This window comes from Amycolatopsis plumensis (assembly GCF_042652605.1).
Classification (GTDB): Bacteria; Actinomycetota; Actinomycetes; order Mycobacteriales; family Pseudonocardiaceae; genus Amycolatopsis; species Amycolatopsis plumensis.
Genome location: NZ_JBHSJY010000001.1, coordinates 6,355,174 through 6,470,516 on the forward strand (window position 1 = coordinate 6,355,174; position 115,343 = coordinate 6,470,516).

General features: G+C 73.2%; 75 protein-coding genes (2 of these 75 only partly in view). 39 read left to right on the forward strand and 36 right to left on the reverse strand.

Annotated features, from left to right (window positions below; translation table 11 throughout):
* The 7 genes in view from ACFPLC_RS31060 to ACFPLC_RS31090 are tightly spaced (at most 26 nt apart) and all read left to right on the forward strand, a layout consistent with a single transcriptional unit that may run on beyond the window.
* Positions 1-1,216, forward strand: partial view of an enolase C-terminal domain-like protein gene (locus ACFPLC_RS31060; RefSeq protein ID WP_378189944.1) — the 3' portion only. The gene continues 107 nt to the left of window position 1, outside the view; only the last 1,216 of its 1,323 coding nucleotides appear in the window; its start codon lies off the left edge, out of view; it ends in the stop codon at positions 1,214-1,216.
* Positions 1,213-1,983: an SDR family NAD(P)-dependent oxidoreductase gene (locus tag ACFPLC_RS31065; protein WP_378189947.1), complete on the forward strand. Its 771-nt coding sequence runs from the start codon at positions 1,213-1,215 to the stop codon at positions 1,981-1,983. The genes ACFPLC_RS31060 and ACFPLC_RS31065 overlap by 4 nt, the downstream gene beginning before the upstream one ends.
* Positions 1,980-3,047 (forward strand): sugar ABC transporter substrate-binding protein, encoded by a 1,068-nt coding sequence (locus ACFPLC_RS31070; protein WP_378189949.1) that lies wholly within the window; start codon positions 1,980-1,982, stop codon positions 3,045-3,047. Before ACFPLC_RS31065 ends, ACFPLC_RS31070 begins: the two co-directional genes overlap by 4 nt.
* 23 nt (positions 3,048-3,070) lie before the next feature.
* Positions 3,071-4,570, forward strand: coding sequence for a sugar ABC transporter ATP-binding protein (locus ACFPLC_RS31075; RefSeq protein WP_378189951.1), 1,500 nt, complete (start codon positions 3,071-3,073; stop codon positions 4,568-4,570).
* Positions 4,563-5,582, forward strand: coding sequence for an ABC transporter permease (locus ACFPLC_RS31080; protein ID WP_378189953.1), 1,020 nt, complete (start codon positions 4,563-4,565; stop codon positions 5,580-5,582). The genes ACFPLC_RS31075 and ACFPLC_RS31080 overlap by 8 nt, the downstream gene beginning before the upstream one ends.
* Entirely contained in the window at positions 5,582-6,439 is an 858-nt protein-coding gene (locus ACFPLC_RS31085) for an aldo/keto reductase (RefSeq protein WP_378189955.1), read from the forward strand. The genes ACFPLC_RS31080 and ACFPLC_RS31085 overlap by 1 nt, the downstream gene beginning before the upstream one ends.
* 26 nt (positions 6,440-6,465) lie before the next feature.
* Positions 6,466-8,712 (forward strand): alpha-L-fucosidase, encoded by a 2,247-nt coding sequence (locus ACFPLC_RS31090; protein ID WP_378189957.1) that lies wholly within the window; start codon positions 6,466-6,468, stop codon positions 8,710-8,712.
* Positions 8,713-8,743: 31 nt separating this feature from the next.
* On the opposite strand, the gene ACFPLC_RS31095 is transcribed toward ACFPLC_RS31090, so the two are convergent.
* The 3 genes from ACFPLC_RS31095 to ACFPLC_RS31105 form a co-directional block, all read right to left on the reverse strand.
* On the reverse strand, positions 8,744-9,457 hold the full coding sequence (locus ACFPLC_RS31095; protein ID WP_378189959.1) for a FadR/GntR family transcriptional regulator: 714 nt from the start codon (positions 9,455-9,457) through the stop codon (positions 8,744-8,746).
* A gap of 374 nt (positions 9,458-9,831) precedes the next feature.
* Complete coding sequence (locus tag ACFPLC_RS31100) at positions 9,832-9,954, reverse strand: hypothetical protein (RefSeq protein ID WP_378189961.1); 123 nt, start codon at positions 9,952-9,954, stop codon at positions 9,832-9,834.
* Between the two features lie 263 nt (positions 9,955-10,217).
* The gene (locus ACFPLC_RS31105; RefSeq protein ID WP_378189963.1) at positions 10,218-11,420 is read right to left on the reverse strand and encodes an ROK family transcriptional regulator; all 1,203 of its coding nucleotides are present in this window, start codon (positions 11,418-11,420) and stop codon (positions 10,218-10,220) included.
* Positions 11,421-11,859: 439 nt separating this feature from the next.
* Here ACFPLC_RS31105 and ACFPLC_RS31110 point away from each other — a divergent pair, with 439 nt between their 5' ends.
* Positions 11,860-12,882: a LacI family DNA-binding transcriptional regulator gene (locus tag ACFPLC_RS31110; RefSeq protein ID WP_378189965.1), complete on the forward strand. Its 1,023-nt coding sequence runs from the start codon at positions 11,860-11,862 to the stop codon at positions 12,880-12,882.
* Between the two features lie 238 nt (positions 12,883-13,120).
* Positions 13,121-15,136 (forward strand): AMP-binding protein, encoded by a 2,016-nt coding sequence (locus tag ACFPLC_RS31115; protein ID WP_378189967.1) that lies wholly within the window; start codon positions 13,121-13,123, stop codon positions 15,134-15,136.
* A 12-nt stretch (positions 15,137-15,148) separates the two neighbouring features.
* Here ACFPLC_RS31115 and ACFPLC_RS31120 read toward each other — a convergent pair whose 3' ends face one another.
* The gene (locus ACFPLC_RS31120; protein ID WP_378189970.1) at positions 15,149-16,546 is read right to left on the reverse strand and encodes an alpha/beta hydrolase; all 1,398 of its coding nucleotides are present in this window, start codon (positions 16,544-16,546) and stop codon (positions 15,149-15,151) included.
* A 329-nt stretch (positions 16,547-16,875) separates the two neighbouring features.
* A complete protein-coding gene (locus ACFPLC_RS31125; RefSeq protein WP_378189973.1) occupies positions 16,876-17,274 on the reverse strand; it encodes a histone-like nucleoid-structuring protein Lsr2 in 399 nt (132 codons plus the stop codon).
* Between the two features lie 1,981 nt (positions 17,275-19,255).
* Here ACFPLC_RS31125 and ACFPLC_RS31130 point away from each other — a divergent pair.
* From ACFPLC_RS31130 to ACFPLC_RS31155, 6 genes are all read left to right on the forward strand, one after another.
* Positions 19,256-36,904, forward strand: a complete 17,649-nt coding sequence (locus ACFPLC_RS31130) for a non-ribosomal peptide synthetase (protein ID WP_378189975.1) — start codon at positions 19,256-19,258, stop codon at positions 36,902-36,904.
* Between the two features lie 29 nt (positions 36,905-36,933).
* Positions 36,934-37,158: an MbtH family protein gene (locus tag ACFPLC_RS31135; RefSeq protein WP_091309248.1), complete on the forward strand. Its 225-nt coding sequence runs from the start codon at positions 36,934-36,936 to the stop codon at positions 37,156-37,158.
* A gap of 73 nt (positions 37,159-37,231) precedes the next feature.
* Positions 37,232-38,587 (forward strand): serine hydrolase domain-containing protein, encoded by a 1,356-nt coding sequence (locus tag ACFPLC_RS31140; protein ID WP_378189979.1) that lies wholly within the window; start codon positions 37,232-37,234, stop codon positions 38,585-38,587.
* 104 nt (positions 38,588-38,691) lie between these two features.
* A complete protein-coding gene (locus tag ACFPLC_RS31145; protein WP_378189982.1) occupies positions 38,692-58,497 on the forward strand; it encodes a non-ribosomal peptide synthase/polyketide synthase in 19,806 nt (6,601 codons plus the stop codon).
* Positions 58,494-59,744 (forward strand): MFS transporter, encoded by a 1,251-nt coding sequence (locus ACFPLC_RS31150; protein ID WP_378189985.1) that lies wholly within the window; start codon positions 58,494-58,496, stop codon positions 59,742-59,744. Before ACFPLC_RS31145 ends, ACFPLC_RS31150 begins: the two co-directional genes overlap by 4 nt.
* Positions 59,741-60,946, forward strand: coding sequence for a cytochrome P450 (locus tag ACFPLC_RS31155; RefSeq protein WP_378189988.1), 1,206 nt, complete (start codon positions 59,741-59,743; stop codon positions 60,944-60,946). Before ACFPLC_RS31150 ends, ACFPLC_RS31155 begins: the two co-directional genes overlap by 4 nt.
* A 4-nt stretch (positions 60,947-60,950) precedes the next feature.
* On the opposite strand, the gene ACFPLC_RS31160 is transcribed toward ACFPLC_RS31155, so the two are convergent.
* Positions 60,951-62,108 carry an MFS transporter gene (locus ACFPLC_RS31160; RefSeq protein ID WP_378189990.1) on the reverse strand — a complete coding sequence of 386 codons (1,158 nt, stop codon included), beginning with the start codon at positions 62,106-62,108 and terminating at the stop codon, positions 60,951-60,953.
* A gap of 74 nt (positions 62,109-62,182) precedes the next feature.
* On the opposite strand from ACFPLC_RS31160, the gene ACFPLC_RS31165 reads away from it, so the two are divergent.
* From ACFPLC_RS31165 to ACFPLC_RS31175, 3 genes are all read left to right on the forward strand, one after another.
* On the forward strand, positions 62,183-62,737 hold the full coding sequence (locus ACFPLC_RS31165; RefSeq protein ID WP_378189992.1) for a CGNR zinc finger domain-containing protein: 555 nt from the start codon (positions 62,183-62,185) through the stop codon (positions 62,735-62,737).
* Between the two features lie 50 nt (positions 62,738-62,787).
* Complete coding sequence (locus ACFPLC_RS31170) at positions 62,788-63,627, forward strand: hypothetical protein (RefSeq protein WP_378235979.1); 840 nt, start codon at positions 62,788-62,790, stop codon at positions 63,625-63,627.
* A gap of 568 nt (positions 63,628-64,195) precedes the next feature.
* Entirely contained in the window at positions 64,196-64,954 is a 759-nt protein-coding gene (locus ACFPLC_RS31175) for a sugar phosphate isomerase/epimerase family protein (RefSeq protein WP_378235980.1), read from the forward strand.
* Here ACFPLC_RS31175 and ACFPLC_RS31180 read toward each other — a convergent pair.
* From ACFPLC_RS31180 to ACFPLC_RS31190, 3 genes are all read right to left on the reverse strand, one after another.
* Positions 64,938-65,807, reverse strand: coding sequence for an NADP-dependent oxidoreductase (locus tag ACFPLC_RS31180; RefSeq protein WP_378189998.1), 870 nt, complete (start codon positions 65,805-65,807; stop codon positions 64,938-64,940). The two genes, ACFPLC_RS31175 and ACFPLC_RS31180, sit on opposite strands and share 17 nt — an antisense overlap.
* 2 nt (positions 65,808-65,809) lie before the next feature.
* Positions 65,810-66,400 carry an HD domain-containing protein gene (locus tag ACFPLC_RS31185; RefSeq protein WP_378190000.1) on the reverse strand — a complete coding sequence of 197 codons (591 nt, stop codon included), beginning with the start codon at positions 66,398-66,400 and terminating at the stop codon, positions 65,810-65,812.
* A gap of 114 nt (positions 66,401-66,514) precedes the next feature.
* Positions 66,515-67,174: a lytic polysaccharide monooxygenase auxiliary activity family 9 protein gene (locus tag ACFPLC_RS31190; protein ID WP_378190002.1), complete on the reverse strand. Its 660-nt coding sequence runs from the start codon at positions 67,172-67,174 to the stop codon at positions 66,515-66,517.
* A gap of 435 nt (positions 67,175-67,609) precedes the next feature.
* Between ACFPLC_RS31190 and ACFPLC_RS31195 the strand changes: the two genes are divergently transcribed.
* The 3 genes from ACFPLC_RS31195 (at position 67,610) to ACFPLC_RS31205 (ending at position 70,449) form a co-directional block, all read left to right on the forward strand.
* Positions 67,610-68,260, forward strand: a complete 651-nt coding sequence (locus ACFPLC_RS31195) for a hypothetical protein (RefSeq protein ID WP_378190004.1) — start codon at positions 67,610-67,612, stop codon at positions 68,258-68,260.
* Positions 68,261-68,273: 13 nt separating this feature from the next.
* Positions 68,274-70,046: a GMC family oxidoreductase N-terminal domain-containing protein gene (locus ACFPLC_RS31200; protein WP_378190007.1), complete on the forward strand. Its 1,773-nt coding sequence runs from the start codon at positions 68,274-68,276 to the stop codon at positions 70,044-70,046.
* 103 nt (positions 70,047-70,149) lie between these two features.
* Positions 70,150-70,449 carry a hypothetical protein gene (locus ACFPLC_RS31205; protein ID WP_378190009.1) on the forward strand — a complete coding sequence of 100 codons (300 nt, stop codon included), beginning with the start codon at positions 70,150-70,152 and terminating at the stop codon, positions 70,447-70,449.
* 287 nt (positions 70,450-70,736) lie between these two features.
* On the opposite strand, the gene ACFPLC_RS31210 is transcribed toward ACFPLC_RS31205, so the two are convergent.
* The 6 genes from ACFPLC_RS31210 to ACFPLC_RS31235 are packed head-to-tail and all read right to left on the reverse strand — an operon-like array spanning position 70,737 to position 74,911.
* On the reverse strand, positions 70,737-71,543 hold the full coding sequence (locus ACFPLC_RS31210; RefSeq protein WP_191317199.1) for an MBL fold metallo-hydrolase: 807 nt from the start codon (positions 71,541-71,543) through the stop codon (positions 70,737-70,739).
* 54 nt (positions 71,544-71,597) lie between these two features.
* Positions 71,598-72,209 carry a DUF3618 domain-containing protein gene (locus tag ACFPLC_RS31215; protein ID WP_378190011.1) on the reverse strand — a complete coding sequence of 204 codons (612 nt, stop codon included), beginning with the start codon at positions 72,207-72,209 and terminating at the stop codon, positions 71,598-71,600.
* A complete protein-coding gene (locus ACFPLC_RS31220) occupies positions 72,206-72,634 on the reverse strand; it encodes a phage holin family protein (protein ID WP_378190014.1) in 429 nt (142 codons plus the stop codon). The genes ACFPLC_RS31215 and ACFPLC_RS31220 overlap by 4 nt, the downstream gene beginning before the upstream one ends.
* Positions 72,634-73,590: a hypothetical protein gene (locus ACFPLC_RS31225; RefSeq protein WP_378235981.1), complete on the reverse strand. Its 957-nt coding sequence runs from the start codon at positions 73,588-73,590 to the stop codon at positions 72,634-72,636. The genes ACFPLC_RS31220 and ACFPLC_RS31225 overlap by 1 nt, the downstream gene beginning before the upstream one ends.
* A gap of 20 nt (positions 73,591-73,610) precedes the next feature.
* On the reverse strand, positions 73,611-74,438 hold the full coding sequence (locus tag ACFPLC_RS31230; RefSeq protein ID WP_378190019.1) for a MerR family transcriptional regulator: 828 nt from the start codon (positions 74,436-74,438) through the stop codon (positions 73,611-73,613).
* Between the two features lie 8 nt (positions 74,439-74,446).
* On the reverse strand, positions 74,447-74,911 hold the full coding sequence (locus ACFPLC_RS31235; RefSeq protein ID WP_191316918.1) for an SRPBCC family protein: 465 nt from the start codon (positions 74,909-74,911) through the stop codon (positions 74,447-74,449).
* Between the two features lie 109 nt (positions 74,912-75,020).
* On the opposite strand from ACFPLC_RS31235, the gene ACFPLC_RS31240 reads away from it, so the two are divergent.
* The 3 genes from ACFPLC_RS31240 to ACFPLC_RS31250 are packed head-to-tail and all read left to right on the forward strand — an operon-like array spanning position 75,021 to position 76,981.
* The gene (locus ACFPLC_RS31240) at positions 75,021-75,413 is read left to right on the forward strand and encodes an STAS domain-containing protein (protein ID WP_378190021.1); all 393 of its coding nucleotides are present in this window, start codon (positions 75,021-75,023) and stop codon (positions 75,411-75,413) included.
* Between the two features lie 30 nt (positions 75,414-75,443).
* Complete coding sequence (locus tag ACFPLC_RS31245; RefSeq protein ID WP_378190023.1) at positions 75,444-76,253, forward strand: nucleotidyltransferase family protein; 810 nt, start codon at positions 75,444-75,446, stop codon at positions 76,251-76,253.
* Entirely contained in the window at positions 76,250-76,981 is a 732-nt protein-coding gene (locus tag ACFPLC_RS31250) for a metallophosphoesterase family protein (protein WP_378190025.1), read from the forward strand. Before ACFPLC_RS31245 ends, ACFPLC_RS31250 begins: the two co-directional genes overlap by 4 nt.
* A 99-nt stretch (positions 76,982-77,080) precedes the next feature.
* On the opposite strand, the gene ACFPLC_RS31255 is transcribed toward ACFPLC_RS31250, so the two are convergent.
* The 3 genes from ACFPLC_RS31255 to ACFPLC_RS31265 form a co-directional block, all read right to left on the reverse strand.
* Positions 77,081-80,251, reverse strand: coding sequence for an AfsR/SARP family transcriptional regulator (locus ACFPLC_RS31255; protein WP_378190027.1), 3,171 nt, complete (start codon positions 80,249-80,251; stop codon positions 77,081-77,083).
* A gap of 159 nt (positions 80,252-80,410) precedes the next feature.
* Positions 80,411-80,770, reverse strand: a complete 360-nt coding sequence (locus ACFPLC_RS31260) for a hypothetical protein (protein WP_378190029.1) — start codon at positions 80,768-80,770, stop codon at positions 80,411-80,413.
* A 238-nt stretch (positions 80,771-81,008) separates the two neighbouring features.
* Positions 81,009-81,671 (reverse strand): SGNH/GDSL hydrolase family protein, encoded by a 663-nt coding sequence (locus ACFPLC_RS31265; protein ID WP_378235982.1) that lies wholly within the window; start codon positions 81,669-81,671, stop codon positions 81,009-81,011.
* Position 81,672: 1 nt separating this feature from the next.
* On the opposite strand from ACFPLC_RS31265, the gene ACFPLC_RS31270 reads away from it, so the two are divergent.
* The 4 genes from ACFPLC_RS31270 (at position 81,673) to ACFPLC_RS31285 (ending at position 85,150) form a co-directional block, all read left to right on the forward strand.
* Positions 81,673-82,488, forward strand: coding sequence for an alpha/beta hydrolase (locus tag ACFPLC_RS31270; RefSeq protein WP_378190032.1), 816 nt, complete (start codon positions 81,673-81,675; stop codon positions 82,486-82,488).
* A 69-nt stretch (positions 82,489-82,557) separates the two neighbouring features.
* Positions 82,558-83,520, forward strand: coding sequence for a quinone oxidoreductase family protein (locus tag ACFPLC_RS31275; RefSeq protein ID WP_378190034.1), 963 nt, complete (start codon positions 82,558-82,560; stop codon positions 83,518-83,520).
* A gap of 110 nt (positions 83,521-83,630) precedes the next feature.
* Positions 83,631-84,383: an SDR family oxidoreductase gene (locus ACFPLC_RS31280; RefSeq protein ID WP_378190036.1), complete on the forward strand. Its 753-nt coding sequence runs from the start codon at positions 83,631-83,633 to the stop codon at positions 84,381-84,383.
* Positions 84,380-85,150 (forward strand): SDR family oxidoreductase, encoded by a 771-nt coding sequence (locus tag ACFPLC_RS31285; RefSeq protein ID WP_378235983.1) that lies wholly within the window; start codon positions 84,380-84,382, stop codon positions 85,148-85,150. The genes ACFPLC_RS31280 and ACFPLC_RS31285 overlap by 4 nt, the downstream gene beginning before the upstream one ends.
* A 4-nt stretch (positions 85,151-85,154) precedes the next feature.
* On the opposite strand, the gene ACFPLC_RS31290 is transcribed toward ACFPLC_RS31285, so the two are convergent.
* Together ACFPLC_RS31290 and ACFPLC_RS31295 are read right to left on the reverse strand one after the other, a co-directional pair.
* Positions 85,155-85,664 carry a dihydrofolate reductase family protein gene (locus ACFPLC_RS31290; protein ID WP_378190040.1) on the reverse strand — a complete coding sequence of 170 codons (510 nt, stop codon included), beginning with the start codon at positions 85,662-85,664 and terminating at the stop codon, positions 85,155-85,157.
* 30 nt (positions 85,665-85,694) lie between these two features.
* Positions 85,695-86,480: an enoyl-CoA hydratase-related protein gene (locus tag ACFPLC_RS31295; protein ID WP_378190041.1), complete on the reverse strand. Its 786-nt coding sequence runs from the start codon at positions 86,478-86,480 to the stop codon at positions 85,695-85,697.
* 154 nt (positions 86,481-86,634) lie between these two features.
* On the opposite strand from ACFPLC_RS31295, the gene ACFPLC_RS31300 reads away from it, so the two are divergent.
* A complete protein-coding gene (locus tag ACFPLC_RS31300) occupies positions 86,635-89,709 on the forward strand; it encodes a glycoside hydrolase family 2 TIM barrel-domain containing protein (protein WP_378190043.1) in 3,075 nt (1,024 codons plus the stop codon).
* A 44-nt stretch (positions 89,710-89,753) separates the two neighbouring features.
* Here ACFPLC_RS31300 and ACFPLC_RS31305 read toward each other — a convergent pair whose 3' ends face one another.
* Positions 89,754-90,593 carry a hypothetical protein gene (locus ACFPLC_RS31305; RefSeq protein WP_378190045.1) on the reverse strand — a complete coding sequence of 280 codons (840 nt, stop codon included), beginning with the start codon at positions 90,591-90,593 and terminating at the stop codon, positions 89,754-89,756.
* A gap of 357 nt (positions 90,594-90,950) precedes the next feature.
* Here ACFPLC_RS31305 and ACFPLC_RS31310 point away from each other — a divergent pair, with 357 nt between their 5' ends.
* From ACFPLC_RS31310 to ACFPLC_RS31320, 3 genes are read left to right on the forward strand one after another with little or no spacing between them, the layout of a single operon-like run.
* A complete protein-coding gene (locus tag ACFPLC_RS31310) occupies positions 90,951-92,603 on the forward strand; it encodes an AMP-binding protein (RefSeq protein WP_378190047.1) in 1,653 nt (550 codons plus the stop codon).
* Positions 92,603-93,583 (forward strand): phosphotriesterase family protein, encoded by a 981-nt coding sequence (locus tag ACFPLC_RS31315; RefSeq protein WP_378190049.1) that lies wholly within the window; start codon positions 92,603-92,605, stop codon positions 93,581-93,583. Before ACFPLC_RS31310 ends, ACFPLC_RS31315 begins: the two co-directional genes overlap by 1 nt.
* 14 nt (positions 93,584-93,597) lie before the next feature.
* Positions 93,598-94,224: a TetR/AcrR family transcriptional regulator gene (locus ACFPLC_RS31320; RefSeq protein WP_378190051.1), complete on the forward strand. Its 627-nt coding sequence runs from the start codon at positions 93,598-93,600 to the stop codon at positions 94,222-94,224.
* On the opposite strand, the gene ACFPLC_RS31325 is transcribed toward ACFPLC_RS31320, so the two are convergent.
* The gene (locus ACFPLC_RS31325) at positions 94,221-94,421 is read right to left on the reverse strand and encodes a hypothetical protein (protein ID WP_378190053.1); all 201 of its coding nucleotides are present in this window, start codon (positions 94,419-94,421) and stop codon (positions 94,221-94,223) included. The genes ACFPLC_RS31320 and ACFPLC_RS31325 overlap by 4 nt on opposite strands.
* A 98-nt stretch (positions 94,422-94,519) precedes the next feature.
* Here ACFPLC_RS31325 and ACFPLC_RS31330 point away from each other — a divergent pair, with 98 nt between their 5' ends.
* On the forward strand, positions 94,520-96,022 hold the full coding sequence (locus ACFPLC_RS31330; protein WP_378190055.1) for a NaeI family type II restriction endonuclease: 1,503 nt from the start codon (positions 94,520-94,522) through the stop codon (positions 96,020-96,022).
* On the opposite strand, the gene ACFPLC_RS31335 is transcribed toward ACFPLC_RS31330, so the two are convergent.
* From ACFPLC_RS31335 to ligA, 10 genes are all read right to left on the reverse strand, one after another.
* Positions 96,019-96,897: an alpha/beta fold hydrolase gene (locus tag ACFPLC_RS31335; RefSeq protein ID WP_378190056.1), complete on the reverse strand. Its 879-nt coding sequence runs from the start codon at positions 96,895-96,897 to the stop codon at positions 96,019-96,021. The two genes, ACFPLC_RS31330 and ACFPLC_RS31335, sit on opposite strands and share 4 nt — an antisense overlap.
* A 138-nt stretch (positions 96,898-97,035) precedes the next feature.
* Positions 97,036-98,535: a hypothetical protein gene (locus tag ACFPLC_RS31340; RefSeq protein ID WP_378190059.1), complete on the reverse strand. Its 1,500-nt coding sequence runs from the start codon at positions 98,533-98,535 to the stop codon at positions 97,036-97,038.
* Positions 98,536-98,633: 98 nt separating this feature from the next.
* Complete coding sequence (locus ACFPLC_RS31345; protein WP_378190061.1) at positions 98,634-99,728, reverse strand: acyl-CoA dehydrogenase family protein; 1,095 nt, start codon at positions 99,726-99,728, stop codon at positions 98,634-98,636.
* Positions 99,725-100,909, reverse strand: coding sequence for an acyl-CoA dehydrogenase family protein (locus ACFPLC_RS31350; RefSeq protein WP_378190064.1), 1,185 nt, complete (start codon positions 100,907-100,909; stop codon positions 99,725-99,727). The genes ACFPLC_RS31345 and ACFPLC_RS31350 overlap by 4 nt, the downstream gene beginning before the upstream one ends.
* Complete coding sequence (locus tag ACFPLC_RS31355; RefSeq protein ID WP_378190066.1) at positions 100,906-102,129, reverse strand: acyl-CoA dehydrogenase family protein; 1,224 nt, start codon at positions 102,127-102,129, stop codon at positions 100,906-100,908. The genes ACFPLC_RS31350 and ACFPLC_RS31355 overlap by 4 nt, the downstream gene beginning before the upstream one ends.
* Positions 102,130-103,146, reverse strand: a complete 1,017-nt coding sequence (locus tag ACFPLC_RS31360; RefSeq protein WP_378190068.1) for a phosphotransferase family protein — start codon at positions 103,144-103,146, stop codon at positions 102,130-102,132.
* A gap of 205 nt (positions 103,147-103,351) precedes the next feature.
* Entirely contained in the window at positions 103,352-103,804 is a 453-nt protein-coding gene (locus ACFPLC_RS31365) for a MaoC family dehydratase (RefSeq protein WP_378190069.1), read from the reverse strand.
* A 5-nt stretch (positions 103,805-103,809) separates the two neighbouring features.
* Positions 103,810-104,571, reverse strand: a complete 762-nt coding sequence (gene fabG / locus ACFPLC_RS31370; protein WP_191316895.1) for a 3-oxoacyl-ACP reductase FabG — start codon at positions 104,569-104,571, stop codon at positions 103,810-103,812.
* Positions 104,572-104,987: 416 nt separating this feature from the next.
* Positions 104,988-105,428 carry a hypothetical protein gene (locus ACFPLC_RS31375; RefSeq protein ID WP_191317211.1) on the reverse strand — a complete coding sequence of 147 codons (441 nt, stop codon included), beginning with the start codon at positions 105,426-105,428 and terminating at the stop codon, positions 104,988-104,990.
* Positions 105,429-105,530: 102 nt separating this feature from the next.
* On the reverse strand, positions 105,531-107,522 hold the full coding sequence (ligA, locus tag ACFPLC_RS31380) for an NAD-dependent DNA ligase LigA (RefSeq protein WP_378190072.1): 1,992 nt from the start codon (positions 107,520-107,522) through the stop codon (positions 105,531-105,533).
* 72 nt (positions 107,523-107,594) lie between these two features.
* Between ligA and ACFPLC_RS31385 the strand changes: the two genes are divergently transcribed.
* Positions 107,595-108,434: an LLM class F420-dependent oxidoreductase gene (locus ACFPLC_RS31385; protein ID WP_378190074.1), complete on the forward strand. Its 840-nt coding sequence runs from the start codon at positions 107,595-107,597 to the stop codon at positions 108,432-108,434.
* 23 nt (positions 108,435-108,457) lie between these two features.
* On the opposite strand, the gene ACFPLC_RS31390 is transcribed toward ACFPLC_RS31385, so the two are convergent.
* From ACFPLC_RS31390 to ACFPLC_RS31405, 4 genes are all read right to left on the reverse strand, one after another.
* On the reverse strand, positions 108,458-108,913 hold the full coding sequence (locus ACFPLC_RS31390) for a peroxiredoxin family protein (RefSeq protein WP_378190076.1): 456 nt from the start codon (positions 108,911-108,913) through the stop codon (positions 108,458-108,460).
* Positions 108,914-108,924: 11 nt separating this feature from the next.
* On the reverse strand, positions 108,925-109,440 hold the full coding sequence (locus ACFPLC_RS31395; protein WP_378190078.1) for an RNA polymerase sigma factor: 516 nt from the start codon (positions 109,438-109,440) through the stop codon (positions 108,925-108,927).
* Between the two features lie 123 nt (positions 109,441-109,563).
* The gene (locus ACFPLC_RS31400) at positions 109,564-110,106 is read right to left on the reverse strand and encodes a cysteine hydrolase family protein (protein WP_378190080.1); all 543 of its coding nucleotides are present in this window, start codon (positions 110,104-110,106) and stop codon (positions 109,564-109,566) included.
* A complete protein-coding gene (locus ACFPLC_RS31405) occupies positions 110,103-111,224 on the reverse strand; it encodes an epoxide hydrolase family protein (RefSeq protein ID WP_378190082.1) in 1,122 nt (373 codons plus the stop codon). The genes ACFPLC_RS31400 and ACFPLC_RS31405 overlap by 4 nt, the downstream gene beginning before the upstream one ends.
* A 62-nt stretch (positions 111,225-111,286) precedes the next feature.
* Here ACFPLC_RS31405 and ACFPLC_RS31410 point away from each other — a divergent pair, with 62 nt between their 5' ends.
* The 5 genes from ACFPLC_RS31410 to ACFPLC_RS31430 form a co-directional block, all read left to right on the forward strand.
* A complete protein-coding gene (locus ACFPLC_RS31410) occupies positions 111,287-112,237 on the forward strand; it encodes a helix-turn-helix transcriptional regulator (RefSeq protein ID WP_378190085.1) in 951 nt (316 codons plus the stop codon).
* Between the two features lie 90 nt (positions 112,238-112,327).
* Positions 112,328-113,749, forward strand: coding sequence for a DHA2 family efflux MFS transporter permease subunit (locus ACFPLC_RS31415; RefSeq protein WP_378190086.1), 1,422 nt, complete (start codon positions 112,328-112,330; stop codon positions 113,747-113,749).
* Positions 113,742-114,524, forward strand: a complete 783-nt coding sequence (locus tag ACFPLC_RS31420) for an isocitrate lyase/PEP mutase family protein (protein WP_378190088.1) — start codon at positions 113,742-113,744, stop codon at positions 114,522-114,524. Before ACFPLC_RS31415 ends, ACFPLC_RS31420 begins: the two co-directional genes overlap by 8 nt.
* Positions 114,525-114,580: 56 nt before the next feature.
* Entirely contained in the window at positions 114,581-115,141 is a 561-nt protein-coding gene (locus tag ACFPLC_RS31425; RefSeq protein WP_378190090.1) for a maleylpyruvate isomerase family mycothiol-dependent enzyme, read from the forward strand.
* Positions 115,138-115,343, forward strand: partial view of an RNA polymerase subunit sigma-70 gene (locus tag ACFPLC_RS31430; protein WP_378190287.1) — the start only. It continues 757 nt past the right edge of the window; 206 of the gene's 963 nt are visible here — the first part of the coding sequence; it begins with the start codon at positions 115,138-115,140; its stop codon lies off the right edge, out of view. The genes ACFPLC_RS31425 and ACFPLC_RS31430 overlap by 4 nt, the downstream gene beginning before the upstream one ends.

The window sequence follows — 115,343 nt, forward strand, 5'->3', positions numbered from 1 at the left end:
CTCCGCGGCGTACGTGACCATCCGCACGAGTGCCGGCGACGAGGGCTACGGGCTCGCCTTCACCGTCGGCCGCGGCAACGACGTCGAAGTCGCCGCCGTCCGGGCGCTCGTGCCGCTGGTCGTCGGGATGCCGGTGGCCGACGCCCTCGCCGACCTCGGCGCGTTCTCCCGCCGGCTGACCGGGGACAGCCAGCTGCGGTGGCTGGGCCCGGACAAGGGCGCGATCCACATGGCCGCGGCCGCGATCGTCAACGCGGCGTGGGACCTGCGCGCCCGCCGCGAAGGCAAGCCGGTCTGGCGGCTGCTCGCCGAGATGTCCCCGGACGAGCTGGTGGACCTGGTCGACTTCCGGTACCTGCAGGACGCCCTGACCCGCGACGAAGCCCTCGACATCCTCCGCCGGGCCGAACCGGGCCGCGCGGCCCGTCAGGCCGAGCTCCTGGAATCCGGTTTTCCCGCCTACACCACGACTCCCGGCTGGCTCGGCTACTCGCCGGAGAAGCTGGCGGCCCTGGCCAAGGAGGCGGTCGAGGACGGCTTCACCCAGATCAAGCTCAAGGTCGGCGCCGACCTCGACGAGGACATCCGCCGGATGAGACTCGCGCGGGACGTCGTCGGGCCGGACGTCCGGATCGCCATCGACGCCAACCAGGCCTGGGGCGTCGGGCAGGCCATCGAATGGCTGCGCCCCCTCGCCGAGTTCGACCCGTACTGGATCGAGGAGCCGACCTCGCCCGACGACGTGCTCGGCCACGCGGCGATCCGCCGGGCGGTCGCCCCGATCAAGGTGGCCACCGGCGAGCACACCCACAACGCGGTGATGTTCAAGCAACTGCTGCAGGCGGAGGCGATCGACGTCCTCCAGCTCGACGCGAGCCGGGTCGCCGGGGTCACCGAGAACATCGCGATCCTGTTGCTGGCCGCGAAGTTCGGCGTCCCGGTGTGCCCGCACGCCGGGGGCGTGGGGCTGTGCGAGATGGTGCAGCACCTGTCGATGTTCGACTTCGTCGCGGTGAGCGGCACCCAGACCGACCGCGTCATCGAATACGTGGACCACCTGCACGAGCACTTCGTCGACCCGGTCCGGATCGAGCGCGGCCGCTACCTCGCCCCGCGGGAGCCGGGCCTCGGCGCCCGCCTGCACGCGGACTCCGTGGCGCAGTACCGGTTCCCCGACGGCCCGGTCTGGCAGCGGGACGCGGTGGTGGTCGCGTGAGCGGGGACTTCGACGGCGTCCGGGCCGTCGTGACCGGCGGGGCGTCCGGCATCGGGCTGGCCACGGCGCGGATGCTGTCCCGGCGGGGCGCGCGGGTGGTCTGCCTCGACCTGAACGACCAGGTCGAGGCACCCCTGTCCGGGGTGCGGGCGGACGTCTCGGACGACGGCTCGGTGCGAGCCGCGGTCGCCGCTGCCGTCGAGCACCTCGGCGGCCTCGACGTCCTGGTGAACAACGCCGGGATCGGCGCGCAAGGAACCGTCGAGGACAACGAAGACGCCGAATGGCACCGCGTGTTCGACGTCAACGTCGTGGGCATGGTCCGGGTGGCCCGCGCCGCCCTGCCGCACCTGCGGTCCTCGCCCGCGGCCGCGATCGTGAACACCTGCTCGATCGCGGCCACCGCCGGGCTGCCGCAGCGGGCGCTCTACAGCGCCACGAAGGGCGCGGTCCTCGCGCTCACCCGCGCGATGGCCGCCGACCACCTGGCCGAAGGAATCCGCGTGTGCTGCGTGAACCCCGGCACCGCGCACACCCCGTGGATCGACCGGCTGCTCTCGAAAGCCGACGATCCCGACGCCGAACTAGCCGCGCTCGCCGCGCGCCAGCCCACCGGACGGCTCGTCACCGCCGACGAGGTCGCCGCGGCGATCTGCTACCTGGCCGGCCCGCACGCCGGCGCCACCACCGGCACCGATCTCGCCGTGGACGGCGGGATGTCCGGCCTCCGTCTCCGCCCGAAACCTGTCAACGAGGAGAGGTCATGAAGTTCCAGCACCTGCGCCGTGCCGCCGTCGTCACCGCCGGCGTCCTGACCGCGGCCGCACTGGCCGGATGCGGTGGCGGCGGCACGACCGCCGCCTCGGGCGGCAAAACCGTCGTCGGGGTCGACTACCCGCGCTCGGACACCGACTTCTGGAACGCCTACATCAAGTACGTGCCCCAGTTCGCCGGCCAGTTCGGGCTCGACCTCAAGACCACCAACTCGCAGAACGACGTCGCGAACCTGACGGCCAACGTGCAGACGATGATCAGCCAGGGCGTCAAGGGCGTGGTGATGGCCCCGCAGGACACCGCGGCGATCATCCCGACGCTGCAGCAGCTGGCGAGCAAGAAGATCCCGGTCGTCTCCGTCGACACCCGGCCGGACCAGGGCAACGTCTACATGGTCGTGCGGGCCGACAACCGCGCCTACGGCGAGAAGGCCTGCCAGTTCCTCGGCGCCAAGCTCGGCGGGCAGGGCAAGGTCGTGATGCTGCAGGGCGATCTCGCGTCGATCAACGGCCGGGACCGCACCGAGGCCTTCAACGACTGCATGAAGAAGGACTTCCCGGGCATCACGGTGTTCGGCGAGGCCACCAACTGGGACGCCAACACCGCGGCCCAGAAGCTGCAGACCCGGCTGACCGCGAACCCGGACATCAAGGGCGTCTACATGCAGTCGAGCTTCGCCCTGTCCGGCACGCTGCAGCTGCTGAAGCAGCGTGGCCTGGCCGTGCCGGCGAGCGACCCGAAGCACGTGTTCATCGTGTCCAACGACGGCATCCCCGAGGAACTGGCCAAGATCCGGGCCGGCGAGATGGACGCGACCGTGTCCCAGCCGGCGGACCTGTTCGCCAAGTACGCCCTGCAGTACGTCAAGGACGCCATCGCCGGGAAGACACCGGCCGCGGGCAAGACCGACCACGACAGCACCATCATCCAGGTCCGCGACGGCCTGATGGAGGACCAGCTGGCCGCGCCGCTGGTCACCGCGGACGGCGCCAAGTTCGGTCCGGTGAGCAGCGTCAAGGTCGACGACCCGTCCCTGTGGGGCAACAGCAAGAGCTGATCCGCTTCAGAGAGGAAGCGAACATGAGCACCGTGCCGGTCGTCGAGGCGCGCGGGGTGGTCAAGCGCTACGGCGCCACCGTGGCGCTCGACCACGCCGACCTGACCGTCCTTCCCGGACAGACGCACGCATTGGTCGGCCGCAACGGGGCCGGCAAGTCGACCCTGGTGTCCGTCCTCACCGGACTGACCGAGCCGGACGCCGGGACCGTGCGGCTGGACGGGGAACCGGCCCCGGCGCTGGCCGACCGGGACGCCTGGCGGTCCCGGGTGGCCTGCGTGTACCAGCGGTCGACGATCATCCCCGACCTGTCGGTGGCGGAGAACCTGTTCCTGAACCGGCAGGAGACCCGCGGCGGGTTCGTCCGCTGGGCCGCGCTGCGCCGCTCGGCGGGCGAGCTCCTGGAACGCTGGTCGGTGGACGTCGACGTGCTCCGGCCGGCCCGGGAGCTGAGCGTCGAGCAGCGGCAGTTCGTGGAGATCGCGCGGGCCCTGTCGTTCGGCGCCCGGTTCGTCATCCTCGACGAGCCGACCGCGCAGCTCGACGGGGCCGCGATCACCCGGCTGTTCGGGCACATCGCCGAGCTGCAGCGCCAGGGCGTCACCTTCCTGTTCATCAGCCACCACCTCCAGGAGGTGTACGAAATCTGCGACACGGTGACGGTGTACCGGGACGCCCGGCACGTCCTCACCGCGCCGGTCGCCGAGCTGCCGAAGGCCGACCTCGTCGCGGCGATGACCGGGGAGAACGCCGTGGCGACGCAGGAACGGGCGTCGTCGGCCCGGCACGGCGCCGAACCCGTGCTCCGGGTGGACGACCTGACCCTCGCCCCCTACTTCCGAGACGTGTCGTTCGACGTCGCGCCCGGCGAGATCGTCGGGCTGGCCGGATCCGGCAGCAGTGGCAAGACCGAGCTCGCCGAGGCACTGGCCGGGCTGCGCAAACCCACCTCCGGCACGGTCTTCGTCGGGGACTCCCGGCCCCGGCCCGGTGACGTCCCGGCCGCGCTGGCCGCGGGGGTCGGGTTCGTCCCGGAAGACCGGCACCACCAGGGTTTCGTGCCGGAGATGTCCATTGCGGACAACTCCACGATGAGCGTGCTGGACCGGCTCGGCCCCGGCATCTTCGTCCGCTCCGGCCTGCGCGACCGGCTCGCCGGGCAGCTGATCACGCGGCTGGCGGTGAAGACCCCGGGCCCGGAGCTGCCGGTGTCCGCGCTGTCGGGCGGCAACCAGCAGAAGGTCGTCATGGCCAGGGCCCTGGCCGGCGATCCCCGCCTGCTCGTGCTGATCACGCCCACCGCCGGGGTCGACGTGCGGTCGAAGGAATTCCTCCTGGGCAAGGTCGCGGAGGCCGCCGCGGCGGGCACCGCGGTGCTGATCGCCTCGGACGAACTCGACGACCTGCGCCTGTGCGACCGGCTGCTGGTCGTGGTGCACGGCAGGCTCACCACCGAAATGCCCGCAGGCTGGCAGGACCGCGAGGTCGTGGCCGCCATGGAAGGAGTCGACCTCGATGCCTGAAAGCCCCGCCGCGGTGGGCGCCCCGCCGCGGACCGGAATCCCGCCCGCGCCCCGGCGCATCGCGCTGGCCCGCCTGCGCGACTTCGCGCTGGTGCCCGGGATCATCGCGATCGCCGTCGTCGGCCAGCTGGTGAACCCGGTGTTCCTCCAGTACGACAACGTGATCAACATCCTGCAGACGATGTCCGAGATCGCCCTGCTGGTGCTCGCCCAGACGATGGTCCTGGTCGTGGGCAAGATGGACCTCTCGCTGGAATCGACGTTCGGGCTCGCGCCCGGCGTGGCGGCCTGGCTGACCATCGGCGGCGGCCATTCGCTCGGGCTGCTGCCGTCGTGGACCGCCGTGCCGGTGGTGCTGGCCGTCGGCGTGGTGGTGGGGGCGCTCAACGCCCTGCTGATCGTCCGGTTCGGGCTGAGCGGGTTCGTCGTCACCCTGGGCATGCTGATCGTGCTGCGCGGCCTGCTGACCGGGATCTCCGGCGGCCAGACGTTCTTCGGCCTGCCCGATTCCATGCTCTACCTCGGCACGACGTTGTGGGCCGGGATCCCGGCGTCGATCTGGATCTGCGTGCTGCTGTTCGCGGGCGGGATCGTACTGCTCGGCTACACCCGGTTCGGGCGCAGCCTGTACGCGATCGGCGGCAACGAAGACGCGGCGAAGGCGGCCGGCATCCGGACCGACCGGATCGTGTGGATCGTGCTGACCGGGGCCAGCGTGCTGGCCGCGCTCGGCGGGCTGCTGCTCTCGGGCCGGCTGGCGTCGGTGGCCGCGGCGCAGGGCAACGGCTACATCTTCACGGTGTTCGCCGCCGCCGTCATCGGCGGGGTGAGCCTGAACGGCGGGCGCGGCACGCTCTGCGGCGCGTTCACCGGCATCCTGCTGCTGTACATGATCCAGAACGTGCTGACCCTGGCCGGCGTGCCCGCCCAGTGGATCGGCGCGCTCAACGGCGCGATCATCCTCATCGCGCTGGTGATGTCCCGCATCACCAGCGGCAAGCGGCAGACCTGATGGCGGACCTCGGCCTGGGCACCGCGGGCCTGGGCAACGTCTTCGGGGAGATCGACGACGAGGCCGCCGCGGAAGTCATCGCCGCGGCGGCCTCCGCCGGGGTCCGGTACTTCGACACCGCGCCCTACTACGGTTTCGGGCTGGCCGAGCGCCGGCTCGGCCGAGCGCTGGCCGGGCGGCCCGCGGGCTCGTTCACCGTGTCGACGAAGGTGGGCCGGACGCTCACCGACGGCGGCTGCTTCTTCGACTTCTCCGCGGACGCCGTCCGCCGCGGGTTCGAAGGCAGCCTGGACCGACTGGGCCTCGACCGCGTCGACATCGCCTACCTGCACGACCCCGACGACCACGAAGAGGCGGCCGCTTCCGAAGCCTGGCCGGAGCTGTGCCGGCTGCGCGACGAAGGCGTGGTCTCCGCGATCGGCGTCGGGATGAACCAGTGGGAGATGCCCGCCCGGTTCGTCGAGCGGCTCGACGTCGACGTCGTCCTGCTCGCCGGCCGGTACACCCTGCTGGATCGCAGTGGCTCGCCGTTGCTCGACCTCTGCGCCGACCGCGGGGTGGACGTGGTGCTGGGCGGGGTGTTCAACTCCGGCCTGCTCATCGATCCCCGGCCGGGCGCCTGGTTCGACTACGCCCCGGCGGCGGCGGAGCTGGTGGCCCGCGCCCAGCGGATGCGGGACGTCGCCGCGTCGGCGGGGTACGACCTGGCCGCGTGCGCGCTCGCGTTCGCCGCCGCGCACCCCGCCGTCACCTCCGTCCTGGTCGGCGCCACGAGCGCCGGCCAGGTGCGGGAGAACCTCGAGGCCTTCCATCGCGAGGTGCCGCACGAACTGCTGCACCACTTGATTTCCTGCTAGGTCCCCTCACCCTGGAGAGTGCAACGATGCCCCCTGTCCAGAACCCGTTCTCCCGCCGGCAGTTCGGTGCCCTCGCGGCCGCCGGGCTCGCCGCGGCCGCCGTGCCGCCCGCGCTGGCCGGCCCGGCCGCGGCCGCCGCCGCGCAGTGCTACGAGCCGACGTGGCCGTCGGTCGACCGGCACCCGCCCGCGCCGGAGTGGTTCCAGGACGCCAAGTTCGGCATCTACTGGCACTGGGGCGCGTTCACCACGCCGGAGTTCGGCAGCGAGTGGTACGGCCGGAACATGTACATCCCGAACAGCGGCGAGAACACCCACCACAAGGCGACCTACGGCGATCCGACGGTGTGGGGCTACGACCGGTTCATCGATGGCGGCACCGACGTGGCCGGCAATCCCGTGCAATTCGCGCCGAAGCTCGTCTCCCGCGGCGGGCAGTTCGACCCGGAGGAGTGGGCGCGGGTGGTCAAGGCGTCCGGGGCGAAGTTCGCCGGCCCGGTCGCCGAGCACCACGACGGGTACTCGATGTGGGACAGCAAGATCAACGAGTGGAACTCGGTGGCGCGCGGGCCGCACCTCAACCTGCTGAAGCTCTTCTCCGACGCGATCCGCGGGCAGGGCCTGAAGCTGCTGGTCGCGATGCACCACGCGTTCAATTACAACGGTTTCTACGACTTCGCGCCGCCGCAGAGCACCCCGAGCCTGCGCAAGCTGTACGGCCAGCTGCCGCGCGCCGAAGAAGACGCGCTGTGGCTGGCCAAGCTCAAGGAGGTCATCGACCGCGCGAAGCCGGACGTCCTGTGGCAGGACTTCTCGCTGAACTCGCCCGGCTACTGCATCAACAGCGGCCCGTGCGCGGTGGGGGAGCAGCAGCGCCTCGAGTTCCTGGCCTACTACTACAACCAGGCCGAAAAGTGGGGCAAGGACGTCGTCGCGACGTTCAAGCACTTCGACCACGGCTTCACCACCGCCGGCGAAGTCGCGGACTACGAACGCGGCGGCCCGGCCGACATCGTCACGCCGTACTGGCTCACCGACGACGCCATCTCCAGCAGCAGCTGGAGCTACACCCGGGGCATCGGCTACTACTCGAGCACGCAGATGATCCACGCGCTGATCGACCGGGTCAGCAAGGGCGGCAACATGCTGCTCAACATCTCCCCGACGCTGGAAGGCACGATCCCGGCCGAGCAGCGCGCGGTGCTCGCCGACTTCGGCACCTACCTCGGCCGCGTCGGCGAGTCGATCTACTCGACGCGCACCTGGGACGTCTACGGCGAGGGCCCGACCAAGATGGGCGGCGGCTCGTTCGTCTCGCCGAAGGTCGGCACGGCCAAGGACTTCCGGTTCACCCGGGACAAGTCGAGCCGGGTGCTCTACGCGACCATCCTGGCCTGGCCCGGCGCGACTGCGGACCTCACGACGCTGTCCGGCAAGCGGATCGACCTGAGCAGCCTGAAGCGCGTCGAACTGCTCGGCGCCCCCGGCGCGTTGAAGTACACACAGGACGACGCCGGTCTGCACGTCACGTTGCCGGCCAAGCCGTACGACTCACCCGCCTACGTGCTCAAGCTGACGTTCGCGGGCAGGATCCCTGTGGTGGGCCCCGCGTCCGGCGCGAAAGTGTTCGCCGAACGCGGTTACCGCGGCGCGAGCGCGGCGCTGGGTGTCGGCAGCTACACCGCGGCCCAGCTGCAGGCTGCACTGGCGAAACCCGTGTCCGCGATCTGGCCGGGGGACGGTTACGCGGCCCTCGGCTATCCGGCCGACAACTTCACCGGAACGCCGAGCCGGTTCCTTGTGGCCAGCCCGGACGTGCGGGCGTCCGCCATCGTGTCGATGCGCGTGGCGTTCGACCCCGCCCGGTGGTTCCGGATCGTCAACGTCACCAGCGGCCTGGCCGTGGACGGCGGGGGAGCGGTCGCGGCGGGCAGCAAGCTGAAGGTCTGGACCCCGGACGACAGCCCGAACCTCCAGTTCGGCATCGCGGACGCCGGCGACGGGTTCGTCAAGCTGGCCAACCGCACCAGCGGCCTGGTGATCGACGGCGCCGGCGCCACCACCGCGGGCGGCAACCCCGTGCAGTCGGCCGACACCGGCGCGGCGAGCCAGCAGTGGACGGTCACCGACACCGGCGGCGGCGTCTACGTGCTCGCCAACCGGGTGACCGGGCTGGTGCTCGACGGCGGCGGGAACGTGCCGTCGGGTTCCCCGCTGAAGGTGTGGAACGACGACGGCAGCCCCAACCTCCGCTGGTCGATCTCCGTTGCCTGAGAGGGCTGCGGGCGCCGTGACCGGGCTCCGGTCACGGCGCTCCGCCGTCGAGCTCCCGCACCTCGGCCAGGTGCGTGCGCAGCCAGCGTTCGGACGTGTCGACGTGCATCAGCGCGGCGGCGGTGGCCACCGCCGGGTCGCGGTCGGCGAGCGCGTCGTAGATGGCCTTGTGCTGCGACAGCGTCACGTGGGTCGCGCCGCGTTCGACGGTGCCGCGCCAGACCCGCGCGCGCAGGGTCCGCGAGGAGATCCCGTCCAGCAGCGCGGTGAGCGTCTCGTTGCCCGTCGCGGTGACGACCGCCCGGTGGAAGGCGGCGTCGAGCACGGTGAGGCGTTCGACGTCCTCGACGGCCTCGTGCATCGCGTCGAGCAGCTCGCCGACGGCCCGCAGCTGCGCGTCGGTGATCCGGGTGGCGGCCAGGCCGGTCGCCGCGGGCTCCAGCAGCCGGCGCACCTCGGTGAGTTCGAGGACGCTGCCGCCCTGCATGAGCGCAACCGCGCTGCCGAGGCCTTCCAGCAGCAGGCTCGGCGCGAGACTGGTGACGTACGTGCCGTCGCCGCGGCGGACTTCGAGCACCCGGGCCAGGGCGAGCGCCTTGACGGCTTCCCGGGTGGGGCTGCGGGAGATCCCGAGCTCGGTGGCGAGTTCGTGCTCGGGCGGCAGCTTGGAGCCCGCCGGGAACCGGCCGGAGGAGACGAACTCCCGGATCCGGTCGATTGCTTCGTCGGTCAACGACCTCGCCATGGTCCTCCTTGCGCAACTTGTTGCGAGTCTACCATTCGTATGACGTATTTGCGGCGAGGAGGGGTCTAGAACGCGGGGATCCACCAATTTCGATCGAGGTGGGTCCCTGAGACGTGTGATGTTTCGGGCATGGGCTGGCGCGCGCGGAAACGCAGTGAATGACTCATTCCTAGCGTCGGACGCCAGGAATGAGTCATTCACTGCACCCGGCTCGGGAACTGGTGAGCTACGCGACCCGGCTCGCCTGCCCGCGGCGGCTACACGGCGACGGCGGACGAGCCGGTCCGCGAGGCGGGGACGTGCCGGACGTGTTTTCGTGCGCGGCCGCACCGGCCCGCCGCCCTGGTGACGCGGGCCGGTGCGGCGCGGGGTGTTCAGCGGTCGCCGGGCTCGGTATCCGGGTTCGCGGGCTGCGCACCGCGGCGGAGGTCCGCCTCGGTCCGGATCCGGGTGCGGTTCGGGTTGGCGACGCCGGTGGGGGTGGAGTTGTCGTTCACGTCCGTCCTTTCGACGATCGGTGATTACCCCGGCCGCCGGCGCGCCGAACAGTGGTCCGCGACACGGTCTCGCGTCGATCGGCCGGGCGGCACCGACGGGTATCGCAGCGCCCGGCCCGGACGTCATGAATGACTCATTCCTTGCGTCCGATGCCAGGAATGAGTCATTCATGACCCCGGAGGCGAACCGGCGGCACGGAACGCGGGTCACCCGCCGGGACCGGCGAAGCCACCCGGCCGGCCCGGTGCCGGCGCCGGAACTGTCAGCGGGACGCGGCCGCCACGGCGCGGGCGCGGTCGGCGAGCCGGGCGGTGGCGTGCAGCACCGTCACGACCGAGCCGAGCGCGACCGCGCGGTCGCCCAGCTGTCCTTTGCAGACCGTCACCTGCGCACCGGCGAAGGGGAGGGCGTCGCGCAGGAGCGCGCTGCGCAGCGGGGGCAGCAGGACTTCGTAGGCGGCGGCGAGTTCCCCGCCGATGATCACCCGGTCCGGGTTGACCAGGTTGCCCAGGACGGCGATCGCCGTGCCGAGGCGGTGCCCCGCGTCGGTGAGCACCCGGACGCAGGCGCGGTCGCCCGCGACCGCGTGCCGGATGAGGTCGCCGGCCGCGAGCTCGGTGCCGTGGCGGGCCCGCAGCTGGTCGAGCAGCGCCGGCAGGCTCACGTACGTCTCGAGGCAGCCGCGGTTGCCGCAGCGGCAGATCCGGCCGGACGGGTCGACGGTCATGTGCCCGAACTCCGCGGCCGTGCCGCACGAACCGCGGAACAGCCTGCCGCCCAGGACGAAGCCGGCGCCGACGCCGGTGCCGAGCTTGATGTAGACGGCGACCTGCGCGCCCTGGCCCGCGCCCCAGGTGACTTCGGCGAGCGCGCCGAGGTTGCCGACGTTGTCGACGATCACGGGCAGGCCGAGTAGGGCGCCGAGTTCTTCGGCCGGGCGCAGCCCGACCCAGCTCGGCGCGATGCTGGACGAGCCGACCGTGCCCGTCAGCGTGTTGACCGGCCCCGGCAGCCCGGCGCCGACGCCGATCACCTTGCTCTGCTTGACCCCCGCGGCGGCGAGCGCGTCCCGCGCCAGCGTGGCCGCGATCCGCAGCGAATCCCGCGCGTCGTGGTCCCGGTCGAGCGGGCGGAGCTGCTCGGTCAGCACCGTGTGCGCCAGATCCGCGACGATCACGCGGATGTGGGTGTGCCCGAAGTCGATGCCGACGACGGCACCGGCGGCGGGGTTGAGGGTGAGCAGGGTGCCCGGCCGTCCCTGCTTCGGCGGGCCGCCGGGGCCCGGGCTGCCCTTCTCCACGATCAGGCCGTCCTGGTGCAGTGCGCCGACGACGTTCGACACCGTGGCCCGCGAAACGTCCAGCAGGCGCGCGATGTCCGCCCGGGTCAGGGGACCGCGGGTGCGCAGGAGCTCGACCACCCGCTCGTGATTTCCCGGCCGGGCGCCCGGGTGCCGTGTCACCACACCCGAGATGTACACGGTCGCCGCCGAAGCGACAAGAGGTGAACTTATTCGACGATATTCGACGGTCCGCGACGAATTTTCGGGCACTTTTGTTCATCCGGTTGACACATTGGGGCGTGTGGTCCCAGCATCAATGCTGCCGAGCCAGCGGTCAAAAGATCACCGGATGCGTGCCGGTGGCCGCGGCTCACCCGTTCGAACCACTCTCGCCCAAGGATGTGCGGACGTGAAACAGAACCGGTCTCCCGGCGCCCAGCGCGCCGACCCCCGCTAGCCCCGTGGCCAACGCGGAGGCCGCCGAAGCCCGTTCGGCGGCCCGGATGGCTTTCCCGGGAGTGTTAGCGCTAACACTGCACCTTTCCGCGCCGCTCCCGGAACCGGCCATGCCGTCGCCGCGGCTTTTCGAGCGCAAATGCGTGCCGTCCCCACGGAGGTGACCATGACTGTCCTCGACCTTTCCGATCCGCGGCCGACCCTGGCCGACGTGGCCAGGGCCGCCGGTGTCTCGTCGGCGACGGCGTCCCGGGTGCTCAACGGCTTTCCCCAGGTGCGCGCCGAGACCCGGCGCCAGGTCGAACAAGCCGTGCGGTCGCTCGGCTACGTCCGGCACCGCGCGGCCCGCGCGGCGGAGGGACGGCGGACGGGCACGGTCGCCGTCGTGCTGTGCGAGGACGGCCTGCGGCTGTTCTCCGATCCGTTCTTCGGCCGCGTCATGAGCGGGGTCGACCGGACGTTCACCCCGGCGGGCGTGCAGGTCGTGGTCCTGATGATGCAGGTGGGGGCCGAGGCCGCCACCCTCCGGTACCTGGGCGGCGGGCACGTCGACGGAGCCCTGTTCGTGAGCACGCACACGCGCTGCACCACGGCGTTGTCCCGGGCCGATTTCCCGGTGGTGAGCGTCGGACGGCCGATGGTGCCCGACCCCGCCCGGTACACCTACGTCGACGTGGACAACCGCGGCGGCGCCGAGGCGGCCGTGCGGCACCTGCAGGCGGCCGGGCGGCGGCGGATCGCCACCGTCGCCGGCCCGAAGGACATGGCGCCGGGCCGCGACCGGCTCGCCGGCTACGCCGCCGCGATCTCCGGCTCCGGTCTCGTCGACCCGGGCTTGGTGGCCCACGGCGATTTCGGGCAGGCCTCCGGCGACCACGCGATGCGGCGGCTGCTCGACCGCCGGCCGGACCTGGACGCGGTGTTCGTGGCGTCCGACGTGATGGCGGTGGGCGTGCTGCGCGCCCTGCGCCGCACCGGGCGCCGGGTTCCCGACGACGTCGCGGTCGTGGGCTTCGACAACGCGCCGATCGCCCGGTCCACCGATCCGCGGCTGACGACGGTGAGCCAGCCGGTCGAGGACCTCGGCGCCCGGTCGGCGCGCGAGCTGCTCGCGGTGATCGACGGGACGGCCGGGCAGCCGCGCCACGTGGTGCTCGGGACGACGCTGGTGGTGCGGGAATCCGCCTGACCCGTGCGGCCGCGGCGCCGCGGCGATCCGCGCGTGAGAAACGTGTGAGGCTTTCCGCGGTTCGCTGGTCTTTGCTCGCTCTTCGCGATTGAATACATCGAATCGTGCGACCGCGTGTTGACACGACGGTCGGCGCAAACGGATGCTCGGCGTACCGGCCGAAAGGCCGAACCTCCGGACCGACAAGGGAGAGCCGAGTCATGACCACCCTGCCGGCGTCCCCTTTCGCTGCGTCCTGATGGAGCCGGAACTCATCGAGATCACCGTCACCGTGCCGCACCCACCCGCGGCGGTGTGGACGATCGTGGGCAGCCCGCACCTCTACCCCCGGTTCGTCCGGGGGATCACGTCCTGCGAGCCGGTTTCCGAAGCGACCGGCCGGGGCGCCCGCTACCGGTACCGCGCCGGCGGGGAGGGCGAGGCCGAAATCTTCGTCCACCGCCGGGACGAGCACCTGGCCTGGTCGGGCCGGGAGCACCGGATGTCCGTCGTGCTGCGTCCGGTGCGCGAAGGCTGCGCGATCACCCTGCTGCTCACGCTGCTCGACGGCCGGTCGCCGGCGGTCCCGCGGATCCGGCAGCGGATCACGGACGCGATCGCGGCGATCAGCGACCACCTCGGCGGGGTCCCCGCGGCGGATCCGCTGCCACCGCGGCCCGCGAAGCGCGAGCTCGCGCGGATCCTGGTCAAGGCCGGGGTGCTCACCCCGGCCCAGCCCACCGGAACGCTGCGGCAGCTGCGGTCGGTGGGCCGCTGGGGCTCGACCCTGGCCGGCGGCTACGAAGCGGTGGCGCGCCGGACGCCGGAGTCCCTCGCGCTGTGCGACGAGCGGTCCGAGCGGACCTTCGGCGAGGTCGACGACCGCACCACCCGGCTGGCCGGGGTGCTGCAGCGCTACGGCATCACCGAGGGGTCGCGGGTCCTTTTGATGTGCCGCAACCACAACGCGATGGTCGAGACGATGATCGCCTGCAGCAAGCTGGGCGCGGACGTGGCTCTGATGAACACTGGGCTGGCACTGGGGCAGGCCGCCGAGTTCGCCTTGCGGCACGGGTCCCAGCTCGTGCTCGCCGACGCCGAGTTCGCGGCCCTGCGCGAGCAACTGCCGTCCGAAATCCCCCAGTTGTGGACGTGGCCACCCGGCGGCGGGTGGCACGGTCCGACGATCGAGGACCTGATCGAGGCGCAGCCGGCCGCCCGGATCGCCCCGCCGGGCAAGCCCGGCCGGCTCGTCGTGCTCACCTCGGGCACGTCCGGCCCGCCCAAGGGCGCTCGGCGTCCGACGCCGAACAACGTCGCGGACGCCGCCGCGGTGCTGTCGGAAATCCCGCTGCGGGCCGGGGAACCGATCCTGGTCGCCGCCCCGTTGTTCCACACCTGGGGCCTGGCCGCGCTCCAGCTCGGCATGGCGCTGCGCGCCGGGCTGGTGCTGCCCCGGCGCTTCGACCCGGAAGCGACGCTGTCGATGATCGAACGGCAGCGGTGCACGGCGTTGTTCGCGGTGCCGACGATGCTGCGGCGGCTGCTGGACCTGCCGGAGAAGACGCGCGCCCGCTACGACCTGTCCTCGCTGCGCGTGGTGGCCAGCTCCGGTGCGGGACTGCCGGGCCGGCTGGGCGAGGAGTTCATGGACGCCTTCGGTGACATCCTCTACAACCTCTACGGCTCGACGGAGGTGTCCTGGGCGGCGATCGCCGGGCCGGGCGACCTCCGCGCGGCCCGCGGCACGGCGGGCCGCCCGCCGATCGGTACCGCGATCCGCGTCCTGGACCGGGCGGGCACCCCGGTCCCGCCCGGCGCGACGGGCCGCCTGTACGTGGGCAACCGCCTGCTGTTCGACGGCTACACCGACGGGGAGCAGCTGGACGTCCGCGACGGCCTGATGGACACCGGCGACCGCGGGTACGTCGACGCCAACGGCCTGTTGTTCGTCCAGGGCCGTGAAGACGAGATGATCGTGTCCGGCGGCGAAAACGTGGCGCCGGCCCCGGTGGAGGAGGTCCTGCTCACGTTGCCGGAGGTGCGCGAGGCGGCGGTGGTCGGCGTCCACGACACCAAGTACGGCCAGCGCCTGGCGGCCTACCTCGTGCTGGTGCCGGGTGCGCACCTGGACGCGGACACGGTGCGGTCGCACGTGCGTGAGCGGCTCGCGCGGTTCGCCGTTCCGCGTGACGTCTTGTTCGTCGAAGAGCTGCCGCGCAATGCCACGGGCAAGGTCGTGAAGCGGGCGCTGCGCCGCAGCTACCGCTGGTGACGACCGGGACAGTCAGGCCGGGCAGCTGATGTCGTGCTGGGGTGCCGCCGGCGTCAGCAGGTAGTGGTCGCCGGCTGACCGGGTGCAGGCGTTCTTTTCGTAGACCCCGTGGCCTGCGCCCTCGTACGTCAGCAGCGTCGTGTTCGCCGGTGCCTGCCGGTGGACGGCGAGGGCCCAGGCGTACGGGGTCGCCGGGTCGAACCGGGAGTTCAGCAGCAGGATCCGCGGCGCCCGCGGGATGGTCAGCCGGTGCGGCGGGTTCGCCGGCGGGCCGTGGACGCCCAGGCAGGCCATCGCTTCGCCGTGGCTGAGCGTGCTCCCGCGCAGGATCGGCCCGCGGCGCAGTTCTTCGGCGTGCAAGGCCGAATACTGCGCGAAACTCCGGATCCGCAGGTCGAAGTCCTGGCAGACGACGGCCAAGCGGAGCGACTCGTAGTTGTAGGTGAACTGCGCGGTCACCGGCGGACTCCCGGCCGCGGCGTCCGCGATCGCCTGGCCGATGTCGGCCCAATCGGGGCGGTACATGTCTTTCAGCACCCGGTCGCGCAGTTCGCTTTGCGCCTGCGGAATCGCTTCGGTCGCCGCGAGGGCTTTCCGCCAGACGGCGAAGACGTCCTGGCCGTGCAGCGTGCAGTTCGCCGTCCGGTCGCACCACGCGGCGAACTGGCGGAACGCCCCGTCCGCGGCGGCGGCACGGTCACCGAGGAAGCGTTCGACGCCGGCGCTGTGGTCGATGACGCTGTCGAGCACCATGGCCCGGACCCGGTCACCGAACAGCTCGGCGTACTGCTGGCCGAGCAGGGTGCCGTAGGAGATGCCGAGGAAGCTGATCCGGGCTTCGCCGAGGGCGCGGCGGACGGCGTCCATGTCCCGGGCGTTGACCTCGGTGTTCGCGTGGTCGAAGACGGGCAGGTTGCCGGCACGGCAGCCGGCGACGGCCTGCTCGCTGTAGGCCCGCAGCGCGGCGAACTCGGCCGGGCCGGCGGGCTCGTCGCCCGGCGGCCGTCCCGTGTCCGGGCACTCGATGAGTTGGCTGCGGCCGGTCCCGCGCAGGTCGAAGCCCACGATGTCGAACCGGGCCCGGATCTCCGGGCTGAAGAAGGGCGACGTCACCGGCAATTCCGCACTCGACGAGCCCGGGCCGCCGAAATCGGCCAGCAGCACCCCGATGCGGTGTGCGGAATCCGTGGCCCGGTGCCGGCCCACGGCCAAGGGGATGGACGGACCGCCGGCGGAGTGCCAGTCGAGCGGCACCCGCACGGTGCCGCACTCCCCGTCCGGCGGGGCAGGGTTGTCGGGGTCGACGGGACAAGCCGTCCAGACGATCGGGGCGGGCTGCCAACCGGCCTCCGCGACGGCGGGCGTGCCGCCGGTCAGCAGGAGGGCACTGGCCAGGACCGTTCCCCACATCCGAGGCTCCTCCCCGCGATGACCCGGACCCGGTCGACCGTAGGGCTTGCGGGTGTGGCACCACAAGGGGTGTTGCCGGACGAGGCCGGTCGTCCACATGCGACGCCGGGTGGTGCGCCGGCCGGAACTGTCGGTGGTCGCCGGTAAGCTGGATACCGGGGGGCGGAGGCCCGTCCCCTTCGAGTGGGCGCAGCCCGGCTTCCGCGGCTTCGTCGCCGCGGCCGGCCGGTCCGCTATGGGTCGTCAGGTATTCGCGTTCGGTGATTCGGCGCGGAAACAGTCTGGTTCTTTCCGTAGCCGCGCCCGGCGAAACCTGCCGCAATCAGGAGTCAGGCGGCGACTTTCCTGCGCGGAGCGCGTTTCCGCGCCGACGGCACGGACGATTCCGCGTCGCCCCCGTGCGCCCGCTCGTAGGCGGCGACCACTTCGGAGGAGAGGCGGCCGCGCTCGGAGACGTCGAAGCCGTTCGCGTTCGCCCAGGCCCGGATCCGCTGGTTGCGCTCCCGGTCGGAGGCGGTGGTCGACTGGCCGGTGGCCGCCCGTGCCTTGCGCCCCCCGACGCGCCGGCCGGCGCCGATGTAGCGGGCCAGTTCGTCACGAAGGGCGGCCGCGTTCCGGTCCGAAAGGTCGATTTCGAAGGTGACGCCGTCAAGGCTGAACTGGACGGTCTGGGCGGCGGTGCTGCCGTCGATGTCGTCGAGGATCTCGACGGAGACTTTCTGGGCCACTGGGCTGCTCCTCCGGGTGGATGTGCGCTCGAGAACGCGAACGCAACAATGCGCGGCGTTCGTCGCGAAGTGTATCCACAACCGGGCCGAAAGGGAATTCAACTCGCTGGGAAAGGGGCGGTCCGTTCGGCGTAATTGCCTGCTTCGGGGTGGGGGGCGGAAATGGGTGGTGTCGCCTCAATGGGTGAAGAACGACTTCGAGTGGGGATGCTGGTGCGGGGGGTTGGTCTATTGTGGACGTCCTTTGCGGACGGCGGTGGGTTCGGCATTCGGTGGTGGCTGTGGGCTTTTTGCTGTTTGGGGTGGTTGCCGGAATGGGTGTTCGTGATGGCCGGGTGAGTTGATGCCAGGGCGGGCCGCTGGGGGGTGCGCCTGGTGGAGTGAAGTCTGGCGGGGTCTTCCCGCCGGCCCGAACGCCGGATTGTTCAGCGGCCGCCAGGCCGTGTCAAGGCGGGAAAGCGTGCCTTGACACGGCCTGGCGGCCGCTGAGGCGGCTGCGTATCGGGTCGGCAGGGGGGTGCGGCCGGGAGGGGGCTTGCGCCCGGGGGTGCTGGGGTGTGGGTGGAGTTGGGGGGCAGGGCTGGGGGTGGGCTGTGCCGGGATGGTGCTGCCGGGGTGCGCGGGGCTGGGGGTGGGCTGTGCCGGGATGGCCTTGCCGGGGTAGGCGGGCGGGGGTGGGCTGTGCCGGGATGGCCCTGCCGGGGTAGGCGGGCGGGGGTGGGCTGTGCCGGAATGGTGCTGCCGGGGTGGGCAGGCCCGGGATGGACTCTGCCGGGATGGCACTGCCGAGGCGGGCGGGAGCTGGAGTGGTCAGGCCGGAGCCGGAGCCGGAGCCGGAGGGGTCGGGGTGGGCTGCCCCGCCGCGGCCGGGCGGGCAGCGCCAGGCGGCCCCGCCGCGGCGGGGTAGGCCTGGCCGCGGCGGACGGTACTTGGTGCCGTCCGCCGGGCTGCAGGCGCGCGAGAGTCGGGCGAGACCTCGTCGGCCGGGGTGCTCGGCGTGGGGGCGCGGGTGGTGTTTGATTCGGCGGGATGCTCCGCGCGCGGGATGGCAGAGGCGCCGGTCCGCGACCGCGCGGGAACCGGAGCCCCGGCCGCTCCCTGCGTCTCGCCCCGGGGGTGCGTCCGCCGGCGCAGTGGTCCTCCTCGGCGCACCCTCCCGGTGAACCCCGTTCACCCCTCCGACCAATCAGTCCCCCGCATTCCGTGCCCACTTTGCCCGCTTGGTGGGGGCGTAGGTAAGGATCTGCACCACCGCCCTCTTCGATCGATCATTTCACCGATGTGGCCGTGTCTTCCGTGTTACCCGCCAATCGGGTGACTTGCCGTAAGCTGAACCACACCTTTCGATACGGCTCACTTCCGGCTTCCGGCGGCGGCTGTCACTCCAGTGGCACGGCGTCTGCGCAGGTGAGCGCGTTGCCGTAAAGTCAAACCTCCCAATCGAGGTAACATTTTCCGGCAGAAGAGTGAACAATAATCGACGCCGTACTACTCGCTGTCCGGGTAAACAGACGCGATTTTTGAACATTCTCGGCAATGCTCCGTTCGGCGGTACGAGCATGGCGTTCACTGGGTAGCGTGATGCCAATCCGGCTGGTCTTGGGGGCACTCGACTGCCGGAAGACCGACTCGTTGCACGAAGAACGCTGGTTGTCGCGCGCGTTCGACGGTCGCTGGTGCCTAATCGGCGCCGCGGGGGCACCGTCGAAATCGGAACTGTTTCCGGGGTGGCGCGCGGCCGTCACGCTGGAAAGGATCAATGTGTCTCGCGCTCGTTCTCGCGGGTTCGCCTGGTGTGTGGCACGCCGGGCCGAACTGTTGAACGAGTGGCAAAAAGCCGCTGATCGGGGTGGGGGCAAAGCCCGAATCCGGCCGCCGTTTTTCGTGATTTCCCTGGTCGTGGGCCTCGCCCGCGGGTCTTCTCCCCGCGCCCTGATGGCCTCGCACTGACCTCACCTGTGCTGCTCGAAAGGTTCCCGCAATGCCGCGATACGACGTCTCGGTTCCTGACGCCGACGACGACAGATCCACGCTCGCCGGCCTGTTCCAGGCGCAAGTCGCCCGCACCCCCGCGGAACCGGCGCTGACCGGCGCCGATGGCACGCTGACCTACGAGGCGGTCAACGCGCGGGCGAACCGGCTGGCGCGGCTGCTGATCTCCCGCGGCGCCGGCCCGGAAGGCGTCGTCGCGCTCGTGCTGCCGAGGTCGGCCGACCTCGTGGTCGCGGAGCTGGCCGTGGCCAAGGCCGGGGCCGCCTTCCTGCCCGTCGACCCCGACCAGCCCGCCGAGCGGCTCGCCTTCGTGCTCGCCGACGCCGACCCCGTGCTCGTCGTGGGCCGCGGCACCCCCGAAGACGCCCTCGACCTCGACGAACCCGGGCTGCTCGACGACTTCCCCGACACCGATCCCACCGACGCCGACCGGGGCCGCCCGCTGCGCCTTGACCACCCGGCCTACCTCATCTACACGTCCGGCTCGACCGGTGTCCCGAAGGGGGTGCTCGTCACCCACCGCGGCCTGGCCGGCTTCTTCGCCGCCATGCGCGAGCAGTACGACGTGCGGCCGGGCGACCGGGTCCTGGAGTTCTCCTCGCCGAGCTTCGACGCGTCCATCCTCGAACTCGGCATGGCGCTGCCGCACGGCGCCGCCCTGGTCGTGCCGCCGGCCGGCCCGCTGCTGGGCGACCGGCTCGCGGACGTGCTGGCCGAGCACAAGATCACCCACGCGCTCATCCCGCCGGTCGCGCTGGCCACGCTGTCGGCAAAACACTCCCTGCCGGACTTCCGCACGGTGATCGTCGGCGGGGACGCCTGCCCGCCCGAACTGGTCCGGACCTGGGCGCCCGGGCGCCGGATGATCAACTCCTACGGCCCGACCGAATTCACCGTCGTCGCGACCTGGAGCGACCCGCTGGTCCCCGGCGGCACGCCCCCGATCGGCCACCCGCTGCCGGACGCCACCGCGTACGTCCTCGACGACACCCTGAGCCCCGCCGACACCGGTGAGCTCTACGTCACCGGCCCGGGCCTAGCCCGCGGCTACCTCGACCGGCCGGGACTGACCGCGAGCCGGTTCGTGGCCGACCCCTTCGGCGCGCCCGGCGCGCGGATGTACCGGACCGGTGACGTCGTCCGCCGGACCGCCGGAGGCGAGCTCGAGTTCGTCGGGCGGGCCGACCACCAGGTCAAGATCCGCGGCTTCCGGATCGAACCGGGCGAAATCGAAGCCCTGCTGCTCGGGCACGAAGGAGTCCGCGAGGCGGTCGTCGTCGCCCGCGAGGACCAGCCCGGCGTCAAACGCCTGGTCGCCTACGTCGTGGGGGACGCCGATCCGGCCGACCTGCGCGCCGCCGCGGCCGACCGGCTGCCGCCGTACATGGTCCCCTCCGCCTTCGTCCCGCTGGACGCGATGCCGCTGACCCACCACGGCAAGCTCGATCGCGACGCGCTGCCCGAACCCGACTGGCAGGCCCAGGTCCGCGCCGCGCACACCGCGCCCCGGACCCCGGCCGAGCAGGCGCTCGCCGAAATCTGGGCCGACGTCCTCGGCGTCCCGGACATCGGCGTCGACGCGGACTTCTTCGAACTCGGCGGCGACTCCATCCTCGGCGCGCGGGCACTCGCCCGGATCCGCGCCCGCTTCGGCGCCGAGCTGTCCCCGCGGGTCGTGTTCGACGCCCGCACCATCGCCAAGCTCGCCGAGCTGCTGCCGGCTTCGTCCGGTGCCCCGGTCGGCCGGATCGAACCCCGGCCCCACGACGCCGTGGTGCCGCTCTCACCGGTCCAGCGCCGCCTCTGGGTGCTCGACCGGCAGAACCCCGGCAGCACCGAATACAACGCCGGTGTCGCCCTCACCCTCGACGGCCCGCTGGACCACGACGCCCTGCGCGCCGCGCTGGACGCACTCGCCGCGCGGCACGAGTCGCTGCGGACGACGTTCCGCACCGTCGACGGCGAAGGCGTCCAGGTCGTCGCCGACGAGGGCACCATCCCGCTGCGGGAAGCCAACGCCGAGGCGGACCTCGACGCGCAGCTCGCGGCCGAGCTGGACCGCCCCTTCGACCTGACCACCGGACCGCTCACCCGGGCCACGCTGATCCGCCGCGGCCCGGACGCGCACCTGCTCCTGCTGTGCCAGCACCACATCATCACCGACGGCTGGTCGGTCGGGCTGCTCGTCGACGAGTTCGCCGCGCTCTACGCGGGGGAGAAGCCCGCGCCCCTGGACATCGGCTACCGCGACTACTCCCGCTGGCACCACGACCGGCTGGCCGGGCCGCTGCGCGAGCGTCAGCTGGCCTACTGGCGCGCGCAGCTCGCCGGGCTCGAGCCCCTCGACCTGCCCACCGACCGGCCCCGCCCGCCCGTCCGCGCCGCCGAGGGCGCGATCCGCCGGTACGAGCTGCCCGACGGGCTCGCCGAAAGCCTCGCCGAACTGGGCCACGACACCGGCGCGACGCTGTTCACCACGCTGACCGCGCTCGTCCAGGTGCTGCTGGCCCGCTACACCGGGCAGGACGACGTCGCCGTCGGCACCGCGGTGTCCGGCCGCGACCACGACCAGCTCGAACGGCTCGCCGGATTCTTCGTCAACACCCTCGTCCTGCGGTCCGCGGTCGACCGGGGCGAACCGTTCGACGCTTTCCTCGGCCGGGTCAAGGAAACGACGCTGGCGGCGTTCGCCGCCGCCGAAGTGCCCTTCGACCAGGTCGTCGACGACCTGCGGCCGGCCCGTGACCCGAGCCGGACCCCGCTGGTGCAGGTGCTGCTGGTACTGCAGCAGGACCTGGTCCGGCCCCGGGAGGCGGGCGCCCTCCGCCTGGGCGAGCACGATCTGCCCCGCCCCCGGGCCCGGTTCGACCTCGTGCTGGAGTTCCAGCCGCAGGGCCGCCGCTTCGCGATCGAGTACGACACCGCGCTCTTCGACGCGGCGACGATCGACCGCTTCGCCGGGCACCTGCGGGTGCTGGCCGAAGCGGTGGTCGCCGAGCCGCACCGGCCGGTGGCCGAGCTGCCCCTGATGGACCGCGCCGAGCTGACCCACCTGGCCGAGCTCTCCCGCGGACCGGCGCTCGAAGCACCGGAAGCCACGCTGCCGCAGCTGTTCGAAGCCCAGGCGGCCCGCACGCCGGACGCGGTCGCGGTCGTCTGTGAGGACCGCTCGCTGACCTACGCCGAGCTCGACGACCAGGCCAACCGGCTGGCCCGGGTCCTGCTCGAGCGGGGCGCCGCGCCCGAGCGGTTCGTCGCCGTCTCCCTGCCGCGCACCGAACGCGTCCTGGTGGCGCTGCTCGGCGTGCTCAAGTCCGGCGCCGCCTACCTCCCGGTCGATCCCGCCTACCCGGCCGACCGCCAGGAACTGATCCTCGACGACGCCGCCCCGGCCCTGCTGCTCACCCCGGACGGCCGGGGCCCCGGGGCCGTCCCCGCCCTCGCCTTCGACGATCCCGCCCTGCTCGAGGGCCGGGCGGGCGAGCCGCTTGCCCGCGCGACCAACCCGGACCACCCCGCGTACGTGATCCACACGTCCGGCTCGACCGGCCGCCCCAAGGGCGTCGTCGTCGCCCACCGCAGCGCCGCGAACCTGATGGCGTGGGCGGCGAACGACTTCCGGGACGTCTTCCGCCCGGGGTCCACGGTGGTCGCTTCGACGTCGCTGAACTTCGACGTCTCGGTGTTCGAGATCTTCGCGCCGCTGATGACCGGCGCCACCGTCGAGATCGTCCGTGACGTCCTCGCGCTCGGCGAAGGCGAGCACACCGGCCGCCCGGTCGGCCTGGTCAGCGGCGTGCCCTCGGCGTTCGCCCAGTTGCTGGCCCAGGGCGCGGTCACGGTGCGGCCGTCCACTGTGGTACTGGCCGGCGAGGCGCTGACGCTGCACGCGCTGCACGACATCCGGAAGGCGTTGCCCGACAGCCGGATCGCGAACATCTACGGCCCCACCGAGTCCACTGTGTACGCCACGGCCTGGTACCACGACACCGACCGCACCCCGCCGATCGGCCGCCCGATCGCCGGCATCCGCGCGTACGTCCTGGACCCCGGGATGCGGCCGGTGCCCGTCGGCGTTCCCGGTGAACTGCACCTCGGCGGCGCCGGGGTGGCCCGCGGCTACCTCGGCCGGCCGGGCCTGACCGCCGGCCGGTTCGTGGCCGACCCCTTCGGCGCGCCGGGCGGCCGGATGTACCGCACCGGTGACGTCGTGCGCTGGACCACCCGCGGCGAGCTGGAGTACCTCGGCCGCGCCGACGACCAGGTCAAGATCCGCGGCTTCCGGATCGAGCCCGGCGAGGTGGAGGCCGCGCTGCGGCAGCACCCGGCCGTGACCGAGGCGGTGGTCGTCGCGCGCACCGACGCCGGGCACCAGCGGCTGGTCGCCTACGTCGTGCCCGAGGCACCCGCGGACCTGCGCGACTTCCTCGGCGCCTCGCTGCCCGCGCACCTGGTGCCCTCGGCGTTCGTGCCCCTGGACCGGCTGCCGCTCAACCCCAGCGGCAAGCTCGACCGCCGCGCCCTGCCCGCCCCGGACTTCACCGGCGCCACCACCCGCGTCGCGCCGCGCACCGAGACCGAGCGGATGCTCGCGGCGATCTGGGCCGACGCGCTCGGGCTGCCCGAGGTCGGCGTGGAGGACAACTTCTTCGAGCTCGGCGGCGATTCCATCCTCGGCATCCGGCTCGTGTCCGAGGCGGCCAAGGCCGGCCTGCGGATCACCACCAAAGACGTCTTCCGGCACCAGACGATCGCCGCGCTCGCCGCGGCGGCCGGGGTGGCCGCGCCCGCCGCCGAGCGGCAACGGGCGACCGGCGAGGTGGTCGTCACCCCGATCCAGCACTGGTTCCTCGACACCGATCCGGCCGACCCGGACCACTTCACCCAGCAGCTGAGCGTCCGGCTCGCCGAAGACGTCGACGAAGACCGCCTGCGCCGCGCGGTGAACACGGTCGCCGCCCACCACGACGCCTTCCGGTTGCGCTTCCGCAGGACGGCGGACGGCTGGACGCAGGACCACGCCGAGCCGGGCGAGGTCGACGTCTTCGGCGCGGAGATCGACATCGAACACGGCCCGCTGGTGCGCGCGGAACTCGACGGCACGATCCTGCGCCTGGCCGTGCACCACCTCGTCGTCGACGGCGTCTCGTGGCGGATCCTCCTGGAGGACGTCGACCACGCCTACCACGGGCGCGAGCCGAGCGCCCGCACGACGTCCTTCCAGGAGTGGGCGAACCGGCTCGCCCGGCACGACTTCGACGGCGACCTCCCGTACTGGCAAGCGGTCGACGGCGCCCAGATCCCCTTGGACAACGACGGCGCCGGCACGGTGGCGAGCACCCGCACGGTCACCACCCGGCTGGACGCCGAACTGACCCGGGCGCTGCTGCAGGACGTCCCTGGCGTCTACCGGACCCAGGTCAACGACGTGCTCCTGGCCGCCCTCGGCGGAGCGCTGCGCCGCTGGACCGGCTCCGAGCGCGTGCTCGTCGACCTCGAAGGCCACGGCCGCGAGGACCTGTTCGACGACGTCGACCTGTCCCGCACGGTCGGCTGGTTCACGTCGATGTTCCCGGTCGCGCTCGACGTCCCCGACACCGGCGTCGCGACCCTGCTCAAGTCCGTCAAGGAGCAGTTGCGGGCGATCCCGGCCCGTGGCCTGTCCTACGGCGTGCTGCGCCACCACGCCGGGACCGCCCCCGCGGTGACGCCCCGGCTCAGCTTCAACTATCTCGGGCGCTTCGAGGTCGAAGGCGAGCTCTACCGGGGGATCGAGCGGGAACTCGAACTCGCGCAGCACCCCGCGGACCGCCGCCCGCACGCCGTGGACGTCGTCGCCCGGGTCACCGGCGGCTGCCTGGAGATCACCTGGTTCTACTCCGGGCAGCTCCACGAGGAAGCCACGATCCGCGCGGTCGCCGACGACCTCGTCCACGGGCTGGCCGGGATCGCCGCGCACTGCGCCGAACCCGGGGCCGGCGGCCGTACGCCGTCGGACTTCCCCCTCGCCGCCCTCGACCAGGCCACCGTGGACCGGCTGGCCGGCGACGGCCGCGACGTCGAGGACATCTACCCGCTCACCCCGGCCCAGGCCGGCATGCTGTTCCACCGGCTCACCGGCGGTGGACGGCACGCCTACCTGCAGCAGGTGACGTTCGTGATGAGCGACGTCCCCGACCCGGCGGCCATCGCCCGCGCCTGGCAGCGGGTGGTGGACCGGACCCCGGTCCTGCGCACCCGGGTGGTCTGGGACGGCCTCGACGAGCCCGTGCAGGTGGTCCACCGGCAGGTCACCCTGCCGATCGAGCACCAGGACTGGACGACCGGACCGGCGGACCTCGACGCCGTGCTGGCCGCCGACCGGGACGCCGGCCTGGACCTGGGCGAGCTCCCGCTGATGCGGCTGCTGCTCGCCCGCGTCTCGGCGACCGAGGTTCGGGTGATCTGGACGTTCCACCACCTGCTGCTCGACGGCTGGAGCCTCTTCCAGGTGCTCTCGGACGTCGCGGCGGCACACGCCGGCCGCCCGCTGCCGACCCGCCGCCCGTTCCGCGACCACCTCCGGTGGCTGTCCGAACAGGACGAACAGGCGGCCGAAACCTATTGGCGGGCCCGGCTTTCCGGGCGTCCCGAGCCGGCCCGGCTGCGCACCGACCGCGCCCCCGGCGGGCACCCGGTCGAATCGACCGCCGCGGTGCGGATCGAGCTGCCCGCCGCGCCGCTGCGCACCGCCGCGCACGGCATGGGCCTGACCCTCAACACGCTCGTCCAGGGCGCCTGGGCGGTGCTGCTGGCCCGCCACACCGGACGGCCGGAGGTCTGCTTCGGCACCACGGTCGCCGGGCGGCCCGCCGAACTCCCCGGGTCGGACGAGATCACCGGCATGTTCATCACCACGCTGCCGGTCGTCGCCGACGTCGACGAGCGGGCGGCGGCCGCGGACTGGCTGCGCGACCTGCAGGACGCCCAGGCCGAGGCCCGGCGGTTCGACCACCTTTCCCTGGCCCGCCTGCAGAACTGGGGCGGGGAGTTCGACAGCCTCCTCGTGTTCGAGAACTACCCGGTCACCGCGGGGCTGGGACTGCACGGCCTGCGGGGGGTGGAGACGACCAACTACCCGCTCAGCGTCGTCGCCTACCCCGGTGAGGACCGCCTGGAGTTCCTGTTCGGCTACGACCCCGCGCTATTCGACGCCGAGACGATCGCCGGGTTCGCCGGGCACCTGCGGACCCTGCTGTCGGAGCTCGCGACCCGGCCGCACGAACCGCTCGCCCGGCTGCGCATGCTCACCGCGACCGAGCAGCGCGAAGTCCTCGCCACCGGAACCGGCGCCGCGCAGGACCACCCGGAGACCACCGTGCCGGCGCTGTTCGCCGAGCAGGTCCGCCGCACCCCCCACGCGGTCGCCGTCACCGGCGCGGAAACCCTGACCTACGCGGAACTGGACGCCCGGGCGAACCGGCTGGCGCACCGCCTGCTCGCCCTCGGGGCGCGGCGGGACGAGCTGGTGGGGTTGCTGCTCGGCCGCTCCGCCGACGTCGTCGTCGCCGAACTGGCGGTGCTCAAGGCCGGCGGCGCGTACCTGCCGCTGGACGCCCGCGCGCCCCGCAGCCGGCTGACGACGCTGCTCGACGGCGTCCGCGTGGTGGTGACCGACGACCACGGCCGGTCACTCGCCCAGGATGTCCACAGTGGACCGGTGATGACGATCGGCGAAGCGGGCGACGAGCCCTCCGATGCGCCCGATGTTCCGCTGCAGCCGGAAAACCTGGCCTACGTCATGTACACCTCGGGCTCGACGGGAACGCCCAAGGGCGTGGCCGTCAGCCACCGGGCCGTCGTCGGACTGGCCCGGGACCGGTCCTTCGCGGGTGAGGCGCATCGGACCGTGCTCATGCACTCCGCGCTGGCTTTCGACGCGTCGACGTATGAGCTGTGGGTGCCGTTGCTCAGCGGTGGCCGGGTGGTGGTCGCGCCTGCGGGGGACATCGACGCCGACGTGCTGCGCGGGCTGATCACCAAGCACGGGGTGACCGGGCTGTTCATCACCGCGGGGCTGTTCCGCGTGCTGGCCCAGGAGGATCCGGGCTGCCTGCGCGGCGTCCGCGAGGTGTGGACCGGCGGCGAGGTGGTGCGTCCCGCCGCGGTGCACCAGGTCGCGGAAGCGTGCCCGAGCCTCACCGTGGTGGACGTCTACGGGCCCACCGAGACCACGACCTTCGCCACCCGGTTCCCGCTGCCGCCGGGCGAGCCGGTGCCCGACGTGCTGCCGATCGGGCGGCCGATGGACGGCACCGCGACCTACGTCCTCGACCACGGGCTGCGGCCGGTGCCGCCGGGCGCGGTCGGCGAGCTGTACCTGGCCGGTACCGGGCTGGCCCGCGGTTACCTTGCTCAGCCGGGACTGACGGCCGAGCGGTTCCTGCCCGACCCCTTCGGCACGCCGGGGGAGCGGATGTACCGCACCGGAGACCTGGTCCGGTGGACTTCCGCTGGCGTGCTGGAGTTCGTCGGCCGGGCCGACGACCAGGTCAAGATCCGCGGCTTCCGGGTCGAGCTCGGCGAGATCGAGACGGCGCTGACCGCCCACCCTGACGTGACCGAAGCCGTCGTCGTGGCGGCCGAGACCGGCGGGTCGAAGCGGCTCGTCGCCTACGTAGTCGCGAGCGGGACGCCGGACCTGCGCGAGTTCCTGCTGCGCTCGCTGCCGGACTACCTCGTCCCGGCGGTGTTCGTGCCGCTGGAAGCGCTGCCGCTCAACGAAAACGGGAAGGTCGACCGCCGGGCGCTGCCCGCCCCCGACTTCGTGTCCGGGCTGGGCTACCGCGCGCCGGCGACGGAGGCCGAACGGCTGCTGGCCGGCATCTGGGCCGAGGTGCTGCGGGTGGACCGGGTCGGCGCCGACGACAACTTCTTCGAGCTCGGCGGCGACTCGATCCTGTCCATCCAGGTGGTCTCCCGGGCCCGCCGGGCCGGGCTGAACCTGATGCCCGGCCAGGTCTTCGACCACCCGACGGTCGCCGCGCTCGCCCTCGCCGCCGCTCCGGCCGTCCCCGCCGCGGCCGTCGCCGACGCCGGGCCGGTGACCGGCGAGGTGCCGCTGACGCCGGTGCAGCACTGGTACCTCGACCCGCGGCCGGTGCACCCGGAGCAGTTCGTCCAGTCCGTCTCGGTGGAAGTGCCGGACCCCGCGGCGCTGCCTCGGGCGCTGCGCGAGCTCCAGCTGCACCACGACGCCCTGCGGCTGCGCTTCACCGGCGGCGGCCAGCACCACGCGGCCGAAGCCCCGGACGTCCTCGGCGCCACCATCGACCTCGAGCAGGGGCCGCTGCTGAGCGCCGAGCTGTCCGGCACGACGCTGACGCTCGCCGCGCACCACCTGGTGGTCGACGGCGTGTCGTGGCGGATCCTCCTGGAGGACCTGGAAACCCTCCTCGCCGGCGGCGAACTCCCCGCCAAGACGACGTCCTTCCGCGACTGGGCCCGCACCCTGGCCCACCACACGGCCGAGGGCTTCTTCGACGACGAACTCGCCCACTGGGCGGCGATCGACGCCGACCCGGCCCTGCCGGTCGACGCGGCGGGCGAAAACACCTACGGCTCGGCCCGCTCGGTCGTCGTGCGGCTGCCGGCGGAGGCGACCCGTGCGGTGCTGCACGACGTGCCGGGGGCGTACCGGACGCAGGTCAACGACGTCCTGCTGACCGCGCTCGGCCGCGTGCTGGGCGACTGGACCGGCCGCGACCGCGTCCTGGTCGACCTCGAAGGCCACGGGCGGGAAGAGCTGTTCGACGGCGTCGACCTCTCCCGCACGGTCGGCTGGTTCACCTCGATCTTCCCGGTCGAACTGACCTCGTCCGGCGAGGACTGGGGCGAAGCCCTGAAGGCGACGAAGGAACGGCTCCGCGCGATCCCCCGCCGGGGGATCGGCTACGGCGCGCTGCGCCACCTCGCCGGCACCGCCCCGCGCCTCGAACCCCGCACCAGCTTCAACTACCTGGGCCGGTTCGACCACGGCGGCGGGCTGGGCGGCGCGGCGCACCCCGAGCAGACCCGCGCGCACCAGCTCGACGTCATCGGCGCGGTCGTCGGTGACGAGCTGGAACTGACCTGGCACTACTCGGAAAGCGTGCACACCGAGGCCACCGTGCGCCGGCTCGCCGTCGCCCTCCTCGACGCGCTGACCGGGATCGTCGGGCACTGCGCCCGCCCGGACGCCGGCGGCCGCACGCCGTCCGACTTCCCCCTCGCCCGGCTCGACCAGGCCGCGGTGGACCGCCTCGCCGGCACCGGCCGGACGGTCGAGGACATCTACCCGCTCACCCCGATGCAGTCGGGCATGGTCTTCCACAGCCTCGTCGACGGCGCGGCCGGGACCTACCTCAACCAGGTGCGGCTGCGGCTGACCGGCATCGCCGACCCCGAGCGGCTGGCCCGGGCGTGGCAGCAGGTCGTCGCGGACACGCCCGTGCTGCGCACCCGCGTCGTCTGGGAGGGCCTCGACGAGCCGGTGCAGGTCGTCGAGCGGTCCGTCACGCTCCCGGTCGTCCACCTCGACTGGACGGCGCTGGACGACGACGAGCGGGCCCGCGAGCAGGAGCGGTTCCTCGAAGCGGACCGGGCCGAGGGGTTCGACCTGACGGCCGCCCCGCTGCTGCGGCTGGCCTTCGCCCGGCTGCCCGGCGGCGACGTCCTGCTGGTGTGGACGTTCCACCACGTGCTGCTCGACGGCTGGAGCGCGGCGCAGGTGTTCGGCGAGGTGTGCGCCCGGTACGCGGGGGCCGCCGTCCCCGGCCGACGCCCGGCGTTCCGCGAGTACCTGCGCTGGCTCGGCGAGCAGGACACCACCGCCGCCGAAATCCACTGGCGCGAGCAGCTCGCGGGCCTGCGGACGCCGACGCCGCTGCCGTACGACCGCCGTCCGGTGGAAGCGCACCGCGCGCGGTCCGCCGCGTCGGTCCGGGTGTCGGCGCCAGCCGACGGGCTGCGGGAGCTGGCGCGGCGCGCCGGCCTGACGCTCAACACGATCGTCCAAGGCGCCTGGGGACTCGTGCTTTCCCGCTACAGCGGGGAATCCGGCGTCGTCTTCGGCACCACCGTCTCGGGACGGCCCGCCGACCTGCCGGGCGTCGAGGCGATGGCCGGGTTGTTCATCAACACCCTGCCCGCGCCGGTGACCGTCCACGACGGACTCACCGTCGCCGGGTGGCTGCGGGACCTGCAGGCGGCCCAGGCGCGCTCGCGCCGGTTCGACTTCGTGTCACTGGCCCAGCTGCAGACCTGGGCGGGCGGCAGCACGCTGTTCGACAGCATCCTGGTCTTCGAGAACTACCCGTTCGACACCGACGCCGTCGCCGCGTACGGGATCGGGCTGCACGAGGACGGCGAACTGCAGCCGACCAACTACCCGCTCAGCGTCGTCGTCACCCCGGGGGAGCGCCTGGAGGTGTCGTTCGACCACGACCCGGACCTGTTCGACCGGGCCACCGTCGACCGGCTGGCCGGGCAGCTGCTGCTGGCCCTGGACCGCATCGCCGCAAGCCCCGAAAAGCGGGTCGGCGAGCTCGACCTGCTCACCGCGGACGACCGCGAGCGCGTGCTGCGGACGTTCAACGACACGGCCCACCCGGTGCCCGAGGCCACCGTCGTGAGCCGGTTCGCCGACCAGGTCCGCCGGACGCCGGACGCCACGGCGGTCGACGACCTGACCTACGCGGAGCTCGACGCCCGCGCCGCCCGGCTCGCCGCCCGGCTGATCGAACTCGGCGTCGGGGCCGAGGACCGGGTCGGGCTGCTGCTGGAGCGGTCACCCGACCTCGTCGTCGCCGAGCTCGCGGTGCTCAAGGCCGGGGCCGCCTACGTGCCGGTGGACCTGCGCGCGCCGGTGGGCCGGATGCGCCTGGTCCTGGCCGAAGCGGGCGTATCCGCGGTCGTCGCCGAACAGTCCTATCAGGACGTCCACGACGGACCGTTCGTGTCCGCGGCCGAGATCGGCGCCGGCACGGCCAGTGCGCCGGAGGTGCCGGTGCGGCCGGGAAACCTGGCGTACGTCATGTACACGTCCGGGTCGACCGGCAAGCCCAAGGGGGTCGCGGTGACCCACCGCGACATCGTGGCCCTGGCCTCGGACCGGTCCTTCGCGGGCGAAGCGCACGGGGCCGTCCTGCTGCACTCGCCGCAGGCGTTCGACGCCTCGACCTACGAGGTGTGGGTGCCGCTGCTGAACGGCGGCCGGGTGGTCGTCGCGCCGCCGGGAGACGTCGACGCCGAGGTGCTGCGGAGCGTCGTCACCGAGCGGGGAGTCAGTGCGCTGTGGCTGACCGCCGGGCTGTTCCGCCTGCTGGCGCAGGAGGACCCCGGGTGCCTGCGGGGCGTCGGCGAGGTGTGGACCGGCGGGGACGTCGTGCCCGCCGCCGCGGTCCGCCAGGTCCGGGACGCCTGCCCGGGGCTGACCGTCGTCGACGGCTACGGCCCCACCGAGACGACCACCTTCGCGAGCCGGTTCTTCGTGGCCCCCGAAGACGCCGTGCCGGACGCGATGCCGATCGGGCGGCCGCTGGACAACATGGCCGCCTACGTCCTGGACGAGGGGCTGCGGCCGGTCCCGCCGGGCGTGACCGGGGAGCTGTTCATCGCCGGTGCCGGGGTGTCCCGCGGGTACCTCGGCCGGCCCGGGCTCACCGCCGAGCGCTTTGTCGCCAACCCGTTCGGGACGCCGGGGGAGCGGATGTACCGGACCGGGGACGTGGTTCGCTGGACTTCCGCCGGCGTGCTGGAGTTCGTCGGCCGCGCCGACGACCAGGTGAAGATCCGCGGCTTCCGGATCGAGCTGGGCGAGATCGAGACGGCACTGAGCGCCCACCCGGACGTCACCGAAGCGGTCGTCGTCGCCCGGGACCGGCGGCTCGTCGCCTACGTCGTCACGGCCGGCAAGCCGGACCTGCGGACGTGGCTGCAGCGGGACCTGCCCGACTACATGGTCCCGTCGGCCTTCGTGACGCTCGACGCGCTTCCTCTGAGCGCCAACGGGAAGGTCGATCGCCAGGCGCTCCCGGAACCCGCCGCGGAGCCGGTGGCCGGGTACGTGCCGCCGCGCACGGAGACCGAACGCGTGCTCGCCGAAGTCTGGGCCGACGTGCTCGGCGTGCCCGGTGTCGGCGTCGAGGACAACTTCTTCGAGCTCGGCGGCGACTCGATCCTGTCCATCCAGGTCGTCTCGCGGGCCCGGCGGCACGGCCTCGCGCTCACCCCGCGGGACCTGTTCGCCCACCAGACGGTGGCCGCGCTGGCCGTCGCGGCGGGCTCGGCCGCGGTCACCGTGGCCGAGCAGGGGCCGGTGACCGGTTTCGCCGCGCTGACCCCGATCCAGCACTGGTTCTTCGCCGGGGACTTCGGCGACCCCAACGGGTTCACCCAGTCGGTCCGGATCGAGCGGGCCGAACCCTTCGACGTCGGGACGCTGCGCGCGGCGCTGGCCACCCTGACCGGGCACCACGACGCCCTGCGCATGCGGTTCACCGGCGGCGGCCAGGAGAACGCCCCGGCCGAACCGGCCGAGATCCTCGGCGCGGACATCGACGTGACCCGCGGCCCGCTGCTCACCGCCGAACTGCTCGAGCCGTCGGTCCTGCGGCTGACGGTCAACCACCTCGTCGTCGACGGCGTCTCCTGGCGGATCCTCCTGGAAGACCTGGAAACCGCCTACCGCGGCGGCCCGCTGCCGCCGAAGACGACGTCGTTCCGCGACTGGGCCAACCGGCTCGCCGCGCACGCCGAAGCCGGTGGCTTCGACGACGAACTGCCGCACTGGCGCGAAGCTCTGGCCGTCGACCCGACTCTGCCGGTCGAGAACTCCGCCGAGACGGGCACCGGCACGGTCACCACGCGCCTGGACGCCGAGCTGACGCGCGCCCTGCTGCAGGACGTCCCGGGCGTCTACCGGACGCAGGTCAACGACGTGCTGCTGGCCGCGCTGGGCCGGGTGCTGGCCCGCTGGACCGGCCGCGACGGCGTACTGATCGACCTGGAGGGCCACGGCCGCGAGGACCTGTTCGACGACGTCGACCTCTCCCGCACGGTCGGCTGGTTCACTTCGCTGTACCCGGTCGCCCTGCGCATCGACGACGAGTGGGGCACCCTGCTCAAGTCGGTGAAGGAACAGCTGCGCGCGGTGCCCCGCCGCGGGGTGGGCTTCGGCGCGCTGCGGTACCTGACCGGGACCGCACCCGCGCTCGAGCCCCAGATCAGCTTCAACTACCTGGGCCGCCTCGACGGCGCGGCGGGCAGCCTCGACTCGTCGGTCGGAGAAGGCGCGGGCCGGGCGCACCTGCTCGACGTCGTCGGCCGGGTGGACCGGGACACCCTGGAACTGACCTGGTACCACTCGCGCGACACGCACACCGCCGCCACGGTGGAGAAGCTGGCCGCGGACCTGGTGGCCGCGCTGGGCGAAGCGGTCGCGCACTGCGCCGAGCCCGGCGCGGGCGGCCGCACCCCGAGCGACTTCCCGTTGTCTCCATTGGACCAGCGGCAGGTGGACCGGATCGCCGGCGACGGCCGCGGCGTGGCCGACATCCACCCGCTGACGCCGATGCAGGCCGGCATGGTGTTCCACGGGCTTTCCCAGGAATCCCAAGGGGTCTACTTCGAACAGGTCACCGCCGTCCTCGACGGCGTGGCCGACCCGCGGTTCCTGGCCGAAGCCTGGCAGCACGTCGTCGACCGGACCCCGGTCCTGCGCGGCAGCGTCGTCTGGGAGGACGTCCCCGAGCCGCTCCTGGTCGTCCACCGCGAAGCCCGGGTCCCGGTGACCGAGCTGGACTGGCGCGACCGCGACCGGGAAGAAGCCCTGCGCGAGCTGCTCGCCCAGGACCGCGCCCGGCCGTTCGACCTGGCGGCCGCCCCACTGCTGCGGGTCACCTTGGCCCGGCTGCCGGACGACGCCGTCCAGCTCGTCTGGACGTTCCACCACGTCCTGCTCGACGGCTGGAGCGTCTTCCAGGTGCTGTCCGACGTCTTCACCGCCTACGCGGCCCTGCGCGACGGCACTGCGCCGGTGCTGCCGCACCGCCGTCCGTTCGGGGACTACGTCACCTGGCTGAGCCGCCAGACCGCCGAGGGCGCCGAGGAGTACTGGCGCCGCGAACTCGCCGGCCTCACCGAGCCGACGCCGCTGCCGTACGACCGGGTCCCCGCGTTCGCGCACGAATCGAGCTCGTCGACCTGGGTCGGCCGTGACCTCGACGAGGCGGCGACCGGCCGGCTGGCGGCGTTCGCCCGGCGCGAGCGGCTCACCGTCAACGCCGTCGTGCAGGGCGCCTGGGCGCTGCTGCTGGCCCGGCACAGCGGCGAGGACGACGTCTGCTTCGGCGCCACCGTGTCCGGGCGCCCGGCCGGGCTGGCCGGCGTCGACGACATCACCGGCATCTTCATCAACACCCTGCCGGTGCGGGTCACCGCCGACCCGGCGGCCCCGGTCGCCGCCTGGCTGCGCGGCCTGCAGACCACCCAGGCCGAGTCACGCCGGTTCGAACACGTGCCGCTGACCGCGGTGCAGGCCTGGAGCGGCGTCGAGGGCGGCCGGAACCTGTTCGACAGCCTCGTGGTGTTCGAGAACTACCCGGTCACCGCGGACGACGTGGCCGCGCACGGCGTGCGGCTGCGCGAGCTGCAGGCGATGGAGACGACCAACTACCCGCTCAGCGTCGTGGCCGCACCCGGCCCGCGCCTGTCGCTCGGCCTCGGCTACGACCCGGCGCTGTTCGACGAGGCGACCGTTCAGCGGCTCGCCGGGCGGCTCGAACACCTCCTGGCCGCGATCGCCGAAGACCCGGCCCGGCCGCTGCGGGAGCTCGACGTCCTCGGCGCCGACGAACGCGACCAGGTCCTCGTGGCCTTCAACGACACCCGGCACGACGTCCCGCCGGTCACGCTCACCGAGCTGATCGAGGCCCAGGCGGCGCGCACGCCCGACGCCGTCGCGGTCGTCTCGCGTGAAGAACGGCTCACGTTCGCCGAACTCGACACGCGCGCCGACCGGCTGGCGAGGCAGCTGGCCGCGCGCGGGGCCGGGCCGGAGCGGATCGTCGCGCTCGCCCTGCCGCGTTCGGTGGAGATCGTCGTGGCGCAGCTGGCCGTCCTGAAGACGGGCGCCGCCTACCTGCCGGTCGACCCGGACTACCCGGCCGAGCGGATCGCGTTCATGCTCGAGGACGCGAAACCGGTCGTCGTGGTGACCAAGGCGGGGACGCCGCTGCCGTCCGGCGACGTGCTCGTCCTCGACGGGGCGGAGGCCCACGGCCCGGCCACCCCGCTGGGCCGGTCCGTGCCGCTGAGCGCACCGGCGTACGTCATCTACACCTCCGGCTCCACCGGCACGCCCAAGGGCGTCGTCGTCACCCACGCCGGCCTGGCGAGCTTCTCCGCCGCCGAGATCGCCCACTTCGACGTCCGCCCCGGCGATCGCGTGCTGCAGTTCTCCTCGCCGAGTTTCGACGCTTCGGTGCTGGAACTGTGCATGGCGCTGCCCGCGGGCGCGGCGCTGGTCGTGCCGCCGCCCGGCCCGCTGCTCGGCGAGCACCTGGCCGCCGTCCTGCGCGACGAGCGTGTCACCCACGCGCTGATCCCGCCGGTGGCCATGGCGAGCGTCCCCGACACCGAGCTGCCGGCGTTCCGCACCCTGGTGGTCGGCGGCGAGGCCTGCCCGGCCGACCTGGTGGCCCGCTGGGCACCGGGCCGGCGGATGATCAACGCCTACGGGCCCACCGAAACCACGGTGGTGGCGACCTGGAGCGACCCGCTCGAACCCGGGGCCACCCCGCCGATCGGGCGGCCGATCCGCAACACCCGCGTCCGCGTCCTCGACGCCGCGGTGCGGCCGGTGCCGGTCGGAGTCGCGGGGGAGCTGTACGTCTCCGGCGCCGGGCTCGCCCGCGGGTACCTCGACCGGCCGGGGCTGACCGCCACGCGGTTCCTCGCCGATCCGTTCGGGGCACCGGGGGAGCGGATGTACCGCACCGGCGACCTGGTGCGGTGGCGTGCCGACGGCACCCTCGAGTTCCTCGGCCGCGCCGACGACCAGGTCAAGATCCGGGGCTTCCGCATCGAGCCCGGCGAGATCGTGGCGGTGCTGCGCAAGCACCCGGGCGTCCGCGACGCCGCCGTCGTCGCGGTCGACCAGCGGCTGATCGCCTACGTCGTGGGCGAGGCGGGCCCCGGGCTGCGGGAGCACGTCGCCGCGGCCCTGCCGGCGCACTTCGTGCCCGCCGCGTTCGTCCGGCTCGACGAGCTTCCCCTGACGGCCAACGGAAAGCTGGACCGGCGGGCGCTGCCCGCTCCGGCCGCGCCGGAAGAGAGCACCGGGTACGCGGCTCCGGAAACCGAGACCGAAGAGGTCCTCGCGGCCATCTGGGCCGAGGCGCTCGACCTGGACCGGGTCGGCGTCGAGGACAACTTCTTCGCCCTCGGCGGCGATTCGCTGCGCAGCCTGCGGATCACCTCGATGACGAAGTCCGCCTTCGACGTCGAGATCACCCCCAAGGACGTGCTCACCGCCGGCACCGTGCTGGCGCTGGCGGAGCTCGTCGAGGAACGGGTCCTCCAGGACCTCGAACGGCTCGCGGCCGGTCAAGACCACTGAAAACCCCTCACAGGAAAGGTGAACACCCCATGCAGGACGACGCCGAATTCCAGGTACTCGTGAACGACGAAGGCCAGTACTCGCTGTGGCCGGTGGCCAACGAGGTACCCGCGGGCTGGCGCGCCGACGGCTTCCGCGGCGGCCGCCAGGAGTGCATGGACCACGTCGACGAGGTGTGGACGGACATGCGACCCCTGAGCCTGCAGCGGCAGATGGCCGCCGACGCCGAGCCCGCCGCGGCGCGTCGTGAGTGAAAAAGCGGGTTAGAACCCGCCTTTCCACTCACGACCGGCTGCCCCACCGAACGACGCGGAAGGTCCCCACCTCATGCCCTCTCCCACGACGCTCTCCCAGTCCTCCCTCGAGGTTCCGGTCCGCGATCCGCGGTCCGCGGCCGACGGGCGGCTGCAGCGGCTGCTCACGGGTCTCGCCCACAAGCACGGCGTCCCGGCCGCCCAGCTCGTCGTCACCGACGGCGGCCGGACGGCGTCGGCCACGGCCGGTGAGATCACCGCCGAGGCGAAGTTCCCGGCCGGCTCCATCACGAAGGCGTTCACCGCGGCGCTGGCGATGCTGCTGGTCGCCGACGGCGACCTGGACCCGGACGATCCGCTGGGCGAACACCTCGATGGCCTCGGCCCCCAGGTCGGCAGACCGACCGTCGGGCAGGTGCTCAGCCACACCGGCGGGCTGCCGGCCGCGCTCGGCGCCGCCGCGGACGGGGCCGGCTCGGCCCGGCGGTACCTGCGGGCCTGCCGCGACGCCGGGCTCGTCCAGCCGCCCGGGCTGGGCTTCTCCTACTCCAACGTCGGGTACGTGCTCACCGGCTACCTTGTCGAGGCCATCACCGGGATGAGCTGGTGGGAAGCGATGGAGAGCCTGCTGCTCGACGAGCTCGGCATCGACGCCGCGTTCGTCGTGGAGCCGGGCGCGCGGCGCCGGACCGGAACCCACGTCAGCGGGCACGCCGTGCACGCGGCGAGCGGCCGCGCCCGGCCGGTCGCCCAAACCCTCACCCCGGCCGAGGCCGCCGCCGGGGCGCTCGCGCTGAGCGCCGGGGACCTCGCCGCCTTCGGCCGCATGTTCTGCGGCGGCGACGGCCCGCTGCCGGCGGACCTGGCCGAGCTCATGCGCCGCCCGGTGCCGGGGGCGGAGCCGTTCGGGCTGGCCGACGCCTGGGGGCTCGGCCTGGCCGGCTACCGGGGCGCCGACGCGGACTGGGCCGGCCACGACGGCACCGCCGACGGCACCTCCTGCCACCTGCGGATCGACGCCTCGCACGGCCGGGTCGTCGCGCTCACCACCAACGGCAGCACCGGTTCGGCGCTGTGGACGGACCTGGTCGCGGCCCTGCGGGCCGACGGCCTCCCGGTCGGCGACTACGAGCTGCCCCGCGACCTGGACCGGGCCGCCCGCCCGGCCGCCGACCTGACCGGCCGCTACACCAACGGCGACCTCGAGTACCAGGTGGACGTCCGCGCGGACGGGGACGCGGTCCTGGTCGTCGACGGCGAGGTCTACCCCGAGCTGGCGCTGCTGCGCGACGGGGCCTTCTCGGTCCGCGAACCCGGCACCGGCCGCCGGATCATCGGCGGCCGCTTCCTGACCGACCCGGCCACCGGCACCGTCAGCGCCATGCAGGCCGGCGGCCGCGTCGCCCGGCGCCGTCTCCGCGCCTCCTGAACCGCTTCTCCCGCGGCCCGTCGTGAGTGGTAAGGCGGGTTCTAACCCGCCTTACCACTCACGACCCCGGACCACCCGAACTGCGTTGTGAGGAAACGAAAGCGATGACCACCTCGAGGAAGAGCCGCATCGACGCGCTGCCCGCGGACCTGCGGGAGACGCTCAAGCGCCGGCTGGCCGGGCGGGCGGAGCGGTCCGACGTGATCGGCCGGGCGCCGCGGGAGAACGCCCTGCCCCTGTCGTTCGCCCAGCAGCGCCTGTGGTTCCTCGACGAGTTCCGCCCGGGGGACGCGGAGTACAACAGCGCGGTGGCGCTGCGGCTGACCGGCCCGCTCGACACCGGCGCGCTCACCGGCGCGCTCGCCCGGCTGGTGGCGCGCCACGAAGCCCTGCGCACGACCATCGACGACACCGGCGGCAGCCCGGTGCAGGTCATCCACGACGCTCCGGAGGTCCCGGTGCGGACGGTCGACCTCACCGCCGATCCCGCGCTGCGCCCGGCCGACCTGGACGAGGTCCTGGAGGCGGAGTACGGCCGGTCGTTCGACCTCCGCCGCGGCCCGCTGGTGCGGCTGTTGCTGGTGCGCGTGGCCGAGGAGCACCACGTCCTGCTGATCACCGCCCACCACGTCGTCACCGACGGCGAGTCGATGGGCATCCTGGTCGGCGAGCTCGGCGCGCTGTACGCGGCCGCCGTCCGCGGCGAACCCGCCGAGCTGCCCGAACCGGCGGTCCAGTACGCCGATTTCGCCGTGTGGCAGCGGAACCGCCTCGCCGGGCCCGCCCTCGACCGGCACCTCGCCTACTGGACGACCCAGCTGGCCGGCGTCGAACCCCTGGACCTGCCGTCCGACCGGCCCCGGCCGGCCGTGCGCACGACGGCCGGTGCCGTGCACCACTTCGGCGTCCCGGCCGAGGTCGCCGCCGGGCTGGCCGAGCTGGCCCGGGTCCACGACACCACGCTGTACACCGTGCTGGTCGCAGCTTGCCAGGTGCTCTTCGCCCGCTACACCGGCCGCACCGACATCGCCGTCGGGACCGTGGTATCCGGCCGGAACCGGCCCGAACTGCAGCGGACGGTCGGCTTCTTCGTCGACACCGTCGTCATCCGGTCCACAGTGGACCGGTCCGCGCCGTTCGGGACGTTCCTCGACGCCGTCCGCACGACGGTGCTGGAGTCCTTCGAACACGCCGAAGCGCCGTTCGAAAAGCTGGTCGAGGCGCTGCGGCTCGAGCGCGACGCCAGCCGCACCCCGTTGTTCGACGCGATGGTGCTGCTGCACGGGAGCCAGGCCGGGCAGGCGGACTTCGCCGGGCTGAGGGCCGAGCCGGTCGAGGTCGCCCGCCGCGCGGCCAACTTCGACCTCACCGTCGAGTTCCAGCCGTCCGGGGATGCCCTCGAAGGCTCCCTGGAGTACAACACCGACCTCTTCGACGAGCGGACCGCCGTCGCGCTGGGCGAGCACCTCACCGTGCTGCTGACCGCGATCGCCGCCGACGCGCGGCGGCCGGTCGGTGAGCTGCCGCTGCTCACCGGCGGCGAGGAGACCCGGCTGCTCACCGAGTGGAACGACACCGCGCTGGACGTTCCGGAGGCGACGCTCACCGAGCTGTTCGAGTCGCAGGCCCAGCGCAGCCCGGACGAAACCGCGCTCGTCGCGGGGGACATCGCGCTGAGCTTCGCCGAGCTCAACGCGATGGCGAACCGGCTGGCCCGCCACCTGGTCACGCTGGGCGCGGGCCCGGAGCGGGTGGTGGCCCTCGCCCTGCCGCGCACCGCCGACGCGATCGTGGCCTTCCTGGCGGTCCTGAAGGCGGGGGCGGTCTACCTGCCGATCGACCCCGCCCTGCCCGCCGAGCGGAAAGAGCTGCTGCTGCGCGACTCCGGCGCCGAACTGGTGCTCGGCCCGGCGGACATCGCCGCGGCGAACCAGGACCACCCGGGCACCGACCTCACCGACGCCGACCGGATCGCGCCGCTGCGGCCGGACAACACGGCCTACGTCATCTACACCTCCGGGTCGACCGGGCGGCCGAAGGGCGTGGCGGTCCCGCACCGCAACCTCACCAACCTGCTCGTCAACCACCGTCACGACTTCGCCCCGCCCGGGCGGCGGCTGCGGGTGGCGCTGACCGCGACCCTGTCGTTCGACACGTCACTGGAAGGCCCGCTGCTCATGGCCGACGGCCACGAGCTGCACCTCATCGGCGACGACGTCCGGCTCGACGCCCACGCTCTCGTCGACCACATCGCCGAGCGCCGGATCGACTTCCTCGACCTCACCCCGACCTACCTGCGCCGGCTGATCCCCGCCGGGCTGCTGACCGACCCGCGGCACCGGCCGAAGATCCTCATGCTCGGCGGCGAAGCCCTCGACGAAACGCTCTGGCGGGAGCTGGCCGCGGCCGAAGTGACCGTGGCGCACAACTTCTACGGCCCCACCGAGTACACCGTGGACGCGGTCTCGTGCCGGGTCGGCGCCACGGCCCGCCCGGTCCTGGGCCGCCCACTGGCCAACACCCGCGCCTACGTCGTCGACCAGGACCTGCGGCCGGTACCCACCGGCGTGCCGGGCGAGCTGTGCCTCGCCGGGGCGCAGCTCGCGCGCGGCTACCTCGGCCGCCCGGGCCGGACGGCGGGCAGCTTCGTCGCGAATCCGTTCGGCGCGCCCGGCGAGCGGATGTACCGCACCGGCGACCGGGCCCGCTGGACCGCCGACGGGCAGCTGGAGTACCTGGGCCGGCTCGACGACCAGGTGAAGATCCGCGGCTTCCGGGTCGAGCCCGGCGAGGTCGAGGCGGCGCTGGTGCGCCTGCCCGGCGTCACCGCGGCCGTCGTCGTGGCCACCCGGCCCGAAGAGGGCCACGCCCGGCTGGTCGCCTACGTCGTCGGGGCCGGAGACGTCACGCCGGACGCCCTGCGGGCCGGCCTGCGGGCCACCCTGCCCGACTACCTGGTGCCCTCGGCGTTCGTCCCGATCGACGCGATTCCGCTGACGCCGCAGGGCAAGGTCGACCGCCGGGCCCTGCCCGCACCCGACGCCCCGGCGGACGGCGGCCAGGCCTACGTGCCCGCGCGCACCGCCGTCGAGCACCAGCTGGTGGCCATCTGGTCCGAGGTGCTCGGCAACGACCGCATCGGCGTCGAGGACAACTTCTTCGGCCTCGGCGGCGACTCGATCCTGTCCATCCAGGTGGTCGCCCAGGCCCGGCAGGCCGGCCTGCGGCTCACCTCGCGGGACATCTTCCTGCACCAGACCATCGCCGGGCTCGCCACCGCCGTGCAGACGGCGGCGGTGCACACACCGGCGGCCGGGCCGGTCACCGGACCGGCGCCGCTCACCCCGATCCAGCACTGGTTCTTCGACACCCACGGGCCGCTGGCCCACTTCACCATGTCCCAGCTGCTGGAACTGCCTGCCGACGTCGACCAGCAGGCGCTCCGGACCGCCCTCGACGCGGTCGTCGCCCACCACGACGCCCTGCGCACCCGCTTCTTCACCGTCGACGGGCAGTGGCGGCAGGAAGTCGTCCCCACGCCACCGTCCGGGCTCCTGCGGTTCCGGGACTTCTCCTCGCTGGGCGACGCCGGGCAGCGCGCCGGCCTCGAGGCCGCGGCCGCGCAGGTGCGCGCCAGCCTCGACCTCGCCACCGGCATCCTCGCCGGCGCGGTGCTGCTCGCCCGCGGCACCCGGCCGCCGCTGCTGTTCCTGGCCGTGCACCACCTGGTGGCCGACGGCGTTTCGCTGCGGCTGCTGCTCGGCGACCTCGAAACCGCCTACGGGCAGGTCGTCGCCGGCGCGCCGGTCCGGCTCGCGGCCACCGCCACGCCGTTCACCCAGTGGGCGCACCTGCTGGAGCAGCACGTCCGGTCCGGGGGCTTCGACGACGACCTCGAGCACTGGACGCGGGTGGCCCGCCGGGTCCCGGCGGCGCTGGCGGCCGACCACGCGGGCGCGGGCACCACCGGCTCCACGCGCACGCTGACCGTGACGCTCGGCGCCGAAGACACCGACGCGCTGCTGCACCGCGTCCCCGCGGTCTACCGGACCCAGGTCAACGACGTGCTGCTGAGCGCGCTCGGCCGGGCGCTGGCCGACCGCACGCGGGACGACGGCGTGCTGATCGCGCTGGAGGGACACGGCCGTGAGGACGTCCTCGACGGCGTCGACCTCTCGCGCACGGTCGGCTGGTTCACCACGCAGTTCCCGGTGGCGCTCGACCTGCCGCCGTCGGGGGACTGGGGGGCCACCCTGAAGGCGGTCAAGGAGCAGCTGCGGGCTGTCCCGCGCCGGGGCCTGAGCTACGAGGCCCTGCGGTACCTCGGCGCGCCCGGCGCACCCGGGCACGCCCTGCAGGCCTTCCCGCTGCCGCAGATCTGCTTCAACTACCACGGCCGCTGGGACGCCCAGGCCGGCGCGGACGGGCTGTTCCGCGGACGGCACGACAGCCCGGGTGCGGAAATCGCCCCGGACGAGGCGAGCACCTACCAGCTGGACGTCACCGGCGTCGTCGAGTCCGGCGTGCTGTCGCTGACGTGGTCCTACTCCGACCAGGTCAACGACGAGCGCACCGTCCGCGAGCTGGCCGAGGCGATGCTGACCGGCCTGCGGGAGATCGTCGCCCACTGCGCGCGGCCCGGCAGCGGCGGGCGCACGCCGTCGGACTTCCCGCTGGCCCACCTCGACCAGGCCGGAGTGGACCGGCTGGTCGGCGACGGCCGCGAGGTCGACGACGTCTACCCGCTGACCCCGCTGCAGGCGGGCATGCTGTTCCACAGCCTGCTCGACCCCACCGCCGACGCCTACGTCGACCAGGCCCGGATGCTGCTGGACGGCGTCCGCGACCCCGACGCGTTCGCGCAGGCCTGGCAGCAGGTCGCCGACCGGACTCCGGTCCTGCGCACCGAACTGGTCTGGGAGGGCGTCGAGGAACCCCTGCAGGTCGTGCGGCACCGGGCGGTCGTGCCGATCGCCCGCCACGACTGGCGCGGGCTCTCCGAAGCCGAGCAGGCCGAGCAGCTGGACCGGCTCTCGGCCGAAGACGCCACCACGGGCCTGGACCTCACCACCGCGCCGCTGATGCGGCTGGCCATCGTCGCGCTGACCCACGACCGCGTGCTGCTGATGTGGACCTCCCACCACATCGTCCTCGACGGCTGGAGCCTCGCGCAGATCTTCACCGAGGTGTGCGAGCAGTACGCCGCGATCACCGAACACCGGGTCCCGCGCGTACCGGCCCACCGGCCGTTCCGCGACTACCTCGGCTGGCTCGCCGCCCAGGACGTCTCGGCGGCCGAAAATCATTGGGCGGACGTGCTTTCCGGCTTCGCCGCCCCGACCCCGCTGCCCTGGGACCGGCCGCCGGCGAGCGCGCACCGGACCCGCTCGTCGCGGACGGTACGGACCAGTTTGTCCACTGAGGACACCGACCGGCTGCGGGAGGTCGCCCGGCGGCACGGCCTGACCGTCAACACCCTCGTGCAGGGCGCGTGGGCGCTGCTGCTGGCCCACCACAGCGGCGAATCCGACGTCGTGTTCGGCACCACCGTCTCCGGCCGCCCCGACGACCTGCCGGGCGTGGAGAACATGATCGGGATGTTCATCAACACCGTCCCGACGCGCGTGCAGGTCGACACCGGCCAAGCGCTGCTGCCGTGGCTGCAGCGGCTGCAGGACGAGCAGAACCAGGCCCGCCGCTACGACTTCCTCGCCCTCGGGAAACTGCGCGCGCTCAGCGACGTTCCGCCGGGGGAGAACCTGTTCGACAGCATGGTCGCCTTCGAGAACTACCCCTTCGACGAGAACGCCGCCGCCCAGGCGGGCGTCACCCTGCGCGAAGTGACCGCGCTCGACGCCACGACGTTCCCGGTCACCCTGCGCGCCTATGCCGACCGGCGGCTGGGCTTCGAGCTCGGCACCGACCCGGCGCTGTTCGACGAGGAGACCGCCGCGGCGATGGCGGCCCGCCTGGAAACCCTGCTGCTGGGCATGGCCGAGGACCCGGACCGCCCGATCGCCCGGCTGCCCTGGCTGCCGGCCGCCGAGCGCGCGCGGCTGGCCGCGGCCGAAGCCGTGTCACTGCCCGCGCCGGCCATCACCGAGCTGTTCGCCGCCCAGGTGGCCGCCCGCCCGGACGCCGTCGCCCTCACCGCGGACGGCACCCACTTCACCTACGCCGAGCTGAACGCGCGGGCGAACCGCCTGGCGCACCGGCTGATCGCGCTCGGCGCCGGGCCGGAACGGTTCGTCGCGCTGCGCCTGCCGCGTTCGGCGGAGCAGGTGGTCGCGATCCTCGCCGTGCTCAAGGCCGGAGCCGCCTACCTGCCGATCGACCCGGCCACCCCGGCCGAACGCGTCGACCGGATGCTCGCCGACACCGATCCCGTCGCCGTTCTCGCGCCCGAAGACGTCGACGTGGCCGAGGGCCCGGACACCGACCCGCCGCAGCGGTGCACGCCGGACCACCCCGCCTACGTCATCTACACCTCCGGCTCGACCGGGCTGCCCAAGGGCGTGATGATCCCGCACCGCAACGTCACCCGGCTGTTCGCCGCGACCACCCGCTTCGGGTTCGGGAGCGACGACGTCTGGACGCTGTTCCACTCCTACGCGTTCGACTTCTCCGTGTGGGAGATCTGGGGTCCGCTGCTGCACGGCGGCCGGCTCGTCGTCGTGCCGCACGCGGTGTCCCGCTCGCCGCGGGAGTTCCTGCGCCTGCTGGCCGACGAGCGGGTCACCGTGCTCAACCAGACGCCGTCGGCGTTCTACCAGCTCGTCCGGGCCGACGAAGACGAGCCCGGCGCCCGGCTCGCGCTGCGGTACGTGATCTTCGGCGGCGAGGCCCTCGACACGCGCCGGCTGGCCGGCTGGTTCGCCCGCCACGGCGACCGCGCGCCGCGGCTGGTGAACATGTACGGCATCACCGAAACCACCGTGCACGTCACCGAACACGACCTGGAGTCCGATGAGGACACTCCGGGCGGCATCGGCACCGCCCTGCCCGACCTGCGCGCGTACGTCCTCGACGCGGACCTGAACCCGGTCCCGGCCGGGGTGCCCGCCGAGCTCTACGTCGCCGGTGACGGCCTGGCCCGCGGCTACCTCGGCCGTCCCGGGCTGACCGCGGCCCGGTTCGTCGCCGACCCGTTCGGTGCGCCGGGGTCCCGGATGTACCGGTCGGGAGACCGGGTGTCCCGTACCCGCGACGGCGGCCTGCGCTACCACGGCCGCGCCGACCAGCAGGTGAAGATCCGCGGCTTCCGGATCGAACCGGGCGAGATCGAGGCCACCCTGCTCGCCCTGCCGGACGTCGGCTCGGCGGCGGTGCTGGCCCGTGAGGACGAGCCCGGCCGCAAGCGCCTGGTCGCCTACGTCGTCCCCGCGACGCCGGACGCGCCGCCGAGCGCGGCCCGGCTGCGCGAGCACCTCGGCCGGTCCCTGCCGGACTACATGGTCCCCTCGGCGTTCGTCACGCTCGGCGACCTCCCGTTGACCCGCAACGGGAAACTCGACCGGCGGGCGCTTCCGGCCCCCGCCGCGGCGGCCACCGAAGACACCGCGTTCGTCGAACCCCGCACCGAAACCGAGCGCACGGTTGCAAGGGTGCTGGCCGCCACGCTCGGCCTGGAGCGCGTCGGAGCCGACGGCAACTTCTTCACCCTCGGCGGGGATTCCATCCTCAGCATCCGGTTCACCTCCGCACTGCGCGAGGCCTTCGGCGTCGAGGTGTCCCCGCGGACGGTGTTCGACCACCCGACGGTGGCCGCGCTGGCCGCCGCGCTGCCCGCCGCGTCCGCCGCCCCGCTGTCCGCCGCGATCACCCCGGTGGACCGGGCCGGCGAGCTGCCGCTGTCCTTCGCCCAGCAGCGCCTGTGGTTCCTCGACGAGTTCGCCCCCGGCAGCACCGACCACGTCACGGTCTTCGGCGTGCGGCTGCGCGGCGACCTGCGATCGGACGCCCTCGCCCGGGCGCTCACCACGCTGATCGCCCGCCACGAGTCGCTGCGCACCACGTTCCCGGCCGTCGACGGGCGTCCCCGCCAGGTCGTCGGGGAGCCGTGGCGGCTCGCGCTGCCCGTCACCGAAGTGTCCGATGAGGACGGTTTGCGGCAGCTGCTGGCCGACGACCTCGCCCGGCCGTTCGACCTCGCCCGCGGCCCGCTGCTGCGGGCCCGGCTCGTCCGCCTCGGCCCGGACGACCACGCGCTCGTGCTGTCCCTGCACCACATCATCACCGACGGCTGGTCGATGGGCGTCCTGATCGGCGAGCTGGCCACCCTCTACGGCGACGAACGGGCCGAACTCCCCGCGTTGCCGATCCAGTACGCGGACTTCGCCGCCTGGCAGCGTGAGCGGCTCACCGGCGACTTCCTCGACGAGCAACTCGGCTTCTGGCGGCGCGAACTCGACGGCCTGCGCCCGCTGGACCTGCCGACCGACCGGCCGCGCCCGGCCATCCGGACGTCGAACGGCGCCGAGCACGAGTTCACCCTCGGCGCCGAGGCCCTCGCCGGGCTGCGTCGGCTGAGCCGGGACCGCGACACGACCCTGTTCACCGCGCTCGTCGCCGCCTGCCAGCTGGTGCTGCGGCGCTGGTCCGGCCAGGACGACGTCGCCGTCGGCACGGTCACCTCCGGTCGCGACCACCCGGAGGTCCAGGACCTGGTGGGGCTCTTCGTCAACACCGTCGTCCTGCGGTCCTCTGTGGACGGCAGCCGTGGTTTCGGCGAAATGCTCGGCGCCGTCCGCCGGACGGTCCTGGACGCGTTCGCCCACCAGGACGTGCCGTTCGAGCGGATCGTCGACGAGCTCAGCCCGGACCGCGACCCCAGCCGCACCCCGCTGTTCGAGGTGCTCGTCACGCTGCAGAACGCGGGCACCCGGCTGCCCGCCCTCGCCGGGCTCACCGCCGGCGAGCTGACGCTGCCGATGACCACCGCCGGCTTCGACCTGAGCGTCGAGTTCGAGGAACGCCCGGACGGGCTGCGGGGGCTGCTGAACTACAACACCGACCTGTTCGACGCGGCGACTATGACCCGGTTCGCCGAGCAGCTCACTGTCCTGCTCACCGCGGTCGTGGCCGAGCCCGGCCGGCCCGTCGACACCCTGCCGCTGCCCGCGGCCGAACACGACCTCGTCGTCCGAACTTGGAACGCGACCGACCGGCCGGTGCCGGAGCGCACCGTCGTCGAGCTGTTCGAGGCCCAGGCGGCCCGGACGCCGGACGCGACGGCGGTGGTCGACGGCGACACGACGGTGAGCTTCGCCGAGCTGAACGCGCGGGCCAACCGGATCGCCCGCGTCCTCGTCGGCCGGGGTGCCGGGCCCGAGCGCCTGGTCGCCGTCGCCCTGCCCCGCTCGGCCGAACTCGTGGTCACGATCCTCGCCGTCCTCAAGGCCGGTGCCGTCCACCTGCCCCTGGACCCCGAGCTGCCCGAACGGCGGCGGGAGGCGCTGCTGGCCGACGCGCGTCCGGCCCTCGTGATCACCGAACCCGTTGCCGGCGAGGAGGCGGACACGAATCTCGACGACCGGCCCGCGCCGGACCACGCGGCCTACGCGATCTACACCTCCGGCTCCACCGGAACGCCGAAGGGGGTGCTGGTCACCCACCGCGCGCTGGCCAACTTCGCCGTCGACCACGCGGAGCAGTTCACCGCCGCGGCCGGGAAGGACCGGCTGCGGGTGGCGCTGACCGCCGCGTTCTCCTTCGACGCGTCCTGGGAAACCGTGCTGTTGATGCTCACGGCCGGGCACGAACTGCACGTCATCGACGGCGACACCCGGCTCGACCCGGCCCTGCTCGCCGGGTACGTCGCCGAGCACGGGATCGATCTGGTCAACTCGACGCCGTCGTTCGTCCGGCACCTGCTGGAAGCGGGACACTGCCCGCCCGTGCTCCTGGTCGGCGGGGAGGCCGTCGGCGAGGCCTTGTGGCGCGACCTGAGCGACCTCGACGGCGCCACCGCGTTCAACCTCTACGGCCCGACCGAGTGCACGGTCGACGCGACACTCTGCCGGATCGGCGAGACCGGCCGCGAAGTGATCGGCCGTCCCACCGGGAACGTGCGGGCCTACGTGCTCGACGACCGGCTGCGCCCGGCCCCGGTCGGCGTCCCCGGCGAACTGCACCTGGCCGGCGTCCAGCTGGCCCGCGGCTACCTCGGCCGGCCCGGGCTGACCGCGGATCGCTTCCGCGCCAACCCGTTCGGGCCGCCCGGCAGCCGGATGTACGCCACCGGCGACCGCACCCGCTGGACCGCCGACGGGCACCTGGAGTACCTCGGCCGCGCCGACGACCAGGTCAAGATCCGCGGTTTCCGGATCGAGCCCGGCGAGGTCGAGGCGGCGCTGCGCGCGCTGCCCGAGGTCGCCGACACCGTCGTCGTCGCCCGCCACGACGACGGCCACGCCCGGCTGGTCGCCTACGTCGTCCCCGCGAACGGCGCACCGGCCGACCCGGCGCGCCTGCGGACGGCGCTCAAGGAGACGCTGCCCGAGCACCTGGTGCCGTCGGTGTTCGTGCCGCTGGCCCGGCTGCCGCTGGCCACCAGCGGCAAGGTCGACCGCCGGGCGCTGCCCGCGCCCGCCGTCCACCCGGCCCCGGCCGCGGGCCGGACCGCGCCGCGGACGGAGACCGAACGGCTGCTGGCGGAGATCTGGGCCGACGTCCTCGGCGTCGCGGAGCCCGGGGTGGACGACAACTTCTTCGCCCTCGGCGGGGATTCCATCCTCAGCATCCAGGTCGTCTCCCGGGCCCGGCGCCGCGGCCTGCGGCTGACCTCCCGGGACGTCTTCCGCCACCAGAACATCGCCGAGCTCGCGCTCGTCGCGGGCGCCGAAGCCGCCGCCGAGCCCGAAGCCGGGTTCACCGGCGCGGCCCCGCTCACGCCGATCCAGCGGTGGTTCTTCGAAACGGGCCACCACGACCACTTCACGATGTCCACGCTCGCCGAGCTCGACCCGGACGTCGACCTCGCCGCCCTCGAAACCGCGCTGGGGGCGGTGCTGGCCCGGCACGACGCCCTGCGCACCCGGTTCAGCCGCACCGGCGACGGGTGGCGGCAGGAGTTCCGGCCGGACGCGGAGATCCCGGCCCTGCGGCACGTGTCCGAGGTAGACACTGTGGACATCAGCACTGTCGCGGCCGAAGCGCGCGCCGCCCTGCGGGTCGAGGGCGGCCCGCTGGTCCAGGCCGCGCTGATCACCGCGCCCGGGCAGGCACCCCGGCTGCTGCTGGTCGTTCACCACCTGGTGGTCGACGGCGTCTCGTGGCGCATCCTGTTCGACGACCTGGAAACCGCCTACCGCCAGGTGATCGCGGGCCGGCCGATCGACCTCGGGCCGGCCCCGGTGAGCTTCCTCCGCTGGGCGGACCGCCTCGCGGGGCACGCGTTCGACGCCGAGCTGCCGTACTGGACCGAAACGCTCGACGGCGTCGTCCCGGACCTGCCGGTGGACGCGGCGGGGGAGAACACCGCCGGCAGCGCCCGCACGGTCACCGTCCGCCTGGACACCGAAACCACCGGTGCCCTGCTGCACGAAGTCCCCGAGGTCTACCGCACGCAGATCAACGACGTCCTGCTCAGCGCGCTCGGCCGGGTACTGGCCCGCTGGACCGGCCGCGACCGCGTCCTGGTCTCCCTGGAAGGGCACGGCCGCGAGGAGATCTTCGCCGACCTCGACCTCTCCCGCACGGTCGGCTGGTTCACCGCCGAGTACCCGGTCGCGCTCACCCTCCCCGCCGCCGAAGACTGGGGATCGACCCTGAAAGCCGTCAAGGAACAGCTGCGGGCCATCCCCGGCAAGGGGCTCGGCTACGGCGCGCTGCGGCGGCCCGGCGACCCGGTGCCGCAGATTTCCCTGAACTACCACGGACAGTGGACCGCCGGCGGCGACGCCGACGGCCTGTACCGGGGCTGGGGCGGCGACCTCGGCGCCGACGTCGACCCGGCGCGGCCGCGCACCGCGCTGGTGGACGTCGTCGGCATCGTCGACGACGGTGCCCTCGAACTGGCGTGGACCTACGCGCCCGGCGTGCACCGCGAGGACACCGTGCGCGGGCTCGCCGAGCAGGTCCTGACGGCGCTGCGCGAGATCGTCGCGCACTGCGCCGCCCCGGACGCCGGCGGCCGCACGCCGTCGGACTTCCCCCTGGCCCGGCTGAGCGCGGCCGAACTGGACACCGTGGCCGGTGACGGCCGCGCGGTCGAGGACGTCTACCCGCTCACCCCGCTGCAGGCCGGGATGGTGTTCCACACCCTGGTCGACGACGGCTCCCCGGCCTACTTCGAGCAGGTCCGCATCCGGCTCGCGGGTGTCGCCGACCCCGCCGCGCTCGCCGCCGCCTGGCAGCGGGTCGTCGACCGGACCCCGGTGCTGCGCACCCGGCTCGTCTGGACCGGCGTCGAAGAGCCGGTGCAGGTGGTGGACCGGGCCGCGACCCTGCCGGTCACCCACCACGACTGGCGCGATCTCGGCCCGGCGGACCGGGAAGCCGCGCTGGCGGACGCCCTCGCGGCCGACCGCGCCGTTCCGTTCGACCTGACCCGGGCCCCGCTGACCCGGCTGACCATCGGCGCCCTCCCCGGCGACGAGGTCGACCTGATCTGGACGTCCCACCACGTGCTGTTCGACGGCTGGAGCTCCGCCCAGGTCTTCGCCGAGGCGTGCGAGGAGTACGCCGCCGCGACCGCCGGTGTCCGGCCCGCCCTGGTCACCCGGCGCCCGTACCGCGACTACCTCGCCTGGCTGGCGGACCGCGACCAGGCCGCCGCCGACCGGTTCTGGGCGGACACCCTGGCCGGCTTCGACGCGCCGACCGCGTTGCCGTATGACCGCCCGCCGTCCGAAGCGCACCAGTCCCGTTCCACCGATTCGATCCGGGTCGAGCTGCCGGCGGCCGCGACGCTGCGGCTGCGGGAGTTCGCCAGGACCCACGGCCTGACCGTCAACACCGTCGTGCAGGGCGGCTGGGCGCTGCTGCTGGCCATGCTCTCCGGCGACCGCGACGTCGTCTTCGGCACCACGGTTTCCGGCCGCCCGGCCGATCTGGCCGGCGTCGAGACCATGATCGGGTTGTTCATCAACACCATCCCCACCCGCGTCCGCGTCGACGCCGCGCTGCCGGTCGCCCGCTGGCTCGGGCGGCTGCAGGCGGCGCAGAGCGAGGCCCGCGACCACGACTTCGTGTCGCTGGCCCGGCTGCGCCCGCTCAGCGACGTCCCCGCCGGGCAGAACCTGTTCGACAGCATGGTCGTCTTCGAGAACTACCCGATCAGCGAGCCCGCCACCGCGGGCGCGCCCCGGGTCGTCGAGGTCGCTTCGGCGGACGCCACGAACTTCCCGCTGTGCCTGCGCGCCTCCCTCGACGACGGCCTCGCGCTCGACCTCGCCTACGACCCGGCGCTGTTCGACGCCGGCACCGTCACGGCGCTGACCGGCCGCCTGGTGTCGCTGCTCGACGCCGTCACCGCGGACCCGGACCGGCCCCTGGCCCGGGTGCCGTGGGTCGACGCGGCCGAACGGGCCCGGGTGCTCGCCGACGCCCACGGCCCGGGTGCCGCCGGGACGCCGTCCACCGTGCCGGTACTCTTCGCCGACCAGGTCGCCCGCCACCCGGACGCCCCCGCCGTGCTCGCCACCGACCGGACCCTCACCTATCGCGAACTCGACGAGCGGGCCAACCACCTGGCCGGACGGCTGGCCGGGCTGGGCGTCACCGTCGAGGACCGGATCGGGCTGCTGCTCGAACCCTCGGTCGACCACGTCGTCGCCGAACTCGCCGTGCTCAAGGCCGGTGCGGCCTACGTGCCCCTGGACACCCGGGCACCGCACGAGCGGCTGCGCGCGGTGCTCGCCGAAGCCGGGGTGTCGGCCGTGGTGTCCGGCGACACCTGGGTGCCGACCGCCGAAGCCGTCCACAGTGGACCGGTGCTGACCGTCGGCGAACAACGGTCCGCCACTGCGCCCGATCCCCGCGTGGGGCCCGAGAACCTCGCCTACGTCATGTACACCTCGGGTTCCACCGGGGTGCCGAAGGGCGTCGCCGTGCGCCACCGCGACATCACCGCGCTGGCCCAGGACGGCCGGTTCGCGGGCGGCGCCCACACCCGGGTGCTCGCGCACTCGCCGCTGGCCTTCGACGCGTCCACCTACGAGCTGTGGGTGCCGCTGCTGAGCGGCGGTGCGACGGTCCTGCCCGACGGGCCCGACCTGACCGTCGAGTCGTTGCGACGCGCGGTTTCCGCGCACGGCGTGACGTCGGCGTGGCTGACCGCCGGGCTCTTCCGGCTGCTCGCCCAGGACGCGCCGGACGGCCTGCGCGGCCTGCGGGAGGTGTGGACCGGCGGCGACGTCGTCCCGCCCGCCGTGGTGCGGACGGTCCAGGCCGCGTGCTCCGGCCTCGTCGTGGTCGACGGCTACGGCCCCACCGAAACCACCACCTTCGCCACGTCGTTCCGGATGGCCGGGGAGGCCGTGCCCGAACCGGTCCCGATCGGCCGGCCGCTGGACGGCATGCGCGCGTACGTGCTGGACGCCGAGCTGCGTCCGCTGCCCGCCGGCGCGCCCGGCGAACTGTGCCTGGCCGGCGCGGGCCTGGCCCGCGGCTACCTCGGCCGGCCCGGCCTGACCGCCGAGCGGTTCGTCCCCGACCCGTTCGGCGCGCCGGGGGAGCGGATGTACCGCACCGGCGACGTCGTCCGCCGCGGACCCGACGGCGAGCTCGTCTTCCTCGGCCGGTCCGACGACCAGGTCAAGCTGCGCGGGTTCCGGATCGAGCTCGCCGAGGTCGAGGCCGTGCTGGCCGCCCACCCGGCGGTCGCGCAGGCGGTCGCGAGCATCCACACCGACGCCTCCGGCACGCGGCGGCTGCTCGCGCACGTCGTCCTCGATCACCCCGCGGATCCGGACGAGCTGCGGGCGCACGCCGCCGCGACGCTGCCCGAGTACATGGTGCCCGCCGCGGTGCTCGTGCTGGCCGCGCTTCCGTTGAACCGCAACGGGAAGGTCGACCGCCGGGCGCTGCCCGCACCGGACGGCCCGGTGGTGTCGCAGCGGCCCTACACCGAGCCGTCCACCGCGACCCAGCGCGCCGTGGCCGGGATCTGGCAGCGGCTGCTCGGCGTCGAGCGGGTCGGGGCACAGGACAACTTCTTCGAGCTCGGCGGTGACTCGATCCTCAGCATCCGGCTGGTGTCGCGGCTGCTGGCCGAATGCGGCGTTTCGCTGTCGCCGCGGGCCGTGTTCGCGCACCCCACGGTCTCCCGGCTGGCCGCCGCGATCGAAACCGTCGGGGCCACCGCAGCCGACCCGATCCCGGCCGTGCCGCGCGACGGCGAGCTGCCGCAGTCCTTCGCCCAGCAGCGGCTGTGGTTCCTCGACGAGTTCGACCCGGGCGGCACCGAGTACGTCACCAGCTCCGCCGTGCGGCTGCGCGGCGAGCTGGACGTCGACGCGCTCGCCGGGGCCTTCACCGCGCTGGTCGCCCGCCACGAGCCGCTGCGGACGACGTTCGGCTCGGCCGACGGCCACGGCGTCCAGTTCGTGCACCCGCCCCACGAGGTGCCGCTGCCGGTCGTCGACGCTCGCGAGGAAGAGCTCGCGGAAATCCTGCGTGCCGACGGCGAACAGCCCTTCGACCTGAGTGAAGGGCCGCTGCTGCGGGCGAAGCTGATCCGGCTCGCGCCGCGGGAGCACGTGCTCACGGTCGCGGTGCACCACATCGTCACCGACGGCTGGTCGAACGGCCTGATCGCCGAGGAGGTCGGCGCGTTCTACGCGGCCGCGCTGCGCGGCGAACCGGCGGACCTCCCGCCGCTGCCGGTGCAGTACGCGGACTTCGCGGCCTGGCAACGCGGCCGGCTCGCCGAGCGCGTCCTGGCCGGCCAGGTCGACTACTGGACCGAGCGCCTGCGCGGCCTGACTCCGCTGGAGCTGCCCACCGACCGGCCCCGCCCGCCGGTGCGCACCACCCGCGGCGCGACGCACGAGATCGTCGTCCCGGCGGCGGTGACCGCGCGGCTCGAGCAGGTGAGCCGGCAGCGTTCGGCGACCTTGTTCACGACGCTCGTCGCGGCGTGCCAGGTGCTGCTCGGCCGGTGGGCCGGCCAGGACGACGTCGCCGTCGGCACGGTCACCTCCGGCCGGGAGCGGCCCGAGCTCGAGGGGCTGGTCGGGTTCTTCGTCAACACGCTGGTGCTGCGCTCGCAGGTCCGCCCTTCGCTGGCTTTCACCGCGTTCCTCGACGAAGTCGCGGCGGGCGTGCGGGCGGCGTTCGACCACCAGGACCTCCCGTTCGACCGGGTCGTCGACGCGGTGCAGCCGGGCCGCGACCCGAGCCGGACACCGCTGTTCCAGGTCATGGTGGTGCTGCAGAACAGCCCCCGCGAGACGACCCGGCTGCCGGGCCTGGAAACCGAGGAGCTCGCCCAGCCCGCGACCGCGGCGAACTTCGACCTCACCCTGGAGTTCCAGCCGGACGGCGACGTGCTGCGGGCCGCGCTGACGTACAACACGGACCTGTTCGACGCGGCCACGATCGAGCGCTTGGCCTCCCACCTGGGCGTGCTGCTGGAGGGCGTCGCCGCCGACCCGGACCGGCCGGTGGCGCGGCTGCCGCTGATCGGCCCGGCCGAGCGCGAACTGGTGCTGGAGACGTGGAACGACACGGCGGTTCCGGTGGAGCCGCTGACGCTGCCTGCGCTGATCTCGGCCCGCGCCCGGCGGACCCCGGAAGCATTGGCGGTGATCGGAAGCGAGTCCCTGACGTACGCCGAGCTGGAGGCGCGCGCTTCGCGGCTGGCGTCGGTGCTGGCCGGGTACGGGATCGGGCCGGAGCGCATCGTGGCGCTGGCCCTGCCGCGGTCGGTGGAGATCGTGGTGGCGCAGCTGGCGGTGTGGAAGGCCGGCGGCGCGTTCGTCCCGGTGGACCCGACTTACCCGATCGAGCGCATCACGTTCATGCTCGCAGACGCGCGCCCGGCGCTGGTGCTCACGTTGGAGGGACTGGCACCGCCGGTGCCCGAAGGGGTGGAAGTGCTGGCCCTCGACGACCCGGCGCTGTTCGAGGCCGGACGGGCCGCCGCCGAGCCGGTGACCGTGGCGGCTGAGCCCGCAGCCGCGGTGGCCGTCCGGCCCGAGCACCCCGCCTACGTCATCTACACCTCCGGCTCCACCGGGCGCCCCAAGGGCGTGGTCGTCACGCACGCCGGGCTGGCGTCCTTCGCCGCCGCCGAGGCCGAGCACCTCCGGGTCGGCGAAGGCGACCGCGTCCTCGCCTACTCCTCGCCGAGCTTCGATGCCTCGATCCTCGAACTCTGCCTGGCCCTGCCCTCCGGCGCCGCGCTCGTCGTGGTGCCGCCCGAACCACTGCTCGGCGAACCCCTCGCCGAGTTCCTCGCCACCCACCGGATCAGCCACACGCTGATCCCGCCCGCCGCGCTGGCCACCGTCCCGGCGACCGACCTGCCGGACCTGCGCACGCTCGTCGTCGGCGGGGACGCCTGCCCGGCCGAGCTCGTCGACCGGTGGGCGCCCGGGCGGCGGATGATCAACGCCTACGGCCCCACCGAGTCGACGATCGTCGCGACCTGGAGCGAGCCGCTGGTCCCGGGCAGCCCGCCCCCGATCGGACGGCCCATCCCGAACACCCGTGCCTACGTGCTCGACGCCGCGCTCCAGCCGGTGCCGGTCGGCGTGGCCGGCGAACTGTACGTCGCCGGGCCGAGCCTGGCCCGCGGCTACCTCGACCGGCCGGGCCTGACCGCCGACCGGTTCACCGCCAACCCGTTCGGCGCGCCGGGGGAGCGGATGTACCGCACCGGCGACGTCGTCCGGTGGACCGCCGCGGGGCAGCTGGAGTTCACCGGCCGGGCCGACGACCAGGTCAAGGTCCGCGGCTTCCGCATCGAACTCGGCGAAGTCGAGGCGGCGCTGACCCGCCACCCCGGGGTGGCGGCCGCCGTGGCCGCGGTCCAGCAGGACGAGTCGGGCCACAAACGCCTGGTCGCGTGCTTCGTCGCCGCGCCGGAGCCGGATCTGCCGCAGCAGGTCGTGAGTGAGAAACAGTGTTCTAACACTGTTTCCCACTCACGACCGCCGGGGACGGCAGACGGTGACCGTTCCCCGGAGAACGCGCCGGCGAACGGCCCGGTCAGCCCGGCCGAGCTGCGGGAATTCCTCGCCCGGTCGTTGCCCGGCCACCTCGTCCCCTCGGCCATCCTGGAGCTCCCGGCTCTGCCGATCAGCCCGAGCGGCAAGGTCGACCGCCGCGCGCTGCCGGTGGTCGCCGCCGCGGCCGAGCCCGCCGCCCACCACGTCGAGCCGGTGACCCCGGCCGAACGGGTGCTCTGCGAGATCTGGGCGCAGGTCCTCGGCCTCGACCGGGTCGGCACCGCCGACAACTTCTTCGAGCTGGGCGGCGATTCCATCCTCAGCATGCAGGTCGTCTCCCGGGCCCGGCAGGCCGGGCTCCAGGTGTCCACCAAGGACATCTTCCTGCACCAGACCGTCGCCGCGCTCGCTCCCGAAGCCGGGGTGGTGGCCGAACGGACCGAGGTGGACGGCCCGGTCGTCGGGCCGGTGCCGCTCACCCCGATCCAGGACTGGTTCTTCGCCACCCACACCGTCAACCCGCACCACTTCAACCAGTCGATGCTGGTCGAGCTCGCCGACGGCTTCGACGCCGCCGCCCTCCGGCGCGCCCTGGCCGCGGTGTGGACCCACCACGACGCGCTGCGGATGCGCTTCAGCCACACCGAAACGGGCTGGCACCAGCACAACGCCGACGTCGAGCCGGTACCCGCACTGCGCCACGAGGACCTGACCGCCGTCCCCGAGGCCGAGCGGGCTGCCGCGCTGGAGCGGATCGCCGACGACGTCCACGCCGGGTTCGACCTCACCCGCGGTCCGCTGCTGGCCGCCGTCCTGGTCACCGCCGATCCGGCGTGGCGGCCGCGGCTGTTCCTGGCCGCGCACCACGTCGTGGTCGACGCCGTGTCGTGGCGCATCCTGCTCGACGACCTCGACACCGCCTACCGCCAGGCCGCCCGGGACCTCCCGGTCGACCTCGGCCCGCGGACGACGTCGTTCCGGGACTGGGCGCACCGCCTGCGCGACCACGTCCGGGCCGGTGGCTTCGACGACGAACTGGCCTACTGGACCGGCCTGCCCCCCTCGGCCGCGCTGCCGGTGGACCACGACGGCGACGACACCGGCACGGCGGAGGTCACCGTGGCGCTCTCCGCCGACGACACCGACGCCCTGCTGCGGTCGGCGCCCGCGGCCTACCGCACGCGCGTCAACGACGTCCTGCTCACCGCGCTGGCCTGGGCGCTGGCCCGGTGGACCGGCCGTCCGGACGTGTCGATCGCGCTGGAAGGCCACGGCCGCGAGGACGTCCTCGACGACGTCGACCTCAACCGGACGGTCGGCTGGTTCACCACGCTGTTCCCGGTGGCACTGTCCATTGAGGACAGCGACTGGCGGACGCTCGTCAAGTCCGTCCGCAAGCAGCTGCGGGCGGTGCCCGGCAACGGGTTCGGCTACGGCGCCCTCCGCCACCTCGGCGACCCGGACGTCCGCGAGCGGCTCGCCGTTCAGAACCCGCAGATCTCGTTCAACTACCTCGGCCAGTGGGACGGTTCCGGCGCGGCGACGACGTCCGAGAGCCTCTACGCCGCCGTCCGGGGTTCGCTCGGCCGCGACCACGACCCGGCCGAACACCGCCCGCACCTGCTCGACCTCGTCGGCGCGGTCCAGGACGGCGAACTGGTGTTCTCGCTGATCTACCAGCCCGGCCGCCACGACCGGCGGACCGCCGAAGCGCTGGCCGGCGACTTCGCGGCCGCGCTGCGCCGGATCGCCGCCGACAGCTCGGCCCCGGCCCGGCGGAAGGAGCGGCGGTGACCACGCGGCTGTCCCGGAACCGCAACTACCAGCTGCTGTGGGGCAGCCAGGCGCTGTCGGAGGCCGGGTTCAGCGCGTCGATGATCGCGTTGCCGCTGCTGGTGCTGGCGGTGACCGGCTCGCCGGCGCTGTCCGGGCTGGTGCTCGGCGTCGACGCGATGGCCCAGCTCGTCGCGGGCCTGCCGGCGGGCGCGCTGGCGGACCGGTGGGACCGCAAGAAGATCCTGCTCGGCTGCGAGGCGGTGTACGCGCTGGCGGTGGGCAGCCTGGCCGCGGCGATCTGGTGGGACGCCGTGGGCGTGCCCCACCTCGTCGCGGTCGCGGCGGTGATGGGCTGCTGCCGGTCGCTGTTCGGCCCGGCCGAAGGCGCGATGCTGGCCGGCGTCGTGCCGCCGGCCCAGCTGCCGACGGCGGTGGCGATGAACTCCGCGCGCGGCGCGCTCGGCCAGCTGTCGGGGACCGCGGTCGGCGGGTTCCTCTACGGCCTCGGGCGGGCCGTCCCGTTCGCCTTCGACGTGCTCGTCCACCTGATCTCGCTGGTCGCGCTGACCTTCGTCCGGGCGCCGCGCCGCGAGGCCGCCGCGCCGGCGGGCGGGCACCTCGGCCGGGAAATGGCCGAAGGGCTGCGCTGGGTGTGGAGCGAACGGCACGTGCGCGTCACGGTGGCCTGCGCGGTGAGCCTGAACTTCTTCTTCAGCGCCTACTACATCGTCATCATCGTGCTGGCCAAGGAGCGCGGCGTCACCTCGGGCGAGATCGGCGTGATGGCCGCGATGCTCGGCGTCGGCGGCGTGGTGGGCTCGCTGATCGCGCCCTACCTGCAGCGGCGGCTCAGCCCGTACGTGTCGATCATGAGCGTGTTCTGGGTGCTGACCCTGCTGACCCCGCTCGCGGCCGTGATCCACGACGGCTACCTGCTGGGCGCGCTGTTCGTCGCCATGGCCCTGCTCCCGCCGACCGCCAACACGACGATCGGGACCTACCAGCTGCTGCTCACCCCCGACCGGCTGCGCGGGCGGCTGACCAGCGTGATGGGCGTGATCGGCGGCGTCTCCGCGGCGACCGGGCCTGCCTTCGGCGGCCTGGTGGTGCAGACGTTCCCCGGCACGAACGCCGTGCTGCTGTGCGCCGCCGGGATCGCCCTGGTGACGCTGGTCGTCACGGTCAGCCCGACGCTGCGCCGGTTCCCCCGCGCCGACACCCTCGTCCCCGAACCCGAGCCGACGACCGAGGAGAAAACCTCATGACCACCCAGGAATCCGGCGTCTCGTTCGCCTTCGAAGAGCTGCTGGCGCGCTCGGCGGCGCTGCGCGAGCGCGGCCCGGTGCACCACGACGAAGAGCGGGGGCTGTGGCGGGTGCTCGACCACCCGGGCGTCTCGCGGGTGCTGTCCGACCCGGCGGCGTTCTCGTCGGACTTCAGCGGGCTCACGCCGGTCCAGGAGGACTTCGAGACCTTCCGCAAGGGCAACTTCGTCGGGATGGACCCGCCGGACCACCGCAAGCTGCGCACGCTGGTCAGCCAGGCGTTCACCCCGCGCGTGGTGGCCGGCCTCGAGCCGCGGATCCGGGCCATCGCCGGCGAACTGCTCGACGAGGTCGACGGCGAGTCGCGCTTCGACGTCGTCGACGCGCTGGCCTACCCGCTGCCGATCATCGTGATCGCGGAGCTGCTCGGCGTCCCGGTGGCGGACCGCCCGCTGTTCACCCGCTGGGCGCAGGTGCTCTTCAGCGGCGACCAGCTGGGCGAGTCGGCCGACATGGACGACATCCAGCGCGCGCTGGACGCGATCGCCCCGACCATCCGCGAGATGAACGCCTACATCCTCGATCACATCCGCCACCACCGCGCCCACCCCGGCCCGGGCCTGACGAGCAGGCTGGTCGAGGCGGAGTTCAACGGCGAGCGCCTCGAGGACCAGGAGATCGTGGGGTTCGTCGCGCTGCTGCTGATCGCCGGCCACATCACGACGACCGCGCTGCTGGGCAACGCGGTGGTGACGTTCGACCGCAACCCGGCCGCGGCGGCCGCGCTGCGCTCTTCGCCGTCGGGCTTGCCGGCGGCGCTGGAGGAAGTGCTCCGGATGCTGCCGCCGTTCCCCGAGCTGGGCCGCCGCACGACGCACGAGATCGAGCTGGGCGGGCACCGCATCCCGGAGAACTCGATCGTGATGGCGGACCTGGCCGCGGCCAACCGGGACCCGGCGTTCTTCGACCGGCCGGACGCGTTCGACCCGGCGCGCTCCCCGAACCCGCACCTGACCTTCGGCCACGGCATCCACTTCTGCTTCGGCGCGCCCCTGGCGCGGCTGGAGGGGCGGGTCGCGTTCGAGGTGCTGTTCGAGCGCTACCGGGACCTGGCGGTCGCCACGGACGCGCCGGTGGTGTTCCAGAACCCGTCGGTGATCGTGAGCGTCCGGCACCTGCCGCTGGACGTCGAGCGGGCCTGACCGGTCACCGCGCCGGGACGGACGCGGGGGAGAGCTTTCCGTCGACCACGGCCGCGGCCACCGCCAGCCCGGTGGTCGCGGCCGCGGCGAGCAGGAGCGCCCGGCCGCCCAGGCCGCTCGCCGCGCCCGCGAGGGCGGCTCCGGCCGCCGCCGAGGTCACCTTCAGGCCCGCGCTCGTCACGAACACCTGGGCCAGCGCGCCCGCCGGGGCGTACCTGCCGCGGGCGGACAGGGTGGCCGTGAACGACATCGCGTTCAGGAGGCCGAGCACCGCGAACCCGGCGACCGCCACCGCGTAGGCCGGGGCGAACGCCGACACCGCCGTGGCCGCCGCCATGGCCGCGAACAGCCAGGCCGCCAGCACCTCGGGCTCGCCGCGCAACGGCCACGCCGTCACCAGGGCCGAGCCCAGGAGACTGCCCGCGCCGTACGCGACGGTCAGCGTCGCGCCCGCCGCGGCCGTGCCGTGCAGTTCCGTGCCGAAGCGCACCGCCACCACCGGGAGCGCCCCCAGTTCGAGCGCGGCCAGCAACGTCATCACCGTCACCCGCCGCAGCGGTCCCCGCCGCACCAGCACGGCCAGCCCGGCACGCAGGCCCGCGGCGTCCTCCGGGCGGGCGTGGCCCGCGAGCGGCAGCGTCACGACCAGCGCTCCCGCCGCCCCCGCCGCGACGGCCAGCGTGAGCACCGCCTCGAGCGGGCCGGCCAGCGCGGTGAGCGTCGCCGCGGCCGCCGGGCCGGCCGTGCCGCCGACGCCGTAGGTCAGCGCGTCCCAGCCGCGGCCGCGGCGGCCCGGGCCGAGGTCGTCCAGCACGCTGCTCAACCCGCCGGTCAGCAGCGGGCCGCAGGCACCGGCGACCGCCACCGCGGCGAGGGCGACGGCCGCGGGCAGCCTGCCGACGGCGAACGCGCCCGCGGCCAGCGCGATCCCGTACCCGAGGTACGCGAGCGCCAGCAGCCGGCGCCGGTCGCGGGCGCGGTCGAGGCGGACGGCCAGCCACGGCCCGGCCAGGTGCGGGGCGGTCAGCGCGGCGACCAGCAGCCCGCCGGTGGCCGCGGGCTGGTGCCGGTCCGCGGCGAGCAGCAGGAGCCCGACCGAGGCGCCGCTGTCGGCGCCGCGGACCAGCACCGCGGCCGTCAGGTACCGCAGCAATCCGGACATCCGCCCCCCTCGTCACCCCACTGTCTGGTGACGCCACCTTGGCAGGTGACCGCGTCACCGGTCAATATGGTGACGTGTTCACCTTCCTCAGCGGCCGCCCCTGCCTGGACCTGACGACCACGCTGCAGGTGCGCCACCGCGAGCAGCCCCGCGAGCTGCTGACCGCGCCCGCCGACGTCACCCGCTGGCTGGCGGAGGCGGGGTTCGGCGACGGCATCGCCGTCGACGACGCCGGGCTCCGCCGGACCGTCTCGCTCCGGGAAACCGTCCATCGGTTGTGCAGCCGGGCCGGGCGCGACGGCGACCGTCCGGCGCTGAACGCCTTCGCCGAGCCGCCGCCGCTGGTGCCGTACTGGACGGGCACGGCGGTCGAGTACCGCGGCGACCTCGGCCAAGCCCTCTCGACGCTCGCCCGCGACGCCGTCGACCTGCTGGCCGGCCCGCACGCCGCCCGGATCCGCGAGTGCGCGCACCCGGACTGCAGCCGCCTGTTCCTGGACGCTTCGCACGCCGGCCGGCGCCGCTGGTGCGACATGACCGCGTGCGGCACCAAGGTCAAGTCCGCGGGGTACCGGCAGCGCCGTCGGGTGTCCGACGTTCCGGATGCGCCTCGACTGGGTAGCCCCTAGGCGTGAGCTGAGCAGGGTGATGCCTGCTGCGACGAGTGAGAGGTGATCACATGAGCCAGGGCGACGCCCCGGTCGGGCGATCGGTGAAGACGGCGGCGGCCGGCGTACGGGATCTCGCCGCGGAGGCCGCGCGAGTGGGGGCGGCCGCGGCCGCGCGGGCGGTCGAAATCACCGATCGGAAGCTGGCCGAAGGCAAGGACGAACTCACGAAGGTCGGCCGGGCGGCGACCAAGGACCTCGACAAGAGCACGCGGTCGTCCCGCCGCGACGTGCTGACGCACTCCGGCGCGGCCCGCGACGAGGTCCTGGCCCGGGCGACGAAGCTGCGCGACCCGGGCCGCAAGGCGGCCCAGGCGGTGGCGACGGTGGTGAGCTCGGCGGGCGAGTCCGGCCGGAAGCGCCGGAAGGCCGTGGCCACGGCGAAGCGTGACCTCGCGGTGGCGCTCCAGGAGGCCAAGAGCGTGGCTCGCGGGGAGCGCACGAAGCGTTCCCGCTGGCCGTGGCTGGTGGCGATGGGTGCGGTGGCGGCCGCGATCGTGGCGGTCGTCCAGATCCGGCGGCCGAACCCGCTGGCGGAGGCGGAGAAGAGCGCCTCGGCGAATGCGACCGACAAGCCGGCGACGACGGACAAGGCGACAACGGACAAGGCGGCGACGGACAAGCCGGCTCCGGCGGCACCCAAGCCGACGCCCGCCTCGACCCCGGCCCCGGCTTCGGCGCAGGCTCCCGCCTCGTCCGCGCAGCCGACGGCCAAGCCGACCCCGGCGGCGGCGCCCAAGCCGGCTGCGGCTCCGGCGTCGGCGGAGAAGCCCGCGCAGCAGGCGGCCAAGGCCGCCGACGGCGCGAACGGCCGCGCGCCCGCGGGCCGCGGCCAGAACAAGGCCCACTAAGCGGGGCTGATGGTGCCCGCGCCCGAGGTGATCACGGGCGCGGGCACCGTCATGCCCGCAGCAGCCGAGGGACAAAGGTCGCTGCGCCGGCGGCCCGGTCCGGAGCAACGCATCCCGCAGGCCCGGTTTGATCTCCCGGCGCGCCCGTGGTCCGTTGGCCGCGCCATCCCGCGTGATCGGGGCCGGATCTCGTGTGGCCAGGGCGGATCCCGCGTGGCCGCTGCGAGGGCCGTGCGCCGAACGCAGTGAATGACTCATTCCTGACGTCCGACGCCAGGAATGAGTCATTCACTGCATCAGCGGCGCGCCGTTCAAGCTCGCCCCGCCGCGCGGTACGTCCCGCTGGAGGGAAATCTGGCGTGCTTGATGCAGATCTCGTGTGGCTCGGGGCCGATCTCGCGTGATGGGAGGCGGGCCTCGCGTGATTGGCGGCGGATCTCGCGTGATTGGAGGGGCATCTTGCGTGATTGGCGGGGCCACACCATGTCCGGCAGGCTGCCCGCCCGGCTGAAAGCGCTTAAAATCGCCGGAACCGAGTGGGGGAGGCATCGTGGGGTGGGGGTTTGCGGTGAGCACGCTGGGCATGCCCGGCATCCCCGTCCGCGAGGCCGCCCGCACCGCGCGCGCCCACGGCTGCGCCGGTCTCGAACTGCGCGTGCACCCCGACGAAGAAGTCCACTTGGGACTCTCCGGCCCCGCCACCGACGCCGTCCGCTCGCTCCTGGACAGCGAAAACCTCACCATCTCCTGCCTCGCCGGGTACGCGAAGGTCGCCGCTCCCGGGGCGGACCGGCCCGTCGTCGACGAGCTCAAGGCCCTGATCGCCCTCGCTGAGCGCCTCGGCGCGGCGCAGATCCGCGTCTTCCCCGGCGGCGACGGGGACGCCCGCCCCCGGATCGCCGCCGTCCTCGACGAGCTCCGGGACGCCGGGGTGCGGCTGCTCGTCGAGACCCATGACTCGCACCCCACCGGGGCCGCCGCCCGGAGCCTGGTCGACGGGTTCGGCGAACCGGACCTGGCCGCCGTCCTGTGGGACGCCGTGCACCCGTGGCGCGCCGGCGAAAACCCGGCCGTCACCCAGGAAGTACTGGGCCCGTACCTCGGCTACTTCCAGGTGAAGGACGTGCGGAGCCGCGAAACCCCCAACCCGGTACCGCCGGGGGAGGGTGCCGTGCCGCTCGACGACTGCGGTGCGCTGCTGCGTTCGTGGTCCGGCTGGGTGTCACTCGAATGGGAGAAGGCCTGGTACCGCGACCTCGCGCCGGTCGACGTCCCCCTCCGCGCCGCCGCGGCGTGGTTCGACCGGTACGTCACGCCGTCCGGATGATCGTCCGGCCCCGCGTGCCGAACGCCGCCGGCGCTTCCGCCAGCGGGCGTACCGTGTCGATCCGCGGGCGGAGGCGGCCGTCGCGCACCCGCTGGGCCAGGTCCGCGAGGCGCGCCCGGTCCGGCTCCACGACGAAGAAGATCCCCGGCCCGCGGGGTGGCTCGGCGATCGTGACGAGCGTGCCGCCGTCGCGCACCAGCGCCGCGGACCGGTCGAGGACCTCGCCGCCGAGGACGTCGAGCACGAGGTCCACCTCGCCGATGTCCGGCGACAGCGGGTCGAAGTAGGCTTCCGCGCCGAGGGCCAGCACGGTGTCCCGGTCGGCGGGCCGGCCGGTGCCGAGCACGCGCGCGCCCGCCTCCCGCGCCAGCTGCACCGCGAGCGAGCCGACGCTGCCGGCGGCCCCGTGGACGAGCACGGTCCGGCCCGCGGTGAGCCGGCCGTGGTCGAACAGCGCCTGCCACGCCGTCAGCCCGGAGATCGGCAGGGCCGCGGCCGTGACGTGGTCGACGTCGGCCGGCAGCGGCGCGAGGTTGCGCGCTTCCACGGCGGTGTACTCGGCGAGGGAGCCGTTGCGGGCCCAGTCGGCCATGCCGAAGACCCGCTGGCCGACGGTCAGCCCGGTGGTCCCGTAGCCGAGTTCCGCGACGACGCCCGACAGCTCGTGGCCCGGGACGCTCGGCGTCCGGTCGCGGCCCGCGCGGTCGGTCCAGGTGGCCGGCCAGGTCAGCTCGCCGGGGGTGAACCCGGCCGCGTGCACCCGCACGATGACGTCGTTCTCGGCGGCGTGGGGGTAGGGCAGTTCGGTGAGGGCCGGCGCGGTGTCCCGGTCGGCGACGGTGACGGCTTGCACGATCAGTTCCTTTCGAGCGGGTTGCGGGCCATGCGGGTGGCGAGGTCGTTGCGCATCGCGGCCGCGGCGGAGCTTTCCGGCTTGCGGGCCGCCTGGTCGCCGAAGCAGCGGAGGAACTCCGTCACCAGGTCCAGCCGGGGGTGCCGCTCGAGCACTTGCGCGCGCAGGTCCTCCGGCAGGTCGGCGACGCCGCGCCCGGCGATGTCGGCCGCCGCCGCCCGTGACAGCAGGAAACCCTCGGGGTCCTCGGCGGGGTCGACCTCCGCCTGCATGTGCCGGACGATCACCTCCGCCAGCCGCGCGCGCCGCTCGGGCGGCCAGCCGGCACCGGCGGCGAACACCCAGGCCACGTTCCCGCCTGCCACCTCGAACGGCTGGGTGTGGCTGTCGAACTCCGCCGTGAGCCCGACGTCGTGGAGCATCGCCGCGACGAACAGCAGCTCGGCGTCGAACTCGACGTGGTGGACGTCGGCGAGCGCGACGGCCCAGGCGTACACCCGCATCGAATGGTTGAGCAGGGACGGCGACGAGTAGGCCGTCGCGACCTCGATGGCGAGCCCGCACACGGGGCTGCCGGGCAGGGTGGGTTCCATGCGCCCAGCCTACGCCTTGCATTACGAGCATGTCATGTAACGTAACTTACCCCGTCTCCCGGCAGAACAGAGCCGGGCCGCGGAGGACCCGCGGCCCGGCTCGGCCGGAAGAACTCAGCGTCCGGAGAAGTTCACGTCACTGCAGAAGTAGTACGACTGGTCGAGGTGGCTCGCCTGCCAGATCGTGTAGACGACGTGCCGCCCGGTCCGGGTCCCCGCGTTCACCGCGACCTGGTACTGGCCGGCGGGGGCGAGCTTGCCCGTCTGGGCGACCAGTTCGAGGTTGCCCCAGCCGAGCGGCTGGGTCGCGGGGTCGAAGCCCTGTTTCGTGATGTACACCAGCAGGTAGTCGGCGCCGTGCCGGGCCTGGTCGGTGATGGTGAGGGTGAACCGGTTGTCCTTGTTCGCCATCTGCCACGCGCCGACCGTGTCGAGGGCGTTGTACCGGGGTGCCTGCGTGCGGCCGCCGCTGCACAGCGTCCCGTCGGGGATCGCGCCCTGGTGGTTGCCCTTGACGCCTTCGCGGTAGAGCCCGTTCCAGTTCCACATCGCGTTCGGGTCGGCCTGCCAGGCCTGCCAGCACATCGGGTCCTTCGTCGCCATCGTGGGGTTCTGGAAGTCGCTGCCCCAGCGGTTCCAGCAGCCGTAGTTGCGCGACGGCGGGTCGGTGGCGGACCCGTGCGCGTCGGCGACGCCGGTGAGCACACCGCCCAGCAGCACGGCGGCCACGGCCGTGACCACCAGGGAGAGCAAGGTTTTGCGTCGGGGAACCACGCTGTCCTCCTTCGTCGGGGCCGGATTCGGGAGCGCTCCCAAGCTCGTGCCGGACGACCATACGTGTCCGCGCCCGCGCCCGGCCACCGCTCGATCTCCGGAAACCGCGGTGAGACAGCGCTTTCCGGCACGCAGCCGAACTGAACGGTCACTGAACGGCGGAAGGCGGCGCACCCCGGGCCGCCCGATCGGGCCCGGGCCGGGGAACGCCGGGTGCCCGCGGAACCCGGCGGCTGCTCCACGCGGGTGTATCCGGAAAAATTGTCACGGGGGGACGGGCGAAGTGCCGCGGATCCCGTCGCCGGCCACAACGCGGCAAGGCCGATCGGGTGATCCGCCGGTGCCGGGCGGAGAACGCGGTAATCGCGCCTAAAGTCGTGCACCACGAACGCTTCCGAGGATTTCCCCGAACCGAAGTGAAACGTGGTGGTGATCATGAATCCGCCGATCACACGGCGGGCGGTGCTCGGCGCCGCCGCGGTGATCCCGCTCCTGCTGGCCTGGGATCCCGCCCGGGCCGCGGACCTCCCGCTGCCCCCGGTCGACGACGCCCTCAACGGGCTCGCGGCCTTCCTCGTGCCGGGCCGCGACGCGTTCTCGGTCCGGCAGGGCCGGACGTCGAGCACGGACGGCGGCGTGGCGGCCGGTGCCGGTCCGGCCCTGCGATACGTCTACGACCAGGCGATTCCCTACCCGATCGTCGGGCGGCCCTTCGACCTCAACCTGCCCGGCGCCGCCGCGGTCGCGGCCATCCTCAACCTCGTGGCGATCGAGGTGGACCCGGCGGCCGCGCTCGGCCCGTTCGCGGCGTCGTTCGCCAACCTGTCCTTCGCGGGCAAGGTGGAAGTGTTCCGCCGGCTCGAGGAACCGGGGTTGGCCGACGGCACGCCGGTGCGGTTCATCCTCGACACGCTGCCCACGCTCGCCGCATTCGTCTCCTATTCCGAAGCGGGCGTGTTCGACCGCGCGGCGAATCGGCTGACCGCGATTCCGGTGGGCTGGCGGATCAGCGCGTACCAGGGGGTCGGTGACGGGTGGAACGAATTCCGGGGTTATTACCGCGGAATCGACCGGGCGACGGACTAGGGAGGCGCCGGACATGCGCGACATCGTGGTCGTCGGGGCCGGCGGCGGAGGCCCCGTCGTGGCCAAGGAACTCGCCGCGCGCGGGCTGGACGTGCTCGTGCTCGAGGCCGGGGCCCGGCACCTGCGCCCCGAACAGGAGTGGACGCGGCTGGAGGACGACACGAACGACCCGATCACCGGGCGGTTCCGGGTCGGGCCGTCGCGGCGCGCGGAAGCGCCGTGGCTGCGGGACTTCCCGCAGAACTCGTTCGTCTGGCAGATCGCCGGCGTCGGCGGGACGACGCTGCACTACTTCGGCAACAACCCGCGTCCGGCCCCGGGCGTGTTCGCCGGCTACGAGGGCGCCGACCGGGCCGAGTACGACACCGCGCACGTCTTCCCCTTCCCCTACGCCGAACTCCGGCCGTACTACGAGTGGTGCGAGGAGACGCTGCCGGTGCGCACCGCGCCGATGGGCACCAAGGAAGCCGTCTTCTTCCGCGGCGCCGAGCGCATGGGCCTGGTCCACCAGACGTGGAAGGACCTGCGGGGCCCGTCCTACCGCGCGCAGGAGAACGCCATCCTGCAGCCGCACGGCACGGCGGGCCGCACCGACGACCCGGCCCGCCTGCTCTTCCCGGAAGCGCAGGGCTGCACCTTCTGCGGGCACTGCTTCCAGGGCTGCCTCGAACCGCGCCGCGCGCCGCGCAACCTCAAGGCCAAGCGCTCGACCGACAACTCCTACGTGCCGATGATGCTGACGGCCGACGCGTGGTCGCCGGGCGGGCGGGCGGCGGAACTGGTCACCGACGCCTACGTCGTGCGGGTGCTGACCGAGCAGTCCGGCTCCCGGACGGTGGCCCGCGGGGTCGTCTTCCGCACGCCCGACGGCGCCCTGCACACGGTGGAGGCCCGCGTGGTCGTGCTCGCGGGCGGCTGCGTCGAAAACCCGCGCCTGTGGCTCAACAGCGGCCTGCCGAACCCGAACGACTGGGTGGGACGCGGGCTGACCGAGCACCACCTCGACTGGGTCGTGGGCGTCTTCGACGAATACACCGGCGAAGCCAAGGGGGCGGGCTCCAACTGCCGGATGGACTTCCCCGGCTACGGCGGTGTCGAGAACGTCTGCCTGCCGCCGGCGTTGCAGGCCTTCGCCTTCGCCTACAGCGACGCCGGGATGTCCGGCCACTACGACAACGGCGCGGGCGTCGGCCCCCAGGGCGCCGACACGCTCGGACGGCTGGTGGGCAACGACCTCAAGGCGGCGCTGGGCGACGTCAACAAGCTGCTCACCGCGCTGGTGGTCACCGACGACGACGTCCAGCCCGAGAACCGGGTGACCCGTTCGCCGGTCATCCCGCCGGATCCGCACGGCCCGGTGCCGCGCGTGGAGGTCCGCCACCGCGCCCGCACCGCGCGGACCCGCCGCAACCGCGAGTACCTCGCCGCGCGCTCGGCCGAGCTGATGCGCCTCGCGGGGGCGCGGCGGGTGCACCGGCTCGACTGGGCGCCGCTGCTGCTCCACGTGCAGTCCAGCATGCGGATGGGCCTCGACCCGGCGGACTCGGTGCTGGACGGCACGGCCGCGGCCCGCTGGGTCGACCGGCTGTACATCGCCGACAACTCGGCCCTGCCCAACGCGGTCGGCGGCGCGAACCCGACGCTGACCACCCAGGCACTGGCGACCCGCACGGCCGAGAACATCTTCCGCAGCCACTTCGGCGGCGACCCGTGGGTGGGCACGGAGGCGCCGACCTCGTCCGTCGACGACCGTGTCACGCAAGCGGTTCTGGCCCGCGGACTTTAGGTCCTTTGAGGACTTGAAGCGATCTCGGGGCGGTGCTATAGAAATAAGGGAGAGCAGGACATGACCTGGTGACATCGCGAGACGATCCGGGGAGTGAACGACGATGCCGGACAGGATCACCCGCGCGGCCGACGGGTTCGCCGAGCTGGTGCTGGCCGACCCCGCCTGGGTCCGGGCGGAGTTCGAAGCCATCGTGGCCGCCAACTTCGGCCCGCCGCCACCGCCGGTGCCCGCCGCCCGCCGCCGTCGCGGGAGGCCGCGGCCGCCCGCAGCGGTCGGTGTGCCGCGGCGACGCCCGGGCGCCCGCCTGCTCGCCGCCAAGTGCCCGCGGCGGGAGCGAGCTCCTCCGCGCCCGAGGACGGCGAAGCGAACGAACACCGACGAGAGGGGAGTGATGCCGTGACGGCACCCGGACTTCCCACGGCGCCGGCGTGCGCCGCCTGCCCCGACAGCGGCCGGTAGCGCCTCTTCAGGCCCGGCCACCGCGCCTCCAGGCGCATCCCGCGGCAGCGACGCCGGCGTGCCGGGAGCCGTCGAGTTCGCAGGGTACGGACAACGGTTTCGACACGCGTGTTCCTCCGCAGGTCCCGGTGCCGCCTGCCGGCACCGGGACCGGGCGGGACGCCGACACCGATCAGCGCCGCGAAGCGCCCGTCCTCGGCGACGGCGAACCGTGGCCGTGAGCGGGCCTCACAACGAAAGGAATTCGCCCCGCTGCAGCAGCTGCACCCGTGTCGGCGGGCGGCGCCGCCCGACCTCCTCCAGGAAGTTCGACACCGGCGAGTGGAACAGGCCGTAGTCGTCGAAGTGCACCGGGATCGCCCGCCGGGGCTCCAGGAGGTTCAGCAGATCGACCCCGCCGCGGTGGTCGAGGGTGACGAGCACGCCGAACGCGCGGGTGCCGCCCAGGTGCACGACCGCGAGGTCGAGTTCGGGGAAGTGGTCGCGGATGGTGCGGAGTTCGTCGTGCAGCACGGTGTCGCCGCTGACGTAGATCCGCAGCGGCCCGGCCTCGGGCGTCGCCCGGTACTCCAGGACACTCCCCATCACCGGCGGGAGCAGCCGCTGCATCGGGCCGGGCGCGTGGCGCGCGGGCACGGACGTCACCGTCAGCCGCGCGTCACCGTCGGCGAAGGTCTCCGTCGTCCACGTCGGCAGCGGCAGCGGCGCGTGGAAACCCCGCCGCAGCAGGCGGGTGGCCGCGTGCTCGGTGGTGAGGATCGGGGTGTCACGGGGGAGTTCCCGCGAGGCGATCCGGTCGAAGTGGTCGCCGTGCAGGTGGGACAGGATCACCGCGGTCAGCGGCGGCAGGTCCGCCGGCTGCAGCGCGGGTTCGGTGCGCCGCCGGGAAAACAGGCCCTGGCCGAAGTACGACCACTGGCCGCGGTGCAGGAAGTTCGGGTCGGTCAGCAGCGTGAACGGGCCCAGCCGGAGCACCGTGGTCGCCGTCCCGACGAACATCAGCGAATCGCCGGCGGGCGGATCGAACGAGGGCATCGGTGTCCTTCCGGGCTCGGGGGGCGCGGCCGGCGGGCCGCGCCCCCTGGAGGCTCAGCTCTGGGACCGCACGTTCTCCCGGGCTTCCTGGGCGCGATCGGTGACGTCACCGGTCGCCGACTGCGCTTCTTCCTTGACCGTCGAGGCCGCGTCGGCGGCTTCGGACTTCACCGACTCCGCCGCCTGCTGCACGGGTTCGCGCAGGTTCTCCTTCAGCTCCTCGGCCGCGTGCTGGGCCACCGGGGCCACGTGCTCGCGGGCGAGGTCGGTGGCCTGTCCGGCGAGCCGGCGCTCCGGCTCGCTCGCCGGCAGCAGCGACGACACGAGCCAGCCGGCGCCGAAGGCGATCAGGCCGGCGGCCAGCGGATTGCCCTGCGTGCCGCGCCGGATCGACTGCGGGGCTTCGCTGACGGCGTCGGCGGCGGAACTCACCTTGTCCCCGGCCGCCGAAGCGACCGAACCCACCTTGTCGCCCGCCGTCGACGCGTGGTCGGACGCGGTGCCCATGACGCGGTCGCGCGCGTTGCCCACCGCCGTGCGCATCCGGCCGATGCGGCGTTCGACGATCCGGCCCGGGGTCACCTTCTCGGTGAGGGCGTTCACGTCCGTGCTGAGATTGCGTTGCGTACCTTCGATTTCGCGGCGGATCCGCTCCGGTTCGGTCATGGTCGTTCGCCTTTCAGTGCGTCGGGGACCTGCTGCAGGGTCTCGACGGTGCGTTCGGGTTTCGGGTTGACGCGGCGGACTTCGCGCCGCCCGGTCGCGTAGAGCACGGCGGCGGCGATCGCCCACACGACCGCGACGATCAGTGCCGCCCAGCCCGCGTCCATGACGTTGGCCAAGCCCTGCCACAGGGCGATGGAGAGGAACAGCACGACCATGTAGCCGGCGAACCCGGCGCCGCCGAGCATGCCCGCGCCCTTCGCGGCCTTGCCCGCCTCGGCCTTCACCTCGGCCTTCGCCAGCTCCACCTCCTGCCGGACGAGGGTGGAGAGATCCTTCATGACGTTGGACAGCAGCTCGCCGACCGAAGCGTCGGCGACGTCGACGGGTTCACCGGCGCGCGGCGCGGGCCCGGGTGCCTGCGTCATCACGGCACCTGCCCCGGCGCGGAGAAGCGGGGGCTCGGCTGCGGCAGCGCGTCGGGCGGCTGGGGTGTGGTGTAGCCGCCGGGAGCCGCGCCGGGGTAGGTGGGTTGCGGCAGACCTTCGGGCGGTTGGGGTGCGTTGTAGCCGCCCGGAACCGTGCCGGGGTTGTTCGGTTGCGGGAGGCCTTCGGGCGGCTGAGGTGCGTTGTAGCCGCCGGGCGCCGCACCCGGGTGGCTCGGCTGCGGCAGGCCGCCCGCCGGTGCGGGGTAGCCGCCGGGGGCCGCATAGCCCGGCTGGGGGAGGCCCGGCTCGGCCGCCGGGTACCCGGCGCCACCCTGCTGCGGCACCGCCGGGGCCGAGGCCCGGCCGTCCGGGGCGCTCTCCTCCTTGTGCTGCGCGACGACGCCCCGGGTGAGCCGCCCGACGAGGGCCCCGGCGACGGCCGCGCCGACCAGGAACGTGCCGGGACGACGGCGGGCGAAGCGCCGCACTTCGTCCAGCAGGTCACCGGGTTCGCGGTGCTCGAGCCAGTCGGCGACCGACCGCGTCCGGTCCGAGACCTGGCGCGCGACGTCGCCGGCGAGACCGGGGGAGTCGGTCTGCTCGGCCATCCGCTCCAGTTGACCGGCCAGCTGGTGGAGGCTCTCGGCCGCCTTCCGCTGGCCGTCCTTGGCCTGCGACTGCAGCTGTTCCCGGCCTTCGCGGACCAGGTCGCGCGCCTCCCGCTGGGCGTGCGCGGCCACGTGTTTCGCTTGGTCGGCGGCCGTTTGCGCGACTTCGCCACCCCGGTCGGCGGCGGTGGACGCCACCTCCCGGGCTTCGTCCTTGGCGGTTTCCGCCGTCGACGGCGATCCGCTGCCCTGCTGCGGCGGCGGTGACTGACCGCCGGGTCCCTGCGTCATCTCGACCTCCTGGGGAAGAGGCACTTCCGCGCCCTCGTGGGTGCCGATGGCGACCATCGGCCTGGTAGTGCGGCTGGCTACCCGGGCGGCAGGGTGATAAACCGGGCGCCGGTGCTGCCGGTGAGCAGCAGCGACACCGCGTCGCGCAGGCTGTCCGGGCGGGTGATCTCCGGCGGCCAGCCGGGCCCGGCCAGGACGAGCCGCGGCACCGGGAGCCCAGCCGGGGGCGTCGCCGGGCGGCTGCTCCACAGCACGAGCGCGGCGGGCCGGACCCGGTCGATCGCGTGCCGGAGCGCGCTCTCCGGCACCGAAGCGCCCAGGAGCAGCGCCTCGCGGCCGTGTTCGGCCAGTGCCGCGCGCAGGGCTTCCAGCGGCAGGGTGTGCCGGTCACCGTCCACGCAGGCCAGCAGCACCGCGGGGCCGGCGCCGGCGGGCGCGGGAATCCGGTGCAGAGCGGCGGCGACGGCCCAGGACAGCCCGTGCACGAGGTCGACGCAGTGGTCGGCGTCCGGGCCGCAGAGGGCGGCCAGCGCCGGCCGGCACAGCTCGTCCCAGGTGCCGGCGACGCCGCGGTCGGCCAGGTGCGCGTCGAGGAGCGCGGCCGCGGTGTCGAGCTTCAGGTCCCGGACGGCGGCCAGCAGCGTGCCGACGTCGGTCGCGCTCGCCCGGAACGCCCGCGCGGCCGCGGCTTCCGCGGCGAGGCCCTGCTCGATCAGGTGCTTCATCCGCAGCAGCGCCTCGACGTCCGCCTGCCCGTAGCGGCGGTGGCTGCCGGTCTGCGGCGCGGACAGCGGGAGGTCGTAGCGCCGGTGCCACGCGCGCAGCGTGGACGCGGGCAGGCCCAGCATCCGCGCGACCGCCCCCGCAGTCCAGGTGACGGCGGGGGCGGTCGCGCGGCGGTCCACCGGCCCGGTCAGTTCCCCGGGCGGGCGACGTCACCGCGCCAGGCGCCGGTTTCGCGGCCCCCGCGTTCCTCGATGAACGTCTTGAACCGGCCGAGGTCGCCCTTGACGCGGCGGTCCAGGATGCCGAGCTTGTCGGCGACGTTCTCGACGAAGCCGTCCGGGTCGATGTCGAGCTGGACGGTGACCCGGGTCTGCCGGTCGTCGAGGCGGTGGAACGTCACGACACCCGCGTGCGTCGGGCCGGAGTCGGACTTCCAGGCGACCCGCTCGTCCGGGTGCTGCTCGGTGATCGTCGCGTCGAACTCGCGGGTCTGCCCGCCGACGCTGATCTTCCAGTGGGTGTGGGTGTCGTCGAGCTGCCGGATCTCGTCGACGCCCTCCATGAAGTGCGGGAAGGACTCGAACTGCGTCCACTGGTTGTAGGCGGTGGTGACGTCGGTCTCGACGTCGACGGATTCGGTGACGGTGCTCATCGCCTGCTGTCCTCTCCTCGGGGGTCGGTCTGCTCGTGGGATACCCGGCAAATCGATGACAAAACGATGCAACCGCTCTATGGTCGGCTATCGACGGAGAGGAGCTCCCGTGACTGACGACCCGACGCCCGCGCTGACGGTGCGCGTCCGCACCGTGCCCGAAGCCGTCGTCGTCGCGGCGGCGGGCGATCTCGACCTGGGCACCGCGCCGGTGCTGCGCGCGCGGACCAGGGCCGCGCTGGACGGCGAGCCGGGCGCGCTGATCGTGGACCTGGGCGCGATCACCTTCTGCGGCTCGGCCGGGCTGCAGGTCATCGCCGAACTCGTCGCGGAGACGGCGGCCGCGGACCTGCCGTTCGCGGTGGTCGCCGACGGGCGCCCGGTGCTGCGTTCGCTGCAGGTCACCCGCCTCGACGGCACCCTCGCCCTGCACCCGACGGTCGACGGCGCCTGCGCGTGGCTGCGGCGGCGACCCGGCCGAATCGGGCGGGACGGCGGTTAGGGCGGGCCCGGTCGCGGGTAATCCCCCGCCATGGAAGCGGAGGCGCTGCTGCAGAGCCTGACCCGCGTCGTGACCGCGCTCGACGGCACCGGTATCCGGTTCGCCGTGGCCGGTGGCCTGGCCGTGTACGCCCGCGGCGGGCCGCCGTCGGACCACGACGTCGACCTGTTCCTCAAACCCGACGACGCGGAGCGGGCGGCCAAGGTGCTTACCGATGCCGGTCTGCGCCGCGTGCACCCGCCGGAGGACTGGCTGACCAAGGTCTACGACGGGGAGATCCTCGTCGACCTGATCTACGGTCCCAACCACCGGCCGGTGACCGACGAACTGCTCGACCGCGCCGCGCTGATGCGGATCGGGTCCACCGCGGCGCCGGTCGTCTCCGGCACCGACCTGCTGGTGGACAAGCTGCTCGTGCTGAGCGCGCACCGGTGCGACCTGGCGCCGCTGCTGCAAATCGCCCGCGACCTGCGCGAACAGGTCGACTGGACCGACGTCGCCGTGCAGGTGTCGGCGTCGCCCTACGCGCGGGCGTTCCTGGCGCTGCTCGGCGACCTGGCCGTGATCGACCCGAAGGAGGCCCTCGTGCCCGAACCACCGCAGTACCTCGTCGCCCGGCTCAGCCGGGCGCTCGCCGAAGACCCCCGCACCGCCGAGCTCGGCGTGCACGTCACCGTGCGGGGCGAGCACGTCCACCTGACCGGCGAGGTGCTCTGCACCGAGCGGAAGGCGGAGGTGGACGCCGTCGTCGGCGAGTACCTGACCGGGGAGCTGGTGCACAACGACATCCGGGTCGCCGACGTCCGGGAACCGGCGAGCGCGGAGGAGATCGGCCGATGAGGATCGCCGCGGTCGGGGACGTGCACCTGGGCGAGGACTCGCGCGGCCTGCTCCGGCCGGCCCTGGAGCACCTGGCGGGCACCGCCGACGTCCTGCTGCTGGCCGGGGACCTCACCCGGCACGGCACCGTCGAGGAAGCCCGCGTGGTGGCCGACGAGCTCGCCGGGCTCGGCGTGCCGATCGCCGCGGTCCTCGGCAACCACGACCACCACAGCGACGCCGGGGAGATGATCTCCAACCTGCTCCGCGAGACCGGCGTCGACGTGCTGGAAGGCGACGCGGTCCGCTACGACCTGCCGGACGGCTCCCTGGGTGTCGCGGGCGTGAAGGGCTTCGGCGGTGGATTCGCCGGCAAGTGCGCCAGCCGGTTCGGCGAGCGGGAGATGAAGGACTTCGTCGAGACCACGATCGCGTCGGCGGATTCGTTGCGCAAAGCGTTGCAAACCCTCGACACGGACGTCGTCGTGGCGCTGACCCACTACGCGCCGATCCCGGGCACGCTGCACGGCGAGCCACCCGAGATCCACCCGTTCCTCGGTTCGTACCTGCTGTGCGAGCCGATCGACGAGGTGCGCGCGGACCTGGCACTGCACGGCCACGCGCACTTCGGGAGCGAGCAGGGCGTGACGCCCGGCGGGGTCCGCGTGCGGAACGTGGCGCAGCCGGTGATCCGGAAGGCCTACGCGCTCTACGAACTGCACCCGGCTGAGCTGTCCACCCGCCGCTGATGCAGTGAATGAGTCATTCACTGCGTTCGGCGCGAGCCCCTCGTGAGTGGTAAGGCGGGTTAGAACCCGCCTTACCACTCACGACCGGCCGCGGCAGGGTTATTCGGCCAGGAGCTTCCGGACCGCCGTCAGCACCGGGCGTTCGCCCGCCGCGGCCAGGATTTCTTCGGCCGTGCGCCAGCATTCGCGGGCGGCGCCGGGGCCGGTGAGGGTCCGGCGGGCCTGACCGAGCACCACGAACGCGTACGCCTGGCCCAGCCGGTGCCCGGCCGCCCGGAACCCGGCGATCGCCCGCGCGGCCAGGTCTTCCGCGGTCTCCGGAGCACCCGCGGTGAAGGACACCCACGCCAGGCTGGTCCGGGCCTGCTCGGCCAGCAGCCGGAAGCCGCCCTCTTCGGCGTCGTGCAGCGCCTCCGTGGCGTGCGCGGCCGCGCCGTCGGTATCCACAGTGGACAGACCGATCCGGGTGGCGATCCGGCCGCGCAGGTAGCCGATCTTCTCCGCCAGCCGGTGGGCTTCGGTGTACTCCGCCAGCGCCGCGGCCGGGTCGCCCTCCTGGCGGTGGAGGTCGCCGAGCGCGCCGAGCGCGTCCACCTCGAACCGCTGGTTGCCCGCCTCGCGCGCCACCGTCACCGCCCGCCGGGCCGCGGGCCACGCCGCCTGGAGGTCGCCGGTCACCCGGTGCACCGCGGCGAGCCGGACCAGCGCGTCCGCCTCGTCGTCGCGGGAACCCAGCTCCCGCAACGCTTCCAGTGCCTCGGTGAGCACGGCCCCGGCACGGCCGAGGTCACCCGACACGCGGTAGCCGTACCCGAGGTTGCACTGTGCGATCGCGGCCGCGTGCGGGGAGCCGAGCCGGCGGCAGAGCTCCAGCGCGCGCTCGTTGTGCTCGACGCCTTCGGCGAGCCTGCCGTGTTCGATGAGCACGGCACCCAGGTTGATCAGCCCGTTCGCCGCCCGGATCGACGCGCCGCTGCGCAGCGTGCCCGCCAGCGCGGCGGTGAAGTGCTCGATCGCCCGGTCGAGCCGGCCGAGGTCCAGGTGCACGACGCCGAGCGCGTGCAGGACCGAGTCCGCGCCTTCGCGGGCCCCTGCGGCGCGGTAGGACGCCTGGGCGGCTTCGAGTTCCGCGAGCGCCGTGTCGTAATCCCCGCGGCTCCAGGCCAGCGCGCCGAGGCTGTGCCGCATCGCCCCGGCCGCGCGCTCGTCCCCGGCCCGCCGCGCGGCGGCCAGCCCGGCGGTCGCCGCCGCCTGCCACTCCGCGTCGAGCCGGTGCGAGTGGAAGAACCCGCGCAGCAGGTCGGCCGCCCGCCAGGCGAACGGCGCCTGCTCCCGCCCGGCGGTCCACCGGATCGCGGCGAGCACGGTGCCGTGCTCGGCCAGCAGCCACCGGCGCGCTTCGGCCGGTTCGACGTCTTCGCCGCCCTCGGGCGCGTCGGGCAGCCGTTGCAGGTCGGGGTAGAGCGCAGTCGCCGCGCCGGCCGCCGCCCGCAGGTAGTACTCGAAGAGCCGGTCGAGGGCGGCCGCCCGCTCGCCCGCCGGAAGCTCCTCGCGCGCCCGCCCGGCGGCGTACGCGCGGAGCAGGTCGTGCAGGCCGAACCGCTCGCCGCCGCGGGGCTGCACCAGGTGGCTCGCGGCCAGTTCCCACAGCAGCCGGGCGGCACGCGGCTGGTTCACCCCGGCCAGCGCCGCCGCGCCCGCGACGCCGACGTCGGCGCCGGGCACCAGCCCGAGCAGCCGGAAGACCCGGGCCGCGGCCGGGGAAACGGCGTCGAAGGACAGGTCGAAGGCCCGCCGGACGCCGAGCCGCTCGAGGTCCGGGCCGGCCAGCTCGGCGAGGTGGCCCCGCAGCGATCGGTCCGGCCACAGCGCGAGGTTCGCCGCGACGATCCGCAGGGCCAGCGGCAGCCCGGCGCACAGTCGCACCAGCTCGCGCGCGGCCGCGTCCTCGGCGGCCACCCGTTCCCGGCCGACGACCGAGGCGAGCAACGCGAGCGAATCCTCCGGCGTCAGCTCGGTCAGTTCCACCAGCCGGGTGTCCACGGTGGCGGCCAGGCCGCCGAGCCGGTCGCGGCTGGTGATCAGCACCGCACAGCCCGGACTCCCGGGCAGCAGCGCGCGGACCTGGTCCGGCCCGGCCACGTTGTCCAGCACGATCAGCACCCGCCGGTCGGCGAGCACCGAGCGGTAGAGCGCGGCGGCGTCGGCGAGCTCGGTCGGCACCTGGCCGGGCCGGACGCCGAGCGCGTGCGAAAACCGGGTCAGCACCTCCAGCTGCGCGAGCGCCGGCCCGGTCGAATAGCCGTGGAGATCGGCGAAGAGCTGGCCGTCCGGGAAGTGCCGCGCGGCCCGGTGCGCCCAGTGCACGGCGGCGGTCGTCTTGCCGACGCCGGCCGGCCCGACGAGCAGCGCGATCGCCGGGTGCGAACCGTCCGCCATTTCGTCCAAAGTGGACATCAGAGGGCCGCGGCCGACGAGCGTGGCGACGGCCGGGGGCAGCTGCCGTGGCCGGAACTCCGGCCGCGCGAAGACGGACGGTTCCTCGGGTGCCTCGTCGGCGAGGACGGCCCGGTGGGCGCGCCGCAGCCGCTCGCCGGGACCGACGCCCAGCTCACCGGTGAACATCCGGTGCACCTCGCGGTAGGTCTCGAGGGCGTCGGCGCGGCGGCCCGAGCGGTGCAGGGCGGTCAGGTACAGCGCCCACAGCGCTTCCCGCCACGGGTGCTCGCGCGTCACCCGCGCCAGCTCGTCGGTGATTTCGCCGGGCCGGCCCAGCTCCAGGCTGACCTCGAACCAGCGTTCCTGCGCCCGCAGCCGTTCTTCGGCAGGCTGGTGGACGTCTTCCCGGCTCAGCACCTCGGCCGGGACGTCGGCGAGCACCGGTCCGCGCCAGCAGGCGAGCGCGGCGGCGAGCAGGGCGCGTTCGGCGTCCGGGCGCGGCTCGGTCCGCGCGGCGGCGGTGAGCTCGCGGAACCGGAGCAGGTCGTGCCGGTCGGGCGGGACGCGCAGCAGGTACCCGGTCGGCCGGGTTTCGATGACGCCGTCTCCGAGTGCCCGCCGCAGCCGGACCGCGTGCACCTGGATGCTCTTGCGGGCGGTCTCCGGCGGGTCGTCGCCCCACAGCAGCTCGGTCAGCCGCTCGAGCGACACCGTCGTGTTCGCCCGCATCAGCAACGCCGCCAGCAGGGCCCGCACCTTGGGCCCGGTGACCGGAACCGGTTCGCCGTCCCGCAGCACCTGCAACGGCCCCAGCACCCCGAAGCTGAGCACTCTTCCGCACCCCCCGCAGACCGGACGAATCGGTCACCCCGCGGCGAGGGTAGCGGGAATCGGGCAACTCGGCGGGACGGACCGCGCTCCCGGAAAACGCCGCGGCCGGGGTCGGCGAGACCCCGGCCGCGGCGCGATCAGCGAAACGTCCTCACGGTGTTACCAGCGGAGGCCGATGTTGGACGACCCGGCGGGACCGGAGACCACGCCGTACAGCCACTGGGCCGGCACGCCGCTGCAGGTCCAGGACCGCGGCGGGTCCACGGCGCTGAACCCGGCGCGGCAGACGGTGCCGTTGCCGTTGAGGACGGCCCACTCCGCCCCGCCGCTGCCGTGCACGTCGGCATCGACCGACAGGGTGCCGCCCGGGAACCAGACCTCGGCCGTCTGGCAGGCACTGCCCGGGCACGTCGACGAAGTGCCGCCCTGCACGGTGGCCAGCGCGGCCGGTGCGCTGAGTGCGAGTGCGCCGGCGGCGACCGCCCCCACGACGGCCGCCCGCTTCACGAGTGATTTCATGTCTGCCTCTTTCCCCTTGCTGTGACGGAAGGGGCGGGCGCCGCAGGCCCCCAGCCTGCAGCGCGCGTCACGACGGACGCGGGAAGAGCTCCCCCATTGCCCCCTGGCCACCAGGCGACCGGCACCCTCCCACCGGCAAGTCCCCCCGGCCGGTGGGTTCCGGACCCCCAGTCCTTCGCCCCGACCACCTGGCGGTCCCGATCTTGCCGGGCGCCGGTTAAAGCCGGGCAAAACCGGCTCAGGCGGCCAGGTGCGCCGCGGCGGCCAGGACGTGCGGCGCCAGTCCTTCGGCGATCACCGCGTAGCCGGCCGAGGACGGGTGGAACCGGTCGGCGGAGAACAGGGCGGGCTCGGCGGCGAAGCGGGCGGCCAGCTCCGGCCCGGCGGCGGCCACCGCACCACCGGCGCGGATCGCGGCCTCGGCCTGGGCCTGCGCGTAGTGGCCGCTGGCCGCCGAGACCAGCTGCCGGTAGGCCGCGGGCACCCGGGCCACGATCCCGAGGTCGGGTGCCGGCACCACGATGACGCGAGCGCCGGCCCGGACCAGCCGCGCCACGGCGTCGTGCAGCTGCCGCGCGCCGACCGCGGGGGAGACGAACCCGGCGAGGTCGTTCGCGCCGATCACGATCAGCGCCAGGTCCACCCCTTCACCGAGGGCGACGCCGACCTGGCGCTCGAGGTCGTCCGACCGGGCGCCGGGCACGCCGAAGGTGCGCAGGCGCACGGTGTGGCCCGCGTCGAGCAGCCGCCGGGTGAGCCGCCGGCCGAGGGTGTCGTCTTCCCGGGTGCTGCCGACGCCGGCCGCGAGCGAGTCGCCGAGGACCCAGAATCTGAGTGGTGCGGTCATCACCGGGTACAACGTGGCCACGCCGTCGTTGTTTCCCGTGGGGCTGGAGGTCACGTTGACCAGAACGGTGCTCGTGCGGGTGCTGGTGGTGGCCGTCGTGGTGGTGGTACTGGTGCTGGCCGCCCTGTGGGCGTTCCAGCGGCGGCTGATCTACCTCCCGGACGCCCGGCCGCTCCCCGCGGCCGCGAGCGTCCTGCCCGGCGCCGAGGACGTCCGGCTCCGCACCGCCGACGGGCTGGAGCTGGGCGCCTGGTACGTGCGGCCGTCGGGCCGGGACCCGGCGGCGACGGTGCTGGTCGCGGGCGGCAACGGCGGCAACCGGGCGGGCCGGGTCCCGCTGGCCGCGAAGCTGGCGCAGGCGGGGCTGGCCGTGCTGCTGCTCGACTACCGCGGGTACGGCGGCAATCCGGGCGACCCCAGCGAGGCGGGCCTGGCCCTCGACGTCCGCGCGGCTCACCGCTTCCTCACCGAAGACCGGCGGGTGCCGCCCGGACGGCTCGTGTACTTCGGCGAAAGCCTCGGTTCCGCCGTCGTCACGGAGCTGGCGCTCGAACACCCGCCTGCCGGGCTGCTGCTGCGGTCCCCGTTCGCCGACCTGGCGGCGGTCGCCGCGGAATTTTACCCTTACCTGCCGGTGCGCCTGCTGCTGCGCGACCGCTTCCCGGTCAAGGAGCAGGTCGCGCGGCTGCGCGTGCCGACGGTGGTGGTCGTGGGCGGCCGGGACTCGATCGTCCCGCCGTCCCAGAGCCGGGAGGTGGCGGCCGCGGCGGCGGCCCGGCTGGTGGAGGTCCCCGGTGCCGACCACAACGATCCGGTGCTGCTCGACGGCCCGGAGCTGGTCGGCGCGGTGCGGTCGCTGGTGCCGCGCTGAACCTGGTCCTGGCGGACCCAGGCTGGGCCGGGCCTGGTCCGGTGCTCGCGGCCGCCGCAGGATCGTCTCATGACGAACAGCATGAAGGCGGTCACCATCCCCGAGTTCGGCCCGGCCGAGGTCCTGCGGCTCGGCACCCTGGCGGTCCCGGAGCCCGGGCCGGGCGAGGTCTCGATCGACGTCGCCTACGCCGGCGCCAACTTCGCCGAGGTCCTCTACCGGCAGGGCGTCGTGGACGTCCCGCTGCCCTTCGTCCCCGGCATCGAGGTCTCCGGCCGGATCCGCGCGCTGGGCGAAGGGGTCTCCGGCCTGGCCGTGGGGCAGCCGGTCGCCGCGCTGACGATCGTGGCGAGCGGGGGCTACGCCGAGGTCGTCACCACCGCCGCCGACCTCGTCGCACCGCTGCCCGAGGCCGCGCTGGAGACGGCGGCCGCGGTGCCGTCGAACAGCACGACCGCCTTCCTGGTGCTGGAGCGGGTGGCCCGGCTCGCCCCCGGCGAGCGCGTCCTCGTGCACGCCGCCGCCGGCGGGGTCGGCAGCCAGCTGGGCCAGGTGGCGCGGCTGCTCGGCGCGGGCCGGGTGGTCGGCACCGTCGGGAGCGAGGCGAAGATCGCCGCCGCCAAGGCGTTCGGCTACGACGAGGTCGTCCTGCGCGACGAGGTGGCGGGCACCGGCGAGTTCGACGTCGTGGTGGACATGGTGGGCGGGCCCTCCCGCCGGGCGAGCCTTGACCGGCTGGCCCCGATGGGGCGCCTGGTGGTCATGGGCAACGCCTCGGGCGCCGAGGACGTCGGCATCCCGGCCAACGAGCTGTGGTTCACCAACAAGACCGTGTCGGGGTTCAACCTGGCCGCGTTTTCCGCGGTCGCGCCGGAAACGGTGGGCCGGGCGCTGCGCCGCGCGGTCGAGGCCGTGGCGGACGGCACCCTGCGCGTCGACGTCGAATCCCTCCCGCTGGCGGACGCGGTGACGGCCCACCGCCGGATCGAATCCGGTTCGACGACCGGCAAGCTCGTGCTCCGGGTGCGGTGAGGGCGGTGTGACGCGCGTCCGCCTTGAGACCTCGGTCGCATCGCGCATAATGGCCACTGACCGACTGCTTGGTATGTGCCGGGCACCACAGCCGAAGGAGACTCTCTGCCGTGAACTCGTTCAAGGACCGCGTCGCGATCGTCACCGGGGCCAGCCGGGGCATCGGCCTCGGGATCGCGAAGACGCTCGTCGAGCGCGGCGCGAAGGTCTGCCTCACCGCGCGCAAGCCGGAGGCCCTGGAAGAGGCCGTCAGCTCCCTCGGCGGCCCGGACGTCGCCATGTTCGTGGCCGGCAAGGCCGACGACACCGACCACCAGGACGAGACGGTCGCCAAGACGATCGAGACCTTCGGCCGGCTCGACTACCTGGTCAACAACACCGGCATCAACCCCGTCTACGGGCCCACCCTGGACATCGACCCGGCGGCCGCCGCGAAGATCCTCGGCGTCAACGTGCTCGCGCCGCTGGGCTGGACCAAGCGCGCCCGCGACGCGTGGATGGGGGAGCACGGCGGCGCCGTCGTCAACGTCGCCTCCGTCGCCGGCCTCGGCGCTTCGCCGGGCATCGGCATGTACGGCGTCAGCAAGGCCGCGCTGATCCGGTTGACCGTCGAACTCGGCGCCGAGCTGGGGCCGAAGATCCGCGTCAACGCCGTCGCGCCGGCCGTGGTCAAGACGAAGTTCGCGACCGCGCTGTACGAGGGCCGCGAGGAGGAGGTCGCCTCGGCGTACCCGATGAAGCGGCTCGGCGTGCCGTCGGACATCGCGGGCGCGGTGGCGTTCCTGCTGTCGGACGACGCGGGCTGGATCACCGGCCAGACCGTGGTCCTCGACGGCGGCGTGACCCTCGGCGGTGGCCTGTGACCGGCGTCGTCGTCACCGGGGGCGGCGGTGGCATCGGCGCCGCGCTGGCCCGCCGTTTCGCCGCGGACGGGGCCCGGGTCGTGGTGGCCGACCTCGACGGGGACAAGGCCGCGGAGGTGGCCGCCGAAGTCGGCGGGACGGCGTTCGCCGGCGACGTCGCGAGCCTCGACGGCGTCACGAAGCTGATCGAGAGCGCGCGGGCGACGCTGGGCGAGATCGACGTGTTCTGCGCGAACGCGGGCATCGCGCCCTTCGGCGGCGCCGAAAGCGGCGAGGAGGTGTGGGCGCGCACCTGGGACGTCAACGTGATGTCCCACGTCCGCGCGGCGAACCTGCTGCTGCCGGCGTGGCTCGAGCGCGGCCGGGGCCACTTCATCGCGACGGTGTCGGCGGCCGGCCTGCTGACCAGCCTCGGCTCGGCGCCGTACTCGGTGACCAAGCACGGCGCGCTGGCGTTCGCCGAATGGCTGTCGGCGACCTACCGCCACCGCGGCATCACGGTGCAGGCGATCTGCCCGCAGGGGGTGCGCACGGCGATGCTGGAGAGCACCGGCACGGCGGGGCAGCTGCTGATGGGCGCGTCGGCGATCGAGCCGGAGCAGGTCGCCGACGCGCTGTTCGCGGCGATGGAGGACAAGCGGTTCCTGGTGCTCCCGCACCCCGAGGTCGCCGGCTACTACGCGGCGCGAGCCACCGAGACCGACCGCTGGCTCGGCGGGATGAACAAGCTGCAGCGCAAGGTCGAGGAGGCCGTCGGGGAGCTGTGACCGGCTAGCGGAGCACCCGGTACCAGTTCGGGCGCAGGGGTTCCAGCCCGATCGGGGCACCGCCGGGGCGGTGGAACATCCGGACCCCGTCGCCGAGCAGGACCGGGACCGGCAGCGCGAGGATTTCGTCGAGCACCCCGGCTTCGAGGCACTGCCGGGCCACGTCGGCGCCGAGGACGTTGACGTACTTGTCCCCGGCCGCCGCCTTGGCCGCGGACACCGCCGAAGCCAGGTCACCGGCGAACGTCACGCCGGGAGCCGGGGCGGCGGCGCGGTGGGTGAGGACGAACTGCGGTCCGGACCAGCCGCCGCCGAACGCCTGGCCCTCGCCAGGCCCGCCGCGGTGTGGGTCGTCGCCGTCGTAGGTGCGGCGCCCCACCAGCAGCGCGCCGATGCGGGGGAGCAAGCCCTCCGGGGGCGGGCCCAGGAACGGGGTCAACCAGGACATGTCCCCGCCCGGGCCGGCGATGAAGCCGTCGATCGAGCAGCTGAACGCGTAGAGCAGTTTGGCCATGCCGGTACCGACGGCTCCGGCGGCGGAAACTCATCGGTGCGGCGGGAACCGCGGTGGGCGGCGCTCGTTCCAGCTCGCCAGGCCCTCCGCCAGCTCGGGACGGCCGAACGACTCGATCATCAGCTCCGTGGCCGAGCGGGCCGCCTCCGGCAGCGGCAGCAGCGCCTCCCTGGCGAACTGCTCCTTCATCACCGCCATCGACCGCGGTGCGCTGTGGGTCGCCAGCTCGCTCGCGTACCCGTGCGCGAACGAGGCCAGCTCGCCGGCCGGGACGACCTCCTGGACCAGGCCGTAGTCGAGGGCCTGTTCCGCGGTGAACGTCCGCCCGGACAGCAGCAGGTCGCGAGCACGGCCCTGGCCGACCAGCTCGGGGAGCAGCTTCGCGATGCCGTACTCGGCGATCAGGCCGCGGCGGGCGAACGCGGTGGTGAACTTCGCGCCCGCGGCGGCGAACCGGACGTCCGCCGAGCACGCGATGACGAACCCCAGGCCGGCACAGCCGCCGTTGATCGCCGCGACCACCGGGACGCCCACCGAGGCCGCCGCCAGCACGTCGCGAAAGTTCTCGCCGCCCTCGACCGGGGGCCCCGCGGCGATCGTGTCGAGCAGGCCCAGGTCGGCGCCGGGGCAGAAGGCCCGGCCCGCCCCGGTGACGACGACCGCGCGGATCTCCGGATCGGCGTCCGCTTGCCGCAGCACGGCGCCGTAGCGGGCCTGCATCGGGACGTCCATCGCGTTGCTGCGGTCGGGCTTGTCGAACGTGCACGTCGCGACCGCACCGTCCGTCTCGTACCGCACACCATCCACAGTGGACATCGCCGCCTCCTCGGGTCGGCCACCATACTAAGCGGTCGCTTGGGGGAAAGTCGAGAACCGGGGTTCGAAAATGTCGAACCCTTTGATTGTCCGGAAACCTCTGTGCCATAGTGCTTTCCGCCCGCACGTCGCCGCGCTGGAAGGGGCCTGCCCGATGCCGGAAGAAGAGCCGAGCGGTCTCCGCAGACGGGTCGTGCTGGGTGGGGCGGGTGCCGCCGTCGCCGTGTCGGCCGTCGCGCCGGTCGCCCGGGCCGCCGAGGCGCTCACGCCGCCCGGACCGGCCCGGGAAAGCGATTTCACGACCGGCTGGCGGTTCGCGCTGGCCAACCCCGACGGCGTCACCGATCCCGGTGGCCGCTTCGCCGACGCCCCGAAGCCCGGCTTCGACGACTCGAAGTGGCAGCTCGTCGACGTCCCGCACGACTGGAGCATCGAGCTCCCGCCGACGGCCAAGGGCACCCACAGCGGGTCCGGCTTCTTCCGCGGCGGCCTCGGCTGGTACCGCAAGACGTTCACGCTGCCGCCCGCCCTCGACGGCAAACGCGTGTCGGTCGAGTTCGACGGCGTCTATTCGGACGCCCACGTGTACCTGAACGGCGAACTGCTCGGCAACCACCCGTACGCCTACACCGGGTTCGCCTTCGACCTCACCGGACGGCTGCACACCGACGGGCGCACGCCGAACGTCCTCGCGGTGCGCGCGACGAACCCGCTGCCCAGCAGCCGTTGGTACTCCGGCAGCGGCATTTACCGCCGCGTCCGCCTGGTCGTCACGGAGCCGGTGCACGTCGCCCGGCACGGCACCTTCGTCACCACGCCGGACATCGCCGCCGGCCGGGGTACCGTGCGGGTGACCACCGACGTCGTCAACGACTCCGGCGCCGCGGTCACCACGCAGGTCCGCACCACGGTCACCGACCCGGCGGGCCGCGTCGTGGCCACCGGCTCGACGACCGTGGCGGTCCCCGGCGGGCGGACGGCGACGGCGGTGACCGGGCTGCGGGTCGAGCGGCCCCAGCTGTGGTCGTTCGGCACACCCCGGCTGTACCGGCTGCGCACCGACGTCGTGGTGGCCGGGCGCGTGCTCGACACGACCACCGCGGACTTCGGCTTCCGCTACACCGAATTCCACCCGGACAACGGGTTCTCGCTCAACGGCGTGCCCACGAAGCTGCGCGGGGTCAACCTGCACTCCAGCCAGGGCGCGCTGGGTGCGGTGGTCGACCCGGCCGCGATGGAACACCAGATGCGGCTGATGCTCGCGATGGGCGTCAACGCGCTGCGGACCGCGCACAACCCGCCGGACCCGCAGCTGGTGACCGTCTGCGAGCGGCTCGGGATCGTCATGATGGTCGAGGCGTTCGACTGCTGGCGGACCGGGAAGCTCGAGTACGACTACCACCGCGACTTCGACGAGTGGAGCGGGCGCGACATCGCCGAAATGGTGCACGCGGCCAAGAACTCACCCGCCGTGGTGCTGTGGTCGATCGGCAACGAGGTGCCGGACGCGTCAATGGCGGGCGGCCCGGAGATCGCGGCGGGGCTGATCGCCGCGGTCCGCGCGATCGACCCCACCCGGCCGATCGTGATGGGCTCGGACCGCTACCGCGGCGTGCCCGCGCCCGGCTCGCCGCAGGACCTCATCATGAAGCAGCTCGACGGCCTCGGCGTCAACTACAACACCGCCCAGTCCATCGACGGGCTGCACGAGCGGTACCCGGACAAGTTCTTCTTCGAGTCGGAATCGTCCTCGGAGACCTCGACGCGCGGTGTCTACCAGGACCCCGACCTGCTCAACACCGGCGAGAACCACACTCCCGGCAAGCGGGCGACGTCGTCGTACGACAACAACCTGGCCTCGTGGACGTTCAGCGGCGAGTACTCGCTGAAGAAGGACCGCGACCGGAAGTTCTGCCAGGGCCAGTTCCTCTGGTCGGGGCAGGACTACCTCGGCGAACCGACGCCGTACGACGTCTTCCCCGTCAAGACGTCCTTCTTCGGCGCGGTCGACAGCGCCGGCCTGCCCAAGGACGCCTTCCACCTCTTCCGCAGCCAGTGGACCACCGCCCCGATGGTGCACCTGACGCCGATGGACTGGACGAACCACCGGCCGGGCGAACCCGTCGCGGTGTGGGTGTACTCCACTGTGGACACCGTCGAGCTGGTGCTGAACGGGAAGTCGCTGGGTACCAAGAAATTCGATCGAAAGACCACTGTGGATGGACGGCCGTACCTGGAGACGAGCGAGCCGTCCGGTGACGACAAGAACGACCCGTCGGGCAGCTACACCAGCCCGAACGGCAGCACCGGCAAGCTGCACCTGACCTGGACCGTGCCCTTCGAACCCGGCACGCTCACCGCGATCGCGCGGACGGGCGGCCGCGAAGTGGCGCGCGACGAGCTCGTCACGGCCGGGCCGCCGCGCGCGGTGAAGCTGAGCGTGGACGCACCCGGTGGCGGGGTCGTGCCCGGGGCGATGACGTTCGTGACGGCGTCGGTCGTGGACGCCCGCGGGGTCGTCGTGCCCGGCGACGGGCCGCTGCTGCGGTTCACTGTCTCAGGGCCCGGCCGGGTCGCCGGTGTCGACAACGGGCGGCAGGAACTCGCCCAGAGCTACCAGGAGCCCACGATCCCGGCGTTCAAGGGGCAGGCCGTCGCCGTCGTCGCGGCGACCGGCGGGCGCGGGCGGATCACCGTGACGGCGAGCGCCCCGGGTCTGGCGCCGGGGAAACTCACCTTGCCCGGCACATCACTCGGGCAGCGCAACGGCCCGGGAGCGCGCGCGGCCGACACTCCGGTGGTCCCGGCCGTCTCCACCGCGGACGCGAGCTACTCGGGGGCCCCGGACACGCTCCCGGCCGCGATGCTGGACGGGAACCCGGCCACCGGCTGGTCGAACCTCTACGTCAAGCAGGCGACCTCGACGCTGGCCGCGGTGAGCCGGCCGCGCCCCGAGGACTGGGTGTCCCTGTCCTGGCCGTCGGCCCAGCGGATCGGTGCCGTCACGGCGAACTTCGTCGTGGACGCGAAGCTGGCGCTGCCGGTGGCCGCCGAAGTCGCCTGCCGCACGGCCCGGGGCTGGGAACCGGTGCGGAACCTGCGGATCACGTGGGGGACCGGGTCGAACGACCCGACGTCATTCGCGTTCGATCCGGTCGTCACCACGGAGGTGCGGGTGACGATGACCGCGCGGAGCTTCCTGCGGATCAGCGCGCTGCTGGCCCGGTGACCGCGGGGCCGGCGGGGCGCACCCCCCCGCCGGCCCCGGCGTGGTCACCGGCTGCAGGGCGCGAGCGCGTCGAGTCCCTGCGGTTTGGCCGCGGTGCGGCCGATGGCGGTGGCGATTCGGTTGATCGTCGCCACGCGCTTGTCTTCCAGCGGGCCGAGGATGGCGTTCTGGACGAAGTTCGGGCCGCCTTGGCCGACGGTGGTCTGCAGGCGGTTGTTGGCTTCGTTGATCTGGGTGTTCAGCAGCTCGAGGTTGCGCTGGACCTCCGCCTGGGCCTGGGCGGGGATGGCCGGGAGCTTGCTCGCCACGTCGGGGCAGGAGATCTTGCCGACCCCGGCGTTGCCGGTGTTGCCGTTCTGGCCGGTGTTCCCGTTGTTCCCGTTGTTGTTCTGGCCGCCGTTGCCGGTGCCCTGTGCCGGTGCCGGAGCGGCGGCACCGGCGCCGCCGACCGAGCAGGTGGCCAGGCTGTCGAGGCCCTGCGGCTTCTCGGCCCGGCGGCCGATCGAGATGGCGATACGGTCGATCGTGGACTTCCGCTTGTCCGCCAGCGGGCCGAGGATCGCGTTCTGGACGAAGTTCGGGCCGCCTTGGCCGACGGTGGTCTGCAGGCGGTTGTTGGCTTCGTTGATCTGGGTGTTCAGCAGGTCCAGGTTGCGTTGCACCTCGGCCTGAGCCTGGGCCGGGATGGCCGGGAGCTTGCTCGCCACGTCGGGACAGCTGATCTGGCCGACGGCCGCCTGACCGCCCGAGGCGGCGTTGGCGGCGCCGGGGTCGCCGAAGGTCGTGGCGACGGTCAGTGCTCCGCCCGCGATCGCGAGGGCGAAGACGCCGGTCGCGATCTTCGTTCGCTTGGACAGGCGGTGTCGTCCACCGGAAGCAGGCATGAATGACTCCGTTTTCGTGCGTGAGTTAGCGTGAACATATGGGTACTCCGCCGACTTCGGGGGATACGGCGGGGTTCTTTGATGGGGCGGGCCAATCCGGCCGCCGACGACCATGGTGGCCTCCCGAGCAGCGGTTTGTCCAGTGTGATCGGTGCGAAAAAGAAGATGTGAACCATTTCGAACCGGGGTACGTGTACCCCGGTGACGGCGCCATCTGGCTGCATTTGTTTTGGCGCGTTGCGGGCGCGCAGGAATTGCTGTGCCCAATTTCGGGCTGCCCGGGCGGGCTTGACGTGGGCCGTCGTGTCCTCCTAGCGTCGGCATACCGACCGGTCGGTGTCCAAGGGAGGTCACTGGATGAGCTGGTACGACGCGAAGCCCTGGCTCGCGAGCTACGACGAACGCGTGCGGGACGCGGAACCGGCGCCGCCGACGACGGTGCCCGAGTCGTTCCGCCGGGCCGTGGACCACGTCCCGGACCGGACCGCCATCGCGTACTTCGACGCGCGGCTGAGCTACCGCGAGGTCGACGAGCTCTCCGACGGCGTGGCCCGGTACCTGGCCGCCCACGGCTTCGCCCGCGGCGACCGGCTCGCCCTGGTGCTGCAGAACATCCCGCAGTTCGTCATCGCGCTGCTCGGCGCGTGGAAGGCCGGCGGGATCGTGGTGCCGGTCAACCCGATGTACCGGGAACGCGAGCTCACGCACGTGTTCACCGACGCCGGCGTCAAGGCCGTCGTCTGCTCGCAGCGCGGCTGGAACGCCTACATCGGCGAGACGGCGGCCGCGAACGGCGTCGGCATCGGGCTCACCACCAGTGAACTCGAGTTCCAGACCCGCGACGACGAGCGCGTCCTGGCCAAGGTCGAGCGGGAAGCGACCCCGGGCGCGACCGAGCTCCTCGAAGCCGCGGCCACCCCGGGCCCGAAGCCCCCGGAGCCGGCCTTCGCCCTCGACGACACCGCGCTGATCAGCTACACCTCCGGCACCAGCGGCACGCCGAAGGGCGCCACCAACACCCACGGCAACATCGGGATCAACGCGGCGGGGCTCGGTTCCTTCAGCGGCCTGCCCGCGGGTTCGACGCTGTTCGGGCTCGCGCCGCTGTTCCACATCACCGGAATGGTCTGCGAGCTCGGCTCGGCGATCGACATCGAGGGCACCCTCGCCCTGGCCTACCGCTTCGAGCCGGGGGTGGTGCTCGACGCGTTCCTCGAGCACAAGCCGTCGTACACGGTCGGGCCGTCCACGGCCTACATGGCCCTGATGGCGCACCCGTCGTTCAGCCGCGAGCACTTCGCCTCGTTCGCGCTGCTCTACTCCGGCGGCGCGGCGCTCCCGCCCGCGGTCGTCGAGGCCTTCCGGGCGAAGACCGGGCACTACATCCACAACGGCTACGGCCTCACCGAGACCACGGCGGGCTGCGTCGTCGTCCCCGGCACCCTCGAGGCGCCGATCGACCCGGAGTCCGGCACGATCTCGATCGGCCTGCCGGTGCCGGACACGATAGTCCGGATCCTCGGCGAGAACGGCGAAGAGCTGCCGCCCGGGCAGCCGGGCGAGATCGCCGTCGAGGGCCCGATGGTCGTTTCGGGCTACTGGAACCGCCCGGACGCCACCGCGGAGGCGCTGCCCGGTGGGCGGCTGCTCACCGGCGACATCGGGTTCATGGACGAGCGCGGCTGGGTCTACGTCGTCGACCGCAAGAAGGACATGATCAACGCGTCCGGGTTCAAGGTCTGGCCGCGCGAGGTCGAAGACGTCCTGTACACGCACCCGGCGGTCCGCGAGGCCGCCGTGGTCGGGATCGCCGACGAATACCGCGGCGAGACGGTCAAGGCGTACGTCAGCCCGGCGCCGGGGGCGACCGCCGATCCCGCGGAACTGGTCGCCTGGTGCAAGGAACGGCTCGCCGCCTACAAGTACCCGCGTACCGTCGAAGTCCTCGACGAGCTGCCGAAGACCACGAGCGGCAAGATCCTGCGCCGCGAGCTGCGGGCGCGTGGCTGATGATCGAGACGGTTCGCGGCGCGATCGCGCCGGAAGCGCTGGGCCGGGTGCTGATGCACGAGCACCTCTTCGTGCTGAGCCCCGAATTCGCCGACAACTACCCGGAGCACGAAGGGTTCCGCGAGGACGAGCACGTCCCCGAGGCGATCCGGCGCCTGAAGGAGCTGAAGGCAGCCGGGATCGACACGATCGTCGACCCGACGGTGATCGGCCTGGGCCGCTACATCCCGCGCGTGCAGCGGGTGGCGGCCGAGGTGGACGTCAACATCGTCGTCGCGACCGGGCTCTACACCTACAACGACGTGCCGCACTACCTGCACTTCCGCGGGCCGGGCACGTTGCTGCAGGGCGAGGACCCGCTGGTCGGGATGTTCGTCGGGGACATCCGCGACGGCATCACCGACACCGGCGTCAAGGCCGGCCTGCTCAAGTGCGCGACCGACGAACCGGGGGTGACACCGGGTGTCGAGCGCGTCCTGCGCGCGGTGGCCCAGGCCCACGTCCAGACGGGCGCGCCGATCATGACCCACACGCACGCGGGCACCCGGCGCGGGCTGGAGCAGCAGGAGATCTTCGCGGCCGAAGGCGTCGACCTGACCCGGGTGCTGATCGGGCATTCGGGGGATTCGGCGGACCTCTCTTATCTGAGGGAAGTGGCCGACCGCGGATCGCTCCTGGGTATGGACCGGTTCGGCCTCGACCTGCTGCTGCCGTTCGAAGAGCGGGTGAACACGGTCGCCGCGATGTGCGAGCTGGGGTACGCGGGCAGCATGGTGCTCTCGCACGACGCGTCCTGCTACATCGATTGGCTGCCGTCGGCGCAGCTGCCCGAAATCGCCCCGAACTGGCACTACCTGCACATCACCCGGGACGTGCTGCCGGCCCTGCGCGAGCGCGGGGTGTCCGAAGCGGACATCACGACGATGCTCGTGGACAACCCGCGGCGGTTCCTGTCGTGGCGTTATCCTGGTGCGTCCTGAGAGGGGGTCCTGCGGTGACTCGAGCAAGCACCCGCAAGCCGGGCGAGGCCACCGGCGACGACCAGGCCGCCGTGCCCCGGCGGCTGCTGGAGCACGCCACGAAACTGTTCGCCAAGAAGGGCTTCGACCGCACGTCGGTCCAGGAGATCGTCGAGGCCGCGGGCGTCACCAAGGGCGCGATGTACCACTACTTCGGCTCGAAGGACGACCTGCTCTACGAGATCTACGCCCGGGTGCTGCGCGAGCAGACCCGCCAGCTGGAGAGCGTGGCGTCGTCGGACGCGCCCCTGCGCGAGCGGCTCGCGGCGGCGGCGTCCGACGTGGTGGTGTCGAGCATCGACAACCTGGACGACAACACGATCTTCCTGCAGTCGATGCACCAGCTGTCGCCGGACAAGCAGAAGGCGGTGCGGGCGGAGCGCCGCAAGTACCACGAGCGCTTCCGCGGGCTGGTCGAGGAGGGGCAGCGGTCGGGCGAGTTCCGGACCGACAAGCCGGCTGACGTCGTGGTGGACTTCTTCTTCGGGTCCGTGCACCACCTGGGATCGTGGTACCGGCGGAGCGGGTCGCTGACGGCCCGGCAGATCGGCGACCACTACGCCGACCTGCTCCTGGACGCGTTGCGGCCGCCGGTGGGCTAGGGTTCCCGGGATCGCTCGGCCTCCTCTTGCCGGGGCGGGGTGGGGCCGGGGCGGCCGCCGTGCCAGGCGAGGTACAAAGCGGCGAGCGCGGCGGTGATCACGGCCAGCGACTCGGGGGAGACGCCGAGAGCGATGAGGATGACGCCGGTCGCGAGCACTGCGGCGAGCGCGATCAGTTCGGGGATCCGCTGGTTCATGCACCAAGGGTCACAGTCAGCCGGGGTTTTATTCAAGTTTTGTCCACGATTCGCGATAAAACTCCTGTTTTGTTCGCGAAAACCTGTACGCTGATCTCGTGACCACAGGCAGACGAGCGGGCGGCCGGCCTCGCAGTGTTCCCGCCGGTGCGGCGGAAGTTGCCGAGCTGGCCGGCTTCCTGCGGACCATGCTCGACGAAGCCGGGCTGACGGTCGAGCAGGCCCGTGCGCGGTTCACCGAGGCGCACTTCCCCCGTCCGGCGCCGATTCCCGCCGTGGCGACGATCTACAAGCGGCTCCGGGGCGAGGGCCTGGTGAACGCGGGGCACCTGGTCAAAGCGATCGTCGAGGTCTGTGCCCCGCCCGGACGACTGGCCGCCGAGCGGGAAAGGGCGGACCTGCTGCTGTCCCGGGCCCGCACGAGCCAGGTCGCACCGGTCGCACCAGCCCCGCCGTCACCCGGCTTGGACGACTGCCGGGTGCACCTGACCCAGCTGGCCGAAGCGCAGCGAGGCGTGATCGCGTTGCAGGAGGAGCTCTTCCGGGCGAAGACAGAACCGCAGGTCGAGGAACCGCGGGACAACGGCGAGCTGTCCCGGGCTCTCGAGGAGCTGGCCGTGGCGGAGCGGGAGCGTCGTGCTGTCGCCGCCGAGCTTTCCTCGGCGCGGAACGAGATCCGCACGCTGAAGGGACAACTGGCCGCGGCGACCGCCCACATCGAGCCGCGCAGCGACCCCGAAATGGATCTGGTCGAGCGCGAGCTACGCCGCCTCGACCCCGAGGGGACGAGGTTCGGTGCGGTCCTCCGCCGTGCGTTCGACCTGCTCTACGACGGCACCCGCACCGGTCGATACAGCCCGGAACAGCTGCACAGGACGGAAAGGACGCATCTCTCGACGGTCATCCTGGTCGAGCTGAGCAGGGAATTCGACCTGCCGCCCGTCGAGCGGTCCGACCTCCGGATCGGGTCGGTCGGAGTCGATTTCAAGTTCTCCCTCCGCGGGACCTGGACGGTGCGCGAAGAGGCGGCCTCGCCGTTGGTTCTGCTGGTCACGGCCGACGATCAGCGATCGACGTTCAGTGTGGGACTTCTTCGCCTGACCCCGGACGCGCTCAACCCGGGCCGGAACAAGGACGGCAAGACGACGATCAGTGCCGCCGGACGAGCCTCGATCCGGTACCTAGTACGCGACGGTGCTCTGCCGGAAAACGCGCTGCTCCAGACACCGGCCGACGATGTGGCCGCGATCTTCGAACAGGCCGGCGGGCAGGCGCGGGTGAACGAGTTGTTCCGCCGAGTCCGTGGCCGCAAGGTGGATCGCGCTTCCCTGTGCGCCGTGGCGATGCAGGCCGACGGGGTCAAGCGAGTCCGAGACGCCCGGAGGCAGCTGTCCAGGGAAGGCCTGTTGCTGCTCGGGGACCGCGAATTCGGAATCAGCGCCACGCTCGGACTGCCGGCACTCGGGAAGGGGGAATGGATGAGCGTCCGCCTGACTCGCCGCCGCGACGACCACGAAGACGTGCCGAGCATTTCGCTCGGCGGCGACGACTGGGTTCTCGCCGGTCCGGACGACCCCGTCGAGGAGCTTCCCTCGATCTAGTGGCGCTGAAAGTGGTCCAGCAGCAGGGCACTCACCTCGTCGGGCAGCTCCATCGCCATCCACTGGCTCGCGCCCTCGATGATCTGGAAGCGGTACTCCGCGTCGATGTGGTGGACCGTCTGCTCCGCCGCGCTCTGGCCGAGGTACGGGTCCTCGCGGCCCCACAGGTACAGCGTCGGGACCTTGATGCGGCCCGCCGGGATGTCGAACTCGTCGTTCGTCGCTCCGCGGTACCAATTCAACGTCGCCGTCAGGGCGCCCGGTTCGGAAAGGCGGGTCACCGTGCCTTCGACGACGGCTTTCGGAGTGCGGCGGCTGTAAACAGCCCGTAATTGCGCGGCTTCGTCCCGTAAGAGGTATTTCTCGGCCTTGCCGGCCTCGCGGCGGAAGAACCGGATGTAACCCAGGTCGTGGGACTGGCCGTCGTCGGTGGCCATCGCGCGCTGGAGGGCCGCCGGGTGGGGGGTCGAGAGCACCGTCAGTGATCTGAGGCGGTGGGGGTGGGCCGCCGCCAGTACCCAGGCCACCATGCCGCCCCAGTCGCGGGCGACCAGGTGGAAGCGGTCGGCTCCCTGGCTGTCGGCGAAGGCGAGGGCGTCGCCGACCAGGTGGTCGAGTGTGTAGTGCTCGACGCCCTCGGGGCGCGCGCCTGCTGCGTAGCCGCGCTGGTCGACGGCCAACGCGCGGTAACCCGCCTCGCCGAGGGCGTGCAGCTGCTCGGTCCAGGAGTCGGCGAACTCGGGCCAGCCGTGCAGCAGCAGGACCAGCTCGCCCGAGGTGGGCCCGGCCGCGAGCGCGCTGTGGTGGTGATCGCCGACGGTGACGGTCACTCGCTCCAGCGCACCGGCGTCGGCCGACGCGACGGCTGTTTCCATGGCGCACAGGTTAGATCCGGGAGTCGACGAGAACCATGGGAAGAAGGGCATTTTTGTCACCCTTTTGCCCGTGAAGTGGCCTGGCTCACAAAATTTTCGCTCAGGTGAGCAAAGATTCTCCGGGAAACTGAAGGATCTTCATGAATTTTCGTCCAGCCGCCCGAGGTCCACCACGGCCTTGTCGAACGTGAAGACGTCGGCCGGGAGGTGCTTCGCGGCCGTGTCGCCGAGCAGGGTGACGTAGCAGCCGTAGTCGATGGCGTACCCGTCGTACAGCCGCCCCGGGCGGCGCGGGTCGACGACGCCGCGCCGGAGGATGTGGAGCAGCCGTGCGTCGCACAGCGTGTCGATCGTCGGCGGGCGATCCCGGGCCGGCAGCAGGAACGTCCGGCAGCGGCGCCGGCCGACGACCTCGTCGACCAGCAGGCCCAGCACCCGGTCGGCGTCGGCGTCGCGGCTGATCACGGACTGCTTGTCGCGCAGGTACCAGTCCCGGGCCGCCCGGCGCACGTGCGCGAGGGTGATCCGCCGGTCGTGCGCCTGCTGGGCGGCCAGGGCCGCGATGTTGATCGCGTCGCGCGGGACGCCCTCCGCGGCCCGGACCAGCTCGGGGAACGCGCCGCCGTGGAAGGCCGCGTCGACGAAGTCGCCGGGCACCGCCGCCGGCAGCATCGCGGTGAGGACCGGCCGGACGTGGCTGGCGAACAGCGCCCGGAAGAACGCCTGGGCCGCCGCCGGCGACTGGTCGAAGACCAGGGCGTCGTCGAGGCTGACGGCGGACGCCGCGTCCGAGCCGACCTCGATGCCCAGGTAGTCGTCCTCGAGCGGGACGAAGAAGCGCGCGCGGTGCTCGATCGCGGCGATCTTCACCGTGACCCCGCGCGCCGGCAGGACGCTGCGGCGCAGCAGGTCCGCCAGGAACGGCTGCAGGTCGAGCGGCACGCTGCTCCACTCGTCGAGCAGCAGCCAGAGCCGGGCCGGCCGGACGGCGTCCGCGATGGCCTGCACGGCCCGGCTCAGCGGGCCGAACAACACGCGGTGCTGCTCGACGCCGGTGCGCTTGCGGCGGTCCGACGCCGTCGCCGACGTCTTGCGCCGCGCGGAAGCCCGAACTCCGCCTTGCGACGTCATCGACAATTCCGCCGAGCATTCCCGTTCCACGGCGTCGCCGAAAGTCTGCTCCTGTTCGATTTCGCCGATGACTTCCACTTCGGTGGCCGCGGACACCAGCGCGTCGAGGCCGCGCAGCAACGCGTCCGGGAAATCGCCGTCGACGGCGAAGGCGAAAAGCCGGTCGTGGACGGCTTCGAGGGTGTCCACCAGCAATTGCGTGCCGCGCTGGGTGGGGCTCAGCGCGGTGCTGGCGTACAGGCCGCCGGTGGAGCCGATCGTCCGCAGATCCAGGTAGACCGGGATGTCCCCGGTGCCCTCGGCCAGGTCCTGCAGGTGGAGCAGCGCGTGCGTCTTGCCGGTGCCGCGGCGGCCGAACAGGATCTGGTGGTCGGCCGAATTGATCATCGCGGAAAACGATCCGGCGGCGACGTAGGTGGCGGCCAATGTCGAACGGTCCGCGCTTTCGGCGCGCCGGGGAATGCGCATCAGAGCCTGGTTGAGGTGCATCTGGATGGCCTGCGCCATGGGAGCCAGCGTACGGCAGCCGGTGCACCGCCCGGCACGGCCGAAGGAGTTGCGGAAACGGCCCGTCCGCATGGCGAACGGGCCGTTTCCAGGGAACGTCAGGCAGGAAGGTCGATCAGCTCCGCGAGCCGGGCCCGGTGGCGTCCCGGGGTGCCGAGGGCGATCTCGTCCGCCTTCGCCCGCTTCAGGTACAGGTGGGCCGGGTGCTCCCACGTCATCCCGATGCCGCCGTGCAGCTGGATGGCCTCCTCCGTCGCGCGCACCGCGATCGGCGCGTTGCGGGCCTGCGCCACCGCCACCGAGATCGGCACGTCGGTGCCAGTGGCCAGCGCGTCCGCGGCGTTGCGGGCCGCCGCGCGGGCCAGGACCAGGTCCGTGTACAGGTTCGCCAGCCGGTGCTTGAGCGACTGGAACCCGCCGACCGGACGGCCGAACTGGTACCGGCCCTTGAGGTAGGTCACCGTCTCGGTGAGCGCCCACTCGGCGACGCCGGTCTGCTCCGACGCGAGGATGCCCGCGCCGAACAGCAGCGCCTGCTCCAGCGCGGCCGCGGCCTCCGGGCCCGAGGCGACCAAGGTGGCCGGAGCCTCCGAAAGCACCACGTCGGCCACCCGCCGCGTCAGGTCGAACGACACCAGTTCGGTCACCGTCGCGTCGGCCGCCGAGACGACGTACAGCGCGGGGCCGTCCGGGCCGGCGGCCGGGACGACCAGCAGGTCGGCCACCGACGCGTCGGCGACCGTGCCGACCCGCCCGGAGAGCTTTCCCTCCGGGGAAGCCGTCACCGACGAAGGGAAACCCGCCCCCGGCGCCGTCGACAGCGGCACGGCCAGCGCACCGATCGCCTGGCCCGCCGCCAGCTTGCCGACGAAGTCGCGGGCACCGGCGTGCACCAGCGCCGTCGTCGCCAGCACCACGCTGCCGAGGAACGGCACCGGGGCGACACTGCGGCCCAGCTCCTCGGCGACGACGGCGACCTCGCGGGCCGACGCGCCGTGGCCGCCCAGCTCCTCCGGTACCGCCAGCCCGGCCACACCGACCTCGTCGGCCAGCGTGCGCCACAGCTTCAGGTCGTACGGCTCGGCCGTCTCCACCCGCGCCAGCAGCGCTTCGGCGCCGGCCTTGGCCTTGAGCAAGTCCCGGACCGAGGCCCGCAGGTCCTCTTCGACGTCGGAATAGAGCAAGTCGGTCATCGTGGGAGGTCCTTCCAGGCGACGTCCTTGTCGACGCGCGGCTCCGAGGGCAGGCCCAGCACGCGTTCGGCGATGATGTTGCGCAGGACCTCCGAGGTGCCGCCCTCGATGGAGTTGCCCTTCGCGCGCAGGTAGCGGTAACCGGCTTCGCGGCCGGTGAAGTCGACGATCGCCGGGCGCCGGAACGTCCAGTCGTCGTAGGCCAGGCCCTCTTCGCCGAGCAGCTCGACTTCCAGGCCGGTCAGCGCCTGGTTGAGCTCGGAGAAGGCGACCTTCATCGCCGATCCTTCCGGACCGGGCGCGCCGACCGCGAGCTGCTGGCGCAGCCGGGTGCCGGCCAGCCGCAGCGTTTCCGCCTCGACCCAGTGCTTCACCAGGCGGTCGCGCAGCTCCGGCGTGCGCAGCTCGGGCCGCTCGCGCCAGGTCTTCGCGACGATCCCGATCAGGCCGCCCTCGCGCGGCTGGACGTGCCCGCCGATCGCGACGCGCTCGTTCATCAGCGTGGTCTGCGCGACCTTCCAGCCTTCACCGACCGCGCCGAGGCGCTGGGTGTCGGGAATCCGGACGTCGGTCAGGAAGACCTCGTTGAACTCGGCCTCGCCGGTGATCTGGCGCAGCGGCCGGACCTCGACGCCGGGAGCGGTCATGTCGCACAGGAAGTACGTCATGCCCTGGTGCTTGGGCACGTCCGGGTCGGTGCGGGTGACCAGGATCGCCCACTGCGACTCGTGCGCGCCGGACGTCCACACCTTCTGGCCGGTGACGATCCAGTCGTCGCCGTCGCGGACGGCGCGGGTGCCGAGCGCGGCGAGGTCGGAGCCGGCGCCCGGCTCGGAGAACAGCTGGCACCACACCTCCTCACCGGTCCACAGTGGACGCAGGAAGCGCTCGCGCTGCTCCGGCGTGCCGAAGGCGAGGATGGTCGGCGCGGCCATGCCGAGGCCGATGCCGATCCGGCGCGGGTTGTTGTCGGGCGCGCCCGCGTCGGTGAACACCTTGTCCACCACGGACTGCAGCGCGCGCGGCGCGTTCTGCCCGCCGAGCCCGGCGGGGAAGTGGATCCAGGCGAGCCCGGCGTCGAACCGGGCCCGCAGGAACTCCAGCCGGTCGGTCGACGCGGGGTCGTGCGAGGCCAGGAACTCGGTGGCTTGGCGGGTCAGGTCTTCGGCGGTGACAGTCACTTCGCGCCCTCCGAGAGGTACTTCTTCAGTTCGCGCCGGGCCAGCGAGCGCTTGTGGACCTCGTCCGGCCCGTCGGCCAGGCGCAGCGTGCGGTTCCCGGCCCACATCGCGGCCAGCGGGAAGTCCTGGCTGACGCCGCCCGCGCCGTGCACCTGCACGGCCTTGTCGAGGATCCACTCGACGGTGCTCGGGGTGGAGATCTTGATCGCCTGGATCTCGGTGTGCGCGCCCTGGTTGCCGACGGTGTCCATCAGCCAGGCGGTCTTGAGCACCAGCAGGCGCTGCTGCTCGATCTTGACCCGGGACTCGGCGATCCAGTCCTGCACCACCCCCTGCTGGGCGATCGGCTTGCCGAACGCCTCCCGCGAGATCGCGCGGCGGCACATCAGCTCCAGCGCCCGCTCGGCCATGCCGATGGCGCGCATGCAGTGGTGGATGCGGCCGGGCCCGAGGCGGGCCTGGGCGATCGCGAAGCCGTCACCCTCACCGGCGATGAGGTTCTCGACCGGCACGCGGACGTCCTCGAAGAGCACCTCGGCGTGGCCGCCGTGGTCGCTGTCGTCGTAACCGAAGACGTGCATGCCGCGCTTGACCGTGACACCGGGTGCGTCGCGGGGGACCAGGATCATGCTCTGCTGCTTGTGGGGCGCGGCTTCGGGATCGGTCTTGCCCATCACGATGAAGATCTTGCAGGCCGGGTTCATCGCGCCGGAGATGTACCACTTGCGGCCGTTGACGACGTACTCGTCGCCGTCGCGCCGGATGGCCGTCTCGATGTTGCGGGCGTCGGAGGAGGCGACGTCCGGCTCGGTCATCGCGAACGCCGAGCGGATCTCGCCGTTCAGCAGCGGTTCCAGCCACTGCTTCTGCTGCTGCTCGTTGCCGAACATGGCCAGCACTTCCATGTTCCCGGTGTCCGGCGCGGCGCAGTTGAGCGCGGTCGGCGCCAGCCGGATGCTGCGGCCGGTGATCTCGGCCAGGGGCGCGTACTGCAGGTTGGTCAGGCCCGCGCCGTGGTCGCCGGGGAGGAAGAAGTTCCACAGGCCGCGCTTGCGGGCCTCGGCCTTGAGCTCCTCGACGACCGGCGGGATGGCCCACGGGTCGTCGCGTTCGGCGAGCTGCTGCTCGAACACCGGCTCGGCGGGGTAGATGTGCGAGTCCATGAACTCGAGGAGCTTCCCGCGCAGCTCCTCGGTCTTCTCGTCGAACGCGAAGTCCATTTACTTCTCCTCTTTGAGAATCTCGTTGCCGTGCGCGACGAGCGGCGCGACCCCGGCGCCGACGCCTTCGAAGCCCGCCCCGACCGTCTGGCCCTGGCTGAAGCGGTAGTAGATGCCTTCCAGGATCACGGCCAGCTTGAAGAACGCGAAGCTGACGTACCAGTTCAGCTGGGAGACATCCCGGCCGGACAGCTCGGCGTAGCGGGCGACGACCTCGTCGGTCCCCGGGTAGCCCGGTGCCGAGCTGGCGTTGGACACGAACGGCAGCGACACCTTGTCGCGCTCGGCGTAGGCCACCAGCAGCGCGAGGTCGGTCAGCGGGTCGCCCAGCGTCGACATCTCCCAGTCGAGCACCGCGGAAATCCGGTCGTCTCCGTCGACCAGGACGTTGTCCAGCCGGTAGTCGCCGTGGATGATCGACGGCTTCCCGGACACCGGCACCGCCGCCGCGAGCCGGTCGTGCAGCTCGTCGACGCCGGGGAGGTCACGGCTGCGGGAGGCGTCCAGCTGCTTCTTCCACCGCCGCAGCTGCCGTTCCAGGAAGCCGTCCGGGCGGCCGAAGTCGCCCAGCCCGACGGCCGCCGGGTCGACCGCGTGCAGGTCCACGAGCGTGTCGACCAGCGCGTCGGCCATCGCCCGGGTGCGTTGTTCCCCGAGCTTCGCCAGCTCGCCGGCGGTCCGGTAGGGCGTGCCCTCGACGAAGCTCATCACGTAGAAGGGCGCGCCGACGACGTCGGCGTCCTCGCACAGCAGCAGCGCTTCGGGCACCGGCACGGCGGTGTCGCGCAGGCCGGAGATCACCCGGAACTCGCGGCCCATGTCGTGCGCCGTCGGCAGCACGTGCCCGAGCGGCGGGCGGCGCACCACCCAGCGCGACCGGCCGTCGCCCACCACGTAGGTGAGGTTCGACCGGCCGCCCTCAACGACGTCCGCGGTCAGCTCCCCGGCGACCAGGCCGGGCCGCTGCGCGTCCAGGTGCGCGCGCAGGCGGCCCAGGTCGAGTCCTGGCGGGTTCATGCGGCCTCCTCACCAATCTTCCGGGGGTCCGGGTGGCGGAGCCCCCGGCTCGGGGCGAAGCCCCGGACAACACTGCTCCGGAGAGCATACCGACTAGTCGGTATGTCGTACAGGGCCGGGCCGGGCCGGGAAGCGGCACTTTCATAGGGAAAGTGCCGCTTCGGGGGCCTCGCGGCGTCACTTTCACAGGGAAAGTTGCATGGGGTCACGCGAGGAAGCGGGTGACCCATTCGGCGACGCAAGCGGGCTTCGCTTCGCCGTCGATCTCGATGGTCCATCGCGACACCGCCTGTTTGCCGCCCGGGATGTCGGTGATCTCCACCAGCTCGGCCCCGGCACGCACCTTCGAGCCGACCTTCACCGGCTGCGGGAAGCGGACCTTGTTGAGGCCGTAGTTGATGCCCATCGTGATCCCGTTGACCCGGTAGATCTTCGGGCCGAACGCCGACAGCAGCGACAGCGTCAGGAAGCCGTGCGCGATGGTGCCGCCGAACGGGCCCGCGGTCGCCCGGGGCTGGTCCACGTGGATCCACTGGTGGTCGTCGGTGGCGTCGGCGAACTGGTTCACGCGCTCCTGGGTGACCGTCAGCCACTCGCTGTACCCGAGGTGTTCGCCGGCCGCGGCCGCGAAACTGTCGAGGTTCTCGAACTCCCGCATCGGCCTCAGTCCTTCGGTCCGCCGGCGACGTAGATGACCTGGCCCGAGACGAACCCGGCGCCCTCGCTGACCAGGTACGACGCCAGGTTCGCGATGTCCTCGGGCGTGCCGACGCGCTGCACCGGGATCTGCGACGCGGCCGCCGCCTTGAAGTCCTCGAAGCTCATGCCGAGCCGCTCGGCGGTCGCCGCGGTCATGTCGGTGGCGATGAAGCCCGGCGCGATCGCATTGGCGGTGACGTTGAACTTGCCCAGCTCGATGGCGAGGGTCTTGGTGAACCCCTGCATGCCGGCCTTGGCGGCGGAGTAGTTGACCTGGCCGCGGTTGCCCAGCGCCGAGGTGCTCGACAGGTTGACGATCCGGCCGTACTTCTGCTCGGTCATGTGCTTCTGCACCGCGCGGGTCATCAGGAAGGAACCCTTGAGGTGCACGTCGAGCACGGAGTCCCACTCCTGCTCGGTCATCTTGAAGATCAGGTTGTCGCGCGTGATGCCGGCGTTGTTGACCAGCACGACCGGCGGCCCCAGCTCGGCGGCGACCTGGGCGACGGCCGCTTCGACCTGCTCGGCGTTGCTGACGTCGAGGGCGACGCCGACGGCCTTGCCGCCCCGGGCGACGATGGCCTCGGCGCCCTGCTTGACACCGGTCTCGTCCAGGTCGAGCAGCCCGACGGCGAAGCCGTCATCGGCCAGCCTCGCCGCCACGGCGGCGCCGATGCCACGGCCGGCACCGGTGACCACGGCGACGCGGGAAGGGGAATCGGTCACGGGGGACCTCCTCGTCGTTGAGAAGCGGGCTCGTGCCCGCGAGCCTACTAAGCGGTTGGTCACAGACGATACGGGCCGCGGCCCGGTTTTCGAGGTCAACGTACGCAGATTTCCGTCGTTGCGCTTCGCCCGGCCCGGTTTGCCGAGGAAGCCGCCATCGGCCTGAGGCGGCGGTGGCCAACGTCACACGTCCGGGCGGGGAATCGGCGCCGACTCTCCAGATCCGCGGCCCAGCGGAGTTGCCGCGCCGCCACCCCGAAGCCCGATTGTGACGACGGCGCTTTGGGTCGGGGGTGCGGCGGTGTGGGTGCCCGTGGTGCTCCTGCCGCGCCTCGCCCTCGCCCTCGCTTGGGGTGGGCAGGGAGCGCGGGCGGCGTCGGCGACGACGCATGCGTGCAGGCGTCCGGGGCGCCGGGTCACCGCCCGCAGGGGCCGAAGTAGCGGCACTCGATCAGCTCGCGGGGGTCCAGCGACTGTGCGCGCGGCTCGAGCGTGTCGAGCACCGCGGCGATCTCCTCGAGATCCACGCCGTTGGCGGCGGTCAGCGGGAAGAACTGTTCCTGGGTGTCGTGCTCGGCGCAGCCGCTGCCGCGCAGGTTGCCCGCCGGCACGATGGCGAACACCTCTTCACCCTCGTTGCCGAACGTGAAGTAGCTCTGCAACCGCACCGGGGTGGTGTCGCCGACGTCGTTGATGTACCGGCCGCCGTAGGTCTCGGGGTAGTGCCAGCCCGCGTGGACGTCGTTGGCGAACCACACTTTCGCGGGGTCGCTGTCGCCGTCGAGGAGCCAGCCTCGGGCGGTGAGGAACTCGTGCACCCCGAGCTGGCGGGCGGCCATCAGGTCGGACGTGGTCATCGCGGTCCCTTCGGACGAAGTCGGGTACTCACGCTCAGTGTCGCGCCTGGCTGGTTTTCACGACTGGGTGACCCGCGTCCGGGAAGCGAGACACCGGTTCGGCTACACAATGCCCGCCGAGATCAGCTGCTGCCAGATCTCTCCCTGGTCGACGACCTCGACGCCGTGCTTCTCGGCCTTCGTCAGCTTGCTCGCCCCGACGTCCGCGCCGGTGATGAGCAGGTCCGTGCTCGCCGAAACCGACGTGGCCGTGGTCGCGCCCGCCCGCTCGCAGAGCCGCTGGAACGTCGGGCGGGGAACCTTCTCGCCGGAGCGGGGGTCGCTGATCGCGCCGGTGACCACCACCGTCTTGCCCGCCAGCGGCGCGCCCGCCGCGACGACCGGCGGGAGGTCCTCCTCGCGCACGTCCAGCGAAACACCCGCCTCCCGCAGCCGCTCGAGCTCAGGGCGCAGCCGGGTGAGGTGCTCGATCAGCGACGCGGCGACCTTGGGCCCGATGTCCTCCACGGCCACGAGCCCGTCGACACCCGCTTCCGCGACGTCTTCCAGGGAGCCGAACCCGGCCCGGCACAGGCGGGCGGCCGTGCCTTCGGACGCCATCGGGATCGCCAGCCCGATCAGCGCCCGGCGCAGGCCGACCGCCCGGCTTGCGTCGATCGACTCGATCATCCGCGTGGCCGAGACCTCGCCGATGCGGTCGAACTCGAGCAGCTTTTCCTTCGTCAGCCCGTAGAAGTCGGAGGGGTGCTCCAGGATTCCCGCCTCGGCCAGCCGTTCGATCCAGACGCCGCCGATGGCGTCGATGTCCGCCGCCGCCCGCGACGCCCAGTGGATCAGCCGCCGCACGGTCTGGGCCGGGCAGGACACGTTGGTGCAGAACAGTTCCCGGCTGTTGCCCTGCTCGGTCAGCGGCTGCCCGCACGACGGGCACGCGTCCGGCGGGACGATCTCCCGCTCGGCGCCCGTGCGCTTCGAGGCGTCGAGCACGCCGGCCACGAACGGGATCACGTCGCCGGCGCGGCGCACCAGCACGGTGTCGCCGATCTTGATGCCGCGGGCGCGGATCACCTCCTGGTTGGCCAGCGTCGCGCGGGTGACCGTGCCGCCGCCGACGAACACCGGCTCCAGCCAGGCAACCGGCGCGATCTTGCCCGTCTTGCCGACGTCCCAGACCACATCGGACAGCACGGTGGTCTTCTCCTCGGCCGCGAACTTGAACGCCAGCGCGCCGCGCGGTGAGCTCGACCGGGTGCCGGCCGCCGCGTACGCGTTCCGGCTCGCCAGCCGCAGGACGGCGCCGTCGAGGTCGTAGTCCAGCTCGTTGCGCCGCTGTTCGATCTCGCCGATCACCTCCTGTGCCGCGGCGGCGTCGGCGCAGCGCCGCATGTCGGCCGCGGTGAAGCCGAGCGAGTGCAGCGCGCTGCCCAGGTCGGTCTCCGCGCCGTCGGGCTCGGTGTGCAGGTCGAAGGCGAAGAACCGCAGCCGCCGCTCGGCCACGGTGGCCGGGTCCTTCGCGCGCAGGGTGCCGGCGGCGGCGTTGCGCGGGTTGATCAGCGGCTTGTCCGGGTGGGCGGTGTTGTAGGCGGCGAAGGTGGAACGCAGCATCACCGCCTCGCCGCGGACCTCGACCCGGCCCGGCGCCTCGACCTGCTCCGGGATCCCGTCGGTCAGGGCGCGCACCAGCATCGTGACGTCGTCGCCGGTCGTGCCGTCGCCGCGGGTGACCGCCCGGGCCAGGCGCCCGTTTTCGTAGACGACGGCCAGCGACAGCCCGTCCAGCTTCGGCATGACGACCACCGGCTGGCCGGGGAAGCGGTCGAAGAACGCCTCGACCTGCTCGGGTTTGGTCGCCTTCTCCAGCGACAGCATCGGCCGCGAGTGCCGGATCGGCGCGTGCAGCACCGCGGGCGCGCCGACCTGGTCGAGCGGGTTCGGGTCGGGTGTGTGTTCCGGGTGCGCCTCGATCAGGCTCCGCAGCTCGTCTTCGACCGTGTCGTACTCCGCGTCGGCCACCAGCGGCGAACCCCGGTAGTAGGCGTCGCGCAGCACCGTGATGCGGTCGGCGAGTTCCTGGATGCGTTCCTGAGCGTTCACGGGAAGGACGTTACCGGGCACCCCCGACAAAACCCCGCAGCCTGGATGAACTCCAGGGTTACGATCAAGATCATGCGATTCGCCTTCAAGACCTCGCTCCAGAACACCGAATGGGCCGACATGCTCGCCGTCTGGCGGGCCGCGGACGAGATCGAGCTGTTCGAGTCCGGCTGGACCTTCGACCACTTCTACCCGATCTTTTCCGATTCGACCGGTCCCTGCCTGGAAGGGTGGGTGACGCTGACCGCGCTGGCGCAGGCCACCCGGCGGCTGCGGCTGGGCACGCTGGTCAGCGGGATCCACTACCGCCACCCGGCGCTGCTGGCGAACATGGCGGCGACGCTCGACATCGTTTCCGGCGGCCGGCTCGAGATCGGCGTCGGCGCCGGCTGGAACGAAGAGGAATCCGGCGCGTACGGCATGGAGCTCGGCTCGATCAAGGCGCGCAGCGACCGGTTCGAAGAAGCCTGCGAAGTCCTCGTCGGGCTGCTGACGCAGGAGACCACGACGTTCCACGGCGAGCACTACCGGCTGACCGACGCCCGCTGCGAGCCGAAGGGCGTCCAGAAGCCGCACCCGCCGATCTGCATCGGCGGCAGCGGCGAGAAGCGCACCCTGCGCACGACCGCGAAGTACGCCCAGCACTGGAACTTCGTCGGCGGCTCGCCCGAGGAGTTCGCCCGCAAGCGTGACGTCCTGCATCGCCACTGCGCGGACATCGGCCGCGACCCGGCCGAGATCACGCTGTCCTCGCACGTCCGGCTCGGCCCGGACCTCGACTACGCGAAGGTCGCCGCCGAGGCCGAGGCGCTCGGGGAAGCGGGCCTCGACCTGGCGATCGTGTACCTGCCGCCGCCGCACACCCCGGCCGTGCTGGAGCCGCTGGCGAAGGCGCTCGAGCCGCTGCGCTGACCCCGCCGCGCCGACCTGGTGTGTCAGGCCGGCGCGCCCAGCGCCGCGACGGCCGCGGCGATGCCCGCCCGGTCGTAGCTGCCGGTCGGCAGGGTGGCGCTGTGCGCGTGGCGGACCACCCCCCGTGCGTCGACGAGGATGCTGCCGGACCGCTGCAGCGCACCGAAGACGGCCCGGCTCAGCCCGACCAGCTCGTGCGGCGTGCCCCGGCGGCCGGTGACGACCGGGAACGGGATTTCGTGCTTCGCCCGCCACGCGGCCGCCGTCTCGCGGTCTTCGGGGACGGCGATCAGCACCCGGACGCCGGCCGCCGCCAGGGTGGCGTCCTCCGCGAGGGCGCGGACGTGCCGCCGGCAGACCGGGCACGTCGTCGACCGCATGAAGTAGAGCAGGACGGCGTGGTCGCCGGGGAGGCGGACGGGCCGGCCGTCGGTGTCTTCCAGCACCAGTTGCGGCGCGGGCGATCCGGTTTCGAGCACGGGGATTCCTTTCAGGCGGTGTGCAGCCGGAGCCGGACCGCGGCCCGGGCTCGGTGCAGGTGGGACTTCATGGCCGCGGTGCTCAGGCCGAGCGCGTCGGCGACCGCCCGGCCCGGGTGGCCGAGGACGTCGCGCATGACGAGCACGCGGCGCTGGACGTCGGGCAGCGCGCTGATGGCTTCGGCGACGCGCTCGGCTTCGAGCCGCTTGAGGACCTCGTCTTCGGCCGACGCGGCGAGCCCGGGGTCGGCGGCGTCCTCGAGGAGGTGCCGGGCGCGGCGGAGGCATTCGTTGCGGACGATCCGGAACATCCAGGAGGCCAGGGCGGCCGAGGCCCGGAGGGTGCCGATCTTGCGGTAGAGGACGATGAGCGCTTCCTGTGCCGCGTCCTCGGCGTCCTGCGGTGAGGCGCAGAGGTGGGCGGCGAAGCGGCGGACGTGCGGGTGGGCGCCGTGGACGACCGCGGTGATCGACTCGAGGTCGCCACCCACGGCCGCTTCGACGAGGTGCTCGCTCACCCAACCCATCGGTTCTGCTCCTTTCGAGGTGACCACACGGCATAAGAGGGGGTGGCCGCCCGAAAGGATTCACCACCGGTGCGGGCTTGGGGATCCTGTCTGTGGTTCCACCGGTCCGATCGCCGGCGCGGCTCAGCCCCAGCCGGCGCAGTCGCGGACCTGGAAGCCGCGGCTGGGGAAGACCCGCTCCACGAAGAACGCGTGCACCTCGGGGTCCTCGTCGGCGCACCCGTCCGCCAGCACCGAGACGCGGTAGCCGCGGTCGGCGGCGTCGTACGCGGTCGCGGCGACCATCGCGCTCGTCGCCACGCCCGTGAGCGTCACCGCGTCCACGCCGCGCGCCCGGAGCACGAGGTCGAGATCCGTGCCCGCGAACGCGCTCGCCCGCCGCTTGCGCACCACCACGTCCTCCGGGAGCACCGGCAGGGCCGGCTCGATGCCCGGCGAGCCCTCGTGGAACACGTCCGCCGCCTCGAAGAACGCGGCGAACAGCGCGTCGTCCGGCGGGAGGTCCGCGCGGTTGACCCGGAACGCCGTCTGGACGTGCACCACCAGCGCCCCGGCGGCCCTGGCCCGCGGCAGCAGCTCGCCGACCGGCGCCAGCACCCGGCGCGTGAACTCGAACCGGCCGGTGATGCCCCGCTGCAGGTCTCCGACGATCAACGCTTCGCTCATCGCCCCAGTTTGCCGAAGAACTCCCGGACGTCGGCGACCAGCAGGTCCGGCGCCTCCATCGCCGCGAAGTGGCCGCCGCGGGAGAACTCCGACCAGTGCACGATCGTGTGCTCGCGGTCGAGGGCGCTGCGGATCGACAGGTCCAGCGGGAACACCGCGACCCCGGTCGGCACTCCGGAGCGCTCGCTCGCGCCCCACGCGCCCGCGTGCGCGGTCTCGTAGTAGCAGTTGGCCGACGAACCACCCGTGCCGGTCAGCCAGTAGAGCATCACGTTGGTGAGCAACAGGTCCCGGTCCACCGCGTCCTCCGGCAGCTCGGCCGCCGGGTCGGTCCACTCCTTGAACTTCTCCACGATCCAGGCCAGCTGCGCCACCGGCGAATCGTGCAGCCCGTGCGCCAGCGTCTGCGGCCGGGTCGTCTGCAGCGCCACGTACCCGGCCCCCTCGGTCCGCAGGTACTCGAAGTGCTGCAGCCGGGCCGTTTCGGCGTCCGTCAGCTCGGCGCCCGCATCCGGTGCGCCGAACGCGCAGAGCCCGTTGGCGTGCACGCCGACGACTTTCTCCGGGTTGAGCCGGCCGAGCCCCGGGCCGACGACCGCGCCCGTGTCGCCGCCCTGGACGCCGTAGCGGTCGTAGCCGAGCCGGTCCATCAGCACGGCGAAGGCCCGGGTGATCCGGCCGGTGTCCCAGCCGGCCTCGCGGGTCGGCCCGGAGAAGGCCGTGCCGGGGATCGAAGGGATCACCAGGTGGAACGTCTCGCTCAGCGGGCCGATGACGTTCAGGAACTCCACGATCGACCCGGGCCAGCCGTGGATCAGCAGCAGCGGCAGGGCGTCCGGCTCGGCGGAGCGGACGTGCAGGAAGTGGATGTCCTGCCCGTCGATCTCGGTGACGAACTGCGGAACCGCGTTCAGCTTCCGCTCGTGGGCACGCCAGTCGTAGCCGTCGCGCCAGTATCCGGCCAGCTCCTTGAGGTAGCCCACCGGCACCCCGCGGCTCCAGCCCGCCCCGGGCAGGTCCGCGCCCCAGCGGGTTCGGGTGAGCCGGTCGCGCAGGTCGTCCAGGTCGGCCTGGGGGACGTCGATGGTGAAGGGCCGGATCGCTTCGTTCGTCTGCATGTCTTCGACCCTAGAAGCCGATTAGGTCGGTTTCGGTCCTAAGTGAAGGGCAGAATGGCGGCATGGCGGACACCTCGGCACGACTGCTGCGGCTGCTCTCGCTCCTGCAGACCCGGCGCGACCGGTCGGGAGCGGAACTGGCCGAACGCCTGGAGGTCACCCCGCGGACCGTCCGCCGCGACATCGAACGGCTGCGTGCGCTCGGCTACCCGGTGCTCGCCACCGCGGGCACCGCCGGCTACCGGCTGGGCGCCGGCGCGGACCTGCCGCCGCTGCTGCTCGACGACGACGAGGCCGTCGCCGTCGCGATGGGCCTGCGCACGGCCGCGGGTGGCTCGATCACCGGCATCGAGGAGACGTCGGTGCGGGCTCTGGCCAAGCTCGAGCAGGTGCTGCCGTCGCGGCTGCGGCACCGGATCAACGCCCTGCGGTCGGCGACGGTGCCGCTGGCCAACACCGGCCCCACCGCCGACCCGGACACCCTGACCGCCATCGCCGCCGCCGTCCGCGATGCAATGCGGCTGCGCTTCGGCTATCGCGCCCACGACGGCACCGAAAGCGTCCGCACCACCGAGCCGCACCGGCTGGTGCACACCGGACGCCGGTGGTACCTCATCGGCTGGGACGTCGACCGCGAAGACTGGCGCACCTACCGCGTCGACCGCCTCGACCCGCGCACGCCCACCGGGCCCCGGTTCACCCCGCGCACCCCGCCCGACCCCGATCTCGGCGGCTACACCTCACGGGCGATCTCGACGTCGGCCTACCGCTACCAGGGCCGGTTCACCCTGCACGTGAGCGCCGGGACCGCGGCCGAGCGGTTCAGCCCCACCACCGCGGCGATCGAGCCGATCGACGAGCACAGCTGCACCCTGCGCGCCGGCTCCGACTCCCTCGACGAGCTGGCGATCTACATCGCCGGTACAGGGTTCGGCTTCCGGGTGCACGAGCCGCCGGAGCTCGTCGAGCACGTCCGGGGGCTGGCGGCCAGGCTGGGTGAAGCGGTCGATTGACCGGAGGAACACCGATTCCTCCGGGGACCGCGCGGGGTCCAAGTCTCCGGAAGCGGCGCAGGCGCCGGTGACGGAGGCAAGGAGACACGAGTGCGCACCAGGACTTCACCCACGCCGGTGGCCCCGGCCGCGGGACCCGCCCGGCGAAGATGGGTGCTGGTCATCACCTCGGTCGCGTCGCTGATGGTCGTGCTCGACGCGCTGGTCGTGGCGACCGCGCTGACGGCGATCAAGAGCGACCTCGGCGCGTCGGTCGCCGAGCTCGAATGGACGGTCAACGCCTACGGCCTGAGCTTCGCCGTCCTGCTCATGACGGCGGCGGCGGCCGGGGACCGCTGGGGACGGCGCCGGGTCTTCGCGGCCGGGGTGACGCTGTTCGCGGCGGCGTCGCTCCTCTGCGCGGTCGCGCCTGGGGTGGAAGTCCTGATCGCCGGGCGGGTGCTGCAGGGCGCCGGGGCCGCGTTCGTCATGCCGCTCGCGCTCGCCCTGCTCGGGGCCGCCTTCCCGGCGGAGCTGCGGCCGAAGGCGCTCGGGGTGTTCGCGAGCGTCAGCGGGGTGGCGGTGCCCCTCGGGCCGCTGCTCGGCGGCGCGGTCGTCGAAGGCATCTCCTGGCCGTGGATCTTCTGGATCAACGTCCCGATCGGGGCCGCGCTGGCGTACTTCGCGCTGACCCGGATCGAGGAGAGCCACGGCCCGGACCCGGCGCTCGACGTCCCGGGCCTGGTGCTGGCCGGTGCCGGCTCCTTCGGGGTGGTGTGGGGACTGGTCCAGGGCAACTCGGCCGGCTGGACCAGCGTGGCCGTGCTGGGGCCGCTGGTGGCCGGCCTGGTGGCGCTCGGTGCGTTCGTGGCGTGGCAGCGGCGCGCCGCGCACCCGATGCTGCCGCTGCACCTGTTCCGCTCCCGCCGGTTCGCCGCCGGCAACGCCGTGATCTTCTTCCACTGGGCCTCGGCGCTGGGCGCGGTGTTCTTCATGGCCCAGTTCCTGCAGGAAGGGCTGGGGTACGGGCCACTGGCGGCCGGGCTGGGCCTGGTGCCGTGGGGGCTGACGACGACGGTCGTCCCGCAGCTGGCGGGCCGGCTGGTCGGCCGGTTCGGCGAACGGCCCTTCATCGTGGGCGGGCTGGGGCTGCACGCCCTCGCCATGCTCTGGATCGCCATGGTCGCGGGGCCCGCGATCGGCTACTGGGTGATCGCCGTGCCGCTGGTGCTGTCCGGCACCGGGATCGCGATGTGCCTGCCCGCGGCCCAGAGCGCGGTGCTGACGTCGGTCGCGCCGCGGTTGCTCGGCAAGGCTTCCGGCGCCTTCAGCGCGCTGCGGCAGCTCGGCGGGGCGTTCGGCGTCGCGCTCCTGGTCGCCGGGTTCTCCTTGACCGGCAGCTACGCGTCGAGTGCGGAGTTCTCCGCCGGGTTCGCGGCGGCCTCCGTGGTCAGTGCCGTCCTGGGCGCGGCGGGCGCGCTGGCCGGTTCCCTCGTTCCCCGCCGTGCGACGAAGGAGCCGAGCGATGTCTGACCGGAACGCCGATCTGCTGCGCGAGCTGCACCACGGGAAGCTGCTGGTGCTGCCGAACGCGTGGGACGAGGAGAGCGCCTCACTCGTCGTGGCGGCCGGGTTCCCGGTCGTGGCGACGTCCAGCGCCGCGGTCGCCGACGCGCTGGGGTACGAAGACGGCGAACGGGCGCCGTGGCGCGAGATGTTCGCCGCGGTGGCGCGGATCGCCCGCGCGGTGCCGGTTCCGGTGACGATGGACGCCGAAGCGGGCTACGGCCTCGAGCCGGAGCAGCTGGTGGCCGAGCTGCTGGCCGCCGGGGCGGCGGGCTGCAACCTCGAGGACACCGACCACCGCGCCGGGGGACTGGCCGACGCGGCGGCCCAGGCGGACCGGCTGGCCGCGGTCCGCGCGGCGGCCGGCGATGCGCTGGTGATCAACGCGCGGATCGACACTTTCCTGCCGCCGAGCGGGCTTGCGGGACCGGAGCGGACGGCCGAGGCGATCCGCCGCGGCCGCCGCTACCGCGAGGCCGGGGCGGATTGTGTGTACCCGATCGGGATTTCGAGCGCGGCCGACCTCGCGAAGGTGGTCGAGGGCGTGCCCGGGCCGGTCAATGGCAACACGGGCGCGGAACTGGACTTGGACACCCTGGCGTCGCTGGGGGTCGCCAGGGTGTCCTTCGGGCCGCGGTTCTACCGAGCGGGCCGGGCGGCGCTGCGCAGCGGGCTCGAAGAGCTGCGGCGCGCTGCGGCCCTGCTCCCGGCCACCGGGGTCGTGAGTGAAAAAGAGTGTTAGAACACTGTTTTCCACTCACGACCGCGGCCGCGGCGAGGAGGGGGAGGGGGCGTCCGGTGCGTGATGAGCCGATGCTCGCCGCCGCGCTCGGCCACGCCGTCGCGGCGGCGGGCGAGGTGGGGCTCGCCGATCTCGGGCGTCCCTCGGCCTGCGACGGCTGGACCGTCGCCGACACCCTCGAGCACCTCACGGAGTCCCTTCGCTGCGTCGCCGCTTCCCTCGCCTCCGGAGCCGTTCCGCCGGCCGCGCCGCCGCGAACCGGACCGGTCACCGCCGGGACCCTCCGGCGCGACCTCGGCCGGGCGGCCGCCGCGCTCACGGCCGCGGTGGCCGGCCTGCGCGGCCGCCGCGCGGTCGCCGTCGACGGGCTGCCACTGCCGTGCCACCGGCTGATCGTCGTGGGTGCGCTCGAAGCCGCCGTCCACGGCTGGGACGTCGACCGGGCCAGGGCCATCCCCGACGAGCTCGCCACCCGGCTGCTCGCCGAGCTGCCGTCGGTGCTCGACGGCGGCATCCGCCGGGGCTTGTTCGCCGAGCCCATCGCCACCCCGCCGGGGTGCGGTCCCGGCCGGCGGCTGCTGGCCGCCCTCGGGAGGGATGATCGACGATGTCCATGACGAACGAGGAGCGTGGGGTGTCTTCCGAGGAGCGGCTGCGGGACGAGTTCGGCTCGCTGCGCCCGGCACTGGTCGCGCACTGCTACCGGATGACCGGGTCCTACCAGGACGCCGAAGACGTCGTCCAGGAGACCTACCTCAAGGCCGCCCGGGGCGTGGCCGCCTTCGAGGGGCGGTCCTCGCTGAAGACGTGGCTCTACCG

What these genes read in the sequence shown, in the direction of transcription:
- ACFPLC_RS31405 (WP_378190082.1), bottom strand. Translation starts at nt 111,224, where the DNA reads ATGCAGACGAACGAAGCGATCCGGCCCTTCACCATCGACGTCCCCCAG.
- ACFPLC_RS31315 (WP_378190049.1), top strand. Translation starts at nt 92,603, where the DNA reads ATGATCGAGACGGTTCGCGGCGCGATCGCGCCGGAAGCGCTGGGCCGG.
- ACFPLC_RS31170 (WP_378235979.1), top strand. Translation starts at nt 62,788, where the DNA reads ATGAGCCAGGGCGACGCCCCGGTCGGGCGATCGGTGAAGACGGCGGCG.
- ACFPLC_RS31090 (WP_378189957.1), top strand. Translation starts at nt 6,466, where the DNA reads ATGCCCCCTGTCCAGAACCCGTTCTCCCGCCGGCAGTTCGGTGCCCTC.
- ACFPLC_RS31120 (WP_378189970.1), bottom strand. Translation starts at nt 16,546, where the DNA reads ATGTGGGGAACGGTCCTGGCCAGTGCCCTCCTGCTGACCGGCGGCACG.
- ACFPLC_RS31365 (WP_378190069.1), bottom strand. Translation starts at nt 103,804, where the DNA reads ATGCGGGAGTTCGAGAACCTCGACAGTTTCGCGGCCGCGGCCGGCGAA.
- ACFPLC_RS31200 (WP_378190007.1), top strand. Translation starts at nt 68,274, where the DNA reads ATGCGCGACATCGTGGTCGTCGGGGCCGGCGGCGGAGGCCCCGTCGTG.
- ACFPLC_RS31295 (WP_378190041.1), bottom strand. Translation starts at nt 86,480, where the DNA reads ATGTCCACTGTGGATGGTGTGCGGTACGAGACGGACGGTGCGGTCGCG.
- ACFPLC_RS31325 (WP_378190053.1), bottom strand. Translation starts at nt 94,421, where the DNA reads ATGAACCAGCGGATCCCCGAACTGATCGCGCTCGCCGCAGTGCTCGCG.
- ACFPLC_RS31145 (WP_378189982.1), top strand. Translation starts at nt 38,692, where the DNA reads ATGACCACCTCGAGGAAGAGCCGCATCGACGCGCTGCCCGCGGACCTG.
- ACFPLC_RS31395 (WP_378190078.1), bottom strand. Translation starts at nt 109,440, where the DNA reads ATGGGTTGGGTGAGCGAGCACCTCGTCGAAGCGGCCGTGGGTGGCGAC.
- ACFPLC_RS31070 (WP_378189949.1), top strand. Translation starts at nt 1,980, where the DNA reads ATGAAGTTCCAGCACCTGCGCCGTGCCGCCGTCGTCACCGCCGGCGTC.
- ACFPLC_RS31225 (WP_378235981.1), bottom strand. Translation starts at nt 73,590, where the DNA reads ATGGTCGCCATCGGCACCCACGAGGGCGCGGAAGTGCCTCTTCCCCAG.
- ACFPLC_RS31195 (WP_378190004.1), top strand. Translation starts at nt 67,610, where the DNA reads ATGAATCCGCCGATCACACGGCGGGCGGTGCTCGGCGCCGCCGCGGTG.
- ACFPLC_RS31075 (WP_378189951.1), top strand. Translation starts at nt 3,071, where the DNA reads ATGAGCACCGTGCCGGTCGTCGAGGCGCGCGGGGTGGTCAAGCGCTAC.
- ACFPLC_RS31095 (WP_378189959.1), bottom strand. Translation starts at nt 9,457, where the DNA reads ATGGCGAGGTCGTTGACCGACGAAGCAATCGACCGGATCCGGGAGTTC.
- ACFPLC_RS31080 (WP_378189953.1), top strand. Translation starts at nt 4,563, where the DNA reads ATGCCTGAAAGCCCCGCCGCGGTGGGCGCCCCGCCGCGGACCGGAATC.
- ACFPLC_RS31235 (WP_191316918.1), bottom strand. Translation starts at nt 74,911, where the DNA reads ATGAGCACCGTCACCGAATCCGTCGACGTCGAGACCGACGTCACCACC.
- ACFPLC_RS31160 (WP_378189990.1), bottom strand. Translation starts at nt 62,108, where the DNA reads ATGTCCGGATTGCTGCGGTACCTGACGGCCGCGGTGCTGGTCCGCGGC.
- ACFPLC_RS31085 (WP_378189955.1), top strand. Translation starts at nt 5,582, where the DNA reads ATGGCGGACCTCGGCCTGGGCACCGCGGGCCTGGGCAACGTCTTCGGG.
- ACFPLC_RS31135 (WP_091309248.1), top strand. Translation starts at nt 36,934, where the DNA reads ATGCAGGACGACGCCGAATTCCAGGTACTCGTGAACGACGAAGGCCAG.
- ACFPLC_RS31385 (WP_378190074.1), top strand. Translation starts at nt 107,595, where the DNA reads ATGCGATTCGCCTTCAAGACCTCGCTCCAGAACACCGAATGGGCCGAC.
- ACFPLC_RS31250 (WP_378190025.1), top strand. Translation starts at nt 76,250, where the DNA reads ATGAGGATCGCCGCGGTCGGGGACGTGCACCTGGGCGAGGACTCGCGC.
- ACFPLC_RS31300 (WP_378190043.1), top strand. Translation starts at nt 86,635, where the DNA reads ATGCCGGAAGAAGAGCCGAGCGGTCTCCGCAGACGGGTCGTGCTGGGT.
- ACFPLC_RS31375 (WP_191317211.1), bottom strand. Translation starts at nt 105,428, where the DNA reads ATGACCACGTCCGACCTGATGGCCGCCCGCCAGCTCGGGGTGCACGAG.
- ACFPLC_RS31260 (WP_378190029.1), bottom strand. Translation starts at nt 80,770, where the DNA reads ATGAAATCACTCGTGAAGCGGGCGGCCGTCGTGGGGGCGGTCGCCGCC.
- ACFPLC_RS31220 (WP_378190014.1), bottom strand. Translation starts at nt 72,634, where the DNA reads ATGACGCAGGCACCCGGGCCCGCGCCGCGCGCCGGTGAACCCGTCGAC.
- ACFPLC_RS31355 (WP_378190066.1), bottom strand. Translation starts at nt 102,129, where the DNA reads ATGGACTTCGCGTTCGACGAGAAGACCGAGGAGCTGCGCGGGAAGCTC.
- ACFPLC_RS31420 (WP_378190088.1), top strand. Translation starts at nt 113,742, where the DNA reads ATGTCTGACCGGAACGCCGATCTGCTGCGCGAGCTGCACCACGGGAAG.
- ACFPLC_RS31215 (WP_378190011.1), bottom strand. Translation starts at nt 72,209, where the DNA reads ATGACCGAACCGGAGCGGATCCGCCGCGAAATCGAAGGTACGCAACGC.
- ACFPLC_RS31290 (WP_378190040.1), bottom strand. Translation starts at nt 85,664, where the DNA reads ATGGCCAAACTGCTCTACGCGTTCAGCTGCTCGATCGACGGCTTCATC.
- ACFPLC_RS31205 (WP_378190009.1), top strand. Translation starts at nt 70,150, where the DNA reads ATGCCGGACAGGATCACCCGCGCGGCCGACGGGTTCGCCGAGCTGGTG.
- ACFPLC_RS31400 (WP_378190080.1), bottom strand. Translation starts at nt 110,106, where the DNA reads ATGAGCGAAGCGTTGATCGTCGGAGACCTGCAGCGGGGCATCACCGGC.
- ACFPLC_RS31185 (WP_378190000.1), bottom strand. Translation starts at nt 66,400, where the DNA reads ATGGAACCCACCCTGCCCGGCAGCCCCGTGTGCGGGCTCGCCATCGAG.
- ACFPLC_RS31340 (WP_378190059.1), bottom strand. Translation starts at nt 98,535, where the DNA reads ATGGCGCAGGCCATCCAGATGCACCTCAACCAGGCTCTGATGCGCATT.
- ACFPLC_RS31275 (WP_378190034.1), top strand. Translation starts at nt 82,558, where the DNA reads ATGACGAACAGCATGAAGGCGGTCACCATCCCCGAGTTCGGCCCGGCC.
- ACFPLC_RS31410 (WP_378190085.1), top strand. Translation starts at nt 111,287, where the DNA reads ATGGCGGACACCTCGGCACGACTGCTGCGGCTGCTCTCGCTCCTGCAG.
- ACFPLC_RS31360 (WP_378190068.1), bottom strand. Translation starts at nt 103,146, where the DNA reads ATGAACCCGCCAGGACTCGACCTGGGCCGCCTGCGCGCGCACCTGGAC.
- ACFPLC_RS31305 (WP_378190045.1), bottom strand. Translation starts at nt 90,593, where the DNA reads ATGCCTGCTTCCGGTGGACGACACCGCCTGTCCAAGCGAACGAAGATC.
- ACFPLC_RS31115 (WP_378189967.1), top strand. Translation starts at nt 13,121, where the DNA reads ATGGAGCCGGAACTCATCGAGATCACCGTCACCGTGCCGCACCCACCC.
- ACFPLC_RS31210 (WP_191317199.1), bottom strand. Translation starts at nt 71,543, where the DNA reads ATGCCCTCGTTCGATCCGCCCGCCGGCGATTCGCTGATGTTCGTCGGG.
- ACFPLC_RS31155 (WP_378189988.1), top strand. Translation starts at nt 59,741, where the DNA reads ATGACCACCCAGGAATCCGGCGTCTCGTTCGCCTTCGAAGAGCTGCTG.
- ACFPLC_RS31345 (WP_378190061.1), bottom strand. Translation starts at nt 99,728, where the DNA reads ATGACCGACTTGCTCTATTCCGACGTCGAAGAGGACCTGCGGGCCTCG.
- ACFPLC_RS31245 (WP_378190023.1), top strand. Translation starts at nt 75,444, where the DNA reads ATGGAAGCGGAGGCGCTGCTGCAGAGCCTGACCCGCGTCGTGACCGCG.
- ACFPLC_RS31310 (WP_378190047.1), top strand. Translation starts at nt 90,951, where the DNA reads ATGAGCTGGTACGACGCGAAGCCCTGGCTCGCGAGCTACGACGAACGC.
- ACFPLC_RS31130 (WP_378189975.1), top strand. Translation starts at nt 19,256, where the DNA reads ATGCCGCGATACGACGTCTCGGTTCCTGACGCCGACGACGACAGATCC.
- ACFPLC_RS31140 (WP_378189979.1), top strand. Translation starts at nt 37,232, where the DNA reads ATGCCCTCTCCCACGACGCTCTCCCAGTCCTCCCTCGAGGTTCCGGTC.
- ACFPLC_RS31110 (WP_378189965.1), top strand. Translation starts at nt 11,860, where the DNA reads ATGACTGTCCTCGACCTTTCCGATCCGCGGCCGACCCTGGCCGACGTG.
- ACFPLC_RS31335 (WP_378190056.1), bottom strand. Translation starts at nt 96,897, where the DNA reads ATGGAAACAGCCGTCGCGTCGGCCGACGCCGGTGCGCTGGAGCGAGTG.